This window comes from Streptomyces sp. NPDC041784 (assembly GCF_055591025.1).
In genome coordinates this window covers 294,800-376,956 of record NZ_JBVJAB010000009.1, presented here as the reverse complement: position 1 = coordinate 376,956, position 82,157 = coordinate 294,800, and the positions used below count along the sequence as shown (strand labels likewise).

The following is an 82,157-nucleotide window of genomic DNA, read 5'->3' as shown; positions in this document are numbered from 1 at the left end:
CGGGCCCGGTACGCCCACTACGGGCACGGCACACCCGAGCAGGCCATCGTCGGCCTGGGCGGTCAGGTGTTCATGCGGAAGAACTCCCAGGACGCCGTCCGCGAGTTCCGCCCGTACTTCGACAACGCGCCGGTCTACGGGCACGGGCCGTCCCTGGAGGACTTCACCGAGCAGACCCCGCTGACCGTCGGCACGCCCGAGCAGGTCATCGAGAAGACCCTGTCCTTCCGCGAGTACGCCGGCGACTACCAGCGCCAGCTGTTCCTCCTCGACCACGCCGGACTGCCGCTGAAGACGGTCCTGGAGCAGCTCGACCTGCTCGGCGAGGAGGTCGTGCCGGTGCTGCGCGAGGAGTTCACCAAGGGGCGCGCGGCCGGGGTGCCGGACGCGCCCACCCACGCGTCCCTGCTCGCCGCCGCCTCGGAACCGGAGAAGGTGACCGCCGCATGAAGCTCGTCGCCGTCTCGGCGGGGCTGAGCGCCCCGTCCTCCACGCGGCTGCTCGCCGACCGGCTCACCGATACGGTCCGCGATGACCTCGCCGACCATGGCCACGAGGTGGAAGTCGACGTCATCGAGCTGCGGGCCGTGGCCGTCGCCATCGCCAACAACCTCGTGACCGGATTCCCCCCGCCACAGCTGGCCACCGTGATCGAATCGGTCACGGGCGCCGACGGCCTGGTCGCCGTGACGCCGGTGTTCACCGCCTCGTACAGCGGGCTGTTCAAGTCCTTCTTCGACCTGATCGATCCGGAGGCCCTCACCGGCAAGCCGGTCCTGATCGCGGCAACGGGGGGCACGGCCCGCCACTCGCTGGTCCTGGAACACGCCCTGCGCCCGCTGTTCGCCTACCTGCGCGCCGACGTCGTCCCCACGGCGGTCTACGCCGCGTCCGAGGACTGGGGCTCCGGCGGCGACGCCTACACGCAGGGCCTGCCCGCACGCATAGGGCGGGCAGGCGGGGAGTTGGCCTCGCTCCTGGCCGCCAGGGCAGCCGATCCGGTACCCGAAGACGGCATCACCCCGTTCGAGAAGCAGCTCTCCGATCTGCGCTTCGACTGAGCGCCCTCCATCGCATTCCCGTCGGTCAACAGCACCTGGTATACGGCTTCAAGAGAATCTCATCGCCTCCCGGGATGGCCCGACCACTCACCTGGCCGGCGGGGCACCGCGAGCGTCACAACACGCCATGTGCAGCCGCATGAGGACTGCCTCCCTCACGGCATGACGATCACGGGCACGATGCTGCCGCCTGGTGCCGCCGAGCCCGCTCGACTGCTTGCACCCAACACGAAGGCCCCGACGGCGTCGTCGATGCACCAAGCCCCGGCTCGCCCCTTTGCCCCCTTGCAGGCACGACCCACAGGAGAGCTCGCCATGAGCACCAGTCCCGAATCATCCCCGGAGCGGGCCGAGCCGACGGGCCGGCACTTCGAACCGGACCTGCGTCCGATGACCCGCATCAATCTCCGCCCCATCGCCTCCCCGATGCCGGTCGGCTTCTTCGCGGTGGCGATCGCCTCCGTCATCGTTGGAGGGATGCAACTGGGCTTCTTCGGTGACGGCGCCCATCGGGCGGTCGCCCTGACGATCCTGCCGGCCTTCATCCTGCAACTGATCGTCAGCATCCTGGCGTTCGGGGCGAGGGACGTGCTCGCTGCGACGCTCATGGCGTGCTTCTCCGGAACCTGGCTGGCGAACTCCCTGGTGCTGGCCCTCGAACCTCCGTCAGGCGCCGAGGTGCTCGGCTTGCTCAACCTCGTGTTCGCCGTCTTCGCCCTGCTGATGGCGACCGTCGCGCACCGCAAGCGGGTGATGTGGTTCGTGCTGTGCGTGGCCGTGCCGCGTTTCGCGGTCGCGGCGCTCTTCAACTTCACCGGTGCCGCCTGGCTCGGCTATGTGTCCGGGGCCCTCGGACTGCTCCTCGCGGGTGTGGCCATGTATGCCGCGTTCGCGCTCATGCTGGAGGACATGAGGGGCGAGGAGGTCCTGCCCGTCGGACGTCGGGGCCCGGCGTACGACGCAGTGGAAGGCGACCTGTCCGTGCAGCTGCGCAACCTCGAACGTCAGGCAGGCGTCCGGCGCTCCCTGTGAGGCTGCGAACGCATGGTGTGGGAAGCACCGTGAGGGCGTTATGGGCAGCGACTGACCGCCGCTCGCTCCGGTCCGGCGCCCGCTCGGTGCGTACCCCCGTACACGCGGACGGCCTTCGACTGCTCATGTGCTCGGCCAAGACTCTCCCCGCTCGCTGTGGACGGCTCGCACGAGGCGTACGCGGCGCCCGTGCGGTGTTGACCCCTGGATTCCGCGGCGCTTCGAGAGAGGGAGGAGTCAACGCGTCCCCGAACATCGCCCGACGGGGCCGGTAGCGCGTCGCTCGCGTTCCGGGGCCGGGTTCCGCTCGAGCGCACTGGCCGGATCCGCCTGGACAAAGGCCCGGACCGCCGCCCGCCCCCGAGCGGAGACATGACCCCGGCTGCCTCCTGAGTGCGTGCCGGCAGTTCACGACTCCGGCGGTCGCAAAGGCCGCCTCACCCGGCACCCCGGGCAGCTGCCACGGCACCTCTCCCAGGTCCTGGGCGAGCAGGTCCGCGCCAAGTCCGGACTCGGCGCCCCCGCCGACAGCGACACGTTACGGCGAAGGATCACGACGCCCCAACGCCGCGTGATCGACCTCCGGGACGAGCCGGGCGAACCCCGCAAGCACTCGACGCGCCGCCCCCCGGAAGTACCGCTCCAGAGGCCGAGGCGCCTCGCGCGATGGCCCGACAGGGACAAGGCCGCCAGTCCGATCGTGGTCGTGTCGGCCTTGCGCGAGAACCATCGTTCTCGTACGGTTGTGATGGACGCTGAGAACGTTCGTTCTCGCGATGGTCCATCCACGCCAACGGAACCCGCACCCCGCCGACGGCGATACCGCACAGACCCAAGGAAGCGACATGGCTGACGAAGCACGCCCCCCGTTCCCGCCGTTCACCCGGGAGACCGCCATCCAGAAGGTCCGCCTGGCGGAAGACGGCTGGAACACCCGCGACCCGCAGAAGGTCGCCCTCGCGTACACCGTGGACTCGCGCTGGAGGAACCGCGCGGAGTTCGCCACCGGCCGCGACGAGATCATCGCCTTCCTCACCCGCAAGTGGAACCGGGAGCTGGAGTACCGGCTCATCAAGGAGCTGTGGGCCTTCGACGGCAACCGCATCGCCGTGCGCTTCGCCTACGAATGCCACGACGATTCACGCAACTGGTTCCGTTCCTACGGCAACGAGAACTGGGAGTTCGACGACAACGGCCTGATGCGACTGCGCTACGCCTGCATCAACGACCTCCCCATCAAGGAGTCGGAGCGCAAGTTCCACTGGCCCCTCGGCCGCCGCCCCGACGACCACCCCGGCCTGAGCGACCTCGGCCTCTGACCGCCCTGCCCCGCGCCGTGAATCCGGGCCCGACGCCGGATCCGTGGCGGGGTCGTCCGTGCGTGAGCCGTACCTGCGGCAGGGGTCGCCGCACACCTGGAGGGCCTTGGGCCCAGGATTCCCTCGCAGGCCTTGAAGACCCTCTCACCTGCGGTGAGCGCGGGGGGTTGCTCCGGATCTCGGCTGTCCCCCTCATCCCTCTTGCGCTGCCACCGCAGGCCGGACGGATTGCCGGTTCGGCGCCGCGAGTGCCGCGGGACCGCCGTCTCGGCCCCGACGCCGACCCGGTCCAGGGCCGAGGGCGCCCGTGAGCTGGCCCGCGGCTACTGACGGCGGTGGTGCGCCAGCTGGAGGCGCAGGCGGTCGACGACGCGCTGGACCTCTTCGCGGTGCTGATGGCGAACCGGCTGATCAGCCCCGCGCGGCGGGCCTCGGAGCGCGAGCGCCTGGCGATGCTGCCGCAGTTGGAGAAGGCCGCGCGCATCCTGGCAAAGGCGTCGAAGATCCTCACCGAGGAGCTGGACCTGGTCGCCACCCACGACGCGGACCTGGACGTCGCCGCGCTGTGGGCGGCGGTGGAGGAGGCCGTGCCGCGCACGGCGGTGGCCGGTGCGGTCGCGACGGTGGAGGCCCTGGTGCCGGAGGACGACGGGTCGGCCGAGGCGGCGATGCGCGAGAAGCTCGGCCTGCGCTACAACACCGTGCGCCCGTTCCTGTCCCTGCTGGGTGAGTCGGAGGCGCTGGACGCGGCCCCGGCAGGACGGCGCATCCTGAAGGCGGTGCGCCGCCTGCCCGCCCTCTCACGCCGCCGGGTCAAGGACCGGCCGCTGCTGCCCCGCGAGGTCGACGTCGACTCGGTGCCCGCGACGTGGAAGCGGGCGGTGTTCTCCAACGCCAAGCTGCCCGAGGGAGCCGTCGACCGCGACGCGTACGTCGTGTGCGTGCTGGAACAGCTGCACCGCGCCTTGAACCGGCGCGACGTCTTCGCCGCTCCCTCGAACCGGTGGGCCGACCCGCGCGCCCGGCTGCTGGACGGCCCGCGGTGGGAGGCGATGCGCACGGACGTGCTGGCGGGCCTGTCCCTGACCGAGGACGCGGGAGAGCACCTGGCCCAGCTGACCCGCGGACTCGACGCGGCTTGGCGGCAGATGGCCGACCGCCTGGAGGAGGCCGGCGCCGGCGCGAAGGTGGAGATCGTCGTCCCCGAAGGCGGGGGACGTGCCCGGCTGAGCGTGGACAAACTCGGCGCGGTGGGCGAACCGGAGCCCTGACCTGGCTGAAGACCACCACCGAGGCCATGCTCCCCAGGATCGACCTACCGGACCTGCTGTTCGAGGTCCATTCCTGGACCGGCTTCCTCGACTCCTTCGGCCACGTCTCCGACCGCCGCACCCGCATGGAGGGCCTGCTCGTCTCCCTGGTCGCCCTTCTGGTCTCCCAGAGCTGCAACATCGGCCTGACCCCGGTCATCGACCCGAACAACAAGGCGCTGACCCGCCACGCCTCTCGCACGTCGACCAGAACTACGTGCGCGCAGACACCATCGCCGGGGCGAACGCCGCGCTGATCGGTGCCCAGTCCCGCATCGAGCTGGCCCAGATATGGGGCGGCGGCCTGCTCGCCTCCGTCGACGGCCTGCGCTTCGACGTCCCCGTCAAGAGCATCAACACCGGGCCCTCGCCCAGGTACTACGGCTACAAACGCGGCGTGACCTGGCTCAACGCCGTCAACGACCAGGTCGCCGGGATCGGCGCGATGGTCGTGCGCGGCACCCCGCGCGACAGCCTCTACACCCTGGACACCCTGCTGAACCTCGACGGCGGCGTGCGCCCGGAGATGGTGGCGACCGACAACGCCTCCTACTCCGACATGGCGTTCGGCCTGTACAAGATGCTCGGCTTCCGCTTCGCCCCACGCTTCCGCGACCTGGCCGACCAGCGATTCTGGCGAGCCGACCTGCCCGGCGGCGAGGAGCCGGCCGCTGGGTACGGGCGGCTGGAGGCCGTGGCCTGCAACAAGGTCAACCTGAAGAAGATCGCCACGCACTGGCCGGACATGCTCCGGGTGGCCGGGTCGCGCATCACCAACCAGGTCCGGGCCTACGACCTGCTGCGGATGTTCGGCCGCGAAGGGCACCCGATCCCGCTGGGGGCCGCGTTCGCCGAGTACGGGCGCATCGACAAGACCATGCACCTGCTCGCCCTGGTCGACCCGGTCGATGACACCTACCGCCGGCTGATGAACCGGCAGCTCACCGTCCAGGAGTCGCGCCACCGGCTCGCCCGTGCGATCTGCCACGGCGGCCGCGGGCAGATCCGCCAGGCGTACCGCGAAGGCCAGGAAGACCAGCTCGCCGCTCTCGGCCTGGTCCTCAACGCCGTGGTCCTGTGGAACACCCGCTACCTGGACGCCGCCGTTGCCCGGCTCCGTGCCGAGGGCCACGACATCAAGGACGAAGACGTCGCCCGCCTCTCCCCGCTCAAGGACCGGCACATCAACTTCCTGGGCCGCTACCTGTTCAACATCAAAGCCAGCGGTCCCGGCCAGGGCCTGCGCCCCTTCCGGGACCCGGACGCCGCCGAGGACGACGAGGATTGACGGCCAGCGCACCCGACCGACCTGGCCACTCGTTGCGCCCCGCGGGGGCCTGGCACCCGACGCACCCGACGTGTTGTGACGCCTTCGCGGCAGGCGCCACAACACGTCGGGTGCACTCTCCTGGGCGGGACCCTTGGATGCCGGGTGATCCGGCCCGCCGGCCGGGGCGGCGGCCCGCAGCGCCGCTTCGACCCGGCGGTTGCTGGTCATGGTTGCCGTGACGGCCGTCATCGCCAGGAGGAGGACGGCGGCGGCGTAGAGCGGGGTGCGGATGTCGTAGGTGGTGGCCAGCCAGCCGCCGAGGAAGGCCCCGATGGGGGCGGCGCACATGGCCAGCATGCGGGAGGTGGAGGCGACCCGGCCCATAAGGTGGGCCGGGACGATCGCCTGTCGGAGGGAGGGCCCGAGCACCATCGTGGCGCCCATGCCGGCCCCGCAGACGGCGAGCGCCAGCCCGGCCACGTACGGGTTCGGGGCAGCGGCGAGGCCCAGGATGGCAAGCCCTTCGACGGCGGCTGTGCAGGTCAGTGCGGTGCCGGTGCCGAGTCGTCGGCCGAGGTAGGAGGCGATGCCTGCACCGAGCAGGCCGCCGGTGGCCTCCGCCGTGAGGAGCAGGCCGAAGCCGTAGGTGTCGATGCCGAGGCGGTCGTGCGCGAAGAGGGCGAGGACGGTCTCCACAGCGAGGAAGGCAACGTTCCCGACCGCCGGGCGGAGCGCGAGCCCGAGCAGCAACCGGTCCCGGAAGACGTACGAGGCCCCGGCCCGCGCCTGCCGAAGCAGCGACTCGCGGACCTTCGGCACGGGCCGTGGCATGGCGGGAAGCGACCGTACGAGCAGTGCGGAGAGCATGAACGACACCGCGTCGGCGAGCAACGGAACCGCACGCCCGAGCGCGAGCAGCGCACTGCCCGCAGGCGGCCCCGCGAAGCCGGACATGGCGGTCTGGGCTCCGCGCAAGCGAGAGTTGGCTCGCTCCAAGAGTGCGGGGTCGCGGCCGAGTAGATCCGGCAGATAGGCCGTGGCGGCCGTGTCGAAGAAGAGTCCGCCGAGGCCGAGCAGGAAGGCGACGGCCGCGAGCAGCGGAATGCTCAAGCCGTCGAGCGCTGCCGCTGCCGCCGGTATCGCGAGCAGCACCGCACGCGCCGCGTCCATGACCCACATCGTGCGCCGGCGGTCCCAGCGGTCCACCAGCGCGCCGCCAAGCACCCCGAAGAGCAGCCACGGCAGCGTCCCGGCGGCCGTGACGACGGCGAGCGCCATCGGATCCCGCGTCAACGTCAACGCGAGCAGCGGCAGCGCGGCATGCGACACCCCGTCACCGAGCGAGGACACCGTCTGCGCAGTCCACAGCCGTCCGAACCCGGTCGGCAACTTCCGGACGTCTGAGGTCACTTGGCGCCTCCCTCAGCCTGCTCGCGCGGTGCCGGGTGAAACAGTGCGAAGACGAGTGACGCGTCCGGCAGCGACGGATCGGACAGCTCCCGGTACTCGTCCGCCAGTGCCTGCAGCCGCGCCCCCAGCTGCGCGAACTGCTCCTCGGTGAGCCGCAGATGCGCCATCCGTACGTGCCGCTCATCCACCGGCGACGCCTCCAGGTCCGCCACCGCATGCCGCATCAGCACATCCGGCCCTCCCTCGCCCGGATCCGGCAGCACGATCGACCGCGCGGCCATCGCGTAGTACCGCTCGGTGACACCCCGCACCTTCCGCGTCCGCACCACCTTCACCAGGCCGGCCCGCTCCAGCAGCCGCACGTGATAGCTGGAACTCCCCTTCGCAAGGCCCACCCGCTCGGCGATCTGCGTAATCGTCGCCGGCTCAAAGCGGAGCACGGCCATGATCCGGTGGCGCGTGAGATTGGAGATGGCGCGCAGCTGCTCGTCCGTGGTGACGTGAAACGTCTCGGGAAGATCATCGGTAGGCATACGAGCAATGGTCAACGATTCTTGACCATTGAGCAAGGGGATTTCGCGTAAACCTCCAGAGTCTTGCCGCTCGAGCGCGAGACCTTCTGTCAAAGCCCCCCACCCGCTGGCGATCCTGGGAGCTGTCAAAAAACCTTGGCACTCTCAAGGGATCAACGCACCACCCACGGATGATCATGTGATCGTGGAGGCACAGGTGCGTGACTACGGGTCTTCGCCAGCTCAACAGAATGAGATCTGGAGACGCTGGCGCGAAGGACAGTCGTTCAGCTTGATCGGGCGGGCGCTCGGGGCACCCATGCAGCACGTCCGTCGGTTCCTGTACCAGAGCGGCAGCATCCGCCTCACCCCGCAGACGCGGTCAGAGCGACAACTGAGCGGCACCGAGCGTGAGGAGATATCCTCCGCCTCCGCCGCGTCCACCAGGGCCACGCCCCGGCCGGTCTCACGGGCAAGCCGGGACACCTCCCACAGCACCAGCACGTCGCCCGGCCGTCCGAACGCGCCGGTCTCCAGGTCGGACAGCAGCTTCTCGAAGTCGTCGCGGATCCTGGTCGCGAACTTGGAGGCGCTGCCCGTGTCCTTGTACGCCTCGCCCCACGTCCACGGCCCGTGCTCCTCCCCGGCCGTGAGGTTGTCGCGGTGCTGGTCGGTGATCGATCGCGCCGCCTTGCCCTTGCCCTTGCTGACCCGCAGGTACTCAGGTGCTGCCCGGATCGCCGTTGCCGTCGCCATGGCCCCTCCCCGTCACGTACGGTCGTTCTATGGCACCTGAGAGATCTACCGTAGGTGTAATCATGACCGTGGACGACGACCCGGGAGTCTCCCGTGCCGTCGCCCGTGACCTGCGGCGCCGCTACGGCGCCTCGTACCGGATCGTGCGGGCCGAGTCCGGCGAGTCCGCGCTGGACGCGCTGCGCGAGCTGAAGCTGCGCGGCGACCTGGTGGCCGTGATCCTGGCCGACTACCGGATGCCGCAGATGAACGGCATCGAGTTCCTGGAACAGGCGCTGGACGTCTACCCGGGGGCCCGGCGCGTGCTGCTGACCGCGTACGCGGACACGAACGCGGCGATCGACGCGATCAACGTGGTCGACCTGGACCACTACCTGCTCAAGCCCTGGGACCCGCCCGAGGAGAAGCTCTACCCCGTCCTGGACGACCTGCTGGAGGCCTGGCGCTCCAGCGACCACCGTCCGGTGCCGGCCACGAAGGTCGTCGGGCACCGCTGGTCGGCGCGCTCGTCGGACGTCAGGGAGTTCCTGGCCCGCAACCAGGTGCCGTACCGCTGGTACTCCGCCGACGAGCCCGAGGGGCGGCGGCTGCTGGCCGCGGCCGGTCAGGACGGGCAGCGGCTGCCGCTGGTGATCACCGCGGACGGGACCCCACTGGTCGCGCCGGACGCGCCGGAGCTGGCCGCGAAGGTCGGACTGGCGACGACACCGACGGCCGACTTCTACGACCTCGTCGTCATCGGCGGCGGTCCGGCGGGGCTCGGCGCGGCGGTGTACGGGGCCTCCGAGGGCCTGCGCACGGTGCTCGTGGAGCGGTCGGCGACCGGCGGGCAGGCCGGGCAGAGCTCCCGGATCGAGAACTACCTCGGCTTCCCGGACGGCGTGTCCGGCGCCCAGCTCACCGAGCGGGCGCGCCGGCAGGCGGCGAAGTTCGGCGCCGAGATCCTCACCGCGCGCGAGGTGACGGGACTCGAGGTCAACGGGTCCGCGCGGGTCGTACGGTTCTCGGACGGCTCGGCGGTGGCCGCGCACAGCGTGATCCTCGCGACGGGCGTGTCCTACCGGCAGCTGACGGCGCCCGGCTGTGACGACCTGACCGGCTGCGGGGTGTACTACGGGTCGGCGCTCACCGAGGCGGCCTCCTGCCAGGGGCACGACGTGTACATCGTGGGCGGCGCCAACTCGGCCGGGCAGGCGGCCATGTACCTCGCGCGGGGCGCCAAGTCGGTGACCCTGCTGGTGCGCGGGGAGTCACTGACGGCGTCGATGTCGTACTACCTGATCCAGCAGATCGAGGAGTCGTCCAACATCTCCGTGCGCGCCCGCACGGTCGTCGAGTCGGCGCACGGCGACGGGCACCTGGAGCGGCTGACCCTGCGGGACGTCACGACCGGGGAGACCGAACTCGTCGACGCGCAGTGGATGTTCGTGTTCATCGGCGCGGCCCCGCTGACCGACTGGCTGGACGGCACGGTGCTGCGCGACGAGCGCGGGTTCATCCTGGCCGGGCCCGACCTCACGCCCGACGGACGGCCGCCGGGCGGCTGGGAGCTGGACCGGCCGCCGTACCACCTGGAGACCAACGTTCCCGGCGTGTTCGTGGCGGGCGACGCGCGCGCCGAATCCGCGAAGCGTGTCGCGTCCGCCGTAGGAGAGGGAGCCATGGCCGTGATGCTCGTCCACCGGTATCTGGAGCAGTCGTGAACGGGCAGCCGATGCCGTGCGCGCCGGCCGAGATCGGCACGCTGTTCCTGTTCGAGAAGCTCTCCCCCGAACAGCTGGGACGGCTGTGCGGTGAAGGGCGCGTGGAGCGGTTCGAGGCCGGGCCGGTGTACACCGAGGGTGATCCGGCCACCTGCTTCTACGTGATGCTGGAAGGCACGGTCGTGCTCTACCGCCGGGTCGGCGGGGACGACGTCGAGGTCAGCCGGACCTCGCAGCGCGGGGTGTACGCGGGGGCCATGCAGGCGTACCTGGGGGACCGGGTGCCGCAGGTCTACAACAACACGATGCGGGTCACGGAGCCGACGCGGTTCTTCGTGCTGCCCGCCGAGTCGTTCGCGGCCGTCATGCGGGAGTGGTTCCCGATGGCCGCGCATCTGCTGGAGGGGCTGTTCTTCGGCTCCAAGAACACCCAGCGGGCCATCGGCCAGCGTGAACGGCTGCTCGCCCTGGGCTCGTTGTCGGCGGGGCTCACGCACGAGCTGAACAACCCCGCGGCGGCGGCCGTGCGGGCGACGGCCACGCTGCGCGAGCGGGTGGCGAAGATGCGGCACAAGCTCACGGTGATCGCCTCCGGCGGGTACGACCCGGTGGTGCTGACCCGGCTGATCGAGATCCAGGAGCGCACGGCCGAGCTGGTCGCCAAGGCGCCGGTGCTGAGCCCGCTGGAGGCCTCCGACCGGGAGGACGCGCTCACCGACTGGCTCGACGACCACGGCATCCAGGAGAGCTGGCGGATCGCGCCGACCTTCGTGCAGGCCGGGCTCGACGTGGACTGGCTGGAGCAGGTCGCGGACGCGGTGGAGGCGGACGTGCTGCCGGGTGCGATCGGGTGGCTCAACTACACCGTCGAGACCGAGCTGTTGATGGACGAGATCGACGACTCCACCAACCGCATCTCCCATCTGGTGGACGCCGCCAAGCAGTACTCGCAGCTCGACCGCGCCCCCTACCGGGTCGTCGACGTCCACGAACTCCTCGACAGCACCCTGCTGATGCTCTCCGGGAAGATCGGACAGCGCATCGAGGTCGTCAAGGAGTACGACCGGACGCTCCCGGAGGTGCCCGCGTATCCGGCGGAGCTGAACCAGGTGTGGACGAACCTCGTCGACAACGCCGTGTTCGCGATCAACAGCGACGGCGGGGACGGCACGTTGACCGTGCGGACGGCGCGTGAGGGCGACCGGCTGCTGGTGGAGTTCCGCGACACCGGTCCCGGTGTTCCGCCGGACGTCCGCGGCCGCATCTTCGATCCCTTCTTCACCACCAAGCCGGTGGGCGAGGGCACCGGGCTCGGCCTGGACATCTCCTGGCGGATCGTCGTCAACAAGCACCACGGCAGCCTTCAGGTCGAGTCGGTGCCGGGCGACACCCGATTCCAGGTCCTGCTGCCGCTGACCGCGCCCGAACCCGAGACAGATCCCGGGACCGGGACAGATCCCGGAACCGATCCCGAGAGCGCGCCCGAACCCGACCCTGCCGAGGAGCCCGTATGACCGACGGCAACGCGATCGACCCGAACGTCCCGCCCAGCGGCCCCGGCTGTGGGGACTGCGACGCGGTCGGCGGCTGGTGGTTCCATCTGCGGCGGTGCGCGAGCTGCGGCCACGTCGGCTGCTGCGACTCCTCCCCCGCCCAGCACGCCACCGCCCACTACAAGGCCACCGGACATCCCGTCGTGCGCAGCTTCGAGCCGGACGAGGAGTGGTTCTGGGACTACTCCACGAACGAGATGTACGCGTCGGGGCCCGAGCTGACACCTCCGGCCCACCACCCGAAGGACCAGCCGGTCCCGGGGCCGGAGGGACGGGTTCCGGCGGACTGGGCGAGCTCCTTGCACCGGTGATCACACTTCCTCCCTGGTCGCGGGCCGCGTTGTCGGTGGTGCGTGCCAGGATGGAGGGGTGTCGCAGACTGTGATGACCAGCCCGTTCGTCGGCCGGGCGGAGGAGCTGGCCCGGCTCTCCGATGTGCTGGAGCGGGCCCGTGCCGGGGAGGCCCGGGCGGTGCTGGTCGCCGGGGACGCGGGGGTGGGCAAGACGCGTGTGCTGGACGAGGTCGCGGCGCGGGCCGCGCGCTCCGGCATGACGGTGCTGACCGGGCACTGCGTCGACCTCGGTGACATCGGGCTGCCGTATCTGCCGTTCACGGAGATCCTGGGCGCGCTCGCCGCCGACGATCGGTTCGCGGCCGTCGTCGCCGGGCATCCGGTGGCCGACCGGCTGCTGGGCGCGGGCACGGATCCCGCGAGGGACGACGACGGTCCCCGCGCGCGTGCCGGCGGCGGGGACGGGCGGGCGGTGCTGTTCGAGGGGATGGCGGGCCTGCTCGCCGACCTGTCCGACATCGCGCCGCTGCTGCTCGTCCTGGAGGACCTGCACTGGGCCGACCAGTCCTCCCGGGACCTGCTGCGTTTCCTGCTCAGCCGGGGCCTGCTGCAACGGCCGGCGGGCGGCACCCCCGCGCGCCGGCTGGCGATCCTGGCCTCCTACCGCACGGACGACCTGCACCGCCGGCACCCGCTGCGCCCGCTCCTCGCCGAGCTGGTGCGGCTGCCGGCCGTGGACCGGCTGGAGCTGCGGCCCTTGGCGGACGCCGAGGTGACCCGTCTGGTGCGCTCCCTGGAGGAGCGGCCGCTGCCGGAGGCCACGGTGCGCCGGATCGTGGAGCGCGCCGAGGGCAACGCCTTCTACGCGGAGGAACTGCTCGCGGCGACGGACGCGGAGGCCGGCGGTGTGCCGAGCGGGCTGGCCGACGTCCTCCTGATCCGGGTCGAGCAGCTCTCCGACACCGCCCAGCAGGTGCTGCGCACGGCCGCGGTCGCCGGGCGGCGCGTGGAGCACGACCTGCTGCGGGACGCGACGGGCCTGCCCGAGGAGGAGCTGGAGGCGGTGCTGCGCGAGGCGGTCGGCCGGCAACTGCTCGCCCCGGGCGACAAGGACACGTACGCGTTCCGGCACGCGCTCGCCCGCGAGGCGGTGTACGCGGATCTCCTCCCGGGTGAACGGTCGCGGCTGCACGGCACATTCGCGCGGCTCCTCGCCGGCCGGGGCCACCGTCCGGAGACCGCCGCGGAGCGCGCCCACCACTACCGGGAGAGCCATGACTCGGCGGAGGCCCTCGCCGCCTCGCTGGAGGCCGCCGACCACGCGCAGCGCGTGCGGGCGCCCGCCGAGGAGCTGCACCATCTGGAGGCCGCCCTGGACCTGTGGGCGGCGGTCGACCCGTCCGCCCGCCCCTCGGGCGAGGGCGGCGACCGGGTCACGCTGATGCTGCGGGCCTCGGCGGCGGCCGCGCACGCCGGTGAGGCACATCGCGCGGTCTCCCTGACCCGGGCCGCGCTGGCCGGCATCGGCCAGGACGCCGACTCCGAACTCGCCGCACGCGTGCGGTACACCCTCGCCGGCACCCTGATGAACGTCGACAGCCTCACGTCCGCCTTCGCCTACAGCAGCGAGGCGCTGGCGCTGATCCCCGCCGACCCGCCCTCGCCGACCTGGGTGTGGGCGGCGTCCACCCATGTTCTGGCGGCCCGTCAGATCGGGGACAACGCGACCGCCCTGAGCGTCGCCCGCCGTGCCCTGAGCATGGCCGAGCGGCTGGACCTGGCGGACGCCCGGGCCGACCTGCTGATCTCGCTGGCCGCCATGGAGGGGGACGGCCGCCGCTCCCCCGAGGCCCGCGAGCGGCTGAAGGAGGCCCGTGAGCTGGCCAGGGGCGCGGGCAACGCCCCGGTGGAGATGCGGGCGCTGTTCTCGCTGGCGATCGCCTGCTACGAGGCCGGGGAGCTGGAGGAGTGCCTGCCCTGGCTGTCCGAGGGTCTGGACCGCGCCCGCCGCGCGGGTCTGCGCTCCTCGCCGTACCCCCTGGAGATGCGCTACCTGAACCTGCTGCTGCTCCACACGCTGGGCCGCTGGGACGAGTGCGTACGGACGGCGGCCGCCGACGTCGCCGTCCTGCCCGCCGCGGGCGGGTACACGGTGGGCCCCGCACTGTACGTCGCCCTCGCGCGCGGCGAGAGCGAGGAGGCCGTGGCCCGGGCCCGGGCGCTCACGGAGGGCCGCTTCGACTGGATGGCGACACTGGTCGCGGCCGTCGTGCTGACCGACGCGGCGGCCCAGCGCGGCGACGCCGAGGAGGCGGTGGCGCGGGTGCGGTCCTCGGTCGAGGCCCTCACGGACGAATCGGGCATGCTCCCGGACGTCACGGTCCGGCTGGCGGCGCTGGCACTGGCGGCGGTCGCCGACGCGGCGGCCACGGCCCGGGCGGACGGCGACGACACGGCCGTACGCCACTGGTCGGACGTGGCGGTCGAACTGCTCGGGTCCGCGCGGACGGTGGCCGTGCGCGGGAGGACCGGTGCGCCGCAGGGTCCGGAGGGCAGGGCGTGGCTGGCGCGGGCCGAGGCGGAGGTGGTGCGGGCCACCACGGGTGCGGACCCGGTGGCCTGGGAGCAGGCTGTGGCCGCGTTCGGCTACGGCGATGTGTACGAGCTGGCGCGCTGCCGGCTGCGGTACGCGGAGGCCCTGCTGGCGGCGGGGCGGCGCGAGGAGGCGGCGGGCGAGGCGCGCGCCGCCCGGGAGACGGCCCTGCGACTGGGTGCCGTACCCCTGCGGGAGCGGCTGGACGCGCTGATACGTCGAGGCCGGCTCGGGGACTCGCCGGCGGACTCGCGGGACCGGGCGGTCGCGCTCACCGCGCGGGAGCGGGACGTGCTGCGGCTGCTCGCGCTCGGGCGCAGCAACCGCCAGATCGGCGAGGAGCTGTTCATCAGCGGGAAGACGGCGAGTGTCCACGTCTCCAACATCCTCGGCAAGCTGAGCGCGGCGAGCCGGACGGAGGCGGTGGCGATCGCCTATCGGGAGGGGCTGCTGGTCATGGAGCGCTGACGGTTCCGGCTCCGTTTCGGTTTCGGCTCCGGTTCCCGCTCCGGTTCCTTCGGGCGCGTTGCAGCCGGCCACGCGCCCCCTGACGCTTCCTCACACCCCTGGCAGGCGCGGCGAACCACCGTCGTGGGCATACAACCAGCCCATACGCTCACGGATCTCAGCCGTCGTACCGCAGGCCCCGGGAGACCCGTGAACCACCGCACGACCGCAGCCGCCCTGGCGTCCTGTGCACTGGCCGTCGCCGCCCTCACCGCCTGTGGCTCCGGAGAGCCGGCCGCGAGCCCCAAGGAACCGGCGTCGGCGGGGACGGCCCCGGCGGCGGCGACCCCGCGTGCGGAGGGCTCCACGGCGTCCGGTGAGCCGGGCGGCGGCACCCCTTCGGCCCCGACGACGAACCCGCCGTCCGGCGGCCAGGAGGGGGCGGGGGCCACGGCCGCCGCTCTCCCACCGCGCCCCGACCGCGACGGCGAGGCCGCCTACGTCCGGGCGCTGACCGCGATCGATCCGGACATCGTCCACGACAAGGAGGACAAGGCCGTCGAGCGCGGCCGCGCCCAGTGCGCCACGATCCACGACTTCCCCGGGGACCGGGAGAAGCAGATCGGCACCGCCATGCGGCGCTTCATTTCTCCCGGTCACCCCGAGGGCTTCGGCCGGGCCAGGACCACCCGGATCGTGGACGCCGTACACCTCAACCTCTGCCCCGACTACTGACGGGGGCGCGGGGGGCCGTCGGCGTCCGGCGTGCCGTCAGCGCGTGCCGTCAGCGCGTGGCGGGCGGCACGTTCGCGGAGGTGACGTTGACGCCGGCCCAGGCCTTGTTCACCGTCTTGAACTCCGTGCTGTTCTGGCCGTAGAGGTCCCGGGCCGCCTTCAGCGTCGCGACGCGCGCGTCGTGGAAGTCGGTCGAGGAGACCATGTAGCGGGTCAGGGCGCGGTAGAAGATCGCGGTGGCCTTGGCGCGGCCGATGCCCTTCACCGTGGCGCCGTTGTAGGTCGGCGAGTCGTAGGTGACGCTGCCGATCTTCTTACGGCCGCTGCCCTCGGCGAGCAGGTAGTACGCGTGCGAGGAGACGCCGGAGCCGGCGTGGACCTCGGCGTTGTACACCTGCGGCGACCAGTAGTCGATCGCGCCTTCGAGGACGTCCAGGGACGGCTTGTCGAGGCGGCGCAGGAACTTCTGGTCCAGACCCAGCTTCTCGCCGATCAGGTAGTTCGGCGGGTTCTTGGGGTTGTTGGTGCTGAACTCGACCGCGGAGGCGAAGATGTCGGCGAGGGACTCGTTCAGGGAGCCGGGCTCACCGTACTGGTTGCCCTCGTTGTCGACGTAGGTCGGCTCCAGACGGGCGGTGGCGTCGACGACGCCGTGGGTCAGCTCGTGGCCGGTGACGTCCAGGACGACCAGCGGCTTCTTGATCTCCCGGCCGTCGCCGTCGCCGTAGAGCATGCAGCCGCAGTCCGGGTACCAGAACGCGTTGCCCACCTTCTTGCCGAAGTGGACCATGGCGCGGGCGCCCTTGCCGTTGTTCGCGACGCCCTTGCGCCCGAACGTCTTCTTGTAGAAGTCGAGCGTCTTGGTGATGCCGTACTGGGCGTCGACGGCGGCGCTGACGCGGCTGGAGACGGCGCCGTTGCCCCACTTGTTGTCGGTGTCGGTGAACTTCTTGCCCTGGGCGAAGTTCCCCAGCTCCAGGTTCTTCGCGTCGCGCGTCTCGGTGCCCCAGCGGGTGGGGTCCTTCAGCAGGTAGCTGGTGCGCGCGGTGCGGGTGGTGGTCAGGGGGACCTTGCCCACGAAGAGGGAGCTGCCCGTGCCGTTGGCCGTGGCCGGGTAGCGGGCGGCGGCGGCCGCGCCGGACGACGCGGTGAGGCCGGCGGACAGGGGCGCGTTGCCGGTGGCCGGGTCGAGGGTCTCGCCGCGCTCGCGCAGGCTGTCGACCAGGGCGGGCGAGAGGAACTCGTCGCTGTCGGGCGTGTTGCTGCGCACCTTGCCGGTGAGGGCGTCCACGACGACCGTGCGGGAGCCGGTCTCGGCGGTGGAGCTGTCGGTGACCTGGATCCGGTAGGCGAGGGCCGAGGCGCCGCCGCGGGCGTCGACCACGAGTTCGGCGCTCTGCGCGTCGCCCTTCGCCACGGCGGCGGCCTTCTGCTCGGCCTGCCGGGCCGTCAGCTTCGCCTTCGCGGCGGCGGGGTCGACGGTGTGCTCGGCGGCGCGGGTGACACCCGCGTAGGCGAGCTGCCGGGTGAGGTGGACGACCAGGTCGCCGCCGAGGACCGGCATGCCCTGGTGGGTCCGGACGAACCGGACGTGCCGGGCGCCCTCGGGGTCGATCATGACTTCCTGCGACTGCAGTTCGTCGTCCTGGCCGACGCCGGTCGCGGCCGCGTGGGCGAGCGCGGCGGCGCGGGCGGCCCGCACCACGTCGGTGGCCTGCGCACCGGCCGTGGCCGTGGCGGTGGCCCGGTCCTCCCCCGCGAGGGCCGTGCCGGTCAGACCCGTCGCGGCCGTCGCCACGGTGACGGCGATCGCCAGGGTGCGTATGTGTGCTCTGCGCACTGGTGAGGGTTCCTTCGTTCGGGCGGCCGGCGGCGCCGACCGCCGCGGTACATGGCGCTGTTGGTTGCCAAGGGGGCTGGTCGGGCCCCGAAAGGCAACCCTTACGGATGAGTCATGTTCATGTAAAGCGGAAATCGTCGCCTTATGCGGCTTTCGTCGCGATACTGGGCACGTCCTCGACGCACGGTGGTCGCCGGGCGCCCAACTGTGCGTCGCCTGTGGAGATGTGACATGACGGAAGTAGGTTGCCTCGGGTGAATGTGACCGATCTCGCATCGACGACCGACCGGCGGAGACCGTCGACCACCGACCGGCAGAGACCGTCGACGACCGACCGGCGGGGACGACGGAGAAGGGCCGCGACGGCGCTGTGCGCGGGGGCGGCTCTGATGTCCCTGCTGCCGCTGCCGACCGCCCATGCCGCACCGCGTCCCGCGGTCTCCGCCGCCGCGCCGCCGAAGCCCGACCTCACCGGCCTCAAGGGCGTGCTGCGCACCGCGGTCGGCCAGGGCGCGCCCGGCGCGATGGCGCGCCTCGACGACCACGGCACCGTGCACCACCTCGCCGTGGGCGTCTCCGACCGGCGCACCAAGAAGGCCCTGAGCAACGCCGACCGGTTCCGCATCGGCAGCGTCACCAAGACGTTCTCCGCCGTCGTGCTGCTCCAGCTCGTCGACGAGGGGAAGCTCGACCTGGACGGGCCGGTCAACCGCTATCTGCCGGGGCTGCTGCCCGACAGCCGGATCACCGTCCGGCACGTGCTGAGCCACCGCAGCGGCCTGTACGACTACAGCAACGACCTGTTCGCCCGGTCCGTCTCCGGCTTCGAGGCGGTGCGCATGAAGGTCTTCACCTACCGCCAGCTGGTGACCCGTTCGCTGAGCCACCCCCGCACGACGGCGCCCGGCGGCGCCTACTCCTACTCCAACACCAACTTCGTCGTCGCCGGACTTCTCATCGAGAAGCTGACCGGTCGGCCCGTGGGCACCGAGTACCAGCGCCGCATCATCGATCCGCTGAAGCTGCGCGACACCTTCTACGTCCACCCCGGCACGGCGATCCCGGGCCGCCACGCGAGCGGCTACCTCACCCCCGACACACCAGGCACCCCCCTGGTCGACGCGACGAAGCAGACCGTGTCCTGGGCCCAGAGCGCCGGTGCCCTCATCTCCAGCACCAAGGATCTCGACACGTTCCTCTCGGCCCTGCTGCGCGGCAAGCTCACCTCCGCCGACGCGCTCGCCCAGATGAAGCGGTGGGTCCCGGCGGGCACCACCCAGGCGTACGGCCTGGGGCTGCGGCGCCGCAACCTGTCCTGCGGGGTGTCGGTGTACGGCCACACGGGCGCCGTCCAGGGCTACTACACCTACGCGTTCACCTCGAAGGACGGCAGGCGCACCCTGGCCGCGCTCGCCAACGCCTCCAACAGCACCGCCGTGCACAACACGATGCTGCGCACCCTGGAGTCGGCGTTCTGCGGCAGGGCCACGAGCACCCGCGAGATCAAGGCGCCCTACGAGCAGTCCGAGGACATCGCGCCGGACGTCACGCCGGGCCTCGCTCCGGACGTCGCGCCGGACACCGTCCGCCCCTGACCGCGCCCGGGCAGGCGGTCCGGGAGCCCGCGGGGCCCCGGTGTCCGTGCCGGGAACCCGCGTGCCCCGGTGTCCGTTGTCCGGACAACACCCCACGGGGGTGCGTACGACGACACCGGGGCGGTGGGATGAGCGAGTTGGTCTCCGGGGGCAATCTGCCCCTCCCGGGCGGCGCCCTGGCCGTCCGGGTCCCCGGCCCCTTCGACGTGTGCGCGCTCGTCACCGACGACAGCGGCAAGGTGCGCGGCGACGCCGACTTCGTGTTCTACAACCAGCCCGCCGCACCGGGCGCCCGGCTCCACGGCGACACGCTCACCCTGGACCCGGGCCGGCTGCGCGCCGGCGCCACGCGCGTCACCGTGGTCGTCAGCGCCGCCGAGCCGGGCACTCCCCTGGGCCGCCTGCCCGCGCCCACCCTCCAGGTCGCCGACGCGCGGGGCCGCCCGCTCGCCCGGTTCGCGCCACCGCGCCCGCGGCAGGAGACGGTCCTGCTGCTCGCGGAGGTCTACCGGCTCGGCGGGGTCTGGAAGCTGCGGGCGCTCGGCCAGGGGTACGCGGACGGACTGGCGGGCCTGGCCCGGGACTTCGGGGTGGAGGTGCTGGAGGACACGCCACCCGCACCACCCGCACCCGTGCGCGGGCGGCCGACCACCACTGCCGCACGTGCCTCCACCCCGCCCTCGTCCCACGCCCCCGCTCCCCGCTCCACCCCCGGCCCCGATCCCGACGGCTTCCTCTCCCTCGTCAACCCCGCCCGCGCCTCGGCCGGCGCCCGGCCCGTCTCGTTCGACGCCCGGCTGGCCTCGGCGGCCCGTGCGCACGCCGCCGAGATGGCCGCAGCAGGGCGGCTCGGCGCGCAGGGCCGGGACGGCGTCTCGCTGCACCAGCGCGTCACCTCCGCCGGATACGCCTATCTGTCCGTGGGTGAGCACCTGGTCTCCGGGCCGCGCACACCCGCCGAGTTCGTCGCCTACTGTCTGCGCACGGACCAGCCCCGCCGCACCCTGCACGACCGAGCGTTCACGCACGCCGCCCTGGCGTACGGCACGGACACCCGCGGCGACACCTACTGGACCGCCGTGTGGGCGAGCCCGCTCACGGCGGACGGGCTGGCCCGGACGGCCGCCGAGGTGGTCGGTCTCACCAACCGCGAGCGCGCGAGGGCGGGGCTGCACCCGCTCGCCGTCGACACCCACCTCACCACCGCCGCCCAGGCGCACTGCGCGGACATGGTCGCGCGGTGCTTCTACTCGCACACCTCGCCGGAAGGCGGTCAGCCGTGGGACCGGGCCGCCGCCGCGGGATCGTCCCGGCGGACCATCGGGGAGAACATCGCCTGCGGTCAGCGCTCCGCCGCCGAGGTGGTGGAGGGCTGGATGAACAGCCCAGGGCACCGCGCCAACATCCTCAAGCCCGCCTTCACCCACATCGGCGTCGGTTTCACGGGCGGCGGCCCGGCGGGCACGTACTGGACCCAGCTCTTCGGCGCCTGACGCCCTGCCGGGCCCACCCTGCCTGCCCCCATCCTGCGCGCCCCGCACGCCTCCTGACGTCCCGTCGGCCTCCGAGGTGATCTGCGCCTCACAGGCAACCCCGTCCCCGGGACCCGCGTCTTGATCGGCAACAGGCGCTATACGCGCCATGTATACACAGAGTGTATACATGAGAGCCGAAAGGAATCCATGTACGGCAAGGCATTCGCCCCGGAGTACCAGGGCGCCCTCACCACCCTGTCCGTGAACTCCTCCCTCACCGACGTCCTGGCCGCGGGCGCCGAACAGCTGAAGGCGGCCGAACGGGCCGGGGAGCAGGGCGAGGCGGCCCGCTCCGGGCTCGCGGTCGCCGAGGCGCACCGACGGCTCGGGCAGGTGCGGGAGGCGGACAGCGCCTGGAAGGCCAGCTACCGGGCGGCGCGGGACGCCGGTGACGTCGCGGCGATGGCGTGGGCGCTGTGGAGCGGCGGCACCCTGGCCCGGCAGCGGGGCGCGTTCCCGCTGGCCCGGAGGCTGCTGGGTCTCGCGGCCGACCTCGGCGAGCACGGCGGCGACATCGTCGTGCGGGGCTACTCGCTGGCCGGGCTCGCGGAGACCGGGCGGATCCAGGGCGACTACGAGGCGGTCGGGCGGCTGCACGAGCAGCTGCTGGCCGAGGCACGCCGGCGCGGCGAGGCGCGGCACACGGTGTGGGCTCTGGAGGGCATCGCGCAGATGCACCGCAACTCCGGTTCCTACGACACCGCGTTCGCCCTGTTCGAGGAGGCGGCCGAGATCGCCGCGGGCGCCGACGACCGGCGCGGTCACGCGTGGGCGCTGCGCGGCCTGGCGGACATCGTCTCGGTGCGCGACGAGGACACCGGGCGGGCCCTCGCCCTGCTGTCCGAGGCGGAGGACACCTGCCGAGCGATGAAGCTGTCGGGCGCGCTGGCGTACAACCACAAGATGCGCGGCAACGTCCTCTACCGCGCCGGGCGTTACGCCGAGGCACGGGCCCTGTACGAGCGGGCGCTCGGCGAGTTCCGGGCGATGAAGGAGCCGCGCGGCGAGGCCCTCTCCCGGCTCGGCCTGGCCAAGTCCCGGGCGCGGCTGGGGCACGACCACGCCGAGACGGCGGCCGAACTCGCCGACCTGGCCGGGGTGCTGGAGCGGATCGGGCTGCGGCACGCCCGGGAGATGGTCTCCCGGGCCCAACTTGAGCTGGGCATCGACCCTTCCGAGCCCACGCCGGCCCTTGAGCCCACCACCGAACCCACCGAGCCCACCACGGCCATTGAACCCACCGAACCCACCGAAACCGTCGAGGCCAGCCGGTGACCCCGCTCGACACGCCGGTGCGCCGGCCCGGCCCGCCCGCCCCCGCGGGAACGCCTGCCGCCGCACCCCGACTGCTCACCCGCTGCCGCACCTTGGTGCGCCCCGCGCTGACGGAGGCCGTCGGGCGGCTGCATCCCTGGGTCGGCGAGATGGCCGCGTACTCCTTCGGCTGGTGCGAGGCGGGCGGGGCGCCCGCCGTCGGTTCCGGCGGCAAGGGGATGCGCCAGGCGCTCGCGGTGCTCGGTGCCGAGGCGGCCGGCGCGCCCGCGCGCACCGGGGTGCCCGCGGCGGTCGCGGTGGAGCTGGTGCACGCCTTCTCGCTGCTCCACGACGACATCATGGACGGCGACCCGACCCGGCGCGGCCGTCCCACCGTGTGGAAGGCGTACGGCACGGGACCGGCGGTCCTGGCGGGCGACGCGCTGTTCGCGCTGGCGGTCGAGACCCTCGCCGTCCAGCCGCCGCCCTCGGGACCGGCGGCCGTACGGCTGCTGTCCGGGGCGCTCGGGGACCTGGTGCGCGGACAGGCCGACGACCTGCTGTTCGCCGCCCGGCCCTGGTCGGGGCCGGAGCGGGTGACGCCGGAGGCGTACCGGGCGATGGCCGAGGGCAAGACCGGTGCGTTGCTGGGCTGTTCGGCCGCCCTGGGCGCGCTGCTGGCCGGCGCGCCGCCGGTGACGGTGGCCGCGCTGGACCGGGCCGGACGGCTGCTCGGGGTCGCCTTCCAGGTGGTCGACGACGTGCTCGGCGTCTGGGGAGACCCGTCGGTCACCGGCAAGCCCGTGCACGCCGATCTGCGCGAGCGGAAGAAGACCTTCCCGGTGCTGGCCGCGCTCGCCTCGCCGGACCCGGCGGCGCGCCGGCTGGCCGTACTGCTCGACGGGGACGGGGATCCGGCCGAGGCGGCCGGGCTGGCCGAGGAGGCCGGGGGACGCGCGGCGGCGCTCGCCGAGGCGGACCGGCTGGTCGCCGCGGCCGAGGGGGCGCTGGCCGAGGTGCCGCTGGCCGCCGGCGCCGTCCGCGACCTGCGGTCCCTGATCGGGTTCGCCGTGCGCCGGGATCTCTGACACGCCCCGTCCCGCCACGGACCTCGCAGCGCGCACCGTGCCGTGGACGGAACCGGCCGCCGGATGTCTTCTTCCGGCGGCGCGGGGCGGAACGTTTCGGCCTGCGCCGAAAAAGGGAGAATCCCCGACACGCCCCGCTGGCCGAAATCCCTCGCACGCACCCCGCAAGCGTTTTCGGGAACCTCCCGAGCCCGTTTACCGCTGGTTACACCGCTGGACGACCCCCGGCAATTTCCTTTCCTCGCACATATGCTCGGCCCTTGTCCGCCCCTATGCCCGGCGTCCTTGAATAAAAGACAGGAATCGTGCCGGAGTGGCGGTCCAATTGAACGGACCACCGCGCATGCGCCGTACTCCTGGGAAAGGGAGAACTCCGGGGGTTCAGCGAGGGATGACCATGGTCAAGGCGCACGTCTCCACGCACGAGTTGGTCGCTGGGAGGTACCGGCTCCTCGACGTGGTCCACCGCGAGACCAATCGCGTCAGCTGGTACGGGGAGGACCTCCAGGCGGCGCGGCCCTGTCTGGTCACCCGGGTCGGGCTGCCCCCCGACCTCGGCGAGGCCGAGGCGTGTCACGTCTCCGACCGGGTGCTGCGCATGTCGGCGACGATGGCCGGGCTCTGCCCCGGCCGGATCGCCGCGGTCGTCGACGCCCTGGCGGAGGCGGGGTCCCTGTGGACCGTCACCGAGTGGATCGACGGGCTGCCGCTCGGGCAACTGGTCGAGCAGAAGGGCTCGTTCGGTACGGCGCGGACGGCCACGATCGGGCTCCAGCTGCTCGACGTGCTGGAGGCCGCGCACGGCGAGGGCATCACCCATGGCGAACTCAGCCCCGGCCAGGTGTTCGTGCGGGCCAAGGGTCCGGTCGTCGTCACCGGGTTCGGGCTGGCCGGCGCCACGCTCGTGCCACGGCTGGCGGCACCGGCGTACGCCTCGCCCGAGCAGGCCCGGGACGAGCGGATCGGCCCCGCGGCGGATCTGTGGGCGCTGGGCGCGATCCTCTACACGATGGCCGAGGGGCGGCCGCCGTACCGTGACCGGGACCGGCCCGAGGCCACCCTCAAAGGCGTGGACCGGCTGCCGCTGCGCACTCCGCTGCGGGCCGGCCCGCTCACCCCGGCCGTACAGGGCCTGCTGCGCAAGGACTCCCGGGAGCGGCTGACCCGCCTCGTCGTACGCCAGAGCCTCACCCGGGCGCTGGACGAGGAACCGCTCCCCACCACGCCCCCGCCTCGGCTGCGGCGCGCCTACACCGTGGCCCGCAACGCGGGCCCGCAGTGGAGCGGGCGGGCCATGGCGGCCGGGACGGCGCTGGCGGTCCTCACGGTGGCGGTCGCCGCCCTGACCGTGACCCACCAGCTGCCGGGCACCCAGGACACGGCGGCGGGCGGCGGCGCGCCGGCCGTGCCGTCGGCCGCCCCGACACCCTCCGCCGAGGACGGCGGCGACATCGGCGAAAGAGTCACGCCGACGCCCAGCACACCACCCTCCAGCTCCGCGCCCGCCACCCCGTCCGCGCCGCCCTCCTCCCCTTCGTCCCCTTCTGCCTCCACCGACGCCCTGCCGTCCGGCTACCGCGTCTACCGCGCGCCCGAGGGCTTCTCCGTCGCCCTGCCCGCCGGCTGGAAGCGGCTGGACACCACGGAGGGCGCCGACAACGCGTATCGCGTCACCTTCGGAGCGGCAGGCGATCCACGCACGCTCGCGGTGACCTACAGCGAGCGGGTGGGCCCGGATCCGGTGGCCGTGTGGCGCGAGGACGTCGAGCCGAACCTGCGGCAGCAGGGCGAGTACCGGCGGATCGGCGCGATCGAGGCGACGACGTACCAGGGGTACAAGGCGGCCGACATGGAGTGGGTCGTCGACGCCGACGGGACCCAGGTGCACACGTTCGGCCGGGGCTTCCTGCTCGGTGGGACGCGCGGCTTCTCCCTGCGCTGGACGACGCCCGCCGCCGACTGGGACCAGGGTGGCAACCGCCAGGCCCTGGACACGTTCCTGCGGACGTTCCGCCCGGGCTCGGCGGCCTGAGGGCCGCCGCTGGGCCGCCACCCGCCGCCCGCACCACGGGCCGCCCTGCGTCGCCCGCCGTCCACGGGTCCGTCAAAGCGTTGCCAATGGGTGCATATAGGCTGCCGGTCTGCACGTCCGCGTTTCCCGCAGCCTTCTGAGGAGAGTCATCCGTGACCCTGGCGATCGACCGGCCCGAGACGTCCCCCGCGCCCCTGTCCGACCTTGTGGCACGGGACGCGCGGGAGTTCGGAGTCTACGCGCGCACCGGCGGGTGGGCCTTCGGGCTGATGGTGGCCCGCAGCGTCCGGCCGGGCGGGCAGAGCGCGGACGAGACGCCGAAGGTGTCGGCGAAGGAGTTCGCGGAGCTGGCCGGCTGCTCCCCCGAGCGCGTGATGCGGTACTACAAGGCCTGGGACCGGGCGGCCGACGACGGTCTCGTCCCGCAGTTCGAGGAGCTGGCGCCGGGCCAGGAGGTCGAGCTGCCGGACGCCGACGTGTGGACGGGGTACTACGTCTCCCGGTCCAGCGCCACGTCCGAGCGCGGCACGGCGATCGCCGAGGCCGCCGAGGCGGAGGGCATCCGGCCGACGAAGGCGCTGGAGGTCGCGGAGAACCCCACGGCCCTGCGCGCCGCGATCCTCGCCGACCCGTCCACCGCCCGCGCGGCCCGCGCCGCCCTCCTGGACCGCGTCAGGGAGGACCCGGAGCTGCAGGCCGAGCTGGCCCGGGACGTGGTGCGCACCGACGACCTGAAGAAGGCGGTGGCCACCGAGAGCCGCTCGGCCGACCGGATCGGTTACGTCCGCCAGATCGCCGAGTCCGGTCAGGTCAAGACGCCCGCGGGCCAGACCATCGACGCGCCGGTCGGGCTGCGCCAGGAGGCCGAACGGCACCTGTCGCTGATCGACGAGCTGGACGAGAACGAGGACGCCGGCGAGTGGGCGAGCGAGGCCTACGACACGATGAAGCACCTCGTCGTGGAGACCGTGGAGGCCGACCCCGAGCTGCGCGTCCAGGAGCGGCGCACCAAGTTCTACAGCAGCCTCCAGAGGGCGACGAAGGTCTTCGAGGAGCTGACCTTCGACGACGCCCAGGAGTTCTACGAGGACGACATGGTCCAGCGGCTGGAGGAGCTCCAGCAGGCCATCGGCACCTGCATCACGGCCCTGCGCGGGGCGCGCGGAAACGCAGGGTGAGCTGAGTAGCCGTACTCATGCCGCCGGTCGGCGGGCGGCCCGACGATGGGTGCTCCCAAGTCGTTCTTCCTTCAAGGAGCGCCCGATGTCCGCTGCCGGCCTGTCCGCCGTACCGCCCGCACCGCGCCGCACCCTGCCCGCCCTGTGCGCCGGGCTGGTCGTCGCGGGCCTGGCCCTGTCGGCCTGGCACCCCTACGACCCCACGACCTGGCTGCTGGAGACGGTGTGGGTGCTCGTGGGGCTGCCGGTGGTCGTCCTGGCCTGGCGCCGGTTCCCGCTCACCGGCCTGCTGTGCGCCCTGCTCGCGGTGCACGCACTCGTGCTGGCGCTGGGCGGCCACTACACGTACGCGCGTGTGCCGCTCGGCGACTGGGTGCGGGACGTGTTCGGCCTCGACCGCAATCCGTACGACCGTTTCGGCCACCTCATGCAGGGGTTCGTGCCGGCGATCCTGGTCCGGGAACTGCTCAGCCGTACGTCCCCGCTGCGGGGCAGCCGCTGGCTGGCGCCGCTGACGGTGTGCGCGTGCCTGGCGTTCAGCGCGGTGTTCGAGATGTTCGAGTGGGCGGCGGCCGTGATCGGCGGGCAGGCGGCCGACGCCTTCCTCGCCACCCAGGGCGATGTGTGGGACACCCAGTGGGACATGTTCTGCGCGCTGATCGGTGCCACGGTGTCCGTGGCGCTGCTGGGACGGCTGCACGACCGGCAGCTGGCCGCCCTGTCCGTCAGCGCGTCGAGTAGCGGTGGCGCGTCCACAGGGGCACAGCGAACCAGCACAGCAGATACCACACGACGACACCGGTGACCAGCCAGGGCACGTACCCGTCGTGGGTCGCGACGCGCAGGACCAGCAGGAGTGCGCCCGTCATGGTGGCGAGGAGCAGCAGCAGGCCGACGAAGGTCAGCCGGGAGGCCCACACCACGGCCTGGGGCTTGACCCGCCGCCCGGACACCAGGCGGTGCAGCGCCACCGGCCCGATCAGCGCGCCGGTGGCGGCGGACCCCAGCACGATCGTGACGACGTAGAGCGTCTGGTTCGTGTCGCTGAGGGTCGTGAACCTCGGTGCGAACACGACGGTGAGCAGGAAGCCGAAGAGGATCTGGACGCCGGTCTGGGCGACGCGGACCTCCTGGATGAGGTCGCCCCACATCCGGTCGGCCCGTTCGTCCTCGGTCTCGTCCCGTCCGTCTCTTCTGTCGTCCTGATCCATACGGCCCGGGTATCCGGGCCGTATGTCGTTCAAACGGACGGCTGGCGCGGTTCGCCCGAACAGGCCTACCAGCGGTTCTCGACCTGCTCCTTGATCCGCCGGTCGTAGAGGTCGCGGACCGCCGCGAGGGTCTCGCCGGAGAGGTCCGGCAGCTTGGCGGCGGCCGCGTTGGCGCGGGCCTGCTCGGGCGAGCGGGCGCCAGGGATCACGGTGGTCACACCGGGCTGCTGCACGATCCAGCGCAGCGCCAGCTGGGCCGGCGTGTACCCCTCGGGGGCGAGGGCGGCGAACTCGACGGCGGCCTCGACGCCGGTCGCGTAGTCCACGCCGGAGAAGGTCTCGCCCTGGTCGAAGGACTCGCCGTGCCGGTTGTAGGTGCGGTGGTCGTTCTCGGGGAAGACGGTGTCCTTGGTGTACTTGCCCGAGAGCAGGCCGGAGGCGAGCGGCACGCGGGCGATGATGCCGACGCCGGCCTCGCGGGCCGCCGGGAGCACCTCGTACAGGGGCTTCAGCCGGAACGGGTTGAGGATGATCTGCACGCTGGCGACGCCCGGCCGGGCGATCGCGGTGAGCGCCTCGGCGCAGGTCTCGACGCTGACGCCGTACTGGGCGATGCGCTGCTCCTCGACGAGGGTGTCGAGGGCGTCGAAGACCTCGTCGCGGGAGTAGACGGGCGTGGGCGGGCAGTGCAGCTGCACCAGGTCGACGCGGTCGACGCCGAGGTTGCGGCGGGAACGGTCGTTCCAGGCGCGGAAGTTGTCCAGGACGTAGTTCTCGGGGATCTGCTCGACGCGGCGGCCCATCTTGGTGGCCACCAGCACGTGCAGGTCGGGACGTCCGCTCAGGAAGGCGGCGATGGTCTGCTCGCTGCGTCCGTCGCCGTAGACGTCGGCGGTGTCGAAGAAGGTCACCCCCGACTCCGCGGCCGCCTCCAGGACCGCGAGGGCCTCCTTGTCGTCGACGTCCCCCCAGTCGGCGCCCAGTTGCCAGGTGCCGAGACCGACGACGGATGCGTGCTGGCCAGACCTACCGAATTCGCGCTCGTCCATGGCGTCAGTCTGTCATCCGCCGACGGCTGGTGCGGAACCGGCGGGTCCGGCCTGTCATCTGTGCATTCTTCACTCTCACGGGTGATGGTGTTCGACGCGGCGCCGTCCTGTGACAGCGGGCGCCTACCGTGAGTCCGTGACTGATCGTTCACTGAGCAACCATCAGCCGGGGGACCCCTCCTGGACCCGCCGCGGCTTCCTGCGCACCGCGGCCGCCACGCTGGCCGCCGTCCCCGTCCTGGTGGCCGCGGACCCGGCCGTCGCGGCGGAGGAACTGCCGGACTTCCCGGCGGACGTGCCCCTGTCCCGTACGGCGTACCGCAACTGGGACGGCGAGATCACCGTGACCGGGCTGTGGGCGTGCGCGCCGCGCGCCGCCGGGCAGATGGTAGGCGTCGTCAACTGGGCCTGGCGGCACGGCTGACGAGGCGGACTGCGCCGCGCTGCTCACCCATCTCGGACGGTCGCTGGTGACCGAGGTGGTGCTGCGGGTGGGGGCGAACAGCAATCTGCGGTGTCTCAGCCGTACGGACATCCCGGCGAAGGAACTGTTCGCGGCGCCCGGCGCGGGCGGGCGGACGCTGGCGAGCTTCCTGGAGTCGGACGGGCGGGTGGAGGCGCTCTGGTTCGCGTTCACCGAGTTCCCGTGGTTCAAGGTGTGGTCCGTGGCGCCGGCCAAGCCCCTGACCTCGCGGCGCGTGACGTCCCCGTACCCCTATCCCTTCTCCGACAGCGTGCCCACGCCGGTGGCGGACCTGGTCGGGCGGATGGTGTCGGGCGCGGCCTGGTATCTGGCGCCGGTGCTGGGCAACGCGCAGTTCGACGTGGCCGCGCTGGGGCTGGTCACGACGCCGTCGGCGGACGTCTGGGGGCCGTCGAAGAACACGCTTCTCTATCTCCGGCCCACCACGCTGCGGGTGCACGCCAACGGCTACGCGGTGCTCACCCGCCGGGACCAGGTCCAGCGGGTCGTCTCGGACTTCGCCGCCTTCTACCGGGAGCGGCTCGCCGCGTACGCCGCTCAGGGCATGCCGCAGTAGGCCAGGACCGGGAGGGTGAGCCGGGCTCGCAGGCCGGTGTCTTCCCTGGTCGGAGCCTGTATCGGAACGGGCGAGGCCATGGACACTCCTGCGGCCGGCACGAAACCAAAAACGGGTGAATGGCAATTCACCGTAACAGTGAATTGCCATTCACCCAAGCGGATCGGACCGGGGGCGCCCGCTACTTCCGGGAGGTCAGCACGCGCGTGTGGGCGCTCCGGGCGATCTTCGGGCCCAGCCAGCGCTTGAGGCGACGCAGGGCTTCCAGCCGGCCGGCGACCCGGTCGACGCGGTAGTAGAGCTGGGGCGGGACGTAGGGCAACAGGGGTGAGTGGCGCTGGCCCAGGAGGGCGAACATGCGCTCCGGGGGGAGGTCGATGTAGCGGGTGAGGTTCTCGTACCACTGGGCGCTGTAGCGGGCCGCGCTCTGCGGGGACAGCAGGGCCGACTGGCGTTCGCGCTGGTAGCGGGCGAGGGCCCGGGGAAGGTCGGCGCTCTCCCGCAGCGCGTCGGCGAGGGCCATGGCGTCCTCCAGGGCGAGGGTGGTGCCGGCGCCGATGGAGTAGTGGGTGGTGTGGGCGGCGTCGCCGAGCAGGACGAGGTTGTCGTGGTACCAGGTCCGGTTGGTCAGGGTGCGGAAGGTCAGCCACTGGGCGCCGCCGCCGGCCGGGGCGCGGCCGATGAGCGGGTGGCCGTCGAGGATGTGCGCGAAGAGCTTCTCCAGCCGGGCCAGTGCGTCGGCCTCGCTCCCCTGGTCCAGGCCGAGCCCGCTGCGGGTCTCGGGGGCGCACTCGACGACACAGGTGCTCTGCTCCGCGCTGAAGGGGTAGCCGTAGCACCAGACCCAGCCGTGCTCGGTCTCCACGAAGGCGAAGGTGAAGGAGTCGAAGACCTTGGTGGTGCCGAGCCAGACGTAGGAGTTGCGGCCCGGACGGAGTTCGGCGCCGAACCGGTCGGCGCGATGGGTGCGCAGGGCGCTGTGGACGCCGTCGCCGGCCACGACGAGGTCGGCGTCCGGCAGGTCGTCGGCGGTGATCTCGCACTCGAACTCCAGCCGTACGCCGAGGGCTCGGGCGCGTTCGGCGAGGATCTCCAGGAGCTTGTGGCGGCCGATGCCGTGCCCTTCGTCGCCGGGCTGACGCGTCGCCAGGTCCCTTACGTGGGCGACGCCCTGGTTCCAGCGGACGGAGTTCTCCTCGATGGCGCCGGCCGACTCGGGGTCGTGGGCGCGGAGCCGGTCGAGGAGTCCCTGCCAGTAGGTGACGCCCCAGCCGTAGGTCGAGCCCTCCGGGTCGCGTTCGTAGACGGTGATGTCGTGGGACGGGTCCTGCCGCTTGAGCAGGATCGAGAGATACAGGCCGGCGGGCCCGCCGCCGACACAGGCGACCTTCACGGACACCCCTAAGAGCTACCAGACGTGATGAATTGACGACGCAGGGTAGCAGTGTGCGCGGAGCCCTCGGGGACGCCTCAGATCCATGATCACGTCACTTTCCGCACGTGAGCCACACCACCGGCAGCGCGCGCCCGCGCGAAAGACCACCGGAACAGGCGCCTTGACGGAAAGGAATTGCCCCTTCCGCCCCGCGTCGGGGCCCCTCGCGAGCAAGATCATCTTCCTTCAATTTTGCACGACACATCATTAATTGTCCGGATCGCAGCCAACCCGTCGCGGCCGATTTCTCCCCTTCTCCGCCCACTGGATAGGCATGCGGGGTCGTCAACCCAACGCACCCCAGGAGGTCCCGCATGCCGGAACTCACCCGTCGAAGCGCGCTCACCGCCGCGGCCGTCGTCGCCGTCGGTGTCCCGCTGGTCGCCCTGCCCGCCGCCCGGGCGGACGATCACCCGCACCACAGCCCCGGCTCCCCCAGCTCCCCCAACTCCCCCAACTCCCCCGCCGCCTTCGACGAGGTCTACAAGGGCCGCCGGATACAGGGCCGTACGGTCTCCGGCGGTGGCCACCACGGGGGCAGCGGCCACCACGGCGGCGGATACGCCGTGTTCGTGGACGGGGTCGAGCTGCATGTGATGCGCAACGCCGACGGCTCGTGGATCAGCGTCGTCAGCCACTACGAACCGGTCGCCACCCCGCGGGCCGCCGCCCAGGCCGCCGTCGACGAGCTCCAGGGCGCCCGGCTCCTCCCCTTCCCCGCCAACTGACCCACTCCCCCGCACACTTGGAGCATCCGCACATGACCGTCCGCAAGAACCAGGCGTCCCTGACCGCCGAGGAGAAGCGCCGCTTCGTCGCCGCCCTCCTCGAACTCAAGCGCAGCGGCCGCTACGACGCCTTCGTCACCACGCACAACGCGTTCATCCTGGGCGACACCGACAACGGCGAGCGCACCGGCCACCGTTCGCCGTCCTTCCTGCCCTGGCACCGCAGATTCCTGCTGGAGTTCGAGCGGGCGCTGCAGTCGGTGGACGCGTCGGTGGCGCTGCCCTACTGGGACTGGTCCGCCGACCGTTCGGCGCGTTCCTCGCTGTGGGCGCCGGACTTCCTCGGCGGCACCGGGCGCAGCCGGGACGGTCAGGTGATGGACGGGCCGTTCGCCGCGTCGACGGGGAACTGGCCGATCAACGTCCGGGTGGACGGCCGTACCTTCCTGCGCCGGGCGCTGGGGGCGGGCGTCCGTGAGCTGCCCACCCGCGCCGAGGTCGACTCGGTGCTGGCGATGGAGACGTACGACATGGCGCCCTGGAACAGCGCCTCCGACGGCTTCCGCAACCATCTGGAGGGGTGGCGCGGGGTCAATCTGCACAACCGCGTGCACGTCTGGGTCGGCGGGCAGATGGCGACCGGGGTCTCCCCCAACGACCCGGTGTTCTGGCTGCACCACGCCTACATCGACCGGCTGTGGGCGGAGTGGCAGCGCCGGCACCCCGCGTCTCCGTACCTGCCGGCCAGCGGGACGGCGAACGTCGTCGACCTGAACGAGACGATGAAGCCGTGGAACGACACGACCCCGGCGGCCCTGCTCGACCACACCCCGCACTACACCTTCGACGCCTGATCAGGCCTCGGCGGTCCGGCACTCCGGGTGGCCCCAGCCCTGGGCGTTCTTGGCGATCTGCTCGCCAGCGGCGTAGGGGCGCCCGCACACACAGCGCCCGGGGAACTTGGCCTTGATCGTGCGGGACGACGAGCCGCCGCCCTGCCGGGGCGCCGAACCGGCGCTCTTGCGGGGCGACTTGCCCCCGGAAGAGCGGCCGGACCACGGCTTCGGGGTGTCCGGCGAGGGCGGCGGCTGCGGGGAGCCCTGCTCGCTGCCCGCCGCCTCCTGGACACTGGCCGCCTGGCTCGCGGCCCGGTCGGCGAAGTCGTTCAGCGGGTCGCCGTCGACCTGGTGGGCGGGGACGTAACGGAAGTCGACCGAGCGGCCGTCGAGCAGCTCGTCGATGCGGACGACCAGCTCCTGGTTGGCGACGGGCTTGCCGGCGGAGGTCTTCCAGCCGTTGCGCTTCCAGCCGGGCAGCCAGGTGGTGACGGCCTTCATGGCGTACTGGGAGTCCATCCGGACCTCGAGCGGTACTGCCGGGTCGGTCGCCGCCAGCAGCCGTTCCAGGGCGGTGAGTTCGGCGACGTTGTTGGTGGCCCGGCCGAGCGGCCCCGCCTCCCAGCGGGCCGGTTCCTCCGAGTCGTCGGCGACCACCCAGGCCCAGCCGGCCGGTCCCGGGTTCCCCTTGGAAGCCCCGTCGCACGCGGCCACAACACGTTCACGCATGGGCACGATCATGCCATGGCCGCGCGGGGGCTCCGGCCGGCCGGTCTCACACGGGTGTGGTCGTCGGGGCGTCGCCCTCCGTGGTCGTGAGGTCGATCACCGAGAAGTTCGCGCCCTGCGGGTCGGTGAGGGCGGCGAACCGCCCGAACGGGCTGCTCATCGGCCCGAAGCGCAGGACGCCGCCGAGCTTGGTCGCCTTGGCGACGGCGTCGTCGCAGTCGGGGACGACGAAGTAGACGTTGACGTACGACGGCACCTCGGGCGGGAAGTCGTCCGTCATCTTCATCCGGCCCAGCACCGTGTTCTCACCGACGTTGAAGATGCGGAAGTCGATCGCGTCGTCCTCCATCTGCTGCGCCGTGTACGGGAAGACCGTGGTGAAGAACCGGTCCGCCCGCTCGGGTTCGCGGGTGAAGACCTCGGCCCAGCCGTAGCCGCCCGGGACGCCCAGGGCCTCGAAGCCCTCGTGGGTGCCGGCCTGCCAGACGCCGAAGACGGCGCCGCTGGGCTCACGGCCCAGGCACATCGTGCCGAAGTCGCCGACCTGCATCGGCTCCATCAGCACCTCGCCGCCGGCGGCGCGGATCTTCGCGGCGGTCGCGGCTGCGTCCGGGGAGGCGAAGTACAGGCACCACTGCGACTGCCCCTCCTGACCGGGCATCGGCGGAACGACGGCGGCGGCCGCCTTGCCGTCGGCGTAGGCCTGGGTGTAGTTGCCGTACTCCGACGACGACTCGCCGAACGTCCAGCCCAGGACGTCGCCGTAGAAGCTCTTGGCGCCCTCGACGTCGCTGAACATCGCGTCGGCCCAACAAGGGGTTCCCTCTGGTTGTACGGCCATGACCGCAGCCTTCCGCTGAGATGACTCTGTCCGGTTCCTCACGCTAGTCACCCGCCGGTCGGCCCGCGCGCCGAACCGCCGCGCGGGAATCACGGCCCGAATGTCACGGAATGTGACCGTACGACGTCACCTGACGCCGTACCCGGTCCCCCGATCCGGTGAACGATCCGTCCCAAGCCTGTGATCGCGGGTGCGTGGGAGCGCGCGAGAGACGTGGTTGTGCCCAGGGTGCACCCTCGGTCCCGTCCGCCCGGTCCGCACCCCGTGGCGCACGAATCCGCCCCTTTCACGCCGTACCCCTCCGTCACGGAGAGTGATTCGCTGGTGCCGCGGATCACCGAACCGATCTTCGCTCCCGTTCCGCTCATCACCGTGCACCTCCCTGGAGGGAATGTGTCCACACCGGACAGCGCCACCGGTCCCGCCCTCGACGAACACGCGCCGGACCCCGCCGCCGACGGGCAGCTCACCAGCCTCGGCACCCAGGCGGCCCGCCAGCTCGCCACCACCCACAAGTCCGAGCCCCAGATGCAGGCCATCAGCTCGCGCTGGCTGCTGCGCATGCTGCCCTGGGTGGACGTCAAGGGCGGCACGTACCGCGTCAACCGGCGGCTGCAGCTGAAGGTCGGCCGGGGCCGGGTGCAGTTCGAGCAGAACGGCGGGGACGACGTCCGGGTCGTCCCGGAGTCCCTCACCGAACTGCCCGTGCTGCGTGGCTACTCCGACAACGGGACCCTCGCGGAGCTGTCCGCCCGCTTCCAGACACGCGAGGTCCGGGCCGGCCAGGTGATCTTCGAGGCGGGGCAGCCGGTGACCGAGACCTACCTCGTCGTGCACGGCCGGTTCACCCGCTTCACCGCCGGCAAGTACGGCGAGGAGGAGATCGTCGGGGTCGTCTCCGGCGGCGACCAGCTGGGCGACGAGGCGGTCGGCCAGGACGATCCGCTGTGGCTGACCTCGGTGCGCGCGGACACCGCCGGGGTGCTGCTGGCGCTGCCCTGGGCCGTGCTGCGCGAGTTCGTCGGCCGGGTGCCGTCCCTCGCGGCGCATCTGGAGGCGTACGCCCAGCGGCAGCGGCGGCCGGTGAACCGCAAGGGCGAGGCGGACCTGCCGCTCCAGGCCGGCCATGTGGGCGAGCCGACGCTGTCGGCGGGCTTCATCGACTACGAACTCTCGCCGCGCGAGTACGAGTTGTCGCTGACCCAGACCGTGCTGAAGGTGCACACCCGGGTCGCCGACCTCTACAACGACCCGATGAACCAGACCCAGCAGCAGCTGCGCCTCACGGTCGAGGAGATCCGTGAGCGCCAGGAGTGGGAGCTGGTGAACAACCGGGAGTTCGGGCTGCTGCACAACATCGACTACGGGCAACGGGTGAGCACCTTCACCGGGCCGCCGACCCCGGACGACATGGACGAGCTGCTGTCGATGCGGCGCAAGACCAAACTGTTCCTGGCCCATCCCAAGGCGATCGCCGCGTTCTTCCGGCAGTGCAACCGGCGCGGTCTGGTGCCGGGCACGGCGACCGTCGAGGGGCACGAGATCCCGGCCTGGCGCGGGGTGCCGATCTTCCCGTGCAACAAGATCCCGATCACCGAGCAGCACACCAGCAGCATCATCGCGCTGCGCACCGGCGAGGGCGACCAGGGGGCCGTCGGCCTGTACCAGACGGGCATCCCCGAGGAGTTCCAGCCCGGTCTGAACGTGCGGTTCATGGGGATCGACGGCAACTCGATCATCCGCTACCTCGTCACGGCCTACTACTCGATGGCCCTGCTGGTGCCCGACGCGGCCGGAGTGCTGGAGAACGTGCAGATCGGCCGGACCGCCGAGTGAGGGCGGGGAGTTCGCGATGAGCACGCCCCTGAGCACCGGGAGCGCGCTGCCCGGCCCGCCGAACCTCGCCGCGAGCCTGCGGGCCCGGCGCGGCGGCGCGATCCCCGGACTGCGGTACCGGGAGGTCTCCCCCGCCGATCCGGAGAAGGCCGCGGAGGTGGACCGCCGGCTGGAGGAGTGGGCCCGCCTGCTGGATCTGTTCCCCGCGGCCTGGAACGGGGACTTCGCGGGGTTCCAGTTCGGCCGGGCCGTGGTGCTCCAGCATCCCGGCGCGGCCGAACTGGAGCGCCTCACGGCGGCCGGCAAGTTGCTGCTGGCGGAGAACATCGTCGACAACTGCTACTGCGAGGTGGACGAGGGCCGAGGCGCGTCCCGCAGCGGCCTCGGCGGCCGGCTGGTCCTCGCGCAGTCGGCGCTCGACCCCTTCCACGGCCCGCCGCAGTTCCAGGAGGACTGGGCGCGGGGCATGCGGGCCGACGGCCCGCTGCGCTCGTACCACTGGGCGCTGAAGGACTTCGCCGCGCTGGCCACGCCCAGCCAGACCGACCGGTTCGTGCACGACATCGCCCGGCTCCACCTCGGCTATCTCGCCGAGGCGGCCTGGGCGGAGACCCGGTACGCGCCGCGGATCTGGGAGTACCTGGTGATGCGGCAGTTCAACAACTTCCGGCCGTGTCTGTCGATCGTCGACGCGGTCGACGGCTACGAACTGCCCGAGCCGCTCTACGCGCGCCCGGAGATCCAGCGGGTCACGGCGCTCGCCTGCAACGCCACCACGATCGTCAACGACCTGTACTCCTTCACCAGGGAGCTGGCGTCCGATCCGACCCATCTCAATCTGCCGCAGGTCGTCGCCGCCAACGACCGCGGTGGACTGAAGGCCGCCTATCTGAAGTCGGTCGAGATCCACAACCAGATCATGGAGGCGTTCGAGGAGGAGTCCGCCCTGCTCGCCGCCACCTCACCGCTCGTCGAGCGCTACCTCCAGGGTCTGTCGGACTGGGTGGCCGGCAACCACGAGTGGCATGCGACGAACACCCACCGCTATCACCTGCCCGACTACTGGTGAGCAGCGCGTTCCTGACAGACAACCCGTTCTCGACAACCCGTTCTCGACAGCCCGTTCTCGACAGCACGTCGTCCACAGCATCGCAAGGAGTCACCGTTGACCATGACCCCCGACACCCTCGCCGCGACCGTGCAGCTGCCGACCCAGTCCGTCTACCAGAACCGCGTCGCGGACTACTGGAACACCGAGGAGAACCCGGTCAACCTCGAACTGGGCCGGATCGACGACCTCTACCACCATCACTACGGCATCGGCGCCGCCGACCGGTCGGTGCTCGACGAGCCCGACCCCGACCTGCGCAGGGACCGGGTGACCGCCGAGCTGCACCGGCTGGAGCACGCCCAGGCCGAGCTGCTCGCCTCCCGGCTCGGCCCGCTCACCCCGGACGACCGGGTGTTCGACGCGGGCTGCGGGCGCGGCGGCGGCAGTGTGACGGCCCATCTGCGCCACGGCTGCCACGCGGACGGCGTGACCATCTCCGCCAAGCAGGCCGAGTTCGCCAATGAGCAGGCCCGCAAGCGGGGCATCGACGACAAGGTGCGCTACCACCATCGCAACATGCTGGACACGGGCCTTCGGACGGGCGCCTACGCGGCGTCGTGGAACAACGAGTCGAGCATGTACGTCGAGCTGGACCTGCTCTTCGCCGAGCACGCCCGGCTGCTGCGCCGCGGCGGGCGGTACGTCGTGATCACCGGCTGCTACAACGACACCTACGGACAGGCCTCGCGGGAGGTGTCGCTCATCAACGCCCACTACATCTGCGACATCCACCCGCGTTCGGAGTACTTCCGGGCGATGGCCCGCAACCGGCTGGTGCCGGTCCATGTGGAGGATCTGACCGAGGCGACCATCCCGTACTGGGAGCTGCGCAGCGAGGCCGAGCATCTGGTCACCGGCATCGAGGAAACGTTCCTGACCGCCTACCGCAACGGCAGCTTCCAGTATCTGCTGATCGCGGCGGACCGGGTGTGAGCGCGGACCGGGTGTGAGCAGGGGTGGTGCTTCCGTCTCCGGTGCTCCCGTCTCCGCGAGGGCGGGAGCACCACCCGGTGGCGGGCTCCCGCGCCGCGCCTGCTACGCGCCGTCGTACGCCGTCCGGAGCGCGGCGAGGTCGAGCTTGCCCATCGCGAGCATGGCCTTCATGGCCCGGGCGGCCTTCTCCTGCTCGCCGCCGGTGATCATGTCCATGAGCGCGGTCGGGACGACCTGCCAGGACACGCCGTACCTGTCCTTGAGCCAGCCACAGGGGCCGGGCTCGCCACCGCCGTCGAGGAGCTTGTCCCAGTAGAAGTCGATCTCCTCCTGGTCGGCGCAGTCGATCTGGAAGGAGACGGCCTCGTTGAACGTGAACTGGGGGCCGCCGTTCAGGGCGACGAACTTCTGGCCGTTCGCGGTGAACTCCACGGTGAGCACCGAGCCGGCGGGGCCCGGTCCGGCCTCGGTGTAGCGGGTCACGTTCCCGACCCGGGAGTTCTTGAAGATCGACACGTAGTGGTGGGCGGCCTCCTCGGCCTGGCCGTCGAACCAGAGACACGTGGTGAATCCGTCGGTGGTCATGAGTACCTCCTGGGCGTGGAACGCGGTCATCAGTGTCGACCCCGGGCCGCCCTGGAACTCATCGGTCGGGCCCGGAATCCACCCGGACGGCCGCGCGGCGGGAAGCCGTCGAACGGGCCGACGGCTCCCGCTCCGGTCCGCTCTGCCCGTGGCGAATCTGCCACGGGCAGAGAAATCTCGTCGGGGCGCCGTGCGAGGCCGAGAGTGAGGTCGACGGCATTCCCCCGACGACGAGGAGACCCGATGACCCCGCTCGCTCCAAGGGCCGAGGAGGGCGACACCCCGCCCACCCGGTTCGACGACCATCTGGCCGCCCAACTGCTGGCCCAGCGCATCGTCCTCCTCGGCACCCAGGTCGACGAGGTCTCCGCGAACCGGGTCTGCGCCCAGCTGCTCATCCTGTCCGCGGAGGACCCGCGCACCGACATCGCCCTGTACATCAACAGCCCGGGCGGGTCGGTGCACGCCGGCCTGGCCATCTACGACACGATGCGGCTGGTCCCCAACGACGTCTCGACGCTCGCGATGGGCTTCGCGGCCAGCATGGGCCAGTTCCTGCTCAGCGTCGGCGCGCCCGGCAAGCGGTTCGCGCTGCCGAACGCGCGAATCATGATGCACCAGCCGTCGGCCGGGATCGGCGGCACCACCGCGGACATCGAGATCCAGGCGGAGAACCTGGAGTTCACCAAGCGGACCGTCGAGCGGATCACGGCGGAGCACACCGGCCAGTCCCCGGAGGCCATCTCCCGTGACGGGGACCGCGACCGCTGGTTCACGGCCGAGGAGGCCAGGGGGTACGGCATGGTGGACCGGGTGGTGGAGTCGCTCGCCGACGTCCGCCCGGCCTCGGCGCGACGACGGGTGGGGCTGTGACATGGGGACGTACACGATTCCGCACGTCGTCGAGCGGACCCCGCAGGGCGAGCGGTCCTACGACGTGTTCAGCCGGCTGCTGTCGGAGCGGATCATCTTCCTCGGCACGGAGATCGACGACGGCGTCGCCAACGTCGTCATCGCGCAACTCCTCCATCTGGAGTCGGCGGCGCCCGAGCAGGAGATCGCGATCTACCTCAACTCCCCCGGCGGCTCGTTCACCTCGCTGATGGCGATCTACGACACCATGACGTTCGTCCGCGCGCCCATCTCGACGTTCTGCGTGGGACAGGCGGCGTCCACGGCGGCCGTGCTGCTGGCCGGCGGCGACCCGGGGCGGCGGTTCGTGCTGGAGCATGCGCGGGTGCTGCTGGGGCAGCCGGCCAGCGGCGGCAGCCGGGGCACGGTCTCCGATCTCGCGCTCCAGGCCCAGGAGATGATCCGGATCCGCGCCCAGGTCGAGGAGGTGCTCGCCCGGCACACGCACCACGACATCGCCACGCTGCGCGCGGACATGGACCGCGACAAGGTGTTCACGGCATCGGAAGCGGTGGCGTACGGGCTGGCGGACGAGGTGCTGGGCCCGCGCCCCGTCGGCGTCTGAGCGCGTCGCCGGACGGCCGAAGCGGCTCCGCGTCGCCGGACGGCCGACGCGGAGCCCGTCGTCAGGCGGCCAGGCAGAGGCCGTCGTACGGCGCGGTGGTCGTCGCGCGGATCCGGGCGGGCCGGCGGCCGACGGCCCGGGTGAGGTCCCCGTGCGCCCGCGCAAGCAGGTCGCCGAGGCTCAGGCCGAGGGCGTGGGCGGCGGCCGCGAGGACCTCCGAGGACGCCTCCTTGCGGCCGCGCTCCACCTCCGACAGGTAGGGCATGGAAATCCGGGCCTCGTCGGCGACGTCCTTCAACGTACGTTCCTGGGCCTGGCGTTCACGGCGCAGGACGTCTCCGACCAGGTCGCGCCAGAGCGGCTCTCTGGGGGTGTCCTGCTCGGGGGCCGGGCGCGCGGCGGGCGGGCGCAGCGGGATCACTCGGGCTGGTTTCGGCGTCTGCTCGGTCACCTCCCCAGCCTAGAAGCGCGGACGGTGACGGAAAGTCTCCGGCGTTGCGCTCTCGGTGGAATCGGGACCCCGGCGCGGTCCTCGTCGCGCCGTCGGTCGTGCCGTGGATCGTGCCGTCGGCGTGCTGTCGCGACGTCAGGACGCATGCCTCGGCCCAGGCGGGGTACCCGCCCCCTGAGCGGATCCGCCTGTGCGCGTCCGCTCACGGACCGAGAGCAGTAGCCGTCGAACAGTGACTTTTGGGAGAGGCAATGCACACCGCCGTGATCCGGTCGGAGGCACAGGTCGTCGAGGACACCGCCAGGACCAGCACGGATGGCGCACCCTTGCCGGGAGTCGAGGACCCGCGGAGCGTGGCGCCGCGCGACGCGCGGGAGTTGTCCCGCCAGTTCTTCCAGCGGCTGGCCGTCCGCGAAGAAGGCACCCACGACTACCAGTACGCGCGCAACACGCTCATCGAGATGAACATGTCCCTGGTGCGGTTCGCGGCCGGACGGTTCCGCAACCGCGGGGACGACATGGAGGACATCGTCCAGACCGGGATGATCGGCCTGATCAAGGCCATCGACCGGTTCGAGATCTCGCGCGAGGTGGAGTTCACGTCCTTCGCGCTGCCGTACATCGTGGGCGAGATCAAGCGGTTCTTCCGGGACACCACATGGGCCGTGCACGTGCCGCGCCGACTCCAGGAACTGCGCGTGGAACTGGCCAAGGCGCGGGACGAACTGGCGGGCCGGCTGGACCGGGAGCCGACGGTGGCGGAGCTGGCCACCCTGATGAACATCTCCGAGAACGAGGTCGTGGAGGCGCAGATCGCCGCCAACGGCTACAACTCCTCCTCGCTCGACGCCGCGCTCACCGGCGACGGCACCGACAGCGGCGAGGCGGTCCTCGCGGACTTCATCGGTGTGGAGGAGGACGGGCTGCGGCTCGTCGAGGACTTCCACGCGCTCGCTCCGCTGATGGCCGAGCTGAGCGAGCGGGACCGGCGGATCCTGCACCTGCGGTTCGTCGAGGAGGCCACCCAGGCGGAGATCGGTGAGCGGCTCGGCTGCTCCCAGATGCATGTGTCCCGCCTGATCAAGCGGATCATCACCCGGCTGCGGGAGGGCATGCTGGGCGAGCTGGACCGCGTCTGAGGCGCTGGTCAGTCGGCCAGCCTCAGCAGGGCGCGGACGCGCTTGCCCACCGGCACGCGCTCGGCGGTGACCTCCGCCGCCAGCGCGTGCACGATCTCCAGCCCGTGCCGGCCGATGCGCTCGGGATCCTTCGGGAAGCGAAGGGGCAGCGCGTCGCTGCTGTCGTACACGCACACCGTGACCGAGTCGTCCGTGCCCTCCATCTCCAGGATGTACGGGCCGTTGCTGTGCCGGTCGGCGTTGGTGACGAGTTCGCTCACCACGAGCAGCACGGCGCCGCTCGCGCGCTCGTCGATGCGCGCGCACCACTCGGTCCTGAGCTGGTCGACGAAGTGGGCGGCGAAGCTGCGTGCCTCGGCGATGCAACCGGGTTCGCCGGTGAAGTGCGCCGCCCGCCGTAGCGGTTCCACGGGTACGTCGAAACCAGTCGGTATCACTGCCCCGTCCAGGTGGTCGGTCATGCTGTTCTCTCTCGGAGGCCGGACTGGCCGGACGCTGCTGCATCTGTGCTCGTACCCCGTGCCGCGCCCGGCAGTCCCCGTCTCCGTCACCCCGTGCGTGTCGGGGGCATGGGGTGCGTCACGCCGCGGGTGAGCCGGAGGAGGACGCCGGGGCGGGCGGGGCGACGGACGGCGAGGTCGGCGAGGCGGGTGAGGCGGGCGGCGACTCGCCGTCGGCACCGGGCGACGGCGGGGGCTCCGGGGCCGGGGGGACCGGGGACGACGACTCGCCGGTGAGTCCGGGCGGCGGGTCCTGCGGCTCGTCGGAGGAGGACGGGGGCGGGGAGGATGGGGGCGGGGAGGACGGCGGCGGGGAGGACGGCGGCTCGGAGCCGGGGGACGACGGCTCGTCGCGCAGGTCCGGCCGGTCGTGTTGCGGCCGGTCGTGGTGCCGCGACGACTCTGAGGACGGAGAGGACGGAGAGGACGGGGAGGCCGGGGAGGACGCAACGGACGGCGAGCCGGACGAGGGCGGCAGGCAGGGCGTGTGCCGGCCGTGCCGCTCGCACGGCGAGGCCGACGTGGGCGAACCCGGCGACCAGGGGCTGTGCGAGGCGTGCGGGGTGGTCACGGTCACGTGCGGAGTGGGCTTCGCCGGGGGGCGGGCGGGCCGGTCCTGGTGGCCGCCCCAGTCGCCCCGGTGCCGGCCGAACCACTGGTGCCGGCCGTCGTCGGGGTCGTGGAGCACGAAGACGTTCACGATCTTCACGGAGGCATGGACCACGACGACGTTCGTGGTGCGGTACGACGGCCAGGAGTCGCCGGTCGGCTTCGGCACGGTCTGCTGGGCGACCGCCGGGGTCAGCGGGTTGCCACAGGCACAGCGCACCCGGGGCACACCGTGCCCGTCGACGAGGACGGCGGTACCGGCCTGGAGCACGGCCTGGTAGGTGGTGACGGCGGCGGTGCGGTAGCCGTGATGGGTGACGCGGGTGTCCATGCGCAGCTGCACGGGGGTGAGCGAGCGCAGGTAGGCGGGGACCTGGGCGGGGTCGACGCCGGCCATGGAGGCGAAGGCCTTGTTCCTGGCGGGGGCCGCGCGCAGGGCGCCGATCTGCTTCTCCACGTCGCAGCCGACGGAGTTGCGGTTCCCGCTGTACAGCCCCTCGGCCCCGCCGTCGACGCTGCGCACGACGTTCGCGGCCTCGGTGGTGGACGCCGGAGCGACCGGCTGCGGGGGCGGGGCGGAGCCGTCGATGGCGGTGGACTCGGTGAACGGGTCCGGACCGCTCTTGGTCGCGGACTGGAGGAAGACCTCGCCGCCGCCGTCCGCCGAAGCCCTGCCGTCCACCGAAGCCCCGCTGTCCGCCGAAGCCCCGCTGTCCGCCGATCCGCCCGCGTTCGGGAGGGTGACGAGGAGGCCGAGAGCCACGGCGACCACGACGGCGGTGCCGAGCAGGACGGCGCGGGGCGCGGTCCCGCTCCGGCGCGGTCGCGGTCCGGGCCCGGGCTCGGGCGGGGGTGGTTCGGTGGGACGGCCGGAGGCCGGCGGTTCGACGCTCACGCGATCCTCCCGGCGTGGGCCTGTCGCGACATTCAACCCTTTTAGCGGGTTTGCACAGCTTTAGCCCACATCGCACCCATTGTGTGCTCCGGTCGGGCGAGGCCCGCAAGCCGGACGCGGACGGCCCTCCCGGCAGGCGGGCGGTCGCGGTGCTGTTTAGCGTGGCAGGGTGAGCCCGCCGCACCGCCCCTCCGACCAGGCACGAACACCGGCACGAGCCGCCCGCCACGGCTGGGTCGCGGCGTTCGGCACGGCGCTGGCCGGGCTGGCCGCCATGCTGGTCGTGGCCGCGCTGGGCCTGTGGGCGGCCGGTGCCACGGACCTGCCGGACGGAGCCTTCCCCCGGGTGGTCGCCGCGACCGTCGTCACGGCCGTCGGTGGAACGGTGGAGCTGTCCGGGACCGCCGGGGACCTCGCCGGTACGGAGAGCGGGATGACCGTGGTGCCGCTGTCCGTCACGCTCGCCGGGGCGCTCGTGACCGCCGCCGGGTTTCTGCGGCCGCTGCGGCACCGGGCGGTCGCCGGGGCCCGGGAGCTGGCCGGCTGGGCCGCCCGGATCGCCGTGGTGTGGCTGCTCGGGCTGCTCGCCCTGGCCCTCACGGCCCGCCAGACCTTCGCGGTGTCCCTGGGCGACGACACGCTGAACGACCTCGGTGAGCTGTTCGGCATCAGCCCGGAGGTCGGCTTCGCCGCGGACGTGCCGCTCACCCTCGTGACGGGGCTGCTGTGGCTGGCCGGTGTGCTGCTGCTGGCGCTGCTGGTCGCGCGCGGGGCTCCGCTGCCGGGCGGGCTGCTGCGCTTCCAGGAGTCGGTCCGGCCGGCCGCGTACGCGATGGTCGCGCTGCTGCTCGCCTACGTCGCGCTGGGCGTCGTCATCGCCCTCGTGGTCGCGGCGACCCAAGGTCATGCCCGGGAGACCTTCGCGGTCGTCCTGCTGGGGCTGCCCAACCTGGTGTGGCTGACGTTCACGGTCGGGCTGGGCGCCACCTGGAACGGCAAGGTGGAGGGCCCGTTCGGACTGCCCATGCCGCACGTCCTGGACGAGGTGCTGCGCGGTGACGACACGGCCGCGCTGAACCTGGGCACCCTCGCCGAGCAGGACGGCCGGGTGTGGTGGCTCGTCGTCGTGAACGCCGTACTGCTGCTCGCGGCCGCGTTCGTGATGGCGGCCCGCTCACCGGCCCGCACGCGCGCCTGGCAGCACGCCGTGCACATGGCGGTGGCGCTGGTGCTCACTGTGCTGATGATCTGCCTGACCGGCCGGGTCACCGCGTACTACGGCCTGACCGTGCTCGGCATCAGCGACGTCGGCGGGCTCTCCGGCGAGTTGGTGCTGCACCCGGAGGTGTGGCCGGCACTCGGTCTGGCCGCACTGTGGGGGCTGGCCGCGGGCTTCCTGGGCGCACTGCCGGCACGGGCGGTGCAGCGACGGGGCGCGGCACGGACGTCCTGAGCAGCACGGGGGGTGGTCGCGACCCTGAGCAGCGCGGCGGTCCGGCCGCGACCCGCGCACCACGGCAGCCGCTCACAACCTCCGCACCACAGGCGGGCCGCTCACGACCTGCGCATCACGGCCGGTTCCCTGCGGCGCAGCAGCCGGGAGACCGCGAATCCGAGGACCGCCGAGAGCACCACGAGCATCGACACGTCGAGCAGCCACACGCCGGTCGCGTGCTCGAAGAGCGGATCCGCGGTGATGTCCCCGGGGACGGTCCGGGACAGCTCGATGGTGCCTGCCATCGCACCGAGCGCCCAGCGGGAGGGCACGAGCCAGGACAGCTGCTCCAGGCCGGGCACGCCGTCCAGCTTCAGCAGGGCTCCGCAGAAGACCACCTGGACGATGGCGAGCAGCACCAGCAGCGGCATCGTCACCTCCTCCTTGCGGACGAGCGCGGAGATCACCAGGCCGAGCATCATCGCGGTGAAGGCCAGCAGGGCCACGGCCACCGCGATCTCGATCAGGGGCGGCAGCAGCACTCCCTCCCCTCCCGGCGCGCCGAGATCGACGCCGAGCAGGGCGACAAGGGTCAGCACCACCGCCTGCACGACGGTCACCGCGCCCAGGACCACGACCTTCGACATCAGGTAGGCCGACCGGGACAGGCCGACGGCCCGCTCCCGCTGGTAGATCACCCGTTCCTTGACGAGTTCGCGCACGGCGTTGGCCGCGCCGGTCAGGACGCCGCCGACGCACAGGATGAGCAGCGCGTTCAGCGCGGTGTCCCGGGTGAGCGTGCCACCGGCGAGGGCGCGGGCCATGGCGCCCATCACGAACGGCAGCGCGATCATGACGGCCAGGAACGTGCGGTCGGCGGCGAGCGCGGCCGCGTAGCGGCGGACCAGGGTGCCGAGCTGGGCACCCCGGCTGCGCGGCCGGGCCGGCGGCAGCATGATCACCGGTCCGGAGCGGGGCAGCCGGGGCTGGGCGTCGGCGTCGAGGACGTACTGCCGGTGCAGCGGTGACGCGCGGTACTCCCCCGCCCAGTCCCGGTCCTGGTCGCGCTCGAAGGCCTCGAACGCCTCGGGCCACTGCGCGCAGCCGAAGAAGGCGAGGGCCTCGCCGGGCGGGCCGTAGTAGGCGACCCGGCCACCGGGCGCGAGGACGAGGAGCCGGTCGCAGACGTCGAGGCTGAGGACGCTGTGGGTGACGACGACGACCGTACGGCCGTCGTCGGCGAGGCCGCGCAGCATGTGCATCACCGAGCGGTCCATGCCGGGGTCGAGGCCGGACGTCGGCTCGTCGAGGAAGAGCAGCGAGGGCTTGGTGAGCAGCTCCAGGGCGACGCTGACCCGTTTGCGCTGACCGCCGGAGAGGCTGTGCACGGGCTGGCCCGCGCGCTGTTCCAGGCCCAGTTCGCGGATGACCTCGTCGACGCGTGCCCGGCGCTCGGTCTTCGCGGTGTCTTGCGGGAAGCGCAGTTCGGCGGCGTAGCCGAGGGCGGCGCGGACGGTCAGCTGGGCGTGCAGGATGTCGTCCTGCGGGACCAGTCCGATGCGCTGACGCAGTTCGGCGTAGTCGTGGTAGAGGTCGCGGCCGTCGTAGACGACCGTGCCGTGGTCGGCGGGGCGCTGGCCGGTGAGGGCGCCGAGCAGGGTGGACTTCCCGGCGCCGCTGGGTCCGACGACGGCGAGCAGGCACTTCTCGCCCACCGGGAAGGACACGTGGTCGAGCAGGACCTTGCGGCCGCGGTCGACGGCGACGGTGAGGTCCTGGACGTCGAGGGAGACCTCGCCGGTGTCGACGTACTCCTGGAGTTCGTGGCCGACCAGACAGAACGCCGAGTGGCCGATGCCGACGATGTCCCCGGGGCCGACGGGGGCGCGGGTGACGGGCAGGCCGTTGAGGTAGGTGCCGTTGTGGCTGCCGAGGTCGAGGATCTCGTAGCCGCCCCCGGGCAGGGCGCGCAGTTCGGCGTGCCGGCGCGAGACCACGAGGTCGTCGACGACAAGGTCGTTGTCGGCGGCGCGGCCGATGCGGACGGTACGGGTCGGCAGCGGATGCACGGTCGCGGGCTGCCGGAAGGTGCCGGTCTGCGCGGGCATCGACACGGACGGGGGGCGCTGCGGGGCGGGCGATGGGCGGTCCGCCAGAACGGCGCACGGGCCGTCGGACGGGCTGCCGAAGCGGATCACGCTGCCGGGTCCCACGGCCCACTCGCGGATCCGATGGCCGTCGGCCCAGGTGCCGTTGGTGCTCTGCGCGTCCTCGAGGGTCCAGTGGTCGCCGTCGGGCCGCAGCACCGCGTGGTGCCAGCTGACGCGGGCGTCGTCGATGACGATGTCGCTGAGGGGGTCGCGGCCTACACGGTAGGCACGGGTCGGGTTCATCACCGTGGAGCCCGTATCGGTCTCCAGCACGAGTTCGGGCGCCGTCGGGGCGGGCCACCGCTCCACCATGGCCCGAATTCTATAGATTCACCCGTTTGACCGCCCTACGGCAGGAGGCGTATTCGCCACTCCGAGAAGCCCCCAGCCCCCCCTTCAGGCGGCGGTCTCAGCCGACGGGGAGGACGAGCGCGGGGAGGGTGCGCTGCATGCGCAGCGCGTCGACGGACTCGGCGAGCAGCTCGTACTCGGTGGTCTCGTCGCTGACCGCGATCCGGACCAGCCGACCGCCGGCCAACTCGTCGGCCACCAGGTCCTGTTGTTCCAGGTCGGCGCACCAGGCCCGCAGCAGCGCGGGGACGTCCGGCACGGTGTGGGAGACCGGCACGAGGGCGTTCGGCGGGATGTGCTCGCTCTCGGGACGCGGATCGAGCCGTTCGGCCATCCACGAGGCCCGGTCCCGCAGCCACCAGAGGGCCAGCGCGAGCGTCGGCGCGCGATAGGTGCCGAGCGGTACGCCGATACGCCGGCCGTCGCAGACGCCGTACGCGGTGACATGGCACAGGAATTCGTCGTGCACGTCCCTCTCCCCCGCTGTTCGCTTGCCGGCTGGGCCTCGCTTTCCGTGCGGCTCCTGTGAGGTGAACTACCCCTGACGTTCGAGTATGTTCACTGCTGAAACACTGTCACCATGACTTTCCGGCCAGTCTCTTGGCATATTCATCGCCCTTCATGGCCGGATTCCTGCGGCGTCGCCGTGCCGCCGTCATGACCCGAGAGGTAATCGACCCGTACGGCGGGGGCGGGCAAGGTGGTCGCACCGGATCGGCGAAGGCCTGGATCCGGGTCCTGACCAGTGCCGACGACCCAATCTGGGGGCTGATTCCGATGTCCGCGACCACCGACCGTTACGAGAACGCCGTCGCCCGTTACTTCGAAGCCTGGAACGCTCGCGAGCCCGAGGCTTTGGCCAAGGCTGTCGCTGCCGCGTGGGCGGTGGACGGCAGCTACACCGACCCGCTGGCCGACGTCCGGGGGCACGAGCCGATCGCGGCCGTGGTGACGGCGGCGCACGCGCAGTTCCCCGGTTTCGTCTTCCGGCTCACCGGGCGGGTCGACGGGCACCACGACACGGCCCGCTTCTCCTGGGAGCTGGTGAACGAGGCCGACCGGTCCGCGCCGGTGGCCGGTTCGGACGTCGTCACCCTGGACGCGGAGGACCGGATCACGTCCGTCCTCGGCTTCCTGGACCGGGTGCCCGGGGCCTGAGGCCGGCCCGGCGATGAGTTCCTCCGCACGCGGCGGTCTATCCGGAGAAGGACCACCGCGAGCGGAGGACGTCATGAGCACGAGCGGGAAAGCGGACGCGGAATTCACCGCCGTCCTGCGCAAGAGCCCGGCCAAGGGCGGATGGACCTATGTGGTCTGGCCGGAGTCCGCCGAGTACTTCGGCACCCGCGGACTGGTCAAGATCCGCGGGACCGTCGACGGACATCCGTTCGAGAGTTCCTTCATGGCGCTCGGGGACGGCACCCACAAGCTCCCTGTCAGGGCCGAGGTGCGCAAGGCCATCGGCAAGGAGGAGGGCGACCCCGTCACCGTCCGCCTGACGGAGCGCGTCGGCCGCTGATCAGCCGTTGATCACCGCGTCGATCCGGGCCAGCTCGTCCGCCTCGAAGTCCAGGTTGGCCAGGGCGCCGACGCTGTCCTCGATCTGGCGGGCGCTGCTCGCGCCGACCAGCGCGGAGGTGACCCGGCCGCCGCGCAGCACCCAGGCGAGGGCGAGCTGGGCGAGGGACTGGCCGCGGGTCTTCGCGATGTCGTCGAGGGCGCGCAGCTTGCCGACCAGTTCCCCGGTGAGCGCGTCGGAGTTCAGGAACGGGCTGTCGCTCGCCGCGCGGGATCCCTCCGGGATGCCGTCGAGGTAGCGGGAGGTCAGCACGCCCTGCTCCAGCGGCGAGTAGACGATCGAGCCGGCCTGGAGTTCGTCCAGCGCGTCGAGCAGGCCCTCGCTCTCGGGGCGCCGGTCGAGCATCGAGTAGCGCGGCTGGTGGATGAGGAGCGGGGTGCCCAGCTCGCCGAGGATCCGGGCGGCCTCGCGGGTCTGCTCGGCCGAGTAGTTGGAGACGCCGACGTAGAGCGCCTTGCCCTGCTGGACGGCGGAGTGCAGCGCGCCCATCGTCTCCTCCAGCGGAGTCTCCGGGTCGGGACGGTGCGAGTAGAAGATGTCGACGTAGTCGAGGCCCAGCCGCTTCAGGCTCTGGTCCAGCGACGACAGCACGTACTTGCGCGAGCCCCACTCGCCGTACGGGCCGGGCCACATCAGGTATCCGGCCTTCGTGGAGATGACCAGTTCGTCGCGGTACGGCGCGAAGTCCGCCTTCAGGAACTCACCGAGCGCGGACTCGGCGGCGCCGGGCGGCGGGCCGTAGTTGTTGGCCAGGTCGAAGTGGGTGATGCCGAGATCGAAGGCGCGGCGCAGGATGGCCCGCTGTGTCTCGACCGGGCGGTCCGGCCCGAAGTTGTGCCACAGTCCGAGCGACAGCGCGGGGAGCTTCAGACCGCTGCGTCCGGTGCGCCGGTAGGGCATGTCCGCGTAACGGTCGGGGTGTGCGGTGTACAACGCGACTCCAGGAGGGGTTGGCACGGAGGATCGGTTCTGGGAAACCGTCACCCACTCTGGCCCGACCTGCGGGTAGTGGTCCAACAGAAGAATCCGATGGAATTCAGCGGATACGCTTCTCAATCATGGAACTGCGCCACCTCCAGCACTTCGTCGCCGTCGCCGAGGACCAGCATTTCACCCGGGCAGCCGAACGGCTGATGGTGTCCCAGTCGGGCCTGTCCGCGTCGATCCGGGCGCTGGAGCGCGAGCTGCGGGCGCCGCTGTTCGTGCGCACGACCCGGCGGGTGACGCTGACCGAGGCGGGCCGGGCGCTGCTGGCGGAGGCGGAGCGGATCCTGGCACAGGTGCGGGCGGCGCACGAGGCGGTGGCCGCCGTGCAGGGCGTGGTGCGCGGCACCCTCTCCGTGGGCACCGAGCAGTGCATCGCCGGGGTGGACGTGGCGGGGCTGCTGGCGGCGTTCCGGCGGCGCCATCCGGACGTGGAGATCCGGCTGCGGCAGACCGGCTCGGGCGCCCTCGGCGAGGAGGTGGCGGCCGGCCGGCTCGACCTGGCCTTCGCCTACCGCACCCAGGCGGACACCGATCAGCTGCGCTGTGTACCGCTGGCCGGCGAGCCGATGTACGTGCTGTGCCATCCCGGACACCGGCTGGCCTCGGCGCCGTCCGCGCCGACACCGGCCGACGTGGCCGGCGAGGTGTTCGTCGACTTCCACCCGGACTGGGGACCGCGCCGGGCCACGGACGCGGCCTTCGCGGCGGCGGACGTCCGCCGTACGGTCGCGCTGGAGGTCAACGACGTGCACAGCCTGCTGGACCTGGTGGGCGAGAACCTCGGCGTCGCGGTCGTACCGCGCCACTTCCGGCACAAGCGCGAGGCGCTCACCGCGCTGCCCCTGACGGGCACCGGCGAGGTGGTCTACCAGACGGTCGCCCTGCTGCCGCCCGCCCGGTCCACCAGCCCGGCCGCCCGCGCCCTGATGGCGCTGCTGGAGACGGGGGAGGCATAGGGCGCCGGGGCGAGGACGCGCGCGGGACGTGGGCGAAAGAAGCGGCGGGACCGCGGCGGCTGCGCGATGGTGGACGTATGCATGCGAAGGACATCCTCATCGACGGTTTCAGCCGCATCCAGGAAGAGGTCCACGCCGTCGTCGAGGGCCTCGGCCCCGACACCCTCCACGCCCGCCCCGCCGCCGATGTCAACTCCATCGCCTGGCTGGTCTGGCACCTCACCCGGGTCCAGGACGACCACATGGCGGACGCCTTCGGGCGGGATCAGGTGTGGCTGACCCAGGAGTGGGAGAAACGCTTCGGACTGGACCTGCCGCGCCAGGACACCGGGTACGGGCACACCGCGGCGAAGGTCGCCAAGGTGCGGGTCTCCGGCGGCGACCTGCTGACCGGGTACTACGACGCCGTGCACACCCAGAGCCTCCAGGCGCTGCGCGGGCTGACCGCGACCGATCTGGAGCGCGTCGTGGACGTGCGCTGGGATCCGCCGGTCACCCTGGGCGTACGGCTGGTCAGCGTCCTGTCCGACGATCTCCAGCACGTCGGACAGGCCGCCTATCTGCGCGGGCTGCTTCAGAGCGCGGACGCGTAGCCCGGCAGGACGACGTCCTCGATGAGGGCCTTGCGCTCGTCGAACGGGAGGAACGCGCTCTTCACGGCGTTCACGGTGACCGTGCGCAGGTCCTCGACGCCCCAGCCGGCTTCCTCGACGAGCAGGGCCATCTCGCGCGTCATCGTGGTGCCCGACACCAGGCGGTTGTCGGTGTTGAGGGTGACGCGGAAGCCGAGGTCCTTCAGCGCGGTGATCGGGTGCTCGGCGATGGAGGTCGCGGCGCCGGTCTGGAGGTTGGAGGTGGGGCACATCTCCAGCGCGATACGGCGGTCCCGCACCCAGCCGGCCAGGCGGCCGAGCTTGCCGTCGACGATGTCCTCGGTGATCCGCACGCCGTGGCCGATGCGCTGGGCGCCGCACACCTGGAGGGCCTGGTGGATGCTGGGCAGGCCGTGCGCCTCGCCGGCGTGGATGGTGAAGGGAACGCTCTCGCGGCGCAGGTGGTCGAAGGCCTCGAGGTGGTCGGCGGGCGGGAAGCCGTCCTCGGCGCCCGCGATGTCGAAGCCGACGACGCCCGCGTCCCGGAACGCCACCGCGAGGTCGGCGGTCGCGCGGGTGCGGTCGAACATCCGCATACCGCAGAGAAGGGTGCCGACCCGGACCTGCGTGCCCGCGGCGGCGGCCTTCGCCATACCGGCCGCGAGGCCCTCCTGCACGGTCTCGACGACCTCGGCGAGCGTGAGCCCGCCGTTCAGCATCAGCTCGGGGGCGTAGCGCACCTCGGCGTAGACGACTCCGTCGGCCGCCAGGTCGAGGACGTACTCCTCGGCGGTGCGCAGCAGGCCCTCGCGGGTCTGCATCACGGCGAGGGTGTGCTCGAAGGTGGCTATGTAGCGCACCAGGTCGCCCGAGTTGGCGGCCTCGAAGTACCAGGCGGCCAGTTCGTCGGGGTCGGTGGTGGGCAGGGTGTGGCCGACCGCCTGCGCCAGCTCGACGACGGTGGCGGGGCGCAGGCCGCCGTCGAGGTGGTCGTGCAGGACGGCCTTGGGGAGCCGGCGGAGGGTGTCGGTGTCGATGCGGGGCGCGGTCATGTGCGTGTTCGTTCCTCGGCAGTGGTTCTCAGGCGGTGGCGGGCTGGAGCAGGTCCCAGCGGTTTCCGTACAGGTCCTGGAAGACGGCGACGGAGCCGTAGGGCTCGTGGCGGGGCTCCTCCAGGAAGGTCACGCCCGCGGCGAGCATCCGGGCGTGGTCGCCGGCGAAGTCCCCGGTGTGCAGGAAGAAGCCGACCCGGCCGCCGGTCTGGTCGCCGATCCGGGCGCGCTGGGCGTCGTCCTTGACGCGGGCGAGCAGCAGGCCGGTGCCCTCCTGGTGGGTGCTGGGCCGTACGACGACCCACCGGGAGCCGTCGGGTCGCGGCTCGTCCTCGACGAGCCCGAATCCGAGCGCCTCGGTGTAGAAGCGGATCGCCTCGTCGTAGTCGTCGACGACGAGGGTGACCAGGGCGATGCGTGACATCGGGGCCTTCCGGGAGCCTTGGGGGAGCCTTGCGCAGGGGCGATTGACGGGAGAGGTTATACGTAAAACGTACGGCATGCCAATCCTCCGCCGAGAACCCCGATCCCCTCCGGCCCGCCCGGGGCTCAGCCGTCGCTCCGCGGGCGGATCCTGATCATCGTCGTGTCGTCCGTCTGGATCATCCGGGCCGCGCGCAGCCCCGTCACCAGGCGCTCGAAGGAACCCTCGTCCAGCCGCCGGACGGCCCGCCACCAGGCGGAAGCGTCCGGGCCTGCGCCGGCGCCGGAACGGGCGCAGCCGTGGGTCAGCAGGGCCTCGGCCAGGGCGTCGGTGACCAGCAGGACGACGTCGTGCCGGTCGAGCCGGCCGCTGTAGTGGTGGATCCGGTCGGCGGTCAGGCGCTCGTCGGAGCCGAGGAGGTCGGGATGCGACCCGAACAGCGCGCCGTCGTCGAGGGGGAAGGCGCGCACCAGCGTGTCCCCCCGGAGGTGGAGCAGACAGGTGTCGCCGACCGCCACGGCCTCGAAGCTCCAGCCCTCGACCGCCGGACGCAGTCGCATCCCGAGGAAGGTCGCCCGGGCCACACCCCTGGCCTCGACGTCGTCCAGCCAGAAGTCCCGGGGCCTGCGGTGCGCGTCCTGACCGTCGGCGCCCGGGACCGCGGCGGCCGCCGCGCGCCCCTTCTTCCGCTCGGTCTCCCGTGCGCTCCACTTCGCGCGGCAGCGCTCGGCCCAGGCCACCAGGGACTCGCGGGAGTGGTCGGGGCACTCGGTGATGTACTCCTCCGCCAGCAGCCGGCCCCACGGGCCCGCCCGGTAGGCGGAGCTGGCACCGTCGCAGAGGGCGAAGGCCCGCCGGTCGCCCGTGACGGCCACCGCGTCCCGCCAGTCCTGCGGCCACTCCGGGGTCGCGGGCACGTGGTACACGTGGACGTCCACGCCGGTGCCGGCGGACGCCGTCGAACCCGGCGTGGGTCCGCTCCGCTCGAAGGCGTTCACCACGTACCGACGTTCAGCGCCTTGACGACGGCGGCGAGGTCGGCGTTGCACACGAATCCGCGTGCGCCCTCCTCGGGGCGTGGCTGTCCGTACCGTTCGGCGTCCGTCCTCGCGTACTCCAGCATGCGGGTCGTCAGCACGGACGAGGTGTGGAACAGCCCGACCGTGTAGCGGTCGGGCAGGCCGGCCGGGTCACTGGGGAAGAGAACGGGTTCGGCCGCCTGTGCGGCGACGGCCACGTTGAACATGCTGAGGGGCCCGTCGGTGGTCCGCAGCGCCACCAGCCGGTCGACGCGCTGGGCGAGATCGTCCAGGGTGCCGTCGGTCGCCTCGCCGTCGGTGATGTTGATGACGACGGGCGCCGGGGAGTCCTGGTGCGCGGCCACCCAGCCGGCGGCGAAGTCGTGTGCCAGGTCGAGGGCGGCGCACATCATCGTCTGGCCGTCGGCGAGCGGTTCCAGCCAGACGGGCCAGGACTGGCCGTCGGGCTCGTCGTGGATCCGCAGGAACGAGTCCGCCAACTGGGGCGAGGAGACCATCGGGTTGGCGAATCCGTCGCCGTTCTTCAGCAGGGGCCTGACCCGGTCCGAGTAGCCGATGAGGGCGATGTCGAAGTAGTGCCGGGGCCCCTTGTCGTCCACCACGCACCGCTGGACGAGTTGCATCAGCAGCCGGTTGGTGGAGTGGGCGAGGGCCTCGGCCTTGGACCGGCCACCGGCGCCCAGCATGGGGGCGGACATGGAGTACGACTGGTCCAGCAGCAGGATGAAGCACGCCGGATGCCGACGGTCGACACGGGTGGTGTGGTTCATGAGTCGCCTCCGTCCCCCCAGGGTCGCGGGGTGAAGTAGTCCGGTTCGAGAAGGAGTTGGGGCGGGCGGCCGTGCGCGTCCAGCTGCCAGGTCCGCTCGCACCGGGCGCACACCCCGGCGCTGCGGGGGTGGCGCGCCGGCGTCCGTGCGAGGTCGAAGGAGCCGCATCTGGGGCACTGGGGGCCGGTTTCGGGGCCGGTGAGCGTGGCCTCGAAGGCGAGGATGTCGAAGGCGGGGGGTGGTGGGGCGGGGTCGGGCGGGTGGGGTACGGCAGCCGGGGGCGGGGAGGGGGTGTCGGGTGCGGCGGCGGGCGCGGCCTCGGGTGTCCGTGCGGCGTGGGCGCCGGTCGGCGGGTCCGGCTGATCCGCCGGGTCCGGCGGCGGTTCGGACGACGTGAAGGGTTCGTACGTGGACGTGCCTGATGGGTGCGCGGGCGTGCCTGGTTCGTACGTGGACGTACCTGGTCCGTGTGTGGACGTACCTGACTGCGCCGGTGTCGTCAGGCCGCCGACCCCGCGCAGTGCCCGGGCCGTGGGGATGACGAGCAGGCCCACGGCGACGAGGCCCAGGACGCGCAGGGTGGGCGTGTCCTCCCGGCCCCGTGGCTCCTCGGCGGCCCGCAGCACGGCACCGTCCTCGTCCACCACCTCCACCGCCCTGGGCTGGCGCCCGGCCACCGCGCCCGGATCCGCCGGCCCGGCGAGGTCGACGACGGCGGGCGGCCGCATGGCGGCGATCCCCCGGACGAGCGCGGCGTCGGGGGTCCACGCCCCCTGCCGATAGGGGATGGCGGACGAGGGCGCCGGAGGCGTCACGATCACGAGCCGCGCGCCCGCCTGCCGGGCCCGCTCCGAGATCCTGTCGAGGTCCGACGACTTCGGCCTCTGGGGCAGTTGGGCGACCATGGTCCGCTCCGGCGCGGGGCCGCCGCCTCCGCCGGGGAGTACGGCGGCCAGCAGGGCGGCGGCCAACGCGACCAGCAGGACGACGGTCCCGGCGCGGGACCACGTGACCGGACCGGGCGGCCGGCCCCGCGTCCCGGTCACCGCACGACTCCGAGCACCAGGGCGATGATCAGCAGGAGCAGCAGCACCCCGGCGCCGATCACGATCGTCCGCACGGGCGGGATGCCGCGCCGGGACGGCAGCCGGGAAGGCACGAAGGGCACGGGCTCCCCCGACCGGCGTGGCCGGGACGGCGTCCGTACGCGGCCCGGCCCGGGGGCCGCCACGCGGACGGGCCGGTCCGCGGCCTCCGGGGCCGGGACCGGCTGCGAGGCCGTCGGTACGGAGGGCACCGACGGCACCGACGGCAAGGGCGGTACCAGCGGCACAGGCGGTACGGGCGGCCCGTGCAGAGCGACCGGCTGCCCGGCCGGCGTGATCGGTGTGATTGGCGTGATCGGCGGCAAGTGCAGCGTGAGCGGGCGCCCGGCGGACGGCACCGGCGGCTCGGGAACGTCGAGCACGCGGAACGACGGCACCTCGCTCAGCGTGCCGCGGCAGGCGTCGTCCAGCAGCGCGGTCAGTCTTCTCACCTCCACGCTGCGGCTGGCGGCGAGGCGGAACCACAGCGGTGCGGCCATCGGCCGGGCGAAGTCCGCCGCCGTGAAGAGGAGGTTGTCCTCGTTGTGGAAGTCGTCCCACAGGCCGGGATCCACGGCGAGCGCGAGGATGGACACCTGGATGACGAGGGCCGAGAAATGGTCGACGGCCCGGTCCCAGTGGCCGGCCCGCAGCCGCTCGGGGTGCTGGAAGTGGGGGTGCCCGGACTCCTGGGGCGGCTCTCCGGAGAGTTCCGCCGCCCAGACGGCGTCCAGGTCGATGAGGCGGATCCGGCCGCCGTCCGCGATCCTGATGTTGTCGTGCTGGAGGTCGCCGTGGGCCAGGCCGTGGTCGTCGAGCCGCGCGAGCACCCCGCGCCACCGGCCGGCCAGGAGCGTGAGCTCCTCGCGCTCGCCGACGCGTTCCTCGAGGTGGGCGCGCAGGCTCTCGCCCGCGATGTGCTCCATGACGACCGCGGGCCACCAGCGGTCGTGGATGCGCACGGCCTCCTCCAGCCATTCGGTGTCGGCGAGGATCCACGGTTCGCCCGCGTCGGCGCCGCCCGCGCGGGCCGCCCGCTTCTCCAGTGCCTCGTAGCGTCGGCGCAGGGCCGGGGTGGGCTTGTTCTTGAAGCACCGCAGGACGAGCGCGCCACCCGGGGTGGCCAGGACGTAGGCCACGGCGTTGGCCCCCTCCATCCGGCGCGGCAGGCCGCCGCGCCGCTCCACGACGGCCTCGCCGAGCCGGCCGCCGGGCGGGAAGGCCGACTGCTGCACCGCCTTGTCGAAGGCCGCGACGTCCGGCCAGCTCGGCGGGGATCCGGTCAAGGATCAGCCCTGCCCGGGTCCGGTGTTCCGGCCGGGCAGCGGCGCGCCGACGGCCGTCGCCAGTTCGGCGCCGCCGGTCCTGACCTCGTCGGCACGCTTGAGCAGCAGGCTCACCGACTCGGAGAGCGCGGCCTGCGCACCGTCGAACTCGCCGGGCCAGATTGTCCGTTGCTCGGCGCGGCACACCCGTCGCCACTCGCGTTCCACGCCGGGTGTGCCGGTGGCGGCGGCGAAGAACTGGTAGGCCGCGGCGGCCAGCACCCGGACCATCGCGAGGGCCTCGGTGTGCAGTTTGCCCTCCAAATCGCTCACCGCGATCTCGACCGTGGTGATCAGTTCGTGGTGGAGCTGCTCCATGCTCGCCGTGGCCCCGGCCGCGTAACCGCCCCCGCCCGCGGGCGGATCCTGCGGCGAGGCGGGCGGCTGCTGCCCGGGCTGCCCAGGCTGGGCGGAGGCCGACTGCTGCCCGGGGTGCGGGGAGGCCGGCGGCTGGAACCAGCCCGCCCGGCTGCCCGGCGGCGGCTGCCGCTCGTCGTCGTCTGCGTTCCCGGGCCCGGCCGGGTGCTGTGCCGGGTGCTGTGCCGCCTGGGCCGGCGGCAGGGGGCGGCCAGTCACGTTGCGGACCTCCTGCACGACGGGGCTGCCGACGCGCAGGAAGAGGCTGCCGTAGTCCGTGCGCAGTCCGGTGAAATCCTCCAGCGCCTTCTTCAGGACCGGCGCCGGCACGCGCTCCACCCGTCGCAGCAGCACCTCCAGCGGCCGGTCGTCCACAGGTACGACGGCCTCGGTGAGCCGGGTCCGCAGCGCGTCGGCCATCCGCTGCCAGAGCAGCGTGACCGCGCGGTCGACCGAGGCGTCCACGCCGCCGAACTCCTCCGTCAGCTTGGTGCGGGCCCGGTTGAACCACCAGTCCCCCATCGCGCCGGCCCGCCAGTACATCCCGTTCCTGGTGCGGGCCCGCCAGTCGGCCTCGTCGGCGGAGTCGAACCCGCCGCGCACCCAGCCGCGCACCCGCTCGGCCGCCTCGTCGACCGCCGCCTCGATCTGCGGGATGTGCTCGCCGCGGGCCACCATGCCGTCGTACTCCTCGTACACCACGGCGAGTTCGTCGGCGAGTTCGTCGCAGAGGCGGTCCGCGAGGCTCTGCAACCGGTCGGCCTCGTCCGGCACGCCCAGCTGCCAGCGCTCAGCCGCCGCGGCCACCTCCGCGGCGAACACCAGGGCCTCGCGGGTCACTTCGGAGACGCGGCGCCGCAGTCCGTCGAGCATCGCGCGGTCCATCTCGGCGAGCCGCTCGGCGAGATGCCCGAGGACCACCGGCAGCAGCAGCTCGCGCACGGCGGCCTCCGCCGACTCGGGCGTGGCGCCCAAGGGGCACTCCACGGTGCGCACCCCGTAGTTGGCGACCGCGGCACGCGCGGTCTCCAGCACGTTGCGGGCCGCCTCCGGGGACAGGGTGACGTCCGGGTTGACCACCACCGTCGCGAAGTCCGACAACGGCACGTCACCGCACGCCAGTTGGGCGAGGTGCAGATCCGAGAAGTCCTCCTGGGCGAAGAAGGCCGTGTTGGGCGCGCCCCGCTTCACATGGAGCAGGAAGTCGACCTCGTGGGTGAGGTCGCGCAGGAAGTGCTGCTGGACGTCGAGGCCGGCCTCCCCGGCGCCGGGCAGGTCGACGAGGACCATCGCGGTGGTGTCCACCTGCGGGAAGTCGCAGTGCACATGGATGTCGCGCACCGCGTGGTACAGCCGGGGCGTGGCGTCCCGGTCGCCCTGTCCGTTCGGGTAACTGAGGTACGGGGCCAGCTCCTTGAGGGGGACGACGATCCGCTCGCCCTCGCCGCGCCGGGCCAGCAGGGGCAGGTATTCGTCGAGGGAGGCCTGCGCCTGGATCAGCTTCCTGAGGTAGGGCAGGGCGACCGCGCTGTACTCGTCGGCGGGCGAGCCGCCGTCGCCCGGCTGCGGATAGGGATGGATGCGGAAGGCCTCGGGGTCCCGGGGCGGGCCGGCCGGCAGCTGCGCGGAGACGTGCAGCGGTGCCAGGTACTGCTCCACGAACTCGTCCCAGGTCCGCAGCGTGACCAGCGCCTCGGCGTGGCCGGGCCGGTGGTGGATCCAACTGCGCGACGCGGTGGTCGGGTTGTTCTCGTGTGAGGGCAGGACCGTGCCGTCCAGTCCGCTGGCGGCCCGCAGCACGGTGCTCTTGCCCGCCCTGGTGCGGCCCACGACTCCGACGTTGACCGTGTCGCGCTCGACCCGGGAACGTACGGCGCCGAGGTGCCCCTCGGTCTGCCGGATCCGCTCGGTCAGCCGGTCGAGCCGGTCGGGGCCGCCGTCCGCGGCGGGCCTGCGCCACGCCTCCACGACGGCGAGTGCCTGGTCGGGATCGGCGCCGTGCGCCGCCCCCGCACCCGCGGTTTCGGCCACCAACCGGTCGACGGCGTCGACGAGTTCGGTGAAGCAGTCGGTGAATGTCTCCCAGTTCCGGTCGATCTCCGCGACCAGCGGGCGGTTGACCGCCCGGCCGGCCAGAGCACGGCTGATCGACGCCTCCAGACGTGACCGGTCCACGTCTTCCCCCTTTGGAGTAACCGGATGCCGCCATCCGGACGTGGCCTGAATATAACCACCCCACTCTTCACGTAATCCTCACATAAGCCGATCAGTTACTGATGGTGCGAAATGCCACTGGAGCGGCACACCGGAACGGTTCTGCGCATGTATGTACGAATAGCCTGCCGCCCCGCGCCCCCCTCAACCGGCCTGCCGGTGGGCCGTGTTCAGCCGTGCCAGCTCGTCCCGAGTGAGCCGCAGCGCCCCGGCCGCCACGTTCTCCTCCAGGTGCACGGGGTTTCCGGTGCCGGGGATGGCCAGAACGTGCGGTCCCTGGGCCAGGGTCCAGGCGAGCCGGATCGCGGCCGGAGTCGTGCGATGGGCACGGGCGACGGCGAGCACTTCCTCGTCGTGGGCGGTCGTCGCGCCCTGGGCGCCGCCGTCGCCTGCGATGGCGAAGAACGGGACGAAGGCGATCCCCTGTTCGCCGCAGACCCTCACGAGCTCCTCGGTCGCGGGAGTGTGGTGACCGAGCCCGTAGCGGTTCTGCACGCTCACCACCGGGGCGATGGCCCGCGCCTCGGCGAGGTGGCGGGGTTCGACGTCGGAGACGCCGAGGTGACGGATCAGGCCCGCCTGCCGCAGCTCGGCGAGGGCGCCGAAGTGCTCGGCGATCGAGTCCTGTCGCATCCGGCGCAGGTAGACGAGGTCCAGATGGTCGCGGCCGAGCTGGCGCAGGTTCTCCTCGACGTGGCCGCGCAGGTCCTCGGGGCGGGCGGAGGTGCCCCACCGGCCGGCCCAGTCCCGGAAGGGGCCGACCTTGGTGGCGATGAGCAGGTCGTCCGGGTACGGGGCGAGCGCGCTGTTGATGAGTTCATTGGCCGACCGCAGGGCCGAGAAGTAGAAGGCGGCCGTGTCGATGTGGTTCACGCCGAGGTCGACGGCCCTGCGCAGAACGGCGAGCGACCGGTTCCGGTCGCTCGGCGTGCCGAGGTCGAAGGCGGCGCTGCCCGTCAACCGCATCGCGCCGAAGCCGATGCGGTGAACGGTCAGGTCGCCGAGTCGCCAGGTGCCCGCGGCGTCCGCGGTGATCGTTTCGGGGGTCATCGGCGGAGTCTGACACACCGTCGGCGACCGGCGGCGAACCTCTCCCCCGCGCCCGCCCGGTCAGCCGAGGGGCTTGGCCAGCACCGCCTTGCGGTGGCTGAAGGTCTCGATCGAGTACCGCCCGTGGTAGCTGCCCGTCCCGCTCGCCCCCACGCCGCCGAACGGCAGGTCGGAGACGGTGAGATGGGCGAGCGGCAGACCGTGTCCGAGGCCTCCGGAGGACGTCTCCGCGGCGATCCTGGCCCGGGTGTCGTCCGACTCGGAGAAGACGTACAGGGCGAGCGGCTTGTCGCGGTCGTTGACGAAGTCGATGGCCTCGTCGAGGCCGGCCACGGTCACGATCGGCAGGATCGGGCCACACGCGGGGCAATGTCCGCGGCCACCCGGTCACACGCGCGTGGACTCGTCCAGGGTCGTGGCGAGGCGGTCCAGCAGGGCGCCCAGCAGCTCCTCCTCGCCCACGCCCTCGGCCGGCCAGGCGGCCCGTACGGCGCGGTCGACGCGGCGCCAGTGGTCCTGGCCGCGCGGGGTGAGGTACACGAGGATGCGGCGCCGGTCGAGCGGGTCGACCCGGCGGTGGACGAGGTTCTGGTCGACGAGCTGGTCGACCAGCTTGGTCAGGGTCGGCGCCGGCAGGAACGCGGCCTCGGCGATCGCCGACATGTGGTGCCCCGAGCCGTCGGAGAGCACCGCGAGCACCCGCCAGGCGTCCAGCGAGCAGCCCTCCTCCTCCAGGGCGGACTGGAGCCGGCGCGCGGCCAGCCGCTCGGCCCGGGTGAGGAGCCGCATCAGGTCGTGCGGTCTGCGAGGAGTCGAGGAGGTGGGCATCCAGGCATCCGCTCCTAGGTCACGGGGTGCGTCCATCGTAGGAGACGCACTGGAGTTCGCCGGGCGGACCCGCAAGCATGACGTCATGGTCCGGCACGACTCCCCCGCCTCCGACTGGTTCACGGCCGACGCGTCGGCGCTCGGCGTGGCCCTGGTCTTCCCGATGCAGGGGCCTGCCGGGATCTTCGGGCCGGCCTGCGAACTGTGCGCGCGGCTGGCGGTGGACGAGGTCAACCGGGCGGGCGGGGTGCTCGGCCGGGAGCTGCGGCTGGTGCCGGTCGACGGGGGCGCGTCGCCGCGCGAGGTCGCCGGCCAGGTCGAGGCGCTGGTGGACCTGGGGGTGGTCCAGGGCGTCACGGGCTGGCACATCTCCTCGGTGCGGCAGGCGCTGGCCCCGAGGGTCGCCCACCGGGTGCCGTACGTCTACACCGCGCTGTACGAGGGCGGCGAGCACACCGCGGGGGTGTTCCTGACCAGCGAGACGCCGCGTGACCAACTCCGCCCCGCCATGCTGCTGTTGGCGCGCGAGCGGCGGGTTCGCCGGTGGTTCGTGGTGGGCAACGACTACGTGTGGCCCCGGCGCACGGCCCGGGCGGCGCACGCGTACGCCCGTGAGGCGGGCGGCCGGATCGGCGGCGAGGTGTATCTGCCGCTGGGCACGCACGACTTCGGGCCGGTGCTGCGGCGGATCGAGCGCTCGGACGCGGACGCGGTGCTCCTGCTGCTGGTCGGCAGCGACGCGGTGCGCTTCAACCGGGCGTTCGCCGCCCACGGGCTGGACGCCCGCTGTCTGCGGCTGAGCACCCTGATGGACGAGAACATGCTGCTGGCGAGCGGCCCCTCGGCGACCGCGGATCTCTACAGCACCGCCGGCTTCTTCGCTTCGCTCGCCACCGCGGACACGCTCGACTTCCACGGCCGGTACGCCGGCCGTTTCGGCATCGAGGCGCCGGCCCCGGGCAGTCTCGGCGAATCCTGTTACGAGGGCGTCCTGTTGCTCGCCGCCCTGCTGCGGCAGGCGGGGACGGTGGACGTGGCGGCGATCGGCGCGGCGGCGGACACGGTGTCGTACGAGGGGCCGCGCGGGCTGCTGCGACTGCGGGGCGGCCATGTCCGCCAGCGCATCTATCTGGCCCGTGCGGACGGGCTGGACTTCGACGTGCTCACCGAGCTGGATCTTCACGACTCCCGCCCTTGACAGCCTCCGAGGCCGCCAAGATACTTCCCACGGAAAGTAATTAGAATGCCTCGGGCGAATTGTGAATTCAGACCGTCGACCAGGTTTGAACACATGTCACAACGCCTCGGGGCGTTTTTTGTTCCCTCCGGGAAAGTCCTGTGAAACACCATGGAAACAGGGCGACTTGAGGCTGTGGACCGCACTTCAGGAGGTTGTCTCCTCCACACCCGAGGGGGTTGTCTTGTCCAGCGGTTCACCCATTCTCCGCCGCCGTTTCCTGGCCGGCGGTGCCGCGCTCGCGGCCGTCGTCGCGCTCTCCGCCTGCGGCGCCAAGACCGACGCGGCCGGCTCGTCGTCCGACCGCGCCGCGAAGATCGACGTCAGCGGCGACACGGTCAAGGTCGGTCTGCTCAACTCGCTCTCCGGCACGATGGCGATCAGCGAGGTGACCGTACGCGACTCGCTGCTGCTGGCCGTCGACGAGATCAACGCCTCCGGCGGCGTGCTCGGCAAGAAGATCGAGCCGGTCTCCGAGGACGGCGCCTCCGACTGGCCGACGTTCGCCGAGAAGGCGGCCAAGCTCATCAAGGAGGACCAGGTCGCGGCCACCTTCGGCTGCTGGACCTCCGCCAGCCGCAAGGCCGTCAAGCCGGTCTTCGAGAAGAACCGGTCGCTGCTCTTCTACCCCGTGCAGTACGAGGGCCTGGAGGAGTCGCCGTACATCTTCTACACGGGGGCGACCACCAACCAGCAGATCGTCCCGGCGCTCGACTACCTCAAGAGCCAGGGGAAGAAGAAGATCTACCTGGTCGGCAGCGACTACGTCTTCCCGCGCACCGCCAACAAGGAGATCAGGGCGTACGCCGAGGCCAACGGCATGACGATCCTCGGCGAGGACTACGCGCCGCTGGGCTCCACGGAGTTCAGCACGATCGCCAACAAGGTGAAGGCGTCGAAGGCGGACGCCGTCTTCAACACCCTCAACGGCGACTCCAACGTGGCCTTCTTCAAGGAGTACAAGTCCGCGGGCCTGACCGCGAAGACCATGCCGGTCGTCTCGGTGTCGATCGCCGAGGAGGAGGTCAAGTCGATCGGATCGCAGTACCTGGCCGGCCAGTTGACGGCGTGGAACTACTACCAGACCACCCCGGGAGCGGCGAACGAGAAGTTCGTGAAGGCGTACAAGGCGAAGTACGGCGAGGACAAGCCGACCAGTGACCCGATGGAGGCCGCGTACACCTCGGTCTACCTGTGGAAGGCGATGGTCGAGAAGGCCAAGTCCTTCGACCCGGAGAAGGTGAAGGCCGCCTCCGACGGCATCACCTTCGACGCACCCGAGGGCAAGGTCACCGTGGACGGCGCCTCCCAGCACATCTACAAGACCGCGCGCATCGGGAAGATCGGCACCGACGGCCTGATCACCGAGGTGTGGAACTCCGGCGAACCCGTCAAACCCGACCCGTTCCTCAAGGGCTACTCCTGGGCCGCCGGCCTGTCCTGACCGCCCGTCGTACGGGGACCCGCGTCCGCCGCGGGTCCCCCGCCTCCCCATCGGAGCCGCCGTATGACCGTGATCCTCGGTCAGACCTTCACCGGCATCTCGATCGGTGCCGTCCTGCTGCTCATCGCGCTCGGCCTGTCGCTCACCTTCGGCCAGATGAACGTCATCAACATGGCCCACGGCGAGTTCATCATGGCGGGCGCCTACACGACGTACGTCCTGCAGAAGTCCATTTCGAGCGCGGGAATTTCGCTGCTCGTCGCACTTCCCGTCGCATTTCTCGTGTCGGGGGCGCTCGGCGCGCTACTGGAATGGCTGCTGATTCGCCGTCTGTATCTCCGGCCGCTGGACACGCTTCTCGTCACCTGGGGTGTCTCCTTGATGCTCCAGCAACTCGCCCGGGACATTTTCGGCGCGCCGAACGTGCAGACCCGGGCACCGGACGCGCTCACCGGGAACATCACCGTGATCGGCGGCGCCGATCCGCTCACCTTCGCCACCAGCCGGCTGTTCATCCTGGGCCTGGCGGTCGTGGCCGTGGTCGCGCTGTCGCTGACCCTGCGGCTGACCCCGCTGGGCCGCCGGATCCGGGCGGTCGTCCAGAACCGCGATCTCGCCGAGGTGTCCGGCATCTCCACCTCCCGGGTCGACCGCACCGCGTTCTTCATCGGCTCGGGGCTCGCGGGCGTCGCCGGGGTGGCGCTCACCCTGGTCGGTCCGATCGGGCCGACGATGGGCACCAACGTGATCATCGACGCCTTCCTGGTGATCGTGGTCGGCGGGATCGGACGGCTCCGGGGCAGTGTGATCGTCGCCTTCGTGCTGGGCGTGCTCCAGGCGGTGCTGGAGTACTCCACCACCGTCTCCGTGGCCAAGGTGCTGGTCCTGGTCGCCATCGTCGCGTTCCTCCAGTGGCGGCCCCAGGGGCTGTACACGCTGCGGACGAGGAGTCTCGTATGAACGTTCTCAAGGGACGTACCGCGTGGGCGGGCTTCGCCGGGGGCGCGGTCCTGCTCTTCGCCGTCGCCCCGGTCCTCCTGTCCGACTTCCGCCTCGGGCTGCTCGCCAAGTACCTGTGCATGGCCATGGTCGCCGTCGGCATCTGTCTGGCCTGGGGCCGCGGCGGACTGCTGACCCTCGGCCAGGGCGTGTTCTTCGGGCTCGGCGGCTACGCCATGGCGATGCACCTGAAGCTCGCCGACGCGGGCCCCGGCAACCTGCCCGACTTCATGCAGCTGTACGGCACCGCCACCGAACTCCCCTGGTGGTGGCAGCCGTTCGCCAACCCGCTGTTCGCGCTGGCGGCGACCGTGCTGCTGCCGATGGCCGTGGCCGCGCTGCTCGGCCTGTTCGTCTTCCGCCGCCGGGTCAAGGGCGCCTACTTCGCGATCCTCTCCCAGGCCCTCGCCTCGGCCTTCGCGATCTGGCTGGTCGGCCAGCAGGCCACCACCGGCGGCACCAACGGACTCACCGACATCCAGGGCTTCTTCGGCTACGCCCTCGACGACCCGGTCAACCAGCGGATGGTGTACTTCGTCATCGCCGCCGCCCTGCTCCTGCTGATCGCCCTCGCCCGCCAGCTGATCAACAGCCGGTACGGCGAACTCCTGGTCGCCGTGCGGGACTCGGAGGAGCGGGTGCGCTTCCTCGGGTACGACCCGGCCAACGTCAAGCTCGTCGCGTACGTGGTCGCCGCCGGCATGGCGGGCCTGGCGGGCGCGCTGTTCGTGCCGGCCGTCGGGATCATCTCGCCCGCGCTGATCGGGATCGTCCCGTCGATCGAGTTCGTGATCGGCGCGGCGGTCGGCGGACGCGCGAGTCTGGTCGGGGCCGTGCTCGGGGCGATCGCGGTCGCCTGGGCGAAGACCGCGCTGTCGGAGGAGTTCCCGGCGGCCTGGACGTACTTCCAGGGCCTGCTGTTCGTCGTGGCGCTGGCCTTCCTGCCCGGCGGCCTCGCCTCGCTGGCGAAGGCGGTACGGCGGCGCAGGGCCGCGGCCCCGAGGAAGACGGCCGTCGTTCCGATGGGAGAGGCGGCATGAGCGGGCTGGAGATACGGGGACTGCGGGTCTCCTTCGACGGGTTCACGGCCGTGGACGGGGTCGACCTCGACGTGCGCGCGGGCGATCTGCGGTTCCTCATCGGGCCCAACGGCGCCGGCAAGACGACCCTGGTGGACGCCGTCACCGGCCTGGTGCGGGCGCGGGGCTCGGTACGGTTCGGCGGCGAGGAGCTGCTGGGGCGCAGTGTGCACCGGATCGCCCGGTCGGGCGTCGGGCGGACGTTCCAGACCGCCACCGTCTTCGAGGAGCTGACGGTCCTTCAGAACCTGGACATCGCGGCGGGCGCGGGCCGCGGTGCCTGGACCATGCTGCGGCGCCGCAGGACCGTCCCGGCGGAGGTCTCGAAGGCGCTGGAGACGGTCGGGCTCACCGAGCTGGCCGACTCCCCCGCCGGGACTCTCGCGCACGGGCAGAAGCAGTGGCTGGAGATCGGCATGCTGCTCGTGCAGGACGTCCGGCTGCTGCTGCTCGACGAGCCGGTGGCCGGGATGAGCCACGACGAGCGGCAGGCCACCGGCGAGCTGCTGCGGCGGATCAGCGACGAGCGCACGGTCGTCGTCATCGAGCACGACATGGACTTCATGCGGTCCTTCGCGCGCAGCGTCAGCGTGCTGCACGCGGGCCGGGTGCTCAGCGAGGGCACGGTGGCCGAGGTGCAGGCGGACCCGAAGGTGCAGGAGGTGTACCTCGGGCACGCGGCCACCGAGGACACCGGTGACATGGCCGTGCGGGAGGCGTGATGCTGGAGATCGAGGACGTCCGGGTCGGCTACCACCGCAGCACGGTCCTGCACGGCGTCTCGGTCGCGGTGCCGGCCGACGGCGTCGCGGCGGTGCTCGGACACAACGGCGCGGGCAAGAGCACACTGCTGCGGGCCGCCGTCGGGCTGCTCACGCCCACCGGCGGCACCGTCCGCCTCGACGGCGAGGACATCACCCGGCGCAAGCCGCACGAGCGCGTGGCGCGCGGCATGGCGTACGTCCCGCAGGGCCAACAGGCGTTCCCGCACCTGACCACCGCCGAGAACCTCCAGCTGGTCGCGGACGGCCGCAGGCGGGGCAGGGCCGCGGTCGCCGAGGCGCTGGACCTGTTCCCGGCGCTCAGGGCGCTCTCCGGGCGGCGGGCGGGTCTGCTCTCCGGCGGGCAGCGGCAGCAACTGGCCATCGCCCGCGCCCTGGTGACGGAGCCCCGGATCCTGCTGCTGGACGAGCCGACCGAGGGCATCCAGCCGTCGGTGGTCGCCGAGATCGAGGAGACGATCCTGGCCCTGGCGGCGCGGGGCGGGATCTCGGTGCTGCTGGTGGAGCAGCATGTGGGCTTCGCGATGCGGGCGGCACGGCGGTACTACGTCCTGGAGGCCGGCCGGGTCACATCGTCCGGGGACGGCGGCCGGGACGCGGAGCGGTCGGTGCGGGAGGCGCTCAGCGTGTGAGGCGCTCGGCGTGCGGGTGCTCGGCGCGCAGGTGCTCGACGTGTCAGGCGCTCAGCGTGCGAGGGAGCGCCTGCGCCGGTCGAGGTACGCCCGCTCGGCCGGGTTCTCGGCGAGCGCCAGGGCGGCGGCGTAGGCCCGTACGGCCTCGTCCGTACGGCCCGTGCGGCGCAGCAGGTCGGCGCGGACCGCGTGGAAGACGTGGTAGCCGTCGAGGTCGAGGCCGTCCAGCAGCGCCAGCGCCGACCGCGGACCCTCGGCCTCGGCGACCGCGACCGCGCGGTTCAGGGCGACCACCGGGCCCGGCGCCACGACCATGAGCTGGTCGTAGAGCCGCAGGATCTGCCCCCAGTCGGTGGCGTCGGCGGTCGGGGCGTCGCTGTGGACGGCCTGGACGGCGGCCTGGATCTGGTACGGCCCCGGCCTGCCCCGGCGCAGACAGCGCCGGACGAGCGTCTGCCCCTCGGTGATCAGTTCCCGGTCCCAGCGGTCGCGGTCCTGCTCGGGCAGCGGTACGAGCGTGCCGGCGGCGTCCACCCGCGCGGCCCTGCGGGACTCGACGAGCAGCATGAGCGCCAGCAGACCGGTGACCTCGGGTTCGTCCGGCATCAGAGCGGCGAGGAGCCGGCCGAGCCGTACGGCCTCCGCGCACAGCCCCGCGTCGTCCTCGTACCCCTGGTTGAAGATCAGGTAGACGACGGCGAGGACGCCCTTCAGCCGGTCGGGCAGGTCGGCGTCGCGCGGGACGCGGTAGGGGATGCGGGCGTCGCGGATCTTCGCCTTGGCGCGGACCAGCCTCTGGGCCATGGTCGGCTCGGGCACGAGGAAGGCGCGGGCGATCTGGGCGGTGGTGAGCCCGCCGAGGAGCCGCAGGGTGAGGGCGACCCGCGCCTGCGGGGCGAGCGCGGGGTGGCAGCAGGTGAAGATCAGCCGGAGCCGGTCGTCGCGCACGGGGCCCTCCTCCACGGGCGGGTCGGGGGCGTACAGCCGGGCGGCCTCGGCGTGCCGGGCGTCGCGGGTGGACTCGCGGCGCAGCCGGTCGACGGCCCGGTTGCGGGCGGTGGTGATGATCCACCCGGCCGGACTCGGCGGCACCCCGGTCTCCGGCCAGCGCTTGACGGCCGTCGTGAAGGCGTCCTGGACCGCCTCCTCGGCGAGGTCGATGTCGCCGAGGAAGCGGACCAGGACGGAGACCGCGCGCCCGTACTCGGCGCGGAAGACGGCCTCGACGTCGACGGCGTCCGGCATCAGTGCTGGTCCGCGAAGGGGCGCACCTCGATGGGGAGGGTGGTGGCCAGGGCGGCCTTGCGGCCCCACTCCAGGGCCTCGTCCAGGTCGGCGGCCCGGATCAGGCACAGCCCGCCGAGGTACTCCTTGCCCTCGGCGTACGGCCCGTCGGTGACCAGCACCTCGCCGTCCTCGGGGCGCAGCATGGTGGCGGTCTCCGGACCGTGCAGGCCGCCCGCGAAGACCCAGGCGCCGGCGGCGCGCAGTTCGTCGTTGTAGGCCTCGACCCGGCGCATGATCTCGGCCAGCTCGTCGGGGGGCGGCGGCTCACCGCCGGCCGGCTGGACCACGCTGAGCAGGTAGTGCTGCATGACGTCCTCCTCGGTGCGTGACGTCCTCTCGGGCGTCGTGCCGTTCTCTCACCTCCTACACGAACGGCGTTCCCCCGGATCGACACCCCGCGCCGCGAAACGGGAAAGAATCTTGCTCATGACCACACCGCACCCCCTCGTCACCCGAGCCCGCCGCCTCGCGGACGGCCTCCTCGCCCCGCACGCCGAGGACGTCGACCGGACGGAGGTGCCCGTGAGTCATCTGGGCGAGATCCGGCGCTCGGGTCTGCTCGGGCTGAACGCGCCGCGGGAGTACGGCGGGGCCGCGGCGTCCGGCGCGGTGTTCCGGGAGACGGCGGAGATCCTCGCGGGGGCCTGCTGCTCGACCTGGTTCGTGCAGGCCCAGCACCACACCCCGGTCCTGACCCTGGCGAAGAGCGAGGGCCCGGTGCGCGAACGGCTGCTCGGCCGGCTGGCGAGCGGCGAGCTGCTGTCCGGGGTGGCCTACGCCCATCTGCGGTCGTATCCGCGCACGCCCGTCCGGGTCACCCGGGACGGGGGCGGGTGGCGCTTCGACGGGACGGTGCCCTGGTACACGGGGTGGGGCCTGAACGACGTGCTGCTGCTCGCCGGGGTGACGGAGGACGGCGAGGCCCTGTTCGCTTTCACCGAGGCACGGGAGCAGCCGGGCCTGCGGGCGTCGGCCCCGATGCGGCTGGCGGCTCTCACCGCGGCCCGCACGGTGTCCCTGGAGCTGGAGGGCCTGCGGATCCCGGAGGAGGCGGTGGCCCTGCGCACGCCGCACGAGCGCTGGTCGGCGGCGGACCGCCTGAAGACGGTGAACGCCCACCCGGCCGTCTTCGGCCTCGCGAAGGCGGCCCTGACCCTGCTGGACGAGGACACGGCGACCGCCCTGCGCGCCCGCCTGACGACGGTCCGCCGGGAGGCCTACGCCCTGGCCGACGAGGCGGCTCCCCATGAGCACCTCGAGGAGCGTCTGGCCCTCAGGGCACAGGCGTACGAGGTCCTCCAGGCGGCGACCACGGCGGCGGTGGTGACGGGCGGCGGCCGCACGATGCTCCTGACGCACCGGGCCCAGCGACTGGCGAGGGAGGCCCTGTTCCTCCTGGTCCAGGGGCAGACGCGGGAGTCACGGCGTTCCCATCTGAACGCCTTGGCCGGCTAGCGGGCCAGGGGCCCTCAGCCGGCGAACGGCACGGGCACGGGCACGCGTGTGTCCCCCTGCCCGGCGGGATGCCTCCACAGCCCTTCCCCGGCCAGCCGCGGCAGCACCCCCTCGCCGAACCAGTACGCCTCCTCCAGGTGCGGATAGCCGGACAGCACGAACTCCGAAATCCCCAGCGCCGCATACTCCTTGATCCGTTCGGCGACCTCCTCATGGCTGCCCACCAGCGCGGTCCCCGCGCCGCCTCGGACCAGCCCGATCCCCGCCCACAGGTTGGGGTGGATCTCCAGCCCGTCCCGGCCGCCGCCGTGCAGCGCGAGCATCCGCCGCTGTCCCTCGGACTCGCTGCGGGCCAGCCCGGCTTGGACGGACCGCACGGTCTCGGGGTCGAAGCCGTCGAGCAGCCGGCCGGCCTCCGCCCATGCCGCCTCGGAGGTGTCGCGGGTGATCACGTGCAGCCGGATCCCGAACCGCGGTGTGCGCCCCCGCCGGGCCGCGAGCCCCTTGATCCAGGCGATCTTCTCGGCGACCTGGGCGGGCGGTTCGCCCCAGGTGAGATAGACGTCGGCGTGCCGTGCGGCGATCTCCCCGGCGATCGGCGAGGACCCCCCGAAGTACACCTCGGGCACCGGGTCGGGCACCCGGGCCAGCCGCGCGTCCTCGACCCGGAGGTGCTCACCCTTCAGGTCGACGGTCCCACCCGCCCACAACTCCCGGACGATCTCCAGGAATTCGCCGGTACGGCGGTACCGGTCGTCCTTGTCGAGGAAGTCGCCGTAGGCCCGTTGCTCGTGGCTCTCGCCGCCGGTGACGACGTTGAGGAGCAGCCGTCCGCCGGTCTGCCGCTGGAAGGTGGACGCCATCTGCGCGGCGAGCGTGGGCGACACGAACCCGGGCCGGAAGGCGACGAGGAACTTCAGCCGCTCGGTGTGCCGGCTGACCATGGCGGTGGTCAGCCAGGCGTCCTCGCACCAGGCCCCGGTCGGGGTGAGCGCGCCCAGGAAGCCGAGGTCCTCCGCGGCGCGGGCGATCTGGCTCAGATAGGCGACCGTGGGCGGCCGGTCCCGTCCGGAGGCGGTGGCCGGTGTGCCGTGGCCGCCGCCGACGACATGGCGGCTGTCGCCGTTGGTGGGCAGGAACCAGTGGAAGGTGAGGGACATACGGGGGTCTCCGATCAGGGGTGCGGGCGCCGAGGTGAGCGGTCGCCGCGCTCAGCTCGCCGCCGCCAGGTACTGCGTGCGCCCGAGGGCGGCCGAGAACTGGTCGACGATGTGGGTGAGCGCCTCGGTGGCGGCCGGGGCGACGGTGATCGTGCCGTCGTCGTGGGCGGTGATGTCCTTGTCGAGGGTGAACCAGCCCTGCACGATGTGCGCGGCGCCCATGGAGTTCAGGACGGGCCGCAGGGCGTAGTCGATGGCCAGGACGTGGGCGGTGGAGCCGCCGGTGGCCAGGGGCAGCACGGTCTTGCCGGTGAGCGCGTACTGCGGGAGCAGGTCGAGGAGTGCCTTGAGGACTCCGGAGTAGGACGCCTTGTACACGGGGGTGCCCACGACGACGCCGTCGGCGCGCGCGAACAGCTCGGTGGCCTCGACGATCGCCGGGTGCCGGAAGTCCGCGCCGAGCAGGGCCTCGGCCGGGATCGTACGGACGTCGAGCGGGATCACCCGGTGGCCCTGGGCGGTCAGCCGCTGGTCGAGGAGGCGCAGCAGCCGGCCGGTGCGGGAGGAGGCGGAGGGGCTGCCGGAGACGGACAGGACGGTGGCCATGGGTCCTCTTTCGAAAGCGCCCGCATGTCGGCCGCGCCCGTGCGGACGGGCGGGCGGATCTACGGAACTCCTGGTGCGGTGCGGAATGTTTTCGGGCACGACGAATTCACGCGGCGCGAAGGGCGCGGCGGGGTGCGCGGGCACGGTGAATTCAGGCGCGGAAAAAGAAAAGGGGAACGGGGAAAAGCGCGGCGGATCTACGGAAGGGGATCAGGCCGCGGCGCAACAGGAGGCGCTGGAGACGCGTGCGAGGTCGACGTGGCGTCGCCGCGTGAGGTCCAGTCGCATGTTCATGCCGTCGATCGTGACAGCCGCCGGTCACGGGCGTCAAGGAGATCCCGACCGGTCTCGAATCGCGGACCGTGAATTTCACAAAGGCGTGACAGGGAAACTCTTGACGGCCCTTGACCGCCGTGGAACGCCTCGAACGCTCTTGAACGGCCGACGATCGATGGCCCGATTGGTAGCACCGATTGATGCCCGCATTCTCCCGAGCGTGCGGGCGGAACGGCCGGAATACGCGCCCGGCGCCGGGCGGTCAGTCCTCGTCGGTGGTCGGGACCACGACGAGGAAGGCGTCCGACCTCAGATCCATGACCACGGTCGCGGGCAGCCCCTCGGCGCGGCGCCGGGCCGCGTACTCCTCCGCCGGCCACGAACCGCGCGGCGCCCCGGCAGGAAACCGCTCCAACACCTTCGCACCCATGGCCGCAGCACCTCCACCCTCGCGGCGGACAACCGTCGTACGGTGCGACTGCCCCGGATCGACGCGAGCATGTCCACGCCCATCGCGGGCCGCTGCGGACGGCCGATTCCGCGATGAGTGGCCGGTCGGCGCATCCGTGACCACCCTGGGAAGGGAAGTGATCCGTAGGGAAGCGATCCAGGGGCCGTGGGGAAACGATCCAGGGGCCGTGGGGGAAGCGATCCATGGGTGGGGGGTGGACACCGACGTGAAGGGTCGAGGAGCGATGACGGAAGACGACGACCGCGGCGGCGGGCCGCTCTGCCTGGTGACCGGTGCCACGGGGTACATCGGCGGCCGGCTCGTCCCGGAGCTGCTGGCCGCGGGGCTGCGGGTGCGCTGTCTGGCCCGTTCCCCGGAGCGGCTGCGGGACCACCCGTGGGCCGGTGAGGTCGCGGTGGTCCGCGGGGACGTGACGGACGCCGGGTCCGTCGCGCGGGCGATGCGGGGTGCCGACGTCGCGTACTACCTGGTCCACGCGCTGGGCACGGGCGGGGACTTCGAGGAGACCGACCGGCGGGCCGCGCGGATCTTCGGGGAGCGGGCCCGGGAGGCCGGCCTGCGCCGCCTGGTCTACCTGGGCGGCCTCACCCCACGGGGCGTGCCGGAGCGGGAGCTGTCGCCGCATCTGCGGTCGCGCGCCGAGGTCGGCCGCATCCTGCTGGCGTCCGGTGTGCCCACGGCCGTGCTGCGGGCGGCGGTGGTGATCGGCTCGGGTTCGGCCTCCTTCGAGATGCTGCGCTACCTCACCGAGCGGCTGCCGGTGATGGTCACCCCGAGCTGGGTGCGCACCCGGATCCAGCCCGTCGCGGTCCGGGACGTGCTGCGTGCCCTCGTCGGCGGCGCCCGGCTGCCCGAGGACGTCAACAGGGCCTTCGACATCGGCGGCCCGGACGTCCTGACGTACCGCGAGATGATGGTCCGTTACGCCGCCGTCGCGGGCCTGCCGCGGCGGCTCATCCTGCCCGTACCGATTCTCTCGCCGGGGCTCTCCAGCCACTGGGTCGGCCTGGTCACGCCGGTGCCCGCGTCGATCGCCCGGCCGCTCACCGAGTCGCTGCGGCACGAGGTGGTCTGCCAGGAGCACGACATCGCCCGGTACGTGCCGGATCCGCCCGGCCATCCGGTCGGTTTCGACGAGGCGGTGCGGCTCGCGCTGCGCCGGGTGCGCGAGGCGAAGGTCGCCACCCGTTGGTCGTCCGCGTCCCTGCCCGGCGTCCCCAGCGACCCGCTGCCCACCGACCCCGACTGGGCGGGCGGCAGCCTCTACACCGACCGCCGCGCGCTCTGCGTCGACGCCCCGCGCGCCTCGCTGTGGCGGGTCATCGAGGGCATCGGCGGGGACAACGGCTGGTACTCCTTCCCGCTCGCCTGGGCGGTACGAGGGTGGCTGGACCGGCTGGCGGGCGGGGTGGGCCTGCGCCGGGGGCGCCGGGACGCCGCCCGGCTGCGGGTGGGCGACTCGCTGGACTTCTGGCGGGTCGAGGAGATCGAGCCGGGGCGGCTGCTGCGGCTGCGGGCGGAGATGCGGCTGCCGGGTCTGGCGTGGCTGGAGATGTACGCGGAGACCGACGACGCCGGGCGCACCCGGTTCCGGCAGCGCGCCCTGTTCCATCCGCACGGGCTGCTCGGGCACGCGTACTGGTGGAGCGTCTCGCCCTTCCACGCGGTCGTGTTCGGCGGCATGGCCCGCAACATCGCCCGGGCGGCGGTGGCGGACGCGGCGGCGCGGGAGCGGGAGGGCACGCCGGTCGGCGGCTGACGTCCTGCCGCCGGTCCGCAGGTGCCCGACCCGACGTCCGCGCATCCGCGCATCCGCGCATCCGCGCATCCGCCGGGTGTCGTTCCCCGGAAGAACCGCGTGGTCCCGTCCCCGGAAGAAACCGCATGGTCCGTTCCCCTCCCCGGAGCCCGTCTCCTCCCCCGGAGCCCGTCTTCTCCTCCCCGGAGCCCGTTCATGAACGTCTCGGTCGTCCTGTTCACCTCCGACCTGCGGCTGCACGACCATCCGCCGCTGCGTGCGGCCCTGGAGGGTTCGCGCCAGGTGGTCCCGTTGTTCGTGCGCGACCGGGCGGTGACTGGGCCCGGGTTCGCCGCCCCCAACCGGCTGGCGTTCCTCGCCGACTGCCTGCGCGACCTCGACGCGGGGCTGCGCGAGCGGGGCGGCCGGCTCGTCGTGCGCTCCGGGGACCCGGTGGCGGAGGTGTGCCGGGTGGCCGCCGAGGCGGACGCCGACGAGGTCCATCTGGCGGCCGACGTCAGCGCGTACGCCCAGCGCCGCGAGGCACGGCTGCGGCGGGCGTTGGAGGCCGAGGGCGTACGGCTGCACGTCCACGACACCGTGACGTCCGCCGTGGATCCCGGCGCGGTGACCCCGGCCTCCTCGGACCACTTCGCGGTCTTCACGCCGTACTTCGGGCACTGGTCGCGGTGGCGGCTGCGCGACACGCTGGGCGCGCCCCGGACGGTGCGGGTGCCGGACGGCATCGGCTCGCAGGAGCCGCCCTCGCGCCGGGGCCTGTCCGGTCTGTCGCCGGGGCTCGCCACCGGGGGCGAGACGGAGGGCCGCAGACGGCTCACCGCCTGGCTGCGCTCGGGCATCGCCGCGTACGAGGACCGGCACGACGACCTGGCCGGCGACGCCACCTCCCGGCTCTCGCCGCATCTGCACTTCGGCGCCCTGTCCCCCGTCGAACTGGTGCACCGGGCACGCGCGGCGGGCGGTCCGGGCGCCGAGGCGTTCGTCCGGCAGGTCGCCTGGCGCGACTTCCACCGCCAGGTGCTGGCGGCCCGGCCGGACGCGGCGGCGGCCGACTACCGCACCAAACGCGACCGCTGGCGTACGGAGCGGACGGCGGGCGAGGACATCGAGGCGTGGCGGGAGGGCCGTACCGGCTACCCGGTCGTGGACGCGGCGATGCGGCAGCTGCGCCACGAGGGCTGGATGCACAACCGAGGCCGGCTGCTGACCGCGAGCTTCCTCACCAAGACGCTGTACGTCGACTGGCGCGTCGGCGCCCGGCACTTCCTGGACCTGCTGGTCGACGGAGACGTGGCCAACAACCAGCTCAACTGGCAGTGGATGGCCGGCACGGGCACCGACTCCCGCCCCAACCGGGTCCTCAACCCGGTCACCCAGGCGAAGCGGTACGACCCGGACGGGGCGTACGTACGGCGCTGGGTGCCGGAGCTGGAGGAGGTGGCGGGGCCGGCCCTGCACGAGCCGTGGAAGCTGCGGGGCCCGGACCGGCCGGCACTCGACTATCCGGATCCCCTCGTCGAACTCTCCGAGGGCGTCGCCCGCTTCCGGCGGGCACGCGAGCGGGACTGACGGAAACAACGGAACCAACGGAACTGCCAGAACTGGCAGAACTGACGGACCTGGCGGAACTGGCGGAACTAGCCGGACCAGGGCAGGAGTTCCGGGCGTTTGGCCGTGCGGTCGTCGCCGGTGGAGCGGCCGCGCAGGCGGCGGACGAGCCAGGGGCCCAGGAAGGTGCCGGCCCAGCGCAGTTCCGTGCGGGCGGCCCGCCAGCCGGTCGGCGACGGGTGCGCGGTCGGGAGCGGGCGGGCCCAGGTGTCGTCGCTGCCGGGCAGCCGGAGGGCGTGTGCCACGGCGGCGGCGATCCGTTCGTGGCCGAGCGGGGAGGCGTGCAGCCGGTCCGGGCTCCACAGCCGGGGATCGGTGACCACGTCGTGGTGGGCGGTCTCGGCGACGACGACGCCATACTCGTCGGCCGCCCGCCGGATACGGGTGTTGAGGGCGGCGACCCGTGGGGTGAGCGGGCGGGCCAGCGGGGTGATGCGGGCGACGTCGGGAAAGGTGAGCGTGGCGACCCGGGCGCCTTGCCCGGTGAGCGCGGCGAACACCGCCCCGAGGTGGCCGGCGACCTCGTCGGCGTCGAAGCGGGGGCGCAGCAGGTCGTTCATCCCGGCGACCACGGTGACGAGGTCGGGGCGCAGGGCGAGGGCCGGGGCGAGTTGCTGGGCGTGGATCTCGGCCGCGGTCCGTCCCCGTACGGCCAGATTGGCGTACCGCAGGCCGGGGTGGTGCCGGGCGAGCCGCTCGGCGAGGCGGTCGGCCCAGCCGCGCAGGCCGGTGGTGTCGTCGCCGTCGCCGAGCCCCTCGGTCTGGCTGTCGCCGAGGGCGACGTAGCGCGCGTAGGGCGGGGCCGCGCTCCGGGTGACGGACATGGGCGTGCCCCCGTTCGCCGAGTGGTTGTGGTTGCTCACTCCCCCACCCTACTCACTTTTTTGACTAGTCAGATAGGTGAGGTGTCGTCGAGTGGGTGCCCTCGGGGGCTCACCACGTGGGCGCGACGCTCAGCAGACGCTCGCGGACCCGGCGCACATCGGGGTTCTCCTTGGCGCCGGGGCGCTCGACGAGGTAGCCGGTGTTGATCGGCGGGTCGTCCGGTTCGTGGAGCGGGAGGAGGGCGCCGGAGGCCAGTTCGTCGAGGCAGAGATAGCGGGGCAGCACGGTCAGGCCGGCGCCCGCGACGACCGCCGCGAGCACGCCCCGCAGGTCGGGCACGGTCACCGCGGCCGGACCGGAGAGGCGGCGGCCGAACACGTGCCGCCAGTACCGGCGGGCGATCGGCAGGTCCTCGGCGTACGTCACCAGCGGCACGGAGTGGAGCGCCGAGGGTCCCTCGACGGCCAGCCGCTCGCGCAGCCGCCCGGCCCACTCCGGGGCGGCGACCAGCACGAACTCCTCGTCCATCAGCGGCACCGCGGTCAGGGCGCGGCCGCGCGGGCGGGAGGTGGCGACGACCAGGTCGTGCCGGCCCGCCCGCAGTTCCTCCAGCAGGGGGTCGGTGAGGCCGGTCGCGACGCGGAGCCGGACGCCCTCGGCCACCAGCGGTGCCAGGGCGGGCAGCACGCGGGTGCACAGCAGTTCGGCCGGCCCGGCCAGGTGCACGGGGTCGGCCCGGCCGGCCGTCGCGGAGTGCGGGCCGGCGACGGAGGCGAGTTCGTCGAGGGGCGCGGCGATCCGGGCGGCCAGTTCGTCGGCGACGGGAGTCGGGGCGACGCCGCGCGGGCGTCGCTCGAACAGCTCCCGGCCGGCCTGCCGCTCCAGCGTGCGCATCTGTGTCGTCACCGTCGGCTGCGACAGGCCGAGCAACTGCGCGGCGCCGGTGAACGAGCCCGAGCGATAGACGGCCAGGAAGGTGCGCAGGAGGTTCAGGTCCAGGTGGTCGGTGTGTTCCACGGTCCCCAGTATTCCGGCACCAGCCATAGAAAACCCTATGTCCGAGATGAGAATCCGCATTGGAACCCTATGTCTCGACGGCCTACGCTCGATGGTGTCCACACGCCGACGTTCCGCACCGGAGCCTCGGCCACGACTCCTACGGAGGCACCCCCCATGGCCAAGATTCTCTTCGTGATGACCGGCGTCGACCACTGGACGCTCGCCGACGGCACCCTGCACCCCACCGGCTTCTGGGCGGAGGAGGCCGTCGCTCCCCACGAGGCGTTCCGGGCGGCCGGCCACGAGATCGTCGTGGCCACCCCCGGCGGTGTCGTCCCGACGGTGGACAAGGGCAGCCTGTCGGCCGAGGTCAACGGCGGCCAGGAGGGCGCCGACCGGATCGCCGCCGGGCTCGCCGCGATGGCGGAGCTGGAGCGGCCCGTCCGGCTGGAGGACGTGGACCTCGGCGACTACGCGGCCGTGTTCTACCCCGGCGGGCACGGTCCGATGGAGGACCTGGCCGTCGACGCGACCTCCGGCCGGCTCCTGACCGAGACCCTGGCCTCGGGCAAGCCGCTCGCCGTCGTCTGCCACGGTCCGGCCGCGCTGCTGGCCGCGGTGACGGAGGACGGCGCCAACGCCTTCGCCGGCTACCGGGTGGCCGCCTTCACCAACGCCGAGGAACTCGCGGCCGGTCTCGGCGAGAAGGCCAAATGGCTCCTGCAGGACCGGCTGACCGAGGCGGGCGTCGACGTACAGGTGGGCGAGCCGTGGGCCCCGCACGTGGTGGTCGACCGCAACCTGGTCACCGGCCAGAACCCGGCGTCCTCGGTTCCGCTGGCGGCGGAGCTGCTGAAGAAGCTGGGCTGACATCCGCGGCGGGGGCGCGCGGCGCGCCTCACGCCGTTGCGTACACCCCCGCCAGCGTGTCCAGCGCGTCGTGCAGCCCGGTGGGCCGCGCCAGGCCCGCCGCCGAACGGCCCGCCCAGCCCGGCCCGCCGAGCACCACGGCCGGTGCGCGGCGGGCGCCGCTGACGCCCCATCGGGTGCCCGCCAGGTGCTGGGCGAGGGCCGGGCTCGCGGTGGAGCGGGCCTGGGCCCACAGGACCACGGCGACCGGGCCCAGCCGCTGGACGGCCGCGGTCAGCGCCTCGGCGGGCACGGCCGCGCCGAACATGCGCGTGGGGACGTCCAGCCGGCTGAGCCCCGCGTTGAGCGCCTCCAGCGGCAGGGTGTGCTGTTCGCCCGGCACACAGGCCAGCACCACGGGCCCCGGACTCGGACTCCGGCTCGGGCGCCGACTCCCCTCCTGCCCCTGCCCGTGCGCGCCGGCCACGCCCCCGGACACGGCCGGACGGGTGGCGCGGCGCAGGGTGGTGGAGACATGCCAGGACAGCAGGTGCTCCACCTCGACGTAACGATCGCCGGACGAGGCCCACTTGCGCCCCACGGCGTGCAGCGTCGGCACCATGACCTCCTGCCAGGCGACGGTCAGTCCGTGCCGTCCGACGGCCGCGTCCAGCTGCTCCGCGACGGCCGGCGCGTCCAGCCGTACGGCGGCCCGGGCCAGACCGCGGCACTCCTGGCGGACATCACCGCCCAGCGGCAGCGCACCGGCGGCGCGCGACCGTTCGCGCACCCCGCCCCCGGCCTCCCCGGCAGGCAGGCCGGCGCCCTCCCGCGCGGCGCGGGCCGCTTCGGCGGGCGGCACCCCGGACGACGTCAGGCGGCACATCGCCTCCAGGACGGCCACGTCGGACGGCCGCCAGCGCCGGTGCCGGCCGTCCGCGCGGACGGCGGGTCCGAGGCCGTAGCGCCGGTCCCAGGACCGCAGGGTGGTCGGCGCCACGCCGAGCCGGCGGGCCAGGGCCCCGGTGGTCAGCCCGGTGTCGCGGGTGTCCCCGCTGCCGCCGGTCTCGTCGGTCTCGCCGGTCCGGTCGGGGCTCGGGCACTCGCTCATGACGTGACGATATCGGCGATACGACGCAGAAACGACGCATGTTGAGGCGGTGGCCGCGTGGCTCGCAGGATGGCCGCATCGGCCCGAGGACAGACCGCCCGACGTGAGGAGCCGTCGTCATGAGCCCCGCCATGAGCACCGTCGTGCGCCCCCAGCCGATCGCTGCCACAGCCGCCGAGGCGCCCCCCGCCGAGGTGCCGATCGCCGACGAGGAACTCGCCCGGGGGCTGCTGGCGGGCGACGAGGATTGTCTGGCGGCCGCGTACCACCGCTGGTCGGCGCTGGTGCACACGCTGGCCCGGCGCTCCCTCGGGGACGTCAAGGAGGCCGAGGACGTCACCCAGCAGGTGTTCCTCGGCGTGTGGCGCGGCCGCGCCGGCTACCGGCCCGAACGCGGCAGCCTCGGCGGCTGGATCGTGGGCATCACCCGGCGCCGGATAGCCGACGCGCTCGCCGCCCGGGCCCGCCGCCGGGACCTCGTCCGGGCGGCCGGGGCCACGCTCGTGCTCACCGACCCCGACCGGGGCCGTCCGGAGGCCGCCCTCGACCGGGTGCTGGTGCGCGGGGAACTGGCCCGGCTCCCCGAGCCGCAGGAGTGGGTCCTGCGCCTGGCCTTCTACGAGGACCTGACCCAGACCCAGATCGCGGAGCGCACCGGCTGGCCGCTCGGCACGGTGAAGAGCCACGCCCGGCGCGGCATGCGGCGGCTGCGGGACCGTCTGGAACCCGTGGCACATCAGGCGCCCGGAGCGCCCCCGTAGGGGTGCCGGACAGGCTGTCCCACCTCTACACATAAAGGCCAAATAAGCGCAGAATGTCAGTGCGCGGCGCTTACCGCACACCGCACCAGACGCGGTCAGGCCTGCTAGTCAAAGGAGACGAGTCATGGCCAACGTCTCGCCCACCCGAGGTGACATGTCGACTCACCCCGATGTTTCCGAGATGCGGGCACGCTACGACCGCATGCTCGGTGGTCGCGATGTGGCGCTCGTGGACGGACCGGTGTTCCTGCTCGGTCTGTACTGCGCCGTATCCCCGTGGATCCTCCACTACACCACCAGCCAGCCCGACCTCATGACCCACAACCTGGTCGTCGGGATCGCGATCGGCCTGCTGGCCCTCGGATTCACCGCGGCTCCCGCCCGCATGTACGGCCTGAGCTGGGCCATGTGCGCCCTGGGCGTCTGGATGATCATCGCGCCTTGGGTGGTCGGCGACAGCCCGGACGCCGGTGTCGTCGTCAACAACATCATCATCGGCGCGCTGGCCCTGATCCTGGGGGCGATGTGCGCCCTGACGGCGGCGAGGAGCACCCCGAAGCCGTGACTCCCGCGAGGGAGCGGTGAGGAAGGCGGGCCCAGGGGGGGGGGGGGGGGGGGGGGGGGGGGGGGGGGGGGGGGGGGGGGGGGGGGGGGGGGGGGGGGCAGGGGGGGGGGGGGGGGGGGGGGGGGGGGGGGGAT

At 72.6% G+C, this 82,157-nt stretch carries 74 protein-coding genes and 4 pseudogenes; 43 read left to right on the top strand and 35 right to left on the bottom strand.

The window, feature by feature from the left end:
* The 5 genes and pseudogenes from ACZ6D7_RS22045 to ACZ6D7_RS22025 form a co-directional block, all read left to right on the top strand.
* Nucleotides 1-450: LLM class oxidoreductase (locus tag ACZ6D7_RS22045; protein ID WP_469493011.1), on the top strand; the 450-nt coding region annotated here is incomplete at its 5' end.
* Nucleotides 447-1,061: an FMN reductase gene (locus ACZ6D7_RS22040; protein WP_469493001.1), complete on the top strand. Its 615-nt coding sequence runs from the start codon at nucleotides 447-449 to the stop codon at nucleotides 1,059-1,061. The genes ACZ6D7_RS22045 and ACZ6D7_RS22040, both read left to right, overlap by 4 nt.
* 315 nt (nucleotides 1,062-1,376) lie before the next feature.
* Nucleotides 1,377-2,093 (top strand): acetate uptake transporter family protein, encoded by a 717-nt coding sequence (locus tag ACZ6D7_RS22035; RefSeq protein WP_469492997.1) that lies wholly within the window; start codon nucleotides 1,377-1,379, stop codon nucleotides 2,091-2,093.
* Nucleotides 2,094-2,938: 845 nt separating this feature from the next.
* The gene (locus ACZ6D7_RS22030; protein ID WP_469492994.1) at nucleotides 2,939-3,412 is read left to right on the top strand and encodes a nuclear transport factor 2 family protein; all 474 of its coding nucleotides are present in this window, start codon (nucleotides 2,939-2,941) and stop codon (nucleotides 3,410-3,412) included.
* Nucleotides 3,413-3,735: 323 nt separating this feature from the next.
* Nucleotides 3,736-6,010 (top strand): annotated as a pseudogene (locus ACZ6D7_RS22025) (Tn3 family transposase); the annotation flags it as partial.
* Nucleotides 6,011-6,121: 111 nt separating this feature from the next.
* On the opposite strand, the pseudogene ACZ6D7_RS22020 reads toward ACZ6D7_RS22025, so the two are convergent.
* The 3 genes and pseudogenes from ACZ6D7_RS22020 to ACZ6D7_RS22010 all read right to left on the bottom strand — a co-directional run.
* Nucleotides 6,122-7,402: pseudogene (locus ACZ6D7_RS22020) on the bottom strand (MFS transporter); the annotation flags it as partial.
* Nucleotides 7,399-7,935, bottom strand: a complete 537-nt coding sequence (locus ACZ6D7_RS22015; protein WP_466670332.1) for an ArsR/SmtB family transcription factor — start codon at nucleotides 7,933-7,935, stop codon at nucleotides 7,399-7,401. The pseudogene ACZ6D7_RS22020 and the gene ACZ6D7_RS22015, both read right to left, overlap by 4 nt.
* Before the next feature lie 222 nt (nucleotides 7,936-8,157).
* Nucleotides 8,158-8,670, bottom strand: a complete 513-nt coding sequence (locus ACZ6D7_RS22010; RefSeq protein ID WP_469492990.1) for a recombinase family protein — start codon at nucleotides 8,668-8,670, stop codon at nucleotides 8,158-8,160.
* Between the two features lie 29 nt (nucleotides 8,671-8,699).
* Between ACZ6D7_RS22010 and ACZ6D7_RS22005 the strand changes: the two genes are divergently transcribed.
* From ACZ6D7_RS22005 to ACZ6D7_RS21985, 5 genes are all read left to right on the top strand, one after another.
* Nucleotides 8,700-10,373, top strand: a complete 1,674-nt coding sequence (locus ACZ6D7_RS22005; protein ID WP_469492987.1) for an NAD(P)/FAD-dependent oxidoreductase — start codon at nucleotides 8,700-8,702, stop codon at nucleotides 10,371-10,373.
* An 11-nt stretch (nucleotides 10,374-10,384) separates the two neighbouring features.
* Nucleotides 10,385-11,887, top strand: a complete 1,503-nt coding sequence (locus ACZ6D7_RS22000) for an ATP-binding protein (RefSeq protein ID WP_469493074.1) — start codon at nucleotides 10,385-10,387, stop codon at nucleotides 11,885-11,887.
* A complete protein-coding gene (locus ACZ6D7_RS21995; protein ID WP_469492985.1) occupies nucleotides 11,884-12,237 on the top strand; it encodes a UBP-type zinc finger domain-containing protein in 354 nt (117 codons plus the stop codon). The genes ACZ6D7_RS22000 and ACZ6D7_RS21995 overlap by 4 nt, the downstream gene beginning before the upstream one ends.
* A gap of 73 nt (nucleotides 12,238-12,310) precedes the next feature.
* Nucleotides 12,311-15,280, top strand: coding sequence for a helix-turn-helix transcriptional regulator (locus ACZ6D7_RS21990; RefSeq protein ID WP_469493070.1), 2,970 nt, complete (start codon nucleotides 12,311-12,313; stop codon nucleotides 15,278-15,280).
* A gap of 189 nt (nucleotides 15,281-15,469) precedes the next feature.
* Entirely contained in the window at nucleotides 15,470-15,994 is a 525-nt protein-coding gene (locus ACZ6D7_RS21985; RefSeq protein ID WP_469492982.1) for a hypothetical protein, read from the top strand.
* Between the two features lie 49 nt (nucleotides 15,995-16,043).
* Here the strand turns inward: ACZ6D7_RS21985 and ACZ6D7_RS21980 are convergent, their stop codons facing one another.
* Nucleotides 16,044-17,834, bottom strand: a complete 1,791-nt coding sequence (locus ACZ6D7_RS21980) for a M4 family metallopeptidase (protein WP_469492980.1) — start codon at nucleotides 17,832-17,834, stop codon at nucleotides 16,044-16,046.
* A 389-nt stretch (nucleotides 17,835-18,223) separates the two neighbouring features.
* Between ACZ6D7_RS21980 and ACZ6D7_RS21975 the strand changes: the two genes are divergently transcribed.
* The 7 genes from ACZ6D7_RS21975 (at nucleotide 18,224) to ACZ6D7_RS21945 (ending at nucleotide 27,321) form a co-directional block, all read left to right on the top strand.
* Nucleotides 18,224-19,429 carry a serine hydrolase domain-containing protein gene (locus ACZ6D7_RS21975; protein ID WP_469492977.1) on the top strand — a complete coding sequence of 402 codons (1,206 nt, stop codon included), beginning with the start codon at nucleotides 18,224-18,226 and terminating at the stop codon, nucleotides 19,427-19,429.
* 128 nt (nucleotides 19,430-19,557) lie between these two features.
* Nucleotides 19,558-20,922 carry a CAP domain-containing protein gene (locus ACZ6D7_RS21970; protein ID WP_469492974.1) on the top strand — a complete coding sequence of 455 codons (1,365 nt, stop codon included), beginning with the start codon at nucleotides 19,558-19,560 and terminating at the stop codon, nucleotides 20,920-20,922.
* 189 nt (nucleotides 20,923-21,111) lie between these two features.
* A complete protein-coding gene (locus ACZ6D7_RS21965) occupies nucleotides 21,112-22,239 on the top strand; it encodes a tetratricopeptide repeat protein (protein ID WP_469492971.1) in 1,128 nt (375 codons plus the stop codon).
* Nucleotides 22,236-23,306 carry a polyprenyl synthetase family protein gene (locus tag ACZ6D7_RS21960; RefSeq protein ID WP_469492968.1) on the top strand — a complete coding sequence of 357 codons (1,071 nt, stop codon included), beginning with the start codon at nucleotides 22,236-22,238 and terminating at the stop codon, nucleotides 23,304-23,306. Before ACZ6D7_RS21965 ends, ACZ6D7_RS21960 begins: the two co-directional genes overlap by 4 nt.
* 391 nt (nucleotides 23,307-23,697) lie before the next feature.
* Nucleotides 23,698-25,338: a serine/threonine protein kinase gene (locus ACZ6D7_RS21955; protein WP_469492966.1), complete on the top strand. Its 1,641-nt coding sequence runs from the start codon at nucleotides 23,698-23,700 to the stop codon at nucleotides 25,336-25,338.
* A gap of 152 nt (nucleotides 25,339-25,490) precedes the next feature.
* Complete coding sequence (locus tag ACZ6D7_RS21950) at nucleotides 25,491-26,516, top strand: hypothetical protein (RefSeq protein ID WP_469492964.1); 1,026 nt, start codon at nucleotides 25,491-25,493, stop codon at nucleotides 26,514-26,516.
* A gap of 85 nt (nucleotides 26,517-26,601) precedes the next feature.
* Complete coding sequence (locus tag ACZ6D7_RS21945; RefSeq protein WP_469492961.1) at nucleotides 26,602-27,321, top strand: DUF2238 domain-containing protein; 720 nt, start codon at nucleotides 26,602-26,604, stop codon at nucleotides 27,319-27,321.
* Here the strand turns inward: ACZ6D7_RS21945 and ACZ6D7_RS21940 are convergent.
* Both ACZ6D7_RS21940 and ACZ6D7_RS21935 read right to left on the bottom strand, forming a co-directional pair.
* Nucleotides 27,242-27,727, bottom strand: a complete 486-nt coding sequence (locus ACZ6D7_RS21940; RefSeq protein WP_469492959.1) for a DUF6328 family protein — start codon at nucleotides 27,725-27,727, stop codon at nucleotides 27,242-27,244. The genes ACZ6D7_RS21945 and ACZ6D7_RS21940 overlap by 80 nt on opposite strands.
* Before the next feature lie 65 nt (nucleotides 27,728-27,792).
* Nucleotides 27,793-28,776, bottom strand: a complete 984-nt coding sequence (locus ACZ6D7_RS21935; protein ID WP_469492956.1) for an aldo/keto reductase — start codon at nucleotides 28,774-28,776, stop codon at nucleotides 27,793-27,795.
* Nucleotides 28,777-28,927: 151 nt separating this feature from the next.
* Here ACZ6D7_RS21935 and ACZ6D7_RS21930 point away from each other — a divergent pair.
* A pseudogene (locus ACZ6D7_RS21930) lies at nucleotides 28,928-29,804 on the top strand (cholesterol oxidase substrate-binding domain-containing protein); the annotation flags it as partial.
* A gap of 193 nt (nucleotides 29,805-29,997) precedes the next feature.
* Here ACZ6D7_RS21930 and ACZ6D7_RS21925 read toward each other — a convergent pair.
* Nucleotides 29,998-31,209 carry an FAD-dependent monooxygenase gene (locus ACZ6D7_RS21925; protein WP_469493067.1) on the bottom strand — a complete coding sequence of 404 codons (1,212 nt, stop codon included), beginning with the start codon at nucleotides 31,207-31,209 and terminating at the stop codon, nucleotides 29,998-30,000.
* Between the two features lie 356 nt (nucleotides 31,210-31,565).
* Between ACZ6D7_RS21925 and melC1 the strand changes: the two genes are divergently transcribed.
* Together melC1 and melC2 are read left to right on the top strand one after the other, a co-directional pair.
* A complete protein-coding gene (gene melC1, locus ACZ6D7_RS21920) occupies nucleotides 31,566-31,979 on the top strand; it encodes an apotyrosinase chaperone MelC1 (RefSeq protein WP_469492953.1) in 414 nt (137 codons plus the stop codon).
* Nucleotides 31,980-32,011: 32 nt separating this feature from the next.
* The gene (melC2, locus tag ACZ6D7_RS21915; RefSeq protein ID WP_469492950.1) at nucleotides 32,012-32,833 is read left to right on the top strand and encodes a tyrosinase MelC2; all 822 of its coding nucleotides are present in this window, start codon (nucleotides 32,012-32,014) and stop codon (nucleotides 32,831-32,833) included.
* Here melC2 and ACZ6D7_RS21910 read toward each other — a convergent pair whose 3' ends face one another.
* Both ACZ6D7_RS21910 and ACZ6D7_RS21905 read right to left on the bottom strand, forming a co-directional pair.
* Nucleotides 32,834-33,556, bottom strand: coding sequence for a ribonuclease H family protein (locus tag ACZ6D7_RS21910; RefSeq protein ID WP_469492941.1), 723 nt, complete (start codon nucleotides 33,554-33,556; stop codon nucleotides 32,834-32,836).
* A 34-nt stretch (nucleotides 33,557-33,590) separates the two neighbouring features.
* On the bottom strand, nucleotides 33,591-34,385 hold the full coding sequence (locus ACZ6D7_RS21905) for a VOC family protein (protein WP_469492938.1): 795 nt from the start codon (nucleotides 34,383-34,385) through the stop codon (nucleotides 33,591-33,593).
* A gap of 393 nt (nucleotides 34,386-34,778) precedes the next feature.
* Here ACZ6D7_RS21905 and ACZ6D7_RS21900 point away from each other — a divergent pair, with 393 nt between their 5' ends.
* The 3 genes from ACZ6D7_RS21900 (at nucleotide 34,779) to ACZ6D7_RS21890 (ending at nucleotide 38,265) form a co-directional block, all read left to right on the top strand.
* Nucleotides 34,779-36,221, top strand: a complete 1,443-nt coding sequence (locus ACZ6D7_RS21900; protein WP_469492936.1) for a family 2B encapsulin nanocompartment shell protein — start codon at nucleotides 34,779-34,781, stop codon at nucleotides 36,219-36,221.
* 16 nt (nucleotides 36,222-36,237) lie between these two features.
* Nucleotides 36,238-37,290 carry a family 2 encapsulin nanocompartment cargo protein terpene cyclase gene (locus tag ACZ6D7_RS21895; RefSeq protein WP_469492933.1) on the top strand — a complete coding sequence of 351 codons (1,053 nt, stop codon included), beginning with the start codon at nucleotides 36,238-36,240 and terminating at the stop codon, nucleotides 37,288-37,290.
* 102 nt (nucleotides 37,291-37,392) lie between these two features.
* Entirely contained in the window at nucleotides 37,393-38,265 is an 873-nt protein-coding gene (locus tag ACZ6D7_RS21890) for a geranyl diphosphate 2-C-methyltransferase (protein WP_469493064.1), read from the top strand.
* Nucleotides 38,266-38,367: 102 nt separating this feature from the next.
* Here the strand turns inward: ACZ6D7_RS21890 and ACZ6D7_RS21885 are convergent, their stop codons facing one another.
* Nucleotides 38,368-38,850 (bottom strand): VOC family protein, encoded by a 483-nt coding sequence (locus ACZ6D7_RS21885; RefSeq protein ID WP_469492932.1) that lies wholly within the window; start codon nucleotides 38,848-38,850, stop codon nucleotides 38,368-38,370.
* Between the two features lie 243 nt (nucleotides 38,851-39,093).
* On the opposite strand from ACZ6D7_RS21885, the gene ACZ6D7_RS21880 reads away from it, so the two are divergent.
* Both ACZ6D7_RS21880 and ACZ6D7_RS21875 read left to right on the top strand, forming a co-directional pair.
* A complete protein-coding gene (locus ACZ6D7_RS21880; RefSeq protein WP_469492929.1) occupies nucleotides 39,094-39,723 on the top strand; it encodes an ATP-dependent Clp protease proteolytic subunit in 630 nt (209 codons plus the stop codon).
* Between the two features lies 1 nt (nucleotide 39,724).
* Complete coding sequence (locus ACZ6D7_RS21875) at nucleotides 39,725-40,327, top strand: ClpP family protease (protein WP_469492927.1); 603 nt, start codon at nucleotides 39,725-39,727, stop codon at nucleotides 40,325-40,327.
* A 61-nt stretch (nucleotides 40,328-40,388) separates the two neighbouring features.
* Here the strand turns inward: ACZ6D7_RS21875 and ACZ6D7_RS21870 are convergent, their stop codons facing one another.
* On the bottom strand, nucleotides 40,389-40,778 hold the full coding sequence (locus ACZ6D7_RS21870; protein ID WP_469492925.1) for a helix-turn-helix domain-containing protein: 390 nt from the start codon (nucleotides 40,776-40,778) through the stop codon (nucleotides 40,389-40,391).
* Between the two features lie 251 nt (nucleotides 40,779-41,029).
* Between ACZ6D7_RS21870 and ACZ6D7_RS21865 the strand changes: the two genes are divergently transcribed.
* Nucleotides 41,030-41,917 (top strand): RNA polymerase sigma factor SigF, encoded by an 888-nt coding sequence (locus tag ACZ6D7_RS21865; RefSeq protein ID WP_469492922.1) that lies wholly within the window; start codon nucleotides 41,030-41,032, stop codon nucleotides 41,915-41,917.
* 8 nt (nucleotides 41,918-41,925) lie between these two features.
* Here the strand turns inward: ACZ6D7_RS21865 and ACZ6D7_RS21860 are convergent, their stop codons facing one another.
* Nucleotides 41,926-42,378, bottom strand: a complete 453-nt coding sequence (locus ACZ6D7_RS21860; RefSeq protein WP_469492921.1) for an ATP-binding protein — start codon at nucleotides 42,376-42,378, stop codon at nucleotides 41,926-41,928.
* A gap of 118 nt (nucleotides 42,379-42,496) precedes the next feature.
* On the bottom strand, nucleotides 42,497-43,921 hold the full coding sequence (locus tag ACZ6D7_RS21855; RefSeq protein ID WP_469492919.1) for a DUF6777 domain-containing protein: 1,425 nt from the start codon (nucleotides 43,919-43,921) through the stop codon (nucleotides 42,497-42,499).
* A gap of 169 nt (nucleotides 43,922-44,090) precedes the next feature.
* Between ACZ6D7_RS21855 and ACZ6D7_RS21850 the strand changes: the two genes are divergently transcribed.
* Entirely contained in the window at nucleotides 44,091-45,374 is a 1,284-nt protein-coding gene (locus tag ACZ6D7_RS21850) for a streptophobe family protein (protein ID WP_469492917.1), read from the top strand.
* Between the two features lie 101 nt (nucleotides 45,375-45,475).
* Here ACZ6D7_RS21850 and ACZ6D7_RS21845 read toward each other — a convergent pair whose 3' ends face one another.
* On the bottom strand, nucleotides 45,476-47,818 hold the full coding sequence (locus tag ACZ6D7_RS21845) for an ABC transporter ATP-binding protein/permease (protein WP_469492914.1): 2,343 nt from the start codon (nucleotides 47,816-47,818) through the stop codon (nucleotides 45,476-45,478).
* Nucleotides 47,819-47,915: 97 nt separating this feature from the next.
* Complete coding sequence (locus ACZ6D7_RS21840) at nucleotides 47,916-48,326, bottom strand: hypothetical protein (protein WP_469492911.1); 411 nt, start codon at nucleotides 48,324-48,326, stop codon at nucleotides 47,916-47,918.
* A gap of 308 nt (nucleotides 48,327-48,634) precedes the next feature.
* Here ACZ6D7_RS21840 and ACZ6D7_RS21835 point away from each other — a divergent pair, with 308 nt between their 5' ends.
* Both ACZ6D7_RS21835 and ACZ6D7_RS21830 read left to right on the top strand, forming a co-directional pair.
* Nucleotides 48,635-49,015, top strand: a complete 381-nt coding sequence (locus ACZ6D7_RS21835) for a nuclear transport factor 2 family protein (RefSeq protein WP_469492908.1) — start codon at nucleotides 48,635-48,637, stop codon at nucleotides 49,013-49,015.
* A 73-nt stretch (nucleotides 49,016-49,088) separates the two neighbouring features.
* Nucleotides 49,089-49,376 carry a DUF1905 domain-containing protein gene (locus ACZ6D7_RS21830; protein WP_469492906.1) on the top strand — a complete coding sequence of 96 codons (288 nt, stop codon included), beginning with the start codon at nucleotides 49,089-49,091 and terminating at the stop codon, nucleotides 49,374-49,376.
* On the opposite strand, the gene mgrA is transcribed toward ACZ6D7_RS21830, so the two are convergent.
* Nucleotides 49,377-50,369, bottom strand: coding sequence for an L-glyceraldehyde 3-phosphate reductase (mgrA, locus tag ACZ6D7_RS21825; RefSeq protein ID WP_469492903.1), 993 nt, complete (start codon nucleotides 50,367-50,369; stop codon nucleotides 49,377-49,379). It abuts the gene before it with no gap.
* Nucleotides 50,370-50,494: 125 nt separating this feature from the next.
* Here mgrA and ACZ6D7_RS21820 point away from each other — a divergent pair, with 125 nt between their 5' ends.
* Both ACZ6D7_RS21820 and ACZ6D7_RS21815 read left to right on the top strand, forming a co-directional pair.
* The gene (locus ACZ6D7_RS21820) at nucleotides 50,495-51,379 is read left to right on the top strand and encodes a LysR family transcriptional regulator (RefSeq protein ID WP_469492900.1); all 885 of its coding nucleotides are present in this window, start codon (nucleotides 50,495-50,497) and stop codon (nucleotides 51,377-51,379) included.
* 77 nt (nucleotides 51,380-51,456) lie between these two features.
* A complete protein-coding gene (locus ACZ6D7_RS21815; RefSeq protein WP_469492897.1) occupies nucleotides 51,457-51,972 on the top strand; it encodes a mycothiol transferase in 516 nt (171 codons plus the stop codon).
* Here the strand turns inward: ACZ6D7_RS21815 and ACZ6D7_RS21810 are convergent.
* From ACZ6D7_RS21810 to ACZ6D7_RS21765, 10 genes and pseudogenes are all read right to left on the bottom strand, one after another.
* Nucleotides 51,954-53,024, bottom strand: coding sequence for an adenosine deaminase (locus ACZ6D7_RS21810; protein ID WP_469492894.1), 1,071 nt, complete (start codon nucleotides 53,022-53,024; stop codon nucleotides 51,954-51,956). The two genes, ACZ6D7_RS21815 and ACZ6D7_RS21810, sit on opposite strands and share 19 nt — an antisense overlap.
* Nucleotides 53,025-53,052: 28 nt before the next feature.
* Nucleotides 53,053-53,448, bottom strand: a complete 396-nt coding sequence (locus ACZ6D7_RS21805; protein WP_469492891.1) for a VOC family protein — start codon at nucleotides 53,446-53,448, stop codon at nucleotides 53,053-53,055.
* A gap of 125 nt (nucleotides 53,449-53,573) precedes the next feature.
* Nucleotides 53,574-54,449, bottom strand: a complete 876-nt coding sequence (locus ACZ6D7_RS21800) for a hypothetical protein (protein WP_469492888.1) — start codon at nucleotides 54,447-54,449, stop codon at nucleotides 53,574-53,576.
* Nucleotides 54,443-55,258, bottom strand: a complete 816-nt coding sequence (locus tag ACZ6D7_RS21795; RefSeq protein ID WP_469492885.1) for a vWA domain-containing protein — start codon at nucleotides 55,256-55,258, stop codon at nucleotides 54,443-54,445. The genes ACZ6D7_RS21800 and ACZ6D7_RS21795 overlap by 7 nt, the downstream gene beginning before the upstream one ends.
* A complete protein-coding gene (locus ACZ6D7_RS21790) occupies nucleotides 55,255-56,304 on the bottom strand; it encodes a hypothetical protein (protein ID WP_469492883.1) in 1,050 nt (349 codons plus the stop codon). The genes ACZ6D7_RS21795 and ACZ6D7_RS21790 overlap by 4 nt, the downstream gene beginning before the upstream one ends.
* A complete protein-coding gene (locus ACZ6D7_RS21785) occupies nucleotides 56,301-57,629 on the bottom strand; it encodes a protein kinase domain-containing protein (RefSeq protein ID WP_469492880.1) in 1,329 nt (442 codons plus the stop codon). The genes ACZ6D7_RS21790 and ACZ6D7_RS21785 overlap by 4 nt, the downstream gene beginning before the upstream one ends.
* 3 nt (nucleotides 57,630-57,632) lie before the next feature.
* Nucleotides 57,633-60,200, bottom strand: coding sequence for a hypothetical protein (locus ACZ6D7_RS21780; RefSeq protein ID WP_469492878.1), 2,568 nt, complete (start codon nucleotides 60,198-60,200; stop codon nucleotides 57,633-57,635).
* A 183-nt stretch (nucleotides 60,201-60,383) separates the two neighbouring features.
* Nucleotides 60,384-61,289, bottom strand: coding sequence for an aldo/keto reductase (locus ACZ6D7_RS21775; RefSeq protein ID WP_469492876.1), 906 nt, complete (start codon nucleotides 61,287-61,289; stop codon nucleotides 60,384-60,386).
* A 60-nt stretch (nucleotides 61,290-61,349) separates the two neighbouring features.
* Nucleotides 61,350-61,646, bottom strand: a pseudogene (locus ACZ6D7_RS21770) (aldehyde dehydrogenase family protein); the annotation flags it as partial.
* 30 nt (nucleotides 61,647-61,676) lie between these two features.
* Nucleotides 61,677-62,117, bottom strand: a complete 441-nt coding sequence (locus ACZ6D7_RS21765; RefSeq protein ID WP_469492874.1) for a MarR family winged helix-turn-helix transcriptional regulator — start codon at nucleotides 62,115-62,117, stop codon at nucleotides 61,677-61,679.
* Between the two features lie 85 nt (nucleotides 62,118-62,202).
* Between ACZ6D7_RS21765 and ACZ6D7_RS21760 the strand changes: the two genes are divergently transcribed.
* From ACZ6D7_RS21760 to urtE, 6 genes are all read left to right on the top strand, one after another.
* Entirely contained in the window at nucleotides 62,203-63,315 is a 1,113-nt protein-coding gene (locus ACZ6D7_RS21760; protein WP_469492871.1) for a substrate-binding domain-containing protein, read from the top strand.
* Between the two features lie 223 nt (nucleotides 63,316-63,538).
* Nucleotides 63,539-64,798 carry an urea ABC transporter substrate-binding protein gene (gene urtA / locus ACZ6D7_RS21755; protein ID WP_469492869.1) on the top strand — a complete coding sequence of 420 codons (1,260 nt, stop codon included), beginning with the start codon at nucleotides 63,539-63,541 and terminating at the stop codon, nucleotides 64,796-64,798.
* 63 nt (nucleotides 64,799-64,861) lie between these two features.
* Nucleotides 64,862-65,758, top strand: coding sequence for an urea ABC transporter permease subunit UrtB (gene urtB, locus ACZ6D7_RS21750; RefSeq protein WP_469492866.1), 897 nt, complete (start codon nucleotides 64,862-64,864; stop codon nucleotides 65,756-65,758).
* Complete coding sequence (gene urtC, locus ACZ6D7_RS21745) at nucleotides 65,755-66,837, top strand: urea ABC transporter permease subunit UrtC (protein ID WP_469492864.1); 1,083 nt, start codon at nucleotides 65,755-65,757, stop codon at nucleotides 66,835-66,837. Before urtB ends, urtC begins: the two co-directional genes overlap by 4 nt.
* Nucleotides 66,834-67,598, top strand: coding sequence for an urea ABC transporter ATP-binding protein UrtD (gene urtD, locus ACZ6D7_RS21740; protein ID WP_469492862.1), 765 nt, complete (start codon nucleotides 66,834-66,836; stop codon nucleotides 67,596-67,598). The genes urtC and urtD overlap by 4 nt, the downstream gene beginning before the upstream one ends.
* Complete coding sequence (gene urtE / locus ACZ6D7_RS21735; RefSeq protein WP_469492859.1) at nucleotides 67,598-68,290, top strand: urea ABC transporter ATP-binding subunit UrtE; 693 nt, start codon at nucleotides 67,598-67,600, stop codon at nucleotides 68,288-68,290. The genes urtD and urtE overlap by 1 nt, the downstream gene beginning before the upstream one ends.
* Nucleotides 68,291-68,341: 51 nt before the next feature.
* Here the strand turns inward: urtE and ACZ6D7_RS21730 are convergent, their stop codons facing one another.
* The gene (locus ACZ6D7_RS21730; RefSeq protein ID WP_469492857.1) at nucleotides 68,342-69,535 is read right to left on the bottom strand and encodes an RNA polymerase sigma factor; all 1,194 of its coding nucleotides are present in this window, start codon (nucleotides 69,533-69,535) and stop codon (nucleotides 68,342-68,344) included.
* Nucleotides 69,535-69,885 carry a YciI family protein gene (locus ACZ6D7_RS21725; RefSeq protein ID WP_469492854.1) on the bottom strand — a complete coding sequence of 117 codons (351 nt, stop codon included), beginning with the start codon at nucleotides 69,883-69,885 and terminating at the stop codon, nucleotides 69,535-69,537. The genes ACZ6D7_RS21730 and ACZ6D7_RS21725 overlap by 1 nt, the downstream gene beginning before the upstream one ends.
* 118 nt (nucleotides 69,886-70,003) lie before the next feature.
* Between ACZ6D7_RS21725 and ACZ6D7_RS21720 the strand changes: the two genes are divergently transcribed.
* Nucleotides 70,004-71,032 carry an acyl-CoA dehydrogenase family protein gene (locus ACZ6D7_RS21720; RefSeq protein WP_469492852.1) on the top strand — a complete coding sequence of 343 codons (1,029 nt, stop codon included), beginning with the start codon at nucleotides 70,004-70,006 and terminating at the stop codon, nucleotides 71,030-71,032.
* A gap of 14 nt (nucleotides 71,033-71,046) precedes the next feature.
* Here ACZ6D7_RS21720 and ACZ6D7_RS21715 read toward each other — a convergent pair whose 3' ends face one another.
* The 4 genes from ACZ6D7_RS21715 to ACZ6D7_RS21700 form a co-directional block, all read right to left on the bottom strand.
* Nucleotides 71,047-72,192 (bottom strand): LLM class flavin-dependent oxidoreductase, encoded by a 1,146-nt coding sequence (locus tag ACZ6D7_RS21715; protein WP_469492849.1) that lies wholly within the window; start codon nucleotides 72,190-72,192, stop codon nucleotides 71,047-71,049.
* Nucleotides 72,193-72,243: 51 nt separating this feature from the next.
* On the bottom strand, nucleotides 72,244-72,798 hold the full coding sequence (gene ssuE, locus ACZ6D7_RS21710; RefSeq protein WP_469492847.1) for an NADPH-dependent FMN reductase: 555 nt from the start codon (nucleotides 72,796-72,798) through the stop codon (nucleotides 72,244-72,246).
* A 210-nt stretch (nucleotides 72,799-73,008) separates the two neighbouring features.
* Nucleotides 73,009-73,086, bottom strand: coding sequence for a putative leader peptide (locus ACZ6D7_RS21705; protein ID WP_350786652.1), 78 nt, complete (start codon nucleotides 73,084-73,086; stop codon nucleotides 73,009-73,011).
* A gap of 250 nt (nucleotides 73,087-73,336) precedes the next feature.
* Nucleotides 73,337-73,504 (bottom strand): hypothetical protein, encoded by a 168-nt coding sequence (locus tag ACZ6D7_RS21700; RefSeq protein ID WP_469492844.1) that lies wholly within the window; start codon nucleotides 73,502-73,504, stop codon nucleotides 73,337-73,339.
* A 265-nt stretch (nucleotides 73,505-73,769) separates the two neighbouring features.
* Here ACZ6D7_RS21700 and ACZ6D7_RS21695 point away from each other — a divergent pair, with 265 nt between their 5' ends.
* Nucleotides 73,770-75,305, top strand: coding sequence for an SDR family oxidoreductase (locus ACZ6D7_RS21695; RefSeq protein ID WP_469492841.1), 1,536 nt, complete (start codon nucleotides 73,770-73,772; stop codon nucleotides 75,303-75,305).
* A gap of 195 nt (nucleotides 75,306-75,500) precedes the next feature.
* Nucleotides 75,501-76,874 carry a cryptochrome/photolyase family protein gene (locus ACZ6D7_RS21690; RefSeq protein ID WP_469492839.1) on the top strand — a complete coding sequence of 458 codons (1,374 nt, stop codon included), beginning with the start codon at nucleotides 75,501-75,503 and terminating at the stop codon, nucleotides 76,872-76,874.
* Nucleotides 76,875-76,942: 68 nt separating this feature from the next.
* Here ACZ6D7_RS21690 and ACZ6D7_RS21685 read toward each other — a convergent pair whose 3' ends face one another.
* Nucleotides 76,943-77,737 carry an SGNH/GDSL hydrolase family protein gene (locus ACZ6D7_RS21685; protein ID WP_469493061.1) on the bottom strand — a complete coding sequence of 265 codons (795 nt, stop codon included), beginning with the start codon at nucleotides 77,735-77,737 and terminating at the stop codon, nucleotides 76,943-76,945.
* A 109-nt stretch (nucleotides 77,738-77,846) separates the two neighbouring features.
* Nucleotides 77,847-78,782, bottom strand: a complete 936-nt coding sequence (locus ACZ6D7_RS21680; RefSeq protein ID WP_469492837.1) for a LysR family transcriptional regulator — start codon at nucleotides 78,780-78,782, stop codon at nucleotides 77,847-77,849.
* Between the two features lie 129 nt (nucleotides 78,783-78,911).
* Here ACZ6D7_RS21680 and ACZ6D7_RS21675 point away from each other — a divergent pair, with 129 nt between their 5' ends.
* Nucleotides 78,912-79,607 carry a type 1 glutamine amidotransferase domain-containing protein gene (locus ACZ6D7_RS21675; protein WP_469492835.1) on the top strand — a complete coding sequence of 232 codons (696 nt, stop codon included), beginning with the start codon at nucleotides 78,912-78,914 and terminating at the stop codon, nucleotides 79,605-79,607.
* Between the two features lie 28 nt (nucleotides 79,608-79,635).
* On the opposite strand, the gene ACZ6D7_RS21670 is transcribed toward ACZ6D7_RS21675, so the two are convergent.
* Nucleotides 79,636-80,697: a MerR family transcriptional regulator gene (locus ACZ6D7_RS21670; RefSeq protein ID WP_469492833.1), complete on the bottom strand. Its 1,062-nt coding sequence runs from the start codon at nucleotides 80,695-80,697 to the stop codon at nucleotides 79,636-79,638.
* Nucleotides 80,698-80,816: 119 nt separating this feature from the next.
* Between ACZ6D7_RS21670 and ACZ6D7_RS21665 the strand changes: the two genes are divergently transcribed.
* Nucleotides 80,817-81,458 carry a sigma-70 family RNA polymerase sigma factor gene (locus ACZ6D7_RS21665; protein ID WP_469492831.1) on the top strand — a complete coding sequence of 214 codons (642 nt, stop codon included), beginning with the start codon at nucleotides 80,817-80,819 and terminating at the stop codon, nucleotides 81,456-81,458.
* A gap of 124 nt (nucleotides 81,459-81,582) precedes the next feature.
* On the top strand, nucleotides 81,583-82,023 hold the full coding sequence (locus tag ACZ6D7_RS21660; RefSeq protein ID WP_469492829.1) for an SPW repeat protein: 441 nt from the start codon (nucleotides 81,583-81,585) through the stop codon (nucleotides 82,021-82,023).
* The last annotated feature ends 134 nt before the right edge of the window (nucleotides 82,024-82,157 follow it).

Coding starts and splice junctions, on each gene's coding strand:
- ACZ6D7_RS22040 (WP_469493001.1), top strand. CDS start 447: ATGAAGCTCGTCGCCGTCTCGGCGGGGCTGAGCGCCCCGTCCTCCACG.
- ACZ6D7_RS22035 (WP_469492997.1), top strand. CDS start 1,377: ATGAGCACCAGTCCCGAATCATCCCCGGAGCGGGCCGAGCCGACGGGC.
- ACZ6D7_RS22030 (WP_469492994.1), top strand. CDS start 2,939: ATGGCTGACGAAGCACGCCCCCCGTTCCCGCCGTTCACCCGGGAGACC.
- ACZ6D7_RS22015 (WP_466670332.1), bottom strand. CDS start 7,935: ATGCCTACCGATGATCTTCCCGAGACGTTTCACGTCACCACGGACGAG.
- ACZ6D7_RS22010 (WP_469492990.1), bottom strand. CDS start 8,670: ATGGCGACGGCAACGGCGATCCGGGCAGCACCTGAGTACCTGCGGGTC.
- ACZ6D7_RS22005 (WP_469492987.1), top strand. CDS start 8,700: ATGGCACCTGAGAGATCTACCGTAGGTGTAATCATGACCGTGGACGAC.
- ACZ6D7_RS22000 (WP_469493074.1), top strand. CDS start 10,385: ATGCCGTGCGCGCCGGCCGAGATCGGCACGCTGTTCCTGTTCGAGAAG.
- ACZ6D7_RS21995 (WP_469492985.1), top strand. CDS start 11,884: ATGACCGACGGCAACGCGATCGACCCGAACGTCCCGCCCAGCGGCCCC.
- ACZ6D7_RS21990 (WP_469493070.1), top strand. CDS start 12,311: ATGACCAGCCCGTTCGTCGGCCGGGCGGAGGAGCTGGCCCGGCTCTCC.
- ACZ6D7_RS21975 (WP_469492977.1), top strand. CDS start 18,224: ATGTCCCTGCTGCCGCTGCCGACCGCCCATGCCGCACCGCGTCCCGCG.
- ACZ6D7_RS21970 (WP_469492974.1), top strand. CDS start 19,558: ATGAGCGAGTTGGTCTCCGGGGGCAATCTGCCCCTCCCGGGCGGCGCC.
- ACZ6D7_RS21965 (WP_469492971.1), top strand. CDS start 21,112: ATGTACGGCAAGGCATTCGCCCCGGAGTACCAGGGCGCCCTCACCACC.
- ACZ6D7_RS21955 (WP_469492966.1), top strand. CDS start 23,698: ATGACCATGGTCAAGGCGCACGTCTCCACGCACGAGTTGGTCGCTGGG.
- ACZ6D7_RS21945 (WP_469492961.1), top strand. CDS start 26,602: ATGTCCGCTGCCGGCCTGTCCGCCGTACCGCCCGCACCGCGCCGCACC.
- ACZ6D7_RS21940 (WP_469492959.1), bottom strand. CDS start 27,727: ATGGATCAGGACGACAGAAGAGACGGACGGGACGAGACCGAGGACGAA.
- ACZ6D7_RS21935 (WP_469492956.1), bottom strand. CDS start 28,776: ATGGACGAGCGCGAATTCGGTAGGTCTGGCCAGCACGCATCCGTCGTC.
- melC1 (WP_469492953.1), top strand. CDS start 31,566: ATGCCGGAACTCACCCGTCGAAGCGCGCTCACCGCCGCGGCCGTCGTC.
- melC2 (WP_469492950.1), top strand. CDS start 32,012: ATGACCGTCCGCAAGAACCAGGCGTCCCTGACCGCCGAGGAGAAGCGC.
- ACZ6D7_RS21910 (WP_469492941.1), bottom strand. CDS start 33,556: ATGATCGTGCCCATGCGTGAACGTGTTGTGGCCGCGTGCGACGGGGCT.
- ACZ6D7_RS21905 (WP_469492938.1), bottom strand. CDS start 34,385: ATGGCCGTACAACCAGAGGGAACCCCTTGTTGGGCCGACGCGATGTTC.
- ACZ6D7_RS21895 (WP_469492933.1), top strand. CDS start 36,238: ATGAGCACGCCCCTGAGCACCGGGAGCGCGCTGCCCGGCCCGCCGAAC.
- ACZ6D7_RS21890 (WP_469493064.1), top strand. CDS start 37,393: ATGACCCCCGACACCCTCGCCGCGACCGTGCAGCTGCCGACCCAGTCC.
- ACZ6D7_RS21885 (WP_469492932.1), bottom strand. CDS start 38,850: ATGACCACCGACGGATTCACCACGTGTCTCTGGTTCGACGGCCAGGCC.
- ACZ6D7_RS21880 (WP_469492929.1), top strand. CDS start 39,094: ATGACCCCGCTCGCTCCAAGGGCCGAGGAGGGCGACACCCCGCCCACC.
- ACZ6D7_RS21875 (WP_469492927.1), top strand. CDS start 39,725: ATGGGGACGTACACGATTCCGCACGTCGTCGAGCGGACCCCGCAGGGC.
- ACZ6D7_RS21865 (WP_469492922.1), top strand. CDS start 41,030: ATGCACACCGCCGTGATCCGGTCGGAGGCACAGGTCGTCGAGGACACC.
- ACZ6D7_RS21860 (WP_469492921.1), bottom strand. CDS start 42,378: ATGACCGACCACCTGGACGGGGCAGTGATACCGACTGGTTTCGACGTA.
- ACZ6D7_RS21845 (WP_469492914.1), bottom strand. CDS start 47,818: ATGGTGGAGCGGTGGCCCGCCCCGACGGCGCCCGAACTCGTGCTGGAG.
- ACZ6D7_RS21835 (WP_469492908.1), top strand. CDS start 48,635: ATGTCCGCGACCACCGACCGTTACGAGAACGCCGTCGCCCGTTACTTC.
- ACZ6D7_RS21830 (WP_469492906.1), top strand. CDS start 49,089: ATGAGCACGAGCGGGAAAGCGGACGCGGAATTCACCGCCGTCCTGCGC.
- ACZ6D7_RS21820 (WP_469492900.1), top strand. CDS start 50,495: ATGGAACTGCGCCACCTCCAGCACTTCGTCGCCGTCGCCGAGGACCAG.
- ACZ6D7_RS21815 (WP_469492897.1), top strand. CDS start 51,457: ATGCATGCGAAGGACATCCTCATCGACGGTTTCAGCCGCATCCAGGAA.
- ACZ6D7_RS21810 (WP_469492894.1), bottom strand. CDS start 53,024: ATGACCGCGCCCCGCATCGACACCGACACCCTCCGCCGGCTCCCCAAG.
- ACZ6D7_RS21805 (WP_469492891.1), bottom strand. CDS start 53,448: ATGTCACGCATCGCCCTGGTCACCCTCGTCGTCGACGACTACGACGAG.
- ACZ6D7_RS21795 (WP_469492885.1), bottom strand. CDS start 55,258: ATGAACCACACCACCCGTGTCGACCGTCGGCATCCGGCGTGCTTCATC.
- ACZ6D7_RS21775 (WP_469492876.1), bottom strand. CDS start 61,289: ATGACCCCCGAAACGATCACCGCGGACGCCGCGGGCACCTGGCGACTC.
- ACZ6D7_RS21765 (WP_469492874.1), bottom strand. CDS start 62,117: ATGCCCACCTCCTCGACTCCTCGCAGACCGCACGACCTGATGCGGCTC.
- ACZ6D7_RS21760 (WP_469492871.1), top strand. CDS start 62,203: ATGGTCCGGCACGACTCCCCCGCCTCCGACTGGTTCACGGCCGACGCG.
- urtB (WP_469492866.1), top strand. CDS start 64,862: ATGACCGTGATCCTCGGTCAGACCTTCACCGGCATCTCGATCGGTGCC.
- urtC (WP_469492864.1), top strand. CDS start 65,755: ATGAACGTTCTCAAGGGACGTACCGCGTGGGCGGGCTTCGCCGGGGGC.
- urtD (WP_469492862.1), top strand. CDS start 66,834: ATGAGCGGGCTGGAGATACGGGGACTGCGGGTCTCCTTCGACGGGTTC.
- urtE (WP_469492859.1), top strand. CDS start 67,598: ATGCTGGAGATCGAGGACGTCCGGGTCGGCTACCACCGCAGCACGGTC.
- ACZ6D7_RS21730 (WP_469492857.1), bottom strand. CDS start 69,535: ATGCCGGACGCCGTCGACGTCGAGGCCGTCTTCCGCGCCGAGTACGGG.
- ACZ6D7_RS21725 (WP_469492854.1), bottom strand. CDS start 69,885: ATGCAGCACTACCTGCTCAGCGTGGTCCAGCCGGCCGGCGGTGAGCCG.
- ACZ6D7_RS21720 (WP_469492852.1), top strand. CDS start 70,004: ATGACCACACCGCACCCCCTCGTCACCCGAGCCCGCCGCCTCGCGGAC.
- ACZ6D7_RS21715 (WP_469492849.1), bottom strand. CDS start 72,192: ATGTCCCTCACCTTCCACTGGTTCCTGCCCACCAACGGCGACAGCCGC.
- ssuE (WP_469492847.1), bottom strand. CDS start 72,798: ATGGCCACCGTCCTGTCCGTCTCCGGCAGCCCCTCCGCCTCCTCCCGC.
- ACZ6D7_RS21705 (WP_350786652.1), bottom strand. CDS start 73,086: ATGCGACTGGACCTCACGCGGCGACGCCACGTCGACCTCGCACGCGTC.
- ACZ6D7_RS21700 (WP_469492844.1), bottom strand. CDS start 73,504: ATGGGTGCGAAGGTGTTGGAGCGGTTTCCTGCCGGGGCGCCGCGCGGT.
- ACZ6D7_RS21695 (WP_469492841.1), top strand. CDS start 73,770: ATGACGGAAGACGACGACCGCGGCGGCGGGCCGCTCTGCCTGGTGACC.
- ACZ6D7_RS21690 (WP_469492839.1), top strand. CDS start 75,501: ATGAACGTCTCGGTCGTCCTGTTCACCTCCGACCTGCGGCTGCACGAC.
- ACZ6D7_RS21685 (WP_469493061.1), bottom strand. CDS start 77,737: ATGTCCGTCACCCGGAGCGCGGCCCCGCCCTACGCGCGCTACGTCGCC.
- ACZ6D7_RS21680 (WP_469492837.1), bottom strand. CDS start 78,782: ATGGCTGGTGCCGGAATACTGGGGACCGTGGAACACACCGACCACCTG.
- ACZ6D7_RS21675 (WP_469492835.1), top strand. CDS start 78,912: ATGGCCAAGATTCTCTTCGTGATGACCGGCGTCGACCACTGGACGCTC.
- ACZ6D7_RS21670 (WP_469492833.1), bottom strand. CDS start 80,697: ATGAGCGAGTGCCCGAGCCCCGACCGGACCGGCGAGACCGACGAGACC.
- ACZ6D7_RS21665 (WP_469492831.1), top strand. CDS start 80,817: ATGAGCCCCGCCATGAGCACCGTCGTGCGCCCCCAGCCGATCGCTGCC.
- ACZ6D7_RS21660 (WP_469492829.1), top strand. CDS start 81,583: ATGGCCAACGTCTCGCCCACCCGAGGTGACATGTCGACTCACCCCGAT.